The organism is Planotetraspora thailandica (genome assembly GCF_016863335.1).
In the GTDB taxonomy this organism is placed as follows: domain Bacteria; phylum Actinomycetota; class Actinomycetes; order Streptosporangiales; family Streptosporangiaceae; genus Planotetraspora; species Planotetraspora thailandica.
The window spans coordinates 1-110,687 of record NZ_BOOR01000036.1; the positions used below are offsets into that span (position 1 = coordinate 1).

At 69.3% G+C, this 110,687-nt stretch carries 99 protein-coding genes and 3 pseudogenes; 41 read left to right on the forward strand and 61 right to left on the reverse strand.

Annotation, left to right across the window (positions count from 1 at the left end):
* Positions 1-8 precede the first annotated feature (8 nt).
* From Pth03_RS23580 to thrC, 22 genes are all read right to left on the reverse strand, one after another.
* On the reverse strand, positions 9-407 hold the full coding sequence (locus Pth03_RS23580) for a DUF2550 domain-containing protein (protein ID WP_203946545.1): 399 nt from the start codon (positions 405-407) through the stop codon (positions 9-11).
* Between the two features lie 19 nt (positions 408-426).
* Positions 427-828 carry a F0F1 ATP synthase subunit epsilon gene (locus tag Pth03_RS23585; RefSeq protein WP_203946546.1) on the reverse strand — a complete coding sequence of 134 codons (402 nt, stop codon included), beginning with the start codon at positions 826-828 and terminating at the stop codon, positions 427-429.
* A gap of 92 nt (positions 829-920) precedes the next feature.
* Positions 921-2,348, reverse strand: a complete 1,428-nt coding sequence (atpD, locus tag Pth03_RS23590) for a F0F1 ATP synthase subunit beta (protein WP_203946547.1) — start codon at positions 2,346-2,348, stop codon at positions 921-923.
* Between the two features lies 1 nt (position 2,349).
* A complete protein-coding gene (locus Pth03_RS23595) occupies positions 2,350-3,252 on the reverse strand; it encodes a F0F1 ATP synthase subunit gamma (protein WP_203946548.1) in 903 nt (300 codons plus the stop codon).
* 3 nt (positions 3,253-3,255) lie between these two features.
* Positions 3,256-4,905, reverse strand: coding sequence for a F0F1 ATP synthase subunit alpha (gene atpA / locus Pth03_RS23600; protein ID WP_203946549.1), 1,650 nt, complete (start codon positions 4,903-4,905; stop codon positions 3,256-3,258).
* A gap of 24 nt (positions 4,906-4,929) precedes the next feature.
* On the reverse strand, positions 4,930-5,739 hold the full coding sequence (locus Pth03_RS23605; protein ID WP_203946550.1) for a F0F1 ATP synthase subunit delta: 810 nt from the start codon (positions 5,737-5,739) through the stop codon (positions 4,930-4,932).
* Between the two features lie 51 nt (positions 5,740-5,790).
* The gene (locus tag Pth03_RS23610) at positions 5,791-6,339 is read right to left on the reverse strand and encodes a F0F1 ATP synthase subunit B (RefSeq protein ID WP_203946551.1); all 549 of its coding nucleotides are present in this window, start codon (positions 6,337-6,339) and stop codon (positions 5,791-5,793) included.
* Positions 6,340-6,367: 28 nt separating this feature from the next.
* The gene (atpE, locus tag Pth03_RS23615; protein WP_203946552.1) at positions 6,368-6,592 is read right to left on the reverse strand and encodes an ATP synthase F0 subunit C; all 225 of its coding nucleotides are present in this window, start codon (positions 6,590-6,592) and stop codon (positions 6,368-6,370) included.
* 65 nt (positions 6,593-6,657) lie between these two features.
* Positions 6,658-7,446, reverse strand: a complete 789-nt coding sequence (gene atpB / locus Pth03_RS23620) for a F0F1 ATP synthase subunit A (RefSeq protein WP_203946553.1) — start codon at positions 7,444-7,446, stop codon at positions 6,658-6,660.
* A 135-nt stretch (positions 7,447-7,581) separates the two neighbouring features.
* Entirely contained in the window at positions 7,582-7,824 is a 243-nt protein-coding gene (locus tag Pth03_RS23625; RefSeq protein ID WP_239119308.1) for a hypothetical protein, read from the reverse strand.
* Positions 7,825-7,860: 36 nt separating this feature from the next.
* Positions 7,861-8,283, reverse strand: a complete 423-nt coding sequence (locus Pth03_RS23630; protein ID WP_203946554.1) for a Cg1360 family ATP-synthase-associated protein — start codon at positions 8,281-8,283, stop codon at positions 7,861-7,863.
* A gap of 116 nt (positions 8,284-8,399) precedes the next feature.
* Positions 8,400-9,803, reverse strand: a complete 1,404-nt coding sequence (locus Pth03_RS23635) for an MraY family glycosyltransferase (RefSeq protein WP_203946555.1) — start codon at positions 9,801-9,803, stop codon at positions 8,400-8,402.
* Between the two features lie 57 nt (positions 9,804-9,860).
* Entirely contained in the window at positions 9,861-11,144 is a 1,284-nt protein-coding gene (gene glyA / locus Pth03_RS23640; protein WP_239119309.1) for a serine hydroxymethyltransferase, read from the reverse strand.
* 90 nt (positions 11,145-11,234) lie between these two features.
* Complete coding sequence (locus Pth03_RS23645; RefSeq protein WP_239119310.1) at positions 11,235-11,621, reverse strand: hypothetical protein; 387 nt, start codon at positions 11,619-11,621, stop codon at positions 11,235-11,237.
* Between the two features lie 51 nt (positions 11,622-11,672).
* Complete coding sequence (locus Pth03_RS23650; RefSeq protein WP_203946556.1) at positions 11,673-13,001, reverse strand: hypothetical protein; 1,329 nt, start codon at positions 12,999-13,001, stop codon at positions 11,673-11,675.
* A 147-nt stretch (positions 13,002-13,148) separates the two neighbouring features.
* Positions 13,149-13,796 carry an L-threonylcarbamoyladenylate synthase gene (locus Pth03_RS23655; RefSeq protein ID WP_203946557.1) on the reverse strand — a complete coding sequence of 216 codons (648 nt, stop codon included), beginning with the start codon at positions 13,794-13,796 and terminating at the stop codon, positions 13,149-13,151.
* A gap of 394 nt (positions 13,797-14,190) precedes the next feature.
* A complete protein-coding gene (gene prmC / locus Pth03_RS23660; RefSeq protein WP_203946558.1) occupies positions 14,191-15,045 on the reverse strand; it encodes a peptide chain release factor N(5)-glutamine methyltransferase in 855 nt (284 codons plus the stop codon).
* 47 nt (positions 15,046-15,092) lie between these two features.
* On the reverse strand, positions 15,093-16,142 hold the full coding sequence (gene prfA, locus Pth03_RS23665; protein WP_203946559.1) for a peptide chain release factor 1: 1,050 nt from the start codon (positions 16,140-16,142) through the stop codon (positions 15,093-15,095).
* A gap of 98 nt (positions 16,143-16,240) precedes the next feature.
* The gene (gene rpmE, locus Pth03_RS23670) at positions 16,241-16,459 is read right to left on the reverse strand and encodes a 50S ribosomal protein L31 (protein WP_203946560.1); all 219 of its coding nucleotides are present in this window, start codon (positions 16,457-16,459) and stop codon (positions 16,241-16,243) included.
* Positions 16,460-16,688: 229 nt separating this feature from the next.
* Positions 16,689-18,686: a transcription termination factor Rho gene (rho, locus tag Pth03_RS23675; protein ID WP_203946561.1), complete on the reverse strand. Its 1,998-nt coding sequence runs from the start codon at positions 18,684-18,686 to the stop codon at positions 16,689-16,691.
* 414 nt (positions 18,687-19,100) lie between these two features.
* Positions 19,101-20,033 (reverse strand): homoserine kinase, encoded by a 933-nt coding sequence (thrB, locus tag Pth03_RS23680; RefSeq protein ID WP_203946562.1) that lies wholly within the window; start codon positions 20,031-20,033, stop codon positions 19,101-19,103.
* 159 nt (positions 20,034-20,192) lie between these two features.
* Entirely contained in the window at positions 20,193-21,251 is a 1,059-nt protein-coding gene (thrC, locus tag Pth03_RS23685; protein WP_203946563.1) for a threonine synthase, read from the reverse strand.
* Between the two features lie 192 nt (positions 21,252-21,443).
* On the opposite strand from thrC, the gene Pth03_RS23690 reads away from it, so the two are divergent.
* Positions 21,444-22,850: a glycosyltransferase family 2 protein gene (locus Pth03_RS23690; protein WP_203946564.1), complete on the forward strand. Its 1,407-nt coding sequence runs from the start codon at positions 21,444-21,446 to the stop codon at positions 22,848-22,850.
* 15 nt (positions 22,851-22,865) lie between these two features.
* On the opposite strand, the gene Pth03_RS23695 is transcribed toward Pth03_RS23690, so the two are convergent.
* From Pth03_RS23695 to Pth03_RS23710, 4 genes are all read right to left on the reverse strand, one after another.
* The gene (locus tag Pth03_RS23695; protein ID WP_239119311.1) at positions 22,866-24,611 is read right to left on the reverse strand and encodes a glycosyltransferase family 2 protein; all 1,746 of its coding nucleotides are present in this window, start codon (positions 24,609-24,611) and stop codon (positions 22,866-22,868) included.
* 231 nt (positions 24,612-24,842) lie between these two features.
* Positions 24,843-26,150, reverse strand: a complete 1,308-nt coding sequence (locus tag Pth03_RS23700) for a homoserine dehydrogenase (RefSeq protein WP_239119312.1) — start codon at positions 26,148-26,150, stop codon at positions 24,843-24,845.
* 46 nt (positions 26,151-26,196) lie between these two features.
* The gene (gene lysA, locus Pth03_RS23705) at positions 26,197-27,579 is read right to left on the reverse strand and encodes a diaminopimelate decarboxylase (RefSeq protein WP_203946565.1); all 1,383 of its coding nucleotides are present in this window, start codon (positions 27,577-27,579) and stop codon (positions 26,197-26,199) included.
* A gap of 87 nt (positions 27,580-27,666) precedes the next feature.
* Complete coding sequence (locus tag Pth03_RS23710) at positions 27,667-28,341, reverse strand: anticodon-binding protein (protein ID WP_203946566.1); 675 nt, start codon at positions 28,339-28,341, stop codon at positions 27,667-27,669.
* Between the two features lie 326 nt (positions 28,342-28,667).
* On the opposite strand from Pth03_RS23710, the gene treS reads away from it, so the two are divergent.
* Positions 28,668-30,359: a maltose alpha-D-glucosyltransferase gene (gene treS, locus Pth03_RS23715; RefSeq protein ID WP_203946567.1), complete on the forward strand. Its 1,692-nt coding sequence runs from the start codon at positions 28,668-28,670 to the stop codon at positions 30,357-30,359.
* A 6-nt stretch (positions 30,360-30,365) separates the two neighbouring features.
* On the opposite strand, the gene Pth03_RS23720 is transcribed toward treS, so the two are convergent.
* The 3 genes from Pth03_RS23720 to Pth03_RS23730 form a co-directional block, all read right to left on the reverse strand.
* Positions 30,366-32,687, reverse strand: coding sequence for an ABC transporter permease (locus Pth03_RS23720; protein WP_239119313.1), 2,322 nt, complete (start codon positions 32,685-32,687; stop codon positions 30,366-30,368).
* A gap of 151 nt (positions 32,688-32,838) precedes the next feature.
* Positions 32,839-33,585 (reverse strand): ABC transporter ATP-binding protein, encoded by a 747-nt coding sequence (locus Pth03_RS23725; RefSeq protein WP_203946568.1) that lies wholly within the window; start codon positions 33,583-33,585, stop codon positions 32,839-32,841.
* Positions 33,586-33,775: 190 nt separating this feature from the next.
* Positions 33,776-34,282 carry a PadR family transcriptional regulator gene (locus Pth03_RS23730; protein WP_203946569.1) on the reverse strand — a complete coding sequence of 169 codons (507 nt, stop codon included), beginning with the start codon at positions 34,280-34,282 and terminating at the stop codon, positions 33,776-33,778.
* Between the two features lie 155 nt (positions 34,283-34,437).
* Between Pth03_RS23730 and Pth03_RS23735 the strand changes: the two genes are divergently transcribed.
* The 6 genes from Pth03_RS23735 to Pth03_RS23760 all read left to right on the forward strand — a co-directional run bounded on the left by Pth03_RS23735 (position 34,438) and on the right by Pth03_RS23760 (position 40,688).
* Positions 34,438-35,703, forward strand: a complete 1,266-nt coding sequence (locus Pth03_RS23735) for an ABC transporter substrate-binding protein (RefSeq protein WP_239119314.1) — start codon at positions 34,438-34,440, stop codon at positions 35,701-35,703.
* A 3-nt stretch (positions 35,704-35,706) separates the two neighbouring features.
* On the forward strand, positions 35,707-37,014 hold the full coding sequence (locus Pth03_RS23740) for an ABC transporter substrate-binding protein (protein ID WP_203946570.1): 1,308 nt from the start codon (positions 35,707-35,709) through the stop codon (positions 37,012-37,014).
* 11 nt (positions 37,015-37,025) lie between these two features.
* Entirely contained in the window at positions 37,026-38,450 is a 1,425-nt protein-coding gene (locus tag Pth03_RS23745) for an ABC transporter permease (RefSeq protein WP_203946571.1), read from the forward strand.
* A complete protein-coding gene (locus tag Pth03_RS23750) occupies positions 38,447-39,340 on the forward strand; it encodes a carbohydrate ABC transporter permease (RefSeq protein ID WP_203946572.1) in 894 nt (297 codons plus the stop codon). The genes Pth03_RS23745 and Pth03_RS23750 overlap by 4 nt, the downstream gene beginning before the upstream one ends.
* Positions 39,341-39,633: 293 nt before the next feature.
* On the forward strand, positions 39,634-40,311 hold the full coding sequence (locus tag Pth03_RS23755) for a uracil-DNA glycosylase (RefSeq protein WP_203946573.1): 678 nt from the start codon (positions 39,634-39,636) through the stop codon (positions 40,309-40,311).
* Positions 40,312-40,334: 23 nt separating this feature from the next.
* Positions 40,335-40,688 (forward strand): hypothetical protein, encoded by a 354-nt coding sequence (locus Pth03_RS23760; protein WP_203946574.1) that lies wholly within the window; start codon positions 40,335-40,337, stop codon positions 40,686-40,688.
* Positions 40,689-40,703: 15 nt separating this feature from the next.
* On the opposite strand, the gene Pth03_RS23765 is transcribed toward Pth03_RS23760, so the two are convergent.
* The 3 genes from Pth03_RS23765 to Pth03_RS23775 all read right to left on the reverse strand — a co-directional run bounded on the left by Pth03_RS23765 (position 40,704) and on the right by Pth03_RS23775 (position 43,197).
* The gene (locus tag Pth03_RS23765; protein ID WP_203946575.1) at positions 40,704-41,252 is read right to left on the reverse strand and encodes an MOSC domain-containing protein; all 549 of its coding nucleotides are present in this window, start codon (positions 41,250-41,252) and stop codon (positions 40,704-40,706) included.
* A gap of 9 nt (positions 41,253-41,261) precedes the next feature.
* Positions 41,262-42,251 (reverse strand): hypothetical protein, encoded by a 990-nt coding sequence (locus Pth03_RS23770; protein WP_203946576.1) that lies wholly within the window; start codon positions 42,249-42,251, stop codon positions 41,262-41,264.
* A gap of 64 nt (positions 42,252-42,315) precedes the next feature.
* Positions 42,316-43,197, reverse strand: coding sequence for a hypothetical protein (locus Pth03_RS23775; RefSeq protein ID WP_203946577.1), 882 nt, complete (start codon positions 43,195-43,197; stop codon positions 42,316-42,318).
* Between the two features lie 317 nt (positions 43,198-43,514).
* On the opposite strand from Pth03_RS23775, the gene trpS reads away from it, so the two are divergent.
* Positions 43,515-44,603, forward strand: a complete 1,089-nt coding sequence (gene trpS, locus Pth03_RS23780) for a tryptophan--tRNA ligase (RefSeq protein ID WP_203946578.1) — start codon at positions 43,515-43,517, stop codon at positions 44,601-44,603.
* A gap of 112 nt (positions 44,604-44,715) precedes the next feature.
* The gene (locus Pth03_RS23785) at positions 44,716-45,102 is read left to right on the forward strand and encodes an SCO5389 family protein (RefSeq protein WP_203946579.1); all 387 of its coding nucleotides are present in this window, start codon (positions 44,716-44,718) and stop codon (positions 45,100-45,102) included.
* 90 nt (positions 45,103-45,192) lie between these two features.
* On the opposite strand, the gene Pth03_RS23790 is transcribed toward Pth03_RS23785, so the two are convergent.
* From Pth03_RS23790 to Pth03_RS23815, 6 genes and pseudogenes are all read right to left on the reverse strand, one after another.
* Positions 45,193-45,696 (reverse strand): GNAT family N-acetyltransferase, encoded by a 504-nt coding sequence (locus Pth03_RS23790; protein ID WP_203946580.1) that lies wholly within the window; start codon positions 45,694-45,696, stop codon positions 45,193-45,195.
* 42 nt (positions 45,697-45,738) lie between these two features.
* Positions 45,739-47,487 carry a malto-oligosyltrehalose trehalohydrolase gene (gene treZ / locus Pth03_RS23795; RefSeq protein WP_239119315.1) on the reverse strand — a complete coding sequence of 583 codons (1,749 nt, stop codon included), beginning with the start codon at positions 47,485-47,487 and terminating at the stop codon, positions 45,739-45,741.
* A 26-nt stretch (positions 47,488-47,513) separates the two neighbouring features.
* Positions 47,514-49,712 (reverse strand): malto-oligosyltrehalose synthase, encoded by a 2,199-nt coding sequence (gene treY, locus Pth03_RS23800; protein ID WP_239119316.1) that lies wholly within the window; start codon positions 49,710-49,712, stop codon positions 47,514-47,516.
* A gap of 31 nt (positions 49,713-49,743) precedes the next feature.
* On the reverse strand, positions 49,744-51,870 hold the full coding sequence (gene glgX, locus Pth03_RS23805) for a glycogen debranching protein GlgX (RefSeq protein ID WP_203946582.1): 2,127 nt from the start codon (positions 51,868-51,870) through the stop codon (positions 49,744-49,746).
* A 340-nt stretch (positions 51,871-52,210) separates the two neighbouring features.
* Entirely contained in the window at positions 52,211-53,524 is a 1,314-nt protein-coding gene (locus Pth03_RS23810) for a HAMP domain-containing protein (protein WP_203946583.1), read from the reverse strand.
* A 40-nt stretch (positions 53,525-53,564) separates the two neighbouring features.
* Positions 53,565-54,249 (reverse strand): annotated as a pseudogene (locus tag Pth03_RS23815) (response regulator transcription factor).
* 128 nt (positions 54,250-54,377) lie between these two features.
* Here Pth03_RS23815 and Pth03_RS23820 point away from each other — a divergent pair.
* From Pth03_RS23820 to mscL, 4 genes are all read left to right on the forward strand, one after another.
* Complete coding sequence (locus tag Pth03_RS23820) at positions 54,378-54,929, forward strand: hypothetical protein (protein ID WP_203946584.1); 552 nt, start codon at positions 54,378-54,380, stop codon at positions 54,927-54,929.
* A 136-nt stretch (positions 54,930-55,065) separates the two neighbouring features.
* The gene (locus Pth03_RS23825) at positions 55,066-55,464 is read left to right on the forward strand and encodes a YciI family protein (protein WP_203946585.1); all 399 of its coding nucleotides are present in this window, start codon (positions 55,066-55,068) and stop codon (positions 55,462-55,464) included.
* Positions 55,465-55,472: 8 nt separating this feature from the next.
* The gene (locus Pth03_RS23830) at positions 55,473-56,738 is read left to right on the forward strand and encodes an RNA polymerase sigma factor (protein ID WP_203946586.1); all 1,266 of its coding nucleotides are present in this window, start codon (positions 55,473-55,475) and stop codon (positions 56,736-56,738) included.
* Between the two features lie 146 nt (positions 56,739-56,884).
* On the forward strand, positions 56,885-57,340 hold the full coding sequence (mscL, locus tag Pth03_RS23835) for a large conductance mechanosensitive channel protein MscL (protein WP_203946587.1): 456 nt from the start codon (positions 56,885-56,887) through the stop codon (positions 57,338-57,340).
* Between the two features lie 186 nt (positions 57,341-57,526).
* Here mscL and Pth03_RS23840 read toward each other — a convergent pair whose 3' ends face one another.
* The 7 genes from Pth03_RS23840 to Pth03_RS23870 form a co-directional block, all read right to left on the reverse strand.
* A complete protein-coding gene (locus tag Pth03_RS23840; RefSeq protein ID WP_275413184.1) occupies positions 57,527-59,263 on the reverse strand; it encodes a serine/threonine protein kinase in 1,737 nt (578 codons plus the stop codon).
* 175 nt (positions 59,264-59,438) lie between these two features.
* Positions 59,439-61,439, reverse strand: coding sequence for a glycosyl hydrolase family 28-related protein (locus Pth03_RS23845; RefSeq protein WP_203946589.1), 2,001 nt, complete (start codon positions 61,437-61,439; stop codon positions 59,439-59,441).
* Positions 61,440-61,457: 18 nt separating this feature from the next.
* The gene (locus Pth03_RS23850) at positions 61,458-63,050 is read right to left on the reverse strand and encodes a glycoside hydrolase family 13 protein (RefSeq protein WP_203946590.1); all 1,593 of its coding nucleotides are present in this window, start codon (positions 63,048-63,050) and stop codon (positions 61,458-61,460) included.
* A 29-nt stretch (positions 63,051-63,079) separates the two neighbouring features.
* Positions 63,080-64,054, reverse strand: a complete 975-nt coding sequence (locus Pth03_RS23855) for a carbohydrate ABC transporter permease (protein WP_203946591.1) — start codon at positions 64,052-64,054, stop codon at positions 63,080-63,082.
* Between the two features lie 11 nt (positions 64,055-64,065).
* The gene (locus tag Pth03_RS23860) at positions 64,066-64,989 is read right to left on the reverse strand and encodes a carbohydrate ABC transporter permease (RefSeq protein WP_203946592.1); all 924 of its coding nucleotides are present in this window, start codon (positions 64,987-64,989) and stop codon (positions 64,066-64,068) included.
* 87 nt (positions 64,990-65,076) lie between these two features.
* The gene (locus Pth03_RS23865; RefSeq protein ID WP_203946593.1) at positions 65,077-66,459 is read right to left on the reverse strand and encodes an extracellular solute-binding protein; all 1,383 of its coding nucleotides are present in this window, start codon (positions 66,457-66,459) and stop codon (positions 65,077-65,079) included.
* Positions 66,460-66,843: 384 nt separating this feature from the next.
* Complete coding sequence (locus Pth03_RS23870) at positions 66,844-67,854, reverse strand: LacI family DNA-binding transcriptional regulator (protein ID WP_203946594.1); 1,011 nt, start codon at positions 67,852-67,854, stop codon at positions 66,844-66,846.
* A 297-nt stretch (positions 67,855-68,151) separates the two neighbouring features.
* Here Pth03_RS23870 and Pth03_RS23875 point away from each other — a divergent pair, with 297 nt between their 5' ends.
* Positions 68,152-71,022: a galactose-binding domain-containing protein gene (locus tag Pth03_RS23875; RefSeq protein WP_203946595.1), complete on the forward strand. Its 2,871-nt coding sequence runs from the start codon at positions 68,152-68,154 to the stop codon at positions 71,020-71,022.
* A gap of 115 nt (positions 71,023-71,137) precedes the next feature.
* On the opposite strand, the gene Pth03_RS23880 is transcribed toward Pth03_RS23875, so the two are convergent.
* The 5 genes from Pth03_RS23880 to Pth03_RS23900 form a co-directional block, all read right to left on the reverse strand.
* Positions 71,138-72,130 (reverse strand): LacI family DNA-binding transcriptional regulator, encoded by a 993-nt coding sequence (locus Pth03_RS23880; RefSeq protein WP_203946596.1) that lies wholly within the window; start codon positions 72,128-72,130, stop codon positions 71,138-71,140.
* Positions 72,131-72,217: 87 nt separating this feature from the next.
* Positions 72,218-72,463 (reverse strand): IclR family transcriptional regulator, encoded by a 246-nt coding sequence (locus Pth03_RS23885; RefSeq protein ID WP_203946597.1) that lies wholly within the window; start codon positions 72,461-72,463, stop codon positions 72,218-72,220.
* The gene (locus Pth03_RS23890) at positions 72,456-72,683 is read right to left on the reverse strand and encodes a DUF6158 family protein (protein WP_203946598.1); all 228 of its coding nucleotides are present in this window, start codon (positions 72,681-72,683) and stop codon (positions 72,456-72,458) included. The genes Pth03_RS23885 and Pth03_RS23890 overlap by 8 nt, the downstream gene beginning before the upstream one ends.
* Before the next feature lie 170 nt (positions 72,684-72,853).
* On the reverse strand, positions 72,854-73,066 hold the full coding sequence (locus Pth03_RS23895; protein ID WP_239119317.1) for a DUF397 domain-containing protein: 213 nt from the start codon (positions 73,064-73,066) through the stop codon (positions 72,854-72,856).
* An 8-nt stretch (positions 73,067-73,074) separates the two neighbouring features.
* On the reverse strand, positions 73,075-73,926 hold the full coding sequence (locus Pth03_RS23900; RefSeq protein WP_203946600.1) for a helix-turn-helix domain-containing protein: 852 nt from the start codon (positions 73,924-73,926) through the stop codon (positions 73,075-73,077).
* Between the two features lie 144 nt (positions 73,927-74,070).
* Here Pth03_RS23900 and Pth03_RS23905 point away from each other — a divergent pair, with 144 nt between their 5' ends.
* The 10 genes from Pth03_RS23905 (at position 74,071) to Pth03_RS23945 (ending at position 84,016) form a co-directional block, all read left to right on the forward strand.
* Complete coding sequence (locus tag Pth03_RS23905; RefSeq protein ID WP_203946601.1) at positions 74,071-74,511, forward strand: ATP-binding protein; 441 nt, start codon at positions 74,071-74,073, stop codon at positions 74,509-74,511.
* Positions 74,512-74,574: 63 nt separating this feature from the next.
* Entirely contained in the window at positions 74,575-76,017 is a 1,443-nt protein-coding gene (locus Pth03_RS23910) for an MFS transporter (protein ID WP_203946602.1), read from the forward strand.
* Positions 76,018-76,105: 88 nt separating this feature from the next.
* Positions 76,106-76,231, forward strand: a complete 126-nt coding sequence (locus Pth03_RS42210) for a hypothetical protein (RefSeq protein ID WP_275413185.1) — start codon at positions 76,106-76,108, stop codon at positions 76,229-76,231.
* Between the two features lie 138 nt (positions 76,232-76,369).
* Positions 76,370-76,861 (forward strand): PH domain-containing protein, encoded by a 492-nt coding sequence (locus tag Pth03_RS23915; protein ID WP_203946603.1) that lies wholly within the window; start codon positions 76,370-76,372, stop codon positions 76,859-76,861.
* On the forward strand, positions 76,858-78,474 hold the full coding sequence (locus Pth03_RS23920) for a PH domain-containing protein (protein ID WP_203946604.1): 1,617 nt from the start codon (positions 76,858-76,860) through the stop codon (positions 78,472-78,474). The genes Pth03_RS23915 and Pth03_RS23920 overlap by 4 nt, the downstream gene beginning before the upstream one ends.
* 36 nt (positions 78,475-78,510) lie before the next feature.
* Positions 78,511-79,524 (forward strand): agmatinase, encoded by a 1,014-nt coding sequence (speB, locus tag Pth03_RS23925; protein WP_239119318.1) that lies wholly within the window; start codon positions 78,511-78,513, stop codon positions 79,522-79,524.
* Between the two features lie 227 nt (positions 79,525-79,751).
* Positions 79,752-80,939 carry a penicillin-binding protein 2 gene (locus Pth03_RS23930; RefSeq protein ID WP_203946605.1) on the forward strand — a complete coding sequence of 396 codons (1,188 nt, stop codon included), beginning with the start codon at positions 79,752-79,754 and terminating at the stop codon, positions 80,937-80,939.
* Positions 80,936-82,141 carry a rod shape-determining protein RodA gene (gene rodA, locus Pth03_RS23935; protein ID WP_239119319.1) on the forward strand — a complete coding sequence of 402 codons (1,206 nt, stop codon included), beginning with the start codon at positions 80,936-80,938 and terminating at the stop codon, positions 82,139-82,141. Before Pth03_RS23930 ends, rodA begins: the two co-directional genes overlap by 4 nt.
* Positions 82,142-82,155: 14 nt before the next feature.
* Positions 82,156-83,235, forward strand: a complete 1,080-nt coding sequence (locus tag Pth03_RS23940; protein WP_239119320.1) for a DUF2293 domain-containing protein — start codon at positions 82,156-82,158, stop codon at positions 83,233-83,235.
* Between the two features lie 136 nt (positions 83,236-83,371).
* Complete coding sequence (locus Pth03_RS23945) at positions 83,372-84,016, forward strand: hypothetical protein (protein WP_203946607.1); 645 nt, start codon at positions 83,372-83,374, stop codon at positions 84,014-84,016.
* A gap of 30 nt (positions 84,017-84,046) precedes the next feature.
* Here the strand turns inward: Pth03_RS23945 and Pth03_RS23950 are convergent, their stop codons facing one another.
* Positions 84,047-84,949: a serine/threonine-protein kinase gene (locus Pth03_RS23950; protein ID WP_203946608.1), complete on the reverse strand. Its 903-nt coding sequence runs from the start codon at positions 84,947-84,949 to the stop codon at positions 84,047-84,049.
* Between the two features lie 44 nt (positions 84,950-84,993).
* Complete coding sequence (locus Pth03_RS23955; RefSeq protein ID WP_203946609.1) at positions 84,994-87,078, reverse strand: HsdM family class I SAM-dependent methyltransferase; 2,085 nt, start codon at positions 87,076-87,078, stop codon at positions 84,994-84,996.
* Positions 87,079-87,134: 56 nt separating this feature from the next.
* On the opposite strand from Pth03_RS23955, the gene Pth03_RS23960 reads away from it, so the two are divergent.
* Positions 87,135-87,890: a PP2C family protein-serine/threonine phosphatase gene (locus Pth03_RS23960; protein ID WP_203946610.1), complete on the forward strand. Its 756-nt coding sequence runs from the start codon at positions 87,135-87,137 to the stop codon at positions 87,888-87,890.
* Positions 87,891-87,992: 102 nt separating this feature from the next.
* On the forward strand, positions 87,993-88,397 hold the full coding sequence (locus tag Pth03_RS23965) for a DUF7144 family membrane protein (RefSeq protein WP_203946611.1): 405 nt from the start codon (positions 87,993-87,995) through the stop codon (positions 88,395-88,397).
* Positions 88,398-88,422: 25 nt separating this feature from the next.
* Here the strand turns inward: Pth03_RS23965 and Pth03_RS23970 are convergent, their stop codons facing one another.
* Positions 88,423-88,992 (reverse strand): CGNR zinc finger domain-containing protein, encoded by a 570-nt coding sequence (locus Pth03_RS23970; protein ID WP_203946612.1) that lies wholly within the window; start codon positions 88,990-88,992, stop codon positions 88,423-88,425.
* Between the two features lie 72 nt (positions 88,993-89,064).
* Here Pth03_RS23970 and Pth03_RS41675 point away from each other — a divergent pair, with 72 nt between their 5' ends.
* From Pth03_RS41675 to Pth03_RS23985, 4 genes are all read left to right on the forward strand, one after another.
* Entirely contained in the window at positions 89,065-89,418 is a 354-nt protein-coding gene (locus Pth03_RS41675; protein ID WP_239119321.1) for a class I SAM-dependent methyltransferase, read from the forward strand.
* A complete protein-coding gene (locus Pth03_RS41680) occupies positions 89,415-89,834 on the forward strand; it encodes a class I SAM-dependent methyltransferase (RefSeq protein WP_239119322.1) in 420 nt (139 codons plus the stop codon). The genes Pth03_RS41675 and Pth03_RS41680 overlap by 4 nt, the downstream gene beginning before the upstream one ends.
* Positions 89,835-89,913: 79 nt before the next feature.
* Positions 89,914-91,023 carry an acetate/propionate family kinase gene (locus Pth03_RS23980; protein ID WP_203946613.1) on the forward strand — a complete coding sequence of 370 codons (1,110 nt, stop codon included), beginning with the start codon at positions 89,914-89,916 and terminating at the stop codon, positions 91,021-91,023.
* A 1-nt stretch (position 91,024) separates the two neighbouring features.
* Positions 91,025-91,822, forward strand: a complete 798-nt coding sequence (locus Pth03_RS23985; RefSeq protein ID WP_203946614.1) for a PhzF family phenazine biosynthesis protein — start codon at positions 91,025-91,027, stop codon at positions 91,820-91,822.
* Positions 91,823-92,084: 262 nt separating this feature from the next.
* On the opposite strand, the gene Pth03_RS23990 is transcribed toward Pth03_RS23985, so the two are convergent.
* Entirely contained in the window at positions 92,085-93,122 is a 1,038-nt protein-coding gene (locus Pth03_RS23990) for a carboxymuconolactone decarboxylase family protein (RefSeq protein WP_203946615.1), read from the reverse strand.
* A gap of 193 nt (positions 93,123-93,315) precedes the next feature.
* Between Pth03_RS23990 and Pth03_RS23995 the strand changes: the two genes are divergently transcribed.
* A complete protein-coding gene (locus tag Pth03_RS23995) occupies positions 93,316-94,485 on the forward strand; it encodes a sensor histidine kinase (RefSeq protein ID WP_203946616.1) in 1,170 nt (389 codons plus the stop codon).
* Entirely contained in the window at positions 94,482-95,153 is a 672-nt protein-coding gene (locus tag Pth03_RS24000; protein ID WP_203946617.1) for a response regulator, read from the forward strand. Before Pth03_RS23995 ends, Pth03_RS24000 begins: the two co-directional genes overlap by 4 nt.
* Positions 95,154-95,479: 326 nt before the next feature.
* On the opposite strand, the gene Pth03_RS24005 is transcribed toward Pth03_RS24000, so the two are convergent.
* Complete coding sequence (locus Pth03_RS24005; RefSeq protein ID WP_275413187.1) at positions 95,480-96,688, reverse strand: allantoate amidohydrolase; 1,209 nt, start codon at positions 96,686-96,688, stop codon at positions 95,480-95,482.
* Positions 96,685-98,352: a urocanate hydratase gene (gene hutU / locus Pth03_RS24010; protein ID WP_203946618.1), complete on the reverse strand. Its 1,668-nt coding sequence runs from the start codon at positions 98,350-98,352 to the stop codon at positions 96,685-96,687. Before hutU ends, Pth03_RS24005 begins: the two co-directional genes overlap by 4 nt.
* 562 nt (positions 98,353-98,914) lie before the next feature.
* Here hutU and Pth03_RS24015 point away from each other — a divergent pair.
* Complete coding sequence (locus Pth03_RS24015) at positions 98,915-99,343, forward strand: hypothetical protein (RefSeq protein ID WP_203946619.1); 429 nt, start codon at positions 98,915-98,917, stop codon at positions 99,341-99,343.
* Between the two features lie 523 nt (positions 99,344-99,866).
* On the opposite strand, the gene Pth03_RS24020 is transcribed toward Pth03_RS24015, so the two are convergent.
* Together Pth03_RS24020 and Pth03_RS42580 are read right to left on the reverse strand one after the other, a co-directional pair.
* Positions 99,867-100,133, reverse strand: coding sequence for a hypothetical protein (locus tag Pth03_RS24020; protein WP_203946620.1), 267 nt, complete (start codon positions 100,131-100,133; stop codon positions 99,867-99,869).
* A 43-nt stretch (positions 100,134-100,176) separates the two neighbouring features.
* Positions 100,177-100,395 (reverse strand): DUF6444 domain-containing protein, encoded by a 219-nt coding sequence (locus Pth03_RS42580; RefSeq protein ID WP_373318586.1) that lies wholly within the window; start codon positions 100,393-100,395, stop codon positions 100,177-100,179.
* A gap of 359 nt (positions 100,396-100,754) precedes the next feature.
* Here Pth03_RS42580 and Pth03_RS24025 point away from each other — a divergent pair, with 359 nt between their 5' ends.
* From Pth03_RS24025 to Pth03_RS24045, 5 genes and pseudogenes are all read left to right on the forward strand, one after another.
* Positions 100,755-101,225: a hypothetical protein gene (locus Pth03_RS24025; RefSeq protein WP_203946621.1), complete on the forward strand. Its 471-nt coding sequence runs from the start codon at positions 100,755-100,757 to the stop codon at positions 101,223-101,225.
* 704 nt (positions 101,226-101,929) lie between these two features.
* A pseudogene (locus Pth03_RS42585) lies at positions 101,930-102,093 on the forward strand (IS5/IS1182 family transposase); the annotation flags it as partial.
* A gap of 418 nt (positions 102,094-102,511) precedes the next feature.
* Positions 102,512-102,826 carry a hypothetical protein gene (locus tag Pth03_RS24035; protein WP_203946622.1) on the forward strand — a complete coding sequence of 105 codons (315 nt, stop codon included), beginning with the start codon at positions 102,512-102,514 and terminating at the stop codon, positions 102,824-102,826.
* A gap of 264 nt (positions 102,827-103,090) precedes the next feature.
* Positions 103,091-103,222, forward strand: a pseudogene (locus Pth03_RS24040) (IS5/IS1182 family transposase); the annotation flags it as partial.
* A 218-nt stretch (positions 103,223-103,440) separates the two neighbouring features.
* A complete protein-coding gene (locus Pth03_RS24045; protein ID WP_203946623.1) occupies positions 103,441-103,761 on the forward strand; it encodes a hypothetical protein in 321 nt (106 codons plus the stop codon).
* Between the two features lie 588 nt (positions 103,762-104,349).
* Here Pth03_RS24045 and Pth03_RS24050 read toward each other — a convergent pair.
* A complete protein-coding gene (locus Pth03_RS24050; protein ID WP_239119323.1) occupies positions 104,350-104,913 on the reverse strand; it encodes an RNA polymerase sigma factor in 564 nt (187 codons plus the stop codon).
* 112 nt (positions 104,914-105,025) lie between these two features.
* Here Pth03_RS24050 and Pth03_RS24055 point away from each other — a divergent pair, with 112 nt between their 5' ends.
* Both Pth03_RS24055 and Pth03_RS24060 read left to right on the forward strand, forming a co-directional pair.
* A complete protein-coding gene (locus tag Pth03_RS24055; protein WP_203946625.1) occupies positions 105,026-106,654 on the forward strand; it encodes a serine/threonine-protein kinase in 1,629 nt (542 codons plus the stop codon).
* Between the two features lie 96 nt (positions 106,655-106,750).
* On the forward strand, positions 106,751-107,449 hold the full coding sequence (locus Pth03_RS24060; RefSeq protein WP_203946626.1) for a DUF4232 domain-containing protein: 699 nt from the start codon (positions 106,751-106,753) through the stop codon (positions 107,447-107,449).
* A 4-nt stretch (positions 107,450-107,453) separates the two neighbouring features.
* Here the strand turns inward: Pth03_RS24060 and Pth03_RS24065 are convergent, their stop codons facing one another.
* Together Pth03_RS24065 and Pth03_RS24070 are read right to left on the reverse strand one after the other, a co-directional pair.
* A complete protein-coding gene (locus Pth03_RS24065; RefSeq protein ID WP_203946627.1) occupies positions 107,454-107,996 on the reverse strand; it encodes an RNA 2'-phosphotransferase in 543 nt (180 codons plus the stop codon).
* A 116-nt stretch (positions 107,997-108,112) separates the two neighbouring features.
* Positions 108,113-110,687, reverse strand: a 2,575-nt coding sequence (locus Pth03_RS24070; RefSeq protein ID WP_203946628.1) for a CARDB domain-containing protein, incomplete at its 5' end; no start/stop codon positions are given.

The following is a 110,687-nucleotide window of genomic DNA, read 5'->3' on the forward strand; positions in this document are numbered from 1 at the left end:
GGCAAAAGCTATACAGCGTCGAGGTGGGCGCTGGGCGGGGCGGATTCGAGCCAGGCGAGGAAGCCGGTCAGCGCGTCTTCGCTCATCGCGAGGAAGAGGGGGCCCCGCTCCGCGGAGCACTCGACCGTCCAGTAGCCCGCCGGTCCCTCTCCTGTGGTGAGCCTCCTGCGGCTGGAAACAGTGAGGCCGCGCCTCGCAATCGCGTGGCGCGGCCTCAGTCGCAGTCCGAGGAAGGGGATCCAGTGGAGTTCGCCTCCGACGTAGCGGGCTACCCCGCTCCTCCAGCCTTGGTTCCCCCGGCGTACCCGACAGATGACGCTGCCCCGGCGCCGGGCCAGGGCGACGCCGCGGAAAACAAGGAGTACGGCCACGGCGCAGACGCTCACGAGTATCGCAAGCGCCGCCATCCCGCTCTCCCTTACGAGATCAGACCTCTTCGCCGGCCGCACGCAGCCGGGCTGCGGCACGCTTGGCTTCCAGCCGAGCGTCCGCGTCTTCGTTGTCGGCCTCGATCGAGGCCTGGGCACGCTGCAGAGCGTCCTTCGCCGCCGCGATGTCGATCTCGGAGGCCAGCTCGGCCCCCTCGGCAAGAATCGACACATCATTGTTGGCGACGGAGATGAATCCTCCGTGAACTGCTGCCGCGAGGTCGCTCTCTCCCTCGCGCTTGATGCGAAGAACGCCGCCCTCGACGAGTACCCCGAGGACAGGAGCGTGTTCCGGCATAATACCGATCTCGCCGTCCACGGTCTTGGCAATCACCATGTCGGCTTCGCCGGACCAGATCTCACGTTCGGGCGATACGACGCCGACGCGAAGCTTTGCCACTTCTCAGCTCCCCCCTTCAAGGAGACACTGCCACAGGCGACCGGTACGGCCCACGCCGACCCTGGCGTGAGCCGTACCGGTGCCGAAGCCGATTAGCGCTCGAGTTCCTTCGCCTTCGCGATGGCCTGCTCGATGCCGCCGACCATGAAGAACGCCTGCTCGGGCAGGTGGTCGTACTCGCCGGCGCACAGCCCCTTGAAGGAGGCGATCGTCTCGTCCAGCGACACGAACTCGCCGGGCTGGCCGGTGAACGCCTCGGCGGCGTACATCGGGTGCGAGAGGAAACGCTCGATCCGGCGGGCACGCTGGACGGTGACCTTGTCCTCTTCGGAGAGTTCGTCGATGCCGAGGATGGCGATGATGTCCTGCAGTTCCTTGTACTTCTGCAGGATCCGCTTGGTCTCCTGGGCGACCGCGTAGTGCTCGTCTCCGATGACCTGGGGGTCCAGGATTCGCGAGGAGGAGTCGAGCGGGTCCACCGCGGGGTAGATGCCCTTCTCCGAGATCGGCCGGGAGAGAACGGTCTGCGCGTCGAGGTGCGCGAACGCGTTGTGCGGCGCCGGGTCGGTGATGTCGTCGGCGGGCACGTAGATCGCCTGCATGGAGGTGATCGAGTGTCCACGCGTCGAGGTGATCCGCTCCTGGAGCACGCCCATCTCGTCGGCCAGCGTGGGCTGGTAGCCCACCGCGGACGGCATGCGGCCGAGCAGCGTCGACACCTCCGAGCCCGCCTGGGTGAACCGGAAGATGTTGTCGATGAACAGCAGCACGTCCTGCTTCTGCACGTCGCGGAAGTACTCCGCCATCGTCAGAGCGGACAGGGCGACCCGCAGACGCGTGCCCGGAGGCTCGTCCATCTGGCCGAAGACGAGCGCGGTGTCCTTGAGGACGTCCGCCTCATCCATTTCCAGCCAGAGGTCGTTGCCCTCACGGGTGCGCTCGCCGACGCCCGCGAACACCGAGGTGCCCGAGAACTTCAGCGCGACGCGGCGGATCATCTCCTGGATCAGAACGGTCTTGCCGACGCCCGCGCCGCCGAACAGGCCGATCTTTCCACCCTTGACGTACGGCGTGAGCAGGTCGATGACCTTGATGCCCGTGGGGAGCATCTCCGTACGCGCCTCGAGCTGGTCGAACGGCGGCGACGGACGGTGGATGCCCCACTTCTCGTTGACCTCGAGCGAGGCCTTGGGCACGTCGAGCGGCTCGCCCAGGGCGTTCCACACGTGGCCCTTGACGATGTCGCCCACCGGGACCGAGATCGGCGCGCCGGTGTCGGCCACGGCCGCGCCGCGCACGACGCCGTCGGTCGGCTGCATCGAGATGGCCCGGACCATGTTGTCACCCAGGTGCTGGGCGACCTCGAGGGTCAGGGTCTTGGTCTCCTCGCCGAGCGTGACGTCGACGGTGAGGGCGTTGTAGATGTCCGGCATGGCCTCGACGGGGAACTCCACGTCGACGACCGGACCGGTGACGCGGGCGACGCGGCCCACGCTGGTCTCAACAGTCTGTGCGGTCATTTCACTCTTTCCCCGCTGCGGCGTCAGCCAGCGCGTTCGCGCCACCGACGATCTCGCTGATTTCCTGGGTGATCTCGGCCTGGCGGGCCTGGTTCATCTGGCGGGTGAAGACGCCGATGAGCTCGTTGGCGTTGTCCGTCGCGGACTTCATCGCCCGTCGGCGCGACGCCTCCTCCGACGCCGCCGACTGGAGCAGCGCGTTGAAGATGCGCGACTCCACGTAGCGCGGCAGCAACGAGTTCAGCACGTCACCGGCGGTCGGCTCGAACTCGAAGTACGGCGGGATCGCCTCGCCGGGCGCCACCTCCGCCTCCTCGACCTCGAGCGGCAGGATCCGCTTGACGATGACGTTCTGCGTCAGCATCGAGACGAACTCGGTGTAGACGACGTGGATCTCGTCGATCCCGTCCTCTTCCTTGAACGAGTCGATCAGCACGCCGGCGATCTCCTTGGCGTCGGCGTACGCCGGCCGGCGGGAGAAGCCCTCCCAGCGGCCGCCCATCTCGCGGCTGCGGAAGGTGTGCCAGGTGACACCCTTGCGCCCGACCACGAACGGCACCGCACGGATGCCGCGCTCCTCGAGGAGACCGCGCAGGGCCTCGGCCTCGCGCAGGACGTTGGCGTTGTAACCGCCGCAGAAGCCGCTGTCGCTGGTCACGATGAGCACGCCGGCCGTGGCCGGCTGCTCCTTCTCGCGGGTCAGCGGGTGATCGACGCTCGCGGTGTTGCTGACGACACCGGTCACCGCACGAGTGATCTCCCGCTCGTACGGCACAGCCGCCTGCATCCGCTGTTGCGCCTTCACGATGCGGGAAGAAGCGATGAGCTCCTGAGCACGGGTGATCTTGGCGGTGGACTTCACCGACTTGATCCGCCGTCTCAGCAGCCTCAGCTGGGCACCCATGCGCTACTTCTTCTCGGTCTTGCGGACGTGCTTGACGATCGTCTCCTGCCCGACTTCGCCGGCCTCGAGCGCCTCGACGGGGACATCCTTGACCAGGAGCTCGCCGCTCGAGGTCGTGAAGCCCTTCTTGAACTCGCTGATCGCTTCCTTGAGCGCCGTGACCGTGTCGTCGGACAGGTCCTTGGTCTCGCGGATGCTGTCGAGCACGCCCTTGTACTGGCTGGACAGGTACTCGATGAACTCCGTCTCGAAACGGCGGACGTCCTCGAGCGGGACGTCGTCGAGCTCACCGGTGGTGCCGGCCCACACCGAGACGACCTGCTTCTCGACGGGGAACGGGCTGTACTGCGGCTGCTTGAGCAGCTCGACCAGCCGGCTTCCGCGCTCCAGCTGGGCGCGGGAGGCCGCGTCCAGGTCGGACGCGAAGGCCGCGAAGGCCTCCAGGTCGCGGTACTGGGACAGCGACAGACGCAGCGTGCCGGCGACCTTGCGCATGGCCTTGATCTGGGCCGAGCCGCCGACTCGGGAGACCGAGACACCGACGTTGATCGCGGGACGGACACCCGCGTTGAACAGGTCGGTCTCCAGGAAGCACTGGCCGTCGGTGATCGAGATGACGTTGGTCGGGATGAACGCGGAGACGTCGTTACCCTTCGTCTCGACGATCGGCAGACCCGTCATCGAACCGGCGCCCATGTCGTCGGAGAGCTTGGCGCAGCGCTCCAGCAGACGCGAGTGCAAGTAGAACACGTCGCCGGGGAACGCCTCACGGCCCGGCGGACGGCGGAGCAGCAGCGAGACCGAGCGGTACGCGTCGGCCTGCTTGGTCAGGTCGTCGAAGACGATCAGAACGTGCTTGCCCTGGTACATCCAGTGCTGCCCGATGGCCGAACCGGTGTAGGGGGCGATGTACTTGAAGCCCGCGGGGTCGGACGCCGGGGCGGCGACGATGGTGGTGTACTCCATCGCCCCCTCTTCCTCCAGGCGGCCCTTGACCTGCGCGATCGTCGAACCCTTCTGGCCGACCGCGACGTAGATGCAGCGGACCTGCTTGTCCGGGTCGCCGGAGAGCCAGTTCTCCTTCTGGTTCAGGATCGTGTCCACGGCGATCGCGGTCTTGCCGGTGCCGCGGTCACCGATGATCAGCTGGCGCTGGCCGCGGCCGATCGGCGTCATGGCGTCGATCGCCTTGAGGCCGGTCTGCAGCGGCTGCTTCACCGGCTGGCGCTGGACCACGGAGGGGGCCTGGAGCTCGAGGGCGCGACGGCCCTCGGCCTCGATGGTGCCCTTGCCGTCCAGCGGGTTGCCCAGGGGGTCGACCACGCGGCCGAGGAATCCGTCACCGACGGGGACGGACAGGATCTCGCCGGTACGGCGGACCGGCTGCCCCTCCTCCACCTTGCTGAAGTCGCCCAGGATGACCACACCGATCTCCCGGACGTCCAGGTTCAGCGCCAGGCCACGCGTGCCGTCCTCGAACTCGACCAGCTCGTTGGCCATCGCCGAGGGCAGGCCGGAGACATGGGCGATGCCGTCGCCTGCGTCGGCGACGGTCCCGATCTCCTCGCGCGCGGCACCTTCCGGCTCGTACGCCTGGACGAAGCGCTCAAGCGCGTCCCGGATCTCGTCCGGCCGGATCGTAAGCTCCGCCATCTCTCTTTCGTCTCCCTATTCGCCTCAGCCGGTCAACCGGCGGCGGACTTCTTCGATACGTCCAGCGATGGTGGTGTCGATGAGGTCGTCTCCGATCTTGACGGAGAACCCTCCGAGCACCTCCGGGTCCACCTCGACGTTCAGGTGGACGTCGCGCCCGTACGTGGTACGCAGCCAGGCGGCGAGCCGCTGCTTCTGCGCCTCCGTGAACGGAACGGCGGTGCGCACGACGCCGACCAGGCGCTCGCGTGTCCTGGCGACGATCCAGCCGAATTCCTCGAGCGCGCTCTCCAGGCTACGTCCCCGCGGGTGAACGACGAGCTGGGTGACCAGGCGAAGCGTCGCCGGGGCGACCTTGCCGCCGATCAGGCCGGTGAGAAGCTCCTGCTTACGCTCTCCGGAAATGCCGGCGTTGCTCAGCGCGCGCCGCAGGTCGGGGTTGGCCGCGAGGATGCGGCCGAAGCGGAACAGCTCGTCTTCGACGTCGTCGAGCTTGCCCGCCGATTCGGCCTCTCCCGCGGCGGCCGTGACGCCCAGGCGTTCGAGGGCGTCCGGGACATCGCTGGTCCGCGACCACTTGGCGCGCACCGCGGCCACCACTGTCTCGAGCGCGGCCTCACCGACCTTGCCCTGGAGCAGGCCGCGGGCGGCCTGCTCCTTCTGCTCGGCGGGACGGGCCGGGTCGGACAGATTCCGGCGCAGCCCGTGCTCTCGATCGAGCAGATCGGCGACGGCGAACAGCTCCTCGGCCAGCGTGCCGAGGTCGGCGGACGCCGCGACCGCGTTGAAGCGCTCCTCGGCCTCCGCCAGTGCGGTCCTGCTCAGACCTCTCATCTGTCGCTCACCGCTCCTCGTGTCGGTCGGCCGTACCGGCCCGGCCCGGCATCAGCGGACCGCTTCCGGACGGGCCTCGATCTCCTCGAGGAACCGGTCGACGGTCCGGCGCTGACGGGCCTCGTCCTCCAGCGACTCGCCGACGATGCGACCGGCGAGCTCGACCGACAAGCGGCCGATCTCGGCGCGCAGCTGGGCGACCGCCTGCTGGCGGTCGGCCTCGATCTGGGCGTGCGCCGCCTCGACGAGGCGCCGCGCCTCGGCCTGGGCCTCTTCGCGGAGCTCTGCCTTGATCTGCGCGCCCTGCTCGCGCGCCTCTTCGCGCAGCCGGGCCGCCTCCTGGCGGGCCTCCGCCAATTGGGCCCGGTACTGCTCCAGGGTCTGCTGGGCTTCGACCTGAAGGTCCTCTGCCTTCTTGATGCCGCCTTCGATCACCTCGGTCCGCTCAGCCAGCGTCTTCTGGATACGCGGAGTGAGGATCTTGCCGACGACGAGGAAGACGACGAGGAAGGCGAAGCTGCCGACGACCAGCTCGTAAGTATGCGGGATGAGAGGGTTCTCGGCCCCTTCAGCCGCAAGAAGCGTAGCTGCGATAGCCATGGGTGCAGCCTTCCGTCAGAGTGTTACTTCAGCGGTAGATGAAAGGCGCGACAAGGCCGATGAGGGCCAGCGCCTCGGTGAGAACGAAGCCCAGCAGCATGTTCTGCCGGATGAGGTTGTACGCCTCGGGCTGGCGCGCGATTGCCTGCACGCCCTGACCGAAGATGATGCCCACGCCGATGCCGGGGCCGATGGCGGCCAGGCCGTAACCGATGGCGCCGATGTTGCCGGAGACCTCAGCGAGAACGCTCATTGCTGTTTCCTTTACTGGTCGGCCGGTGAGTCGTTCACCGGTCTGGACTACGTCAGAGTTGGTTCTCAGTGATCCGAGTGCAGCGAGCCGCCGATGTACATCGCGGCGAGCAACGTGAAGAGGAACGCCTGCAGGAACTGGATGAACATCTCGAAGCCGGTCATGGCGATCGTCATGCCCACACCAAGCACACCGAGCGGGGCGCCGAGAGGGGTGAGCTTGTCGAAGAGGAACCAGAACCCCACGGCGCTGAAGAAGGCCAGGATGAGGTGGCCGGCGAACATGTTCGCGAAGAGTCGTACGGCGTGGGTGAACGGCGCGATGATCAGGTTCGACATGAACTCGATGGGCGCGAGCAGCACGTAGATCGGCTTGGGCAGTCCCGGCGGGAACATCATGTTCTTGAAGTAGCCGATGAAGCCCTGGTGCTTGATCCCGAGATAGATCTTGATGACGTAGATCGTGATCGCGAACACGAACGGGAAGGCGATGTGCGATGCGATCGGCATCTGGATCAGCGGGATGACGCCGAAGAAGTTCCACAGCAGAATGAGGAAGAACAAGCTGAGGAGCAGCGGCATCCAACGCTCGGCGTCCTTGCCGAGGAACGGCCGGGCCACCTGGTCACGGACGAACTCGTAGCCCTTCTCACCGATGTTCTGCATCCCCCGCGGCACGAGCTGCGGCTTGGCGAAGGCGCTCCAGGCGAAAATGATCACCAGGACGGCCCCCACGACGGCGAAGAGCACCGGCTTGGTCAGCCAGGAAGGCCCACCCGCGAAGATCGGGGGAAAATCGAAGATCGATGGCCCTGGTGCCGTGAAGTCGTCGGCAAGGAGGGTCGCGGGGGTCACGTGACCACCTCGGCTACCTTCTCGGTCCGAGACGCCGGAGACATGCAGTAGTTGTTCGTCCGCTCGCTACGCTCGCGCACGGGCGTTCCCTTCAACGTGATTGATCAACAGAAGAGCGTGGGAAGCAGGCAGCGGTCAGCGGCCGTACTTCAGATAGACGAGGTAGACCGCGAGTACCGCGCCGATGATGACACCTATGGGGATGAACGCGTACACACCGGTCCAGCGGTCCAGCAACCAGCCGAGACCGCCCCACAACAGGATCCCTGACAGCAGATAGCTCGGGACCGACCAGGCGGCGTCGGCGAAGTCGCGGCCGTCGCTCTCGGGCCTGCGCTCCTGTTCGCTCATCGCGCGCACGACGATAGCAGGAGCCATGGGGACTAGTCATATCGGGCTGCCCCGCCAACGTGCTCATCGGGTGCCTCGGCCGGGGACCTCGGTGCCGGGCTCGACGTACAGCATCTTCAGTTTCATGAATCCGCGCACCTCGCCCAGGGTCCAGGCGAGCGTGCAGGCGATGACGCTGAAAGCGAACGCGCGGGGGTTGAACGCCGTGGTGTCCTGGAAAGCGGTCAGCACCGCCATGATCACGAGCACCTTCACGACGTAGCCGACGACCGCCGCCGCCATCATCGCCATGGGCGAGACACGGCCGGCCCACGAGACGACGGCCAGACCGAGGGTGAAGAAGACCCCGACCAGAATGAGACCGATCGCGGCGCCCAGCGCGCCCTTGGCTCCGGTCACGAGCGCCGCGACGATCACGGCAACGAGACCCACTACCAGGGTCGGCACGGCGGCGCCTTTTAGCACGCGCACGTCGTTGGCCTGCATCGGAACTCCATGGTCGGTTATCAAACGAGCGATTGCTACCTATAAGGTCGCGATAAGCCGCGTCCTTGTTAGTGAAAGCTATCACAAGCCCCGAGGTGCCGCCTTTACCAGCCCTTTCAGGAGACTGTGCCGGTGGTCACGTTAGCCGCCCGGGCGACGGCCGCCGCCGCGGGCCCTGACGGCAAGGGCCCTGGTGACGACGCCTGCGACTGGTTGGGGATGTGGGCGTCGGCGCCCTGCGCCGCCGGCCCGTGGGGTTCCCCGGCGACCAGGACGTCCGCCGGAGGCGAGAGCCGCGGACGGTCGGCAGACACCTGCGGATAGGGGTGGGACCGCATCGGCGACTGCTCGGGCGTGGCGGTCGCGGCCTGGGCGGGCACCTGCGTGATCGCCTTGCGATAGCGGGCCCCCTCCCGGCTCTTGCGCCAGCGGGGAAGTGCCATCAGAGACAACACGGCGACCGCGAGCACGATCGTCAGCGGGAACACGATGAGCGGGACGCCGCCGATCGACAGGCCGACGATGGTGAAGGCGAAAAGGAACGTCCACGCGTACAGGATCAGCACGCTGCGGCGGTGCGAGTGCCCGATGTCGAGCAGTCGGTGGTGCAGGTGGCCGCGGTCGGGGGAGAACGGCGACTGGCCCGCGGAGGTGCGGCGCACGACCGCCATGATCAGGTCCGTCAGGGGCAGCACCATGACGGCGATCGGAAGGACCAGCGGCAGAATGACGGGGAACTTGTTGATCCCCACCGCGCTCGGTTCGACCGACGAGGTGATGGTGATGAGCGACGTCGCCAGGACGAGACCGATCAGCATGGATCCCGTGTCACCCATGAAGATCTTGGCCGGGTTGAAGTTGTGGGGCAGGAAGCCCAGGCACATCCCGATGAGGATGGCGGCGATGGCCGCCGTCACGTTGATCCGGGAGCCGCTGCTGGTCTGGGACAGGGCCACGGAATAGGCGAACGTCGCCATCGCGGCGATGCCGACGATGCCGGCGGCCAGGCCGTCGAGGCCGTCGACGAAGTTCACCGCGTTGATCACGACCACCACGATCAGGATCGTGATGACCGTACGCAGAGTCGAGTCCAGGCTGGTGGTGCTGCCCAGGAACTGGGGCAGCGGAAGCCACTGCAGGTACATCCCGAAGTAGACCAGCAATCCGCCCGCCGCGATCTGCCCGCCGAGCTTGACCAGGGAGTCCATGCCCAGCCAGTCGTCCAGGAAGCCGGTGACGACGATCAGGCTGCTCGCGGCCAGCAGGGCGATCGCCGTCTGCCCCGCCGAGCCGCTGCCGAACGCGTGCCCCACGTACGGGAGATGCGTGGCCACCAGCACCCCGGCCGCCAGGCCGCCGAACATCGCCAGGCCGCCCAGACGGGGGATCGGCACCTTGTGCACGTCGCGATCTCGCACCTCGGGGGCCGCGCCGATGCGCACGGCGAAGATCCGGACCGGGGGGACGAGCAGGAAGGTGACCGCTGCTGCCACGAGCGCCAAGAGCAGATATTCGCGCACGGACCTAGTTTCCTGGATCGATGGGCCAAAGGTGACGGGAAATCAGCACAAACCGCCTCATTCGTCGCGGGGATATGCCGGATGAGTGACGGTCAGCCCCTTTACCCGCTGGAGCACTGACGTTATCGCACCAGGGTTGTGGACCGCGTAAGTCATGAGAGACGCGATCTCCTTCATCTCCCCCACCCCCATGCCCTGAGTGGTGACGCAGGCGGTGCCGATCCGTACGCCCGAGGTGACGGTGGGCGGCTCGGGATCGTAGGGGATCACGTTGCGGTTGAGCGTGATGCCGGCCGCCGCACAACGGCGCTCCGCCTCGGCCCCGGTCACGCCCACACCACGCAGGTCGATCAGGGCCAGGTGAGTGTCCGTGCCGCCCGACACCGGGCGCATGCCCTCGGCCGCCAGCGCCTCGCACAACGCGGCCGCGTTCTCGACGACCGACGCGGCGTACCGCCTGAAGATGGGTCGCATCGCCTCGCCGAAGGCCACCGCCTTGGCTGCGATCACGTGCATGAGCGGCCCCCCCTGGGTGAACGGGAACACCGCCCGGTCCACGCGCTGCGCCAGCTCCGCGGTGCACAGCAGCCCTCCCCCGCGCGGTCCGCGCAGCGTCTTGTGCGTGGTGAAGGTGACGACGTCCGCGTACGGCACCGCCGAGGGGATCGCCTCCCCCGCCATCAGGCCGATCGTGTGGGCCGCGTCCACCAGCAGCCACGCGCCGATCTCGTCGGCGATGCCCCTGAACACCGAATAGTCGATCAGCCGGGGATACGACGTCGCGCCACAGATGATCATCTTGGGGCGGTGGCGAAGCGCGAGCTCACGCACCTCGTCGTAATCGATCAGCTCGGTGTCGCGGCGCACGCCGTACGAGGCGACGTCGAACCACCGGCCGGAGAAGTTGACGGGGGAACCGTGAGTCAGATGGCCTCCGTGCCGGAGGGCCATCGCCAGCACCGTGTCGCCGGGCTGGAGCAGGGCTGCGTAGGCCGCGAGGTTCGCCGAGGCGCCGCTGTGCGGCTGGACGTTGGCGTGGTCGGCCTTGAACAGGGCCTTCGCCCGGTCGATGGCCAGTTGCTCCGCCCGGTCGACGACCTCGCACCCGCCGTAGTAGCGACGCCCGGGATAACCCTCGGCGTACTTGTCCGTGAGGGTCGACCCCAGCGCGGCGAGAACGGCGGGCGACGCGAGGTTCTCGCTGGCGATGAGCTGCAGGCCGCCGCGCAGCCGGGTGAGCTCGTCCAGCAGAACCTGGGCGACCTCCGGATCCTCCCGTGCCAGCTGGGAGAAATCTGGCCCGTAGAACGGCTCCGACTTGTTCATGAAATCCGCCCGCATACCGGGGACGACACTTCTCCCAATGTAAACCCCGGCCCCCCGCCACATAGGCGCTGAGCTGGTCTTTACTCAACCTGTGGCACAGGAAGGTCAGGAAAATGCGTGCGGAGCGCCCGTCCGGCCCGGCACCCAGCGCGGCGTGTCCGCTGCCTGTTCGCTGATCGACGAGAGCACGGCCTGGCGGTAGGCGGCCAGCCTTTCGCGCCACTCGGCCAGGTCGTGGACGTACCTGTCGGCCACGGGCGCGTCCCAGACGTCCCTGCTCCGCGCCTGCTCGTACGGCTCGTCCAGTGTGCCGGTCAGCTGGTCCATGACCGGGACGATCTCCAGCCACAGGTCGACGAGCCGCTGGTATGCCGGGTTGAACACCCACGTGGTCGGCTGCCCGCCGGGGCTGAGCAGATCGGTGCCGGACGGGGCAGGCGGCGTCTCGCCGGGCTGCATCGGAATCGGCGCCGGGGGATCGGCGTACGTCACGCTCGCACCTCCACTGCACGATCGGTCAACGGGCGATCCGGTCCCGGCATGTCACGGCGGCTCACGGCGGTCGTACCGCTGCCCCGCGCGCTCGTCGGCGGCGTCCGGCGCGAGCACGTCACCGTGAACGCCGAACTGCGGGGGCGGGCTCATGGATGGAGGCGCCTGCCATCCGTCCACGGGCGGATTCCCGGGAGGATTCATGGGGGGCACGTGCCAGCGATCCGCCGCCGGTGCGCTCGCCGTGCCCGGCATGCCGTACGGCTCGCCCGCTGGAGGCACCCACTCCCCCGGCGTCCGCACGAGCCCGAACGGCTGCGCCTGGCCGTCCGCGCGGGGGCGGTCGACGACCAGCCACATCATGTCGTCACCCGCGTCGCCGGACGGGTAGGAGACGACGTCGACCGGCTGGACCGACGCCGGCATCGGGATCCCGTCCCAGGTCACCGTCGTGGCACGCGGCTGGGCTGCGGCCTGGCCGTACAGGCCGGGCACGGACTCGGGAAGCGGGGCGCCGGGCAAGGGGGCTCCCAAGACGAGGTGCAACTCGCGGGCGGGCGGGGCCTGCTCCCCCGCGCCCACAGGCATCACGGCCGGGAACGCCGGTCCGGGCGAGCCGGGGACGCCGCCTGCCGTACGGTCGTCAGCCGGTTCCGCGGGGCAGGACGGGCCGGAGGCTCCCGGCGTGCCGGCCGAATCCGCTCCGGATGTTGTGGGATCGCTCGGATCGTGGGCCCTGTCGTCACGATGGCCTGTTCCCGGGCCGGGACAGGGCCTACGACGGTGTTTCCCGGGCGGGGTGACGTGTGGGCCCCGCGGGGCACCGGTCCCGCCGTGAGCTCCCTCACAGCCTCCCGGGCCCTGATCGTCTGTGCCTGGCTTGCCCGGATGATCCGTACCAGGCTTGACCGGATCGTCGGCCGGGCCCGGTGGCACCGGCCCGCCCCTACCGGGATCGGGCTTGGCAGGGTCGCGCGGAGCCGGATCCGGCTTCCCGGGGTCGCGTCGCACCGGATCGCGCTTGACGATCCTAGGACCGGCGTCGCCCGCCGGACGTCCCGTGGGCGGGGACGGTGCCCGAGGGGTCTTCACCCGGGCGACCGACACCTGGTGGCCGGTCACGAGCCGTTCGGCACCCTCGCGACGCCGTTGCCGCTCCTGCTTCTCCAGCAGGGCCAGCCGCCTGCTGACGTCCTTCACCATGTCGGAGCACTCGTCGGCCACCCATGACGGACGGTGAGTGGCCTGTACGGCGACGCCCGCGCTGCGGGTCATGTGGGATACCCGGGCGTCGAGCGCGTCCAGGCGTTTCGCCGCGTGCCGCAGATCTGCCAGCATCTCGCGGACGAGCTTCGGATCCATCCCGTCGAGCTTTGCCATGGGCATGCCTCCGCGAGCTGTCGGCAGAGATACCGGCGCAGTTCACGGTAGCCCGGGAGCCCGCTTTGCAGGAGACCGATAGCCAGACGGCATGAATGGCAGTGCCGACGGGCCGGTGATCACCCGCCGGCGGTCACTCGTCGGCGGTCACTCGTCGGTCGCGAGATAACCGACGACGCCGCGGAGCTTGTCGGTCGGGATCGCGCCCTTGCGCAGAATCCTGGGCACCGCGGTGGTGAGGTCGAGAATCGTCGACGGCACGTTGTCGGCGCACGGGCCCCCGTCGAGGTAGACCGCGACCGACTCGCCGAGCTGCTCCTCCGCCTCCGCCGCGGTGGTGGCGGGCGAAGCGCCGGAGCGGTTGGCGCTGGAGACCGCCATCGGGCCGGTCTCCTTGAGCAGGTCGAGAGCCACGGGGTGGAGGGGCATGCGCACGGCCACCGTGCCCTTGGTGTCGCCGAGATCCCACGACAGCGACCGGTTGGCGCGCAGGATCAGGGTCAGCGGGCCAGGCCAGAAGGCGTCCGCGAGGTCCTGACCGTGCGTGCCGAGGCTCTCGACCAGCGCGTTGGCGGCCCTGACGGTGCCGACCAGCACAGGAACCGGCATGTCCCTGCCGCGCCCCTTGGCGTCGAGGAGGGCGTTGACCGCAGATGGCGTGAAGGCATCGGCGCCGATGCCGTACACGGTGTCGGTGGGGAGAACCACCAGCTCTCCGCGCCGTACGACAGAGGCCGCGTCGATCAGACCCGAGACCCGTTCACCCTGATTGGCACAGTCATACCGTCGACTCACATCGCCTATCCTGCCATCCCCCGGCCGCGGTGCTCGCACCAGTTCACCAAGATCACCCCGCCCATCCCCCCCTTGGGCGTGATCATGCAGAAGTTCGAGATCAAGGCCCGCCACCAGCACGCACGCCATCCGTGATCATGCAGAAGTTCGCGGAAATGGCCCTTGACCTGCTGACTTTCAGATCGTGATCATGCAATTGCGACACGAGTCCATGATCACGAAAGCCGTCAGCCCAGGCAAGAAGGCATCTCGCCGAACTTCTGCATGATCACGAATACGGAAACCGCAGGCCGGCGGCCAATCCGGCGAACTTCTGCATGATCACCATCCGCGTCGGCGCAGGCAGGAACGCCTTCACCCGAACTTCTGCATGATCACCCTAAAAGGGATGAGGTCAGTCTTGATTCAGGCGGGCGGTGACGAAGCGGTCGCGGCCGGTCAGATCCTGCCGGAGGCGCACGTCACGCCACCCCTTGTCCTCGGGAAACAGCCAGTACACGGAGTTCCCCTGCTCGTCGGCGTGCTCGACGGCCATGAACCCTCCCGGCCGCAGCAGCCGCCTGGCCGTACGCTCGACGGCCCTGACCTCGTCCAGCCCGTCGTCCCCCGAACCGTAGAGCGCACGAGACGGGTCGTAGTCGCGCACCTCCGGATCCCGGGGGATGGCGCCCGGCGGGATGTACGGCGGATTGGAGATCACGAGGTCGACCCGCCCGTTCAGTTCGGGCAGGCAGTCGGCGAGGTCCTCGGGGTGAAGCGAGGTACGGCCCTGCCCGTGCTCGAGGATGTTCTTCTTGGCCCAGCCGTACGCGACGGGGTCGATCTCGACGGCGTGCACCTGCGCGAGGGCGACCTCCTGGGCGATCGACAGCGCGATCGCGCCCGACCCGGTGCCGAGGTCGACGACGACCGGCGAGGCGACGTCCATCTCACGCAGCCGGTCGATCGCCCATCCCGCCACGACCTCGGTCTCCGGCCGAGGCACGAAGACCCCTGGCCCGACCTCGAGGGAGAGGAAGCGGAAGTAGGCGCGGCCGGTGATGTGCTGGAGCGGCTCCCTGGCCTCCCTGCGGGCGATGCCCTCCCAGAAGAGCGCGTCGAAGTCGGCGTCCTTGACGGTGTGCAGAGTGCCTCGCGACACACCGTGGACGAATGCCGCAATCTCCTCGGCATCGGCGCGCGGTGACGGCACGCCCGCCTCGGCTAGCCGGGCGGTGGCGTGTGCGATCTCGTCGAACAGGAAGGTCATGGTCTCTTATGGCCTGGCTGACGGGCGGGTCCTGGAACGAGACGTCGTCATGACGAATGCGCGGCGAGCTTCTCCGACAGTTCGGCGTCCAGCAATGCCTGTATCACCGCGTCGAGGTCGCCGTCCAGGACTTGGTCGAGGTTGTACGCCTTGAAGCCCACCCGATGGTCGGAGATGCGGTTTTCGGGGAAGTTGTAGGTCCTGATCCGCTCGGACCTGTCGACCGTGCGCACCTGCGACTTGCGCTCGGCCATGGCGGCGGCCTCGGCCTCCTCCTGGGCGATGGCGAGCAGCCGGGCGCGCAGGATCCGCAGCGCCGACTCCTTGTTCTGGAGCTGGCTCTTCTCGTTCTGGCAGGAGACGACCACCCCGGTCGGAATGTGGGTGATCCGGACCGCGGAGTCGGTCGTGTTGACGCTCTGGCCGCCGGGACCGCTGGAGCGGAACACGTCGATCCGCAGGTCGTTCGGGTCGATCTGCACGTCGACGTCCTCGGCCTCGGGATAGACCAGAACGCCGGCGGCGGAGGTGTGGATGCGGCCCTGCGACTCGGTCACGGGCACGCGCTGGACGCGGTGCACGCCGCCTTCGAACTTGAGCCGCGACCAGACGCCCTCCCTGCCCTTGATGGCGACCGTGACGTCCTTGTATCCACCGAGGTCGGAGTGCTGCGAATCGATGACCTCGGTCTTGTAGCCGGCCCGCTCCGCGTACCGCAGATACATGCGCAGGAGGTCGCCAGCGAACAACGCCGACTCCTGACCGCCCTCGCCGGCCTTGATCTCCATGATGATGTCCTTGTCATCGTTGGGATCACGCGGGACGAGGAGGTGGGTCAGCTTCTCCTCCAGCACCGGGATGCGGCCTTCCAGCTCGGCCGCCTCGTCGGCGAAGGCCGGGTCCTCGGCCACCAGTTCGCGGGCCGCGGCCAGGTCCTCCCGGACGCCCTCCAGCTCGCGGTAGGTCGCCACGATCGGCGTCAGCACCGCATAACGCTTGCCGTACGTCCTCGCCTTGGCCTGGTCGGCGTGCACGGCGGGATCCGCGAGCCTCTGCTCCAGGTCCGCGTACTCACTGATGATCTCGTCGAGGTTCACCGCACACTCCTTCTGCTCGGGATTTCCGCCCTAATCGCCAAGGACGCCGACCCTGGCGCACCCGTGATGGGCGCGCCCGAGCCGGCGTCCTGAAAGAGCTACTTGCTCTGGGCCTTCTTCCCGAAACGCGCCTCGAAGCGCGCCACCCGGCCACCGGTGTCGAGGATCTTCTGCTTGCCCGTGTAGAACGGGTGGCAGGCAGAGCAGACGTCGGCGTGGATGACGCCGCTCTTCGCGGTGCTACGCGTGGTGAAGGAGCTCCCGCAGGCGCAGGTCACCTGGGTGACCACGTACTCCGGGTGGATGTCGGGCTTCATGTCTCAGTCCTAACGCTCAGTGCGGTCGCCGGGTCGCTTCTGCCTCGTACGGCTCGCGCGCATCGGCACACTCATATGCGCGCCGCGGGAACCGGTACCGCTGCGGTTCGGGTTCCAGTGTGCCAGATCCTGCAACCTTCCCAGGCCATCGGCTATTCCTGGCACTCCCGCGTGGGCCGTACACGCCGACGCCCCGGGCGGCGACTGCCCGGGGCGTCGGTCACACGTGCTAGTCGCGGTCGTTGCTGACCGTGGTCTTCTGGACCTGGAGCAGGAACTCGGCGTTCGACTTGGTCTCCTTCATCTTCTCGAGAAGGAGTTCCAGAGCCTGCTGCATGTCCAGGGCGTGCAGCACGCGCCGCAGCTTCCAGACGATCGCCAGCTCGTCCCTGCCCATGAGGATCTCTTCCTTACGGGTGCTGGACGCGTCGACGTCCACCGCGGGGAAGATCCGCTTGTCGGCGAGGGACCGGTTGAGCTTGAGCTCCATGTTGCCGGTGCCCTTGAACTCCTCGAAGATGACCTCGTCCATCTTGGACCCGGTCTCGACCAGGGCCGTGGCGAGGATCGTCAGCGAGCCGCCGTTCTCGATGTTGCGGGCGGCGCCGAAGAAGCGCTTCGGCGGGTAGAGCGCCGTGGAGTCGACACCACCGGACAGGATCCGGCCGCTCGCGGGCGCCGCGAGGTTGTAGGCGCGGCCCAGGCGGGTGATCGAGTCGAGCAGGACGACCACGTCGTGACCGAGCTCCACCAGACGCTTGGCGCGCTCGATGGCGAGCTCGGCGACGGTGGTGTGGTCCTCGGCCGGACGGTCGAAGGTCGAGTGGATGACCTCGCCCTTGACCGACCGCTGCATGTCGGTGACCTCTTCCGGACGCTCGTCGACCAGGACGACCATCAGGTGGCACTCGGGGTTGTTGTGCATGATCGCGTTGGCGATCGCCTGCAGCACCATCGTCTTGCCCGCCTTCGGCGGGGAGACGATCAGACCACGCTGGCCCTTGCCGATCGGCGAGACCAGGTCGATGATCCGCGTGGTCAGGATGTTCGGCTCGGTCTCCAGGCGCAGGCGGTCCTGCGGGTAGAGCGGCGTCAGCTTGTTGAAGTCGGGCCGCTGACGCGCCTGCTCCGGCTCCATGCCGTTGACCGTGTCGAGCCGGACCAGCGCGTTGAACTTCTCGCGGCGCTCGCCGTCGCGCGGCTGGCGGACCGCGCCGGTGACGACGTCACCCTTGCGCAGGCCGTTGCGGCGGATCTGGGCGAGTGAGACGTACACGTCGTTGGCGCCGGGCAGGTAGCCGCTGGTGCGCACGAACGCGTAGTTGTCGAGGATGTCGAGGATGCCGGCGATCGGGATCAGGACGTCGTCCTCGCCGATCACGGGCTCGTTGCCCTCGAAGCGGTCGCGCCCGCGCCGGTTGCGCTCGCGGAAGCGGCCACGGCGACCACGCGGGTCGTCGCCCTGCTGGTCGCCGCGGGCGTCACCACGGCTGTCGCTGCGGCTGTCACCACGGTTGTCGCCGCGGCTCTGCTGATCGCGACCCTGCTGGTCACGGCCGCGGCTTCCGGCGTCGCCCGCGTCGGCGGCGCGCTGGTCGGTACGGCTGTCGCGGTCACCGCCACGGCGGTCCCCCCGCTCGCCGCGTTCTCCGCGCTCGCCGCGTTCGCCACGCTCTCCCCGGTCGCCGCGGGTGCGGCGCTCACGGCGGTCGCCGCGCTCTCCGCGGCCCTCGCGTACCTCGCCCTGGGCGGCGTCGGTCTGCGGGTCGGCGGAAACGGCGGTCTCGGCGGGGGCCACGGCAGGCGTGGACGCGGCGGGAGCGCTGTCCACGCGCTCCTGCGAGGCCCGCTCGACGACGGCGGGCGCGGCCGCCACGGTCTCGGCTGCCGGAGCGGCGACGGGCTCAGCGGCGGGCGCGGCGGCGCGGGACCGTTCCCTGCGGCCGCGTGCGGGGCGCTCGCTGGCGACGGCCGTCTCCACCGGCGCCTTCGGCTCCGCCGAGGACTCCCCCGATCCGCCCTGCTTTTCCTGGATGGCCGCGATGAGCTGGCTCTTGCGCATACGACCGGTCCCGCTGATTCCGAGGCCGCTGGCCATGGCCTGCAGCTCGGGGAGCACCATGCCGGCGAGGCCGGTGCCGGAGCGACGGCGCGACCGGGCCGGGGCGGAAGTGGGGGTGTCGCCGGCGGCTGCGCCGTCGGAGAGGAGTTCGGTGGTGTCGCTCAACTAAAAGGTCCTTCCCAGGGGTCGGGCGCCGGATTTTGTCATCCACACGTCCCGGTGGTGCGACCCGGCGGGACAGACCGGGTCGGAATTCGCGAATCTCATGTGTCGATGACCCTCGGGACTCGCAAGCGGTAGGTGTCCGGGGGCCAGCCCCCGGATTGTCGCCACCGACCAGGTGTCTTGGTGGTTCGAACGCGCATGTCGCCGAGAACGCCACCCCCGGTCATGCCACCCGGAGGTGAGCCGACTGGAGGAAACGGTTTCGGGGAAATCGCCCTGCCCGCGTCGAATGACGCGATGCGACGTGCAGCGATGTGCGAATGACAAGCACGCACCCAACACGGGGGCACCTGGTGCGGCTATCAGCCTAACATCACCAGCGCGCACAGCTATTCCCTGAAGGTCGAAGAGGCATCAGCGTGTCTCGGGAAACAGAACGCCCGCACCCACGGGGTCGACGTTCATTGGCTGGATGTGCCAGTCCGTACCCACTTCTGGCGCGATCAAATCCTGCGTGTCGTGCGTCGAAAACGCCAGAATCGTCGGACCCGCTCCCGAGACCACGGCGGGCACGCCCGCCGCGCGAAGTCGCCGCAGCAAATCCGCGGTCCGCGGCATCGCGGGAGCGCGGTAATCCTGGTGCAACCGATCTTCGGTGGCCGCGAGGAGCAGACCGGTCTCCGGCCTGCGGGTCAGCGCCGCGATCAGCAGCGCCGCCCTCCCCGCGTTGGCCGCGGCGTCCGAATGCGGGACGTCCTTGGGCAGCAGACCCCTGGCCTCCTCCGTCGAGAGGCGGAAGTCGGGGATCAACACGACGGGCCGCACATCCTTGTGCGGTGTCAGTTTGACCATACTCGCAGGTCCGGACTGCTCCGACCACGCGATCGTGAGTCCTCCGGCCAGGCAGGGGGCGACGTTGTCCGGATGCCCCTCCAGTTCCGTCGCGAGCGCGAAGACCTCGTCGTCACCCAGGGTCGCCCCGTCGCCGTACGCGCTGGATGCCAGGGCCCTGGCGGCGAGGATGCCCGCGCAGATCGCCGCGGAGGACGACCCGAGACCCCGCGCGTGCGGGATGCGGTTGAGACAGCGCAGCCGGATGCCCGCGGGCTGGGGGGCTCCCATCCGGTCGAAGGCGGCACGCATGGTCGAGACGATCAGATGGCCCTCGCCGCCGTCCAACTCACCCGCGCCTTCGCCCTCCACGTCGATGTGCACGCCCGGAGTGGTCAGGAGCGCGGCCCCGACCTCGTCGTACAGGTCGAGCGCGAGGCCGAGACTGTCGAACCCGGGGCCGAGATTGGCGCTCGTCGCCGGCACGCGGACGACGACGGTGTTGTCATATGTCATTCATCACCTGAATCGCTGTGCATGATCACGAAGAGAATCGTGCCCGATCAGCGGGGGTCTTGGCGAACTTCTGCATGATCACGATTTGGCCCGCCGCAGGCAGCGGCCATGATCCGCGAACTTCTGCATGATCACGCCCAAAGGGGGGATGGGGTCAGGTCAGGTCAGTTCGAGGGCGTCGGCGGCGGCGTAGGCGTCGACGGGGATCGTCACCGGGGCGGGAGCTCCGGAGATGGCCCAGTCGGGGTCCTTGAGCCCGTTGCCCGTGACGGTGCAGACCACGCGCTGTCCGGGCGTGAGCATGCCCTTCTCGTGGGCCTGGAGGAGACCGGCCACGCTCGCCGCGGAGGCGAGCTCGACGAAGACGCCCTCCTCCTGGGCCAGCAGCTTGTAGGCCGCCGCGATCTGGCGGTCGGTCACGGCCTGGATGTCGCCGCCGGACTCGTCGCGCGCCGCCTCGGCCAGACGCCACGACGCCGGGTTGCCGATCCTGATCGCCGTGGCGATGGTGTGCGGATGGGTGACGGGGGCGCCGGCGACCAGCGGCGCCGCGCCGCTTGCCTGGAATCCCAGCATGCGCGGCCGCTTCGTGGCGAGCCCCTCTTCCGCGTATTCCTTGTAGCCCATCCAGTAGGCAGAAATGTTGCCGGCGTTACCCACGGGAATGCAGTGCACGTCGGGGGCGTCGCCGAGCGTGTCGACGATCTCGAACGCGGCGGTCTTCTGCCCCTGGAGGCGGTGCGGGTTCACCGAGTTGACCAGGGCGATCGGATAGTTCTCCGCCAGCTTCCTGGTCATGTCCAGGCAGTCGTCGAACGATCCCTCGACCTGGAGCAGCCGGGCCCCGTGCACGAGCGCCTGCGCCAGCTTGCCCATCGCGATCTTCCCGCGCGGCACCAGGACCGCGCAGGTCAGCCCGGCCCGTACGGCATAGGCCGCCGCGGAGGCGCTGGTGTTGCCCGTGGAGGCGCAGATGACCGCCTTGGCGCCCTCTTCGAGCGCCTTGCTGATGGCCACGGTCATGCCGCGGTCCTTGAAGCTGCCCGTCGGGTTGAGTCCCTCGACCTTCAGGTGCACGTCGCATCCGGTCAGCGCCGACACGCGCCGGGCCGGCACGAGGGGCGTGCCGCCCTCAAAGAGAGTGACCACGGGCGTCGTCGCGGACACCGGAAGCCGGTCACGGTATTCCTCGATGAGACCACGCCAAGCCCTGGACATGATTACTCCCTCCACGCGCGGCCACGCGTGCAACCTGGGGTATTGGTCACAGAGTCTACGGGGTACCGCCTGACATGCGGGACGGAATGTCCATCAGATGGACACGATGGGCGTCACATTAAGGAATCACATCCCTTTCGCTACGATTCCCCAGGCATTCGATCAGGCGATTCCCCCGAAGGAGCGGCCATCGTGACCGTGTCCCGTCCGCGGATCCGGCACAACGACCATTCCCCGCTCGAACCCCCGGACCTGGGGAAGTGGAAGCCGCAGCTCACGGTCAGCGTCGTCGTCCCGGCCCACGGGGGGCAGTTCCCGCTCGACCTCACGCTGGCCGCGTTGTCGGCGCAGACCTATCCGGCCGGCCTGACCGAGGTGGTCATCGTCGACGACGGCAGCGACCCGCCGCTCCGCATGCCCGCGATCCGGCCGGAGAACACCCGGATGATCAGGGCGGATCCCTCGAGGTGGGGCTCCGGGCACGCCGTGAACGAGGGCGTGCGCGCGTCGGACGGCACGGTCGTCCAGCGCTTCGACGCCGACATGATCATGTTTCGCGGCCACCTCGAAGCGCTGATGCGCTGGCATCACCTCACCGACTACGTGGTCGCGATCGGCGGCAAACACTTCATCGACGAGCCCCCGGTGACGGCGGAGGACGTGCGCCACGCCGTCCTCAACGACGCGGTGGGCGACATCACCGACCTGTCGCAGGCGATCCCCCACTCCACCGAACGAGTGATCATCAACTCGCACGGGCTGCGCCGCAACAAGGAGCCCTACCACGCGCTCACCGGGGCCACGGTGTCACTGCACCGCTCGCTCTTCGACGCCGTGGGCGGCTTCGACCCCGACGCCATCCGCGGGCAGGACACCGAGCTGGGATACCGGCTGGCCCAGAACGGGGCCGTGTTCGTTCCCGATCTCGAGGCCCGAGCCGTGCACGTGGGCCGCTCGACCCAGTTGCGCGACCCCACGACGACGATCCGGGTCGTGGCGCCCTATCTCGCCCACCGCATCCCGCTGCGCCGCGACCTGCGCGCCCACCGGGGGCGGGGCTGGCTCGTGCCGTACGTCGACGTGGTGCTCCTCGTCGGCGGCGCGAGCGAGGACGAGGTGCACGCGGCCGTCGAGACCGCCCTGTCCGGCACCCTTCCCGACGTTTCCGTCACCCTCGTGGCCCCGTGGTCAACGCTCCCCCACGGCCGCCATTCGACGCTCGGCGCCCCCGAGTTCGAGCTGCGGATGATCCGTGAGGGATATCGCCACGATCCGCGGGTCCGCCTGGCCGACGAAGTGCCGCCCACGGCCGCCCCCGTCCCGTTCCGCTATGTGGGGCCGGTCGACGTGCCGCTGGAGGCCACCTCGCTGGAGAGCATGATCACCGAGCTCTCCGGCGAGCGGCTGGGGCTGCTCGAGATCGCCTTCCCCGACGGCCGAGCCGCCCGGTTCGAGCGCACCGAGGCCGTCGGCCGGGCCCTGCTGCTCGCCGCTCCCGGCGAGTCCCAGGCCGACGTCGTCCGGGAGACCCACGGAGTACGGCAGGCACCGGCCGCCTCTTTCTGGCCGTCCCACGCCCTGGCGTCCGCGTCCACATGAGCCGGCCCGGCCGCGTCAGCTCTTGCGGCGGGAATCGAGCATCAGCTTGATGCGGCGCAGCCCCAGGCGGCGGCCGATGCGCCTGATGCCTCCGCCCTTGAGCTCGTTGACCTGCTTGCGCAGGGTGGCGATGTCACGGCGGTACTGCATGGCGTTGGAACGCCAGCTCTTGGACTCCTCGCGCAACTCGGCGACCTTGGCGGTGAGCCTCTCGACCTCGCCGGTCAGCCGCTTCACCTCGGCCCTGGAGCTGGGGTCTCCCTTGGCCTGGTAGGCGATCCTGCGCCCCTGCGCGGGGGGCGCGGAGCCGGTGGGGAGGAAGTCGTATTCGGCCCCGTCCACCCGGGTCGAGCCGAAGACGTCGGAGACGGCGCCGTCGAGGTCCTCCCCTGGCTCGGCCACGATCCGGGCCCTGGCGAAGGCCGCCGTGCGCTCCAGACGGGCGGCCGTGACGCCCTCGGGGCCCTCCGCCAGCACGATCGAGACCAGCCCCAGATCCCGCTTCACCATCATGTCGAGCAGCCCGGCCAGGGCGTCCTCGCCGGGCGCCCAACCTGCGGGCAGGCGCAGCACGAACGGCGCGAGCCCGGGTGTGCCGCCGAGCCGTACAAGGGGTTCGTGGGCGTAGTGGCCGCGAATCAGCACCTTGTCGAGTTCGGGGTCCTTCAGCGGCTCCCGCCGGTCGGGCTCGATCCCGTCCCACGAGCCCTTGAGGATCACTGAGACGTCGGCGACCGTCGCCGCGAGCACCGCGTCGACGCTCGTGCGCACGTCCTCGTAGGAGGCTCCCTCGGCGTCCACCTCCACCTCGACGTACGGCACGAGCCACCGGCGGAACGGGTGTGACCGCAGCCACCGGTAGTGGGGGATGCGGTCGGGGATGAAGGCGTGGTCGGCCCGGCTGACCGCCGTGGCCTCGCGCATGCGCATGGTGGGCCCGAGGTGGTAGCCGACCGCTTCGCGGTCGGGCACGAACACGGCGCCTGCCTGTGAGAGCCGGTAGCCCAGCTCGATGTCCTGGCCGAGGGTCAGGTCCTCGTCCATCGGGCCGGACGCCGCGATCAGCGCGGCGTTCACCGAGGTGGAGCCGCCGACGTGCAGGCTGAACGCGCGCTGGGTAGGGGCGCGCAGCCCGTCGCTGTGCTCGACGAGGTCCGTGAGCCACTGGTGCGGCTCCGACGGCTCGAAGAGCGTGGACCGCTCATCGGTCTCCACGACGTCGGCGGGCGTGGGCGGCGGCGCGGACGAGAAACGCAGGCGGCTGGTGACCGCGAGGTAGGGCGCCTGGTGATGCCACCGCATGTGGGCCTCCAGCGCCGTCCTCTCCGCGACGACGTCGGAGTCGAGCCAGAAGACGACCTCGCCCGTGGCGGCCCGCAGGCCGGTGTTGCGGGCAGCGGCCCTGCCCGGGGTCGCGCAGACGAGCAGGCGGGTGCCCTCCGGGCGCAGTCCGGGCAGGCGCAGCGGAGGCTCGCTGCCGTTGTCGACGACGACGACCTCGGTGAGCCCGGACGGATAGGTCTGCTGTGTGAGGCCGGCGAGGGCGAGGTCGAGTTCTTCCTGCCTGCCGTACGCCGGGATCACCACGCTGACCCGCATGGTGGGCGTCCACGTGCCCAGCTCCGGCGGCACCAGGGTCGAGTAGTCGTTGCCGCGCACGCGCGGGATCGGGGCGGCCACACGGGTGTCGGCCGGCTGCCCGGGCAACAGTTCGGGCAACGGTTCGGGCAACGAGACGGCGGCGGACGGATCAGAAGTCACGGCTGGCACAGATTTCTGAGGGAGGTCGCGTGCACGGGGGAAAGGCGTTCGCCCGGAGCGGGGAGGTCGGGGATCACGTTCCGCTCCAGGATGCGGGTCGCTCGGAGCCCGCGCCACCGGTATGCCCGCGGCACTCACCGAACCTGCCGGCGGCACCGCATTTTGGCACAGCGCCGACGCACTGCCCCTTTTGTCCAGGATTCCGATGGGTGAACTAGTCCGATGGGTGAACTACGGGGTGTCGTCGCCTTCCACCCGCATCACGCCTGCCACGGCGCGCACGATGTCCAGGTCCTGGAGGTCTTCGATGGTCGCCGACAACGCGGCGTCGTTGGCCCGGTGGGTGACCAGGACGAGCCGGGCGTCGTCGCCGCGGCCCTCCTGCTTGACCGTCTGGATGGACACGTCGTGTTCGGCGAAGACGTCGGCGACCCGGGCGAGCACGCCGGGTTTGTCCGCCACGTCCACCGACACGTGGTAGCGGGTGGTCGTGGCGCCCATCGGGTGGACCTTCAGGTCGGCGTAGGTCGACTCCTCGGGGCCTCGGGTCGCGGCGATGCGGTTGCGCGCGACCGCGACGATGTCGCCGAGCACGGCCGAGGCCGTGGGAGCGCCTCCGGCGCCCGCCCCGTAGAACATGAGCCGCCCGGCCGACTCGGCCTCGACGAACACGGCGTTGTAGGCCTCGCGCACGCCCGCGAGGGGATGCGACCTCGGGATCATCGCGGGGTGGACGCGCACGCCGATCGACCCGCCGTCGTCGGAGAGCGCGCAGATGGCCAGCAGCTTGATGACGTAGCCCATGGCCTGGGCCGAGGCGACGTCGGCGGCGGTGATCTCGGTGATGCCCTCGCGGTGCACGTCGGCCGCCGTCACCCGGCTGTGGAAGGCGATGCCCGCCAGGATCGCCGCCTTGGCGGCGGCGTCGAAGCCCTCCACATCGGCGGTCGGATCGGCCTCGGCGTACCCCAGTGCCTGCGCCTCCTCCAGGGCGTCGGTGAAGGAGGCGCCGGAGGAGTCCATCTTGTCGAGGATGTAGTTGGTCGTGCCGTTGACGATGCCGAGCACCCGGCGGACCCGGTCGCCGGCCAGCGACTCGCGCAGCGGGCGCAGCAGCGGGATCGCACCCGCGACGCTGGCCTCGAAGTACAGGTCGGCCCCGTTCTGCTTGGCCGCGGCGTGAATGGTCGCACCGTCCTCGGCCAGCAGCGCCTTGTTGGCGGTCACCACCGACTTGCCCCGCGACATCGCGGCGAGGATGAGCGATCTGGCCGGCTCGATGCCGCCGATCACCTCGACCACGATGTCCACGTCGTCGCGGGTGGCCAGGCCCTCCGCGTCGGTCGTCAGGAGCGCGGGGTCCACATCCGTGTCGCGCCTGCGGCCCAGGCGGCGAACGGCCACGCCCGCCAGCTCCAGGGGAGCGCCCACGCGTGCGGCCAGGTCGTCGGCCTGCTCGCGCAGCAGGCGCACCACCTGCGAACCGACGACGCCGCAGCCCAGCAGCGCCACCCTGAGCGCCGGTTTGGCGTTACTCACGAGTCCTCCTCGTTTCGCCGGTCGCGTGGTCCCGGACCGGTCCCGGTCACAGCTGGCCTCGCAACAGGTCCTCCTCGGTCTCCCGCCGCACGATCACGCGGGACCGGCCTCCGGAGACCGCGACGACCGCGGGCTTCGGCAGATAGTTGTAGTTGTTGGCGAGCGACCGGCAGTAGGCCCCGGTGCCCGCGACCGCGATCAGGTCGCCCGGCGAGACGTCCTGGGGGAACCACAGGTCGCGCACCACCATGTCGCCGCTCTCGCAGTGCTTGCCGACCAGCCGCGACAACATCGGCCGGGCCGGGCTCTCCCGCGACGCCATGACGGCGGTGTATTCGGCGCCGTACAGGGCCGTGCGGATGTTGTCGCTCATGCCGCCGTCGACGCTGACGTAGGTGCGGAGGCCCTCGACGTTCTTGACCGTGCCGACCTCGTAGAGGGTGACGCCGGCCAGGCCCACGATCGAACGGCCCGGCTCCACCGTCAGGCGCGGCACAGGCAGTCCCGCCAACCGGCACGTCCGGGCGACGATCTCACGCAGGCCGTCCGCGATCACCTTGATGTCCGGGGCTTCGTCGCCGTCGACGTACGGGATGCCGTATCCGCCGCCGAGGTCGAGCTCGGGGAGGAGGACGCCGTGCTCGTTCTTGATGTCGACGAGCAGCGTGGCCAGGCGGCGCGCGGCCACCTCGAACCCCGCGGTGTCGGTGATCTGCGACCCGATGTGCGAGTGCAGGCCCACGAGCTCGAGCTGCGGGAGCGCGAGGATGCGGCGCACCGCCTCCGCTGCCGCGCCGCTGCTCAGCGACAGGCCGAACTTCTGGTCGTCGTGCGCGGTCGCGATGAACTCGTGGGTGTGCGCCTCGACGCCCACGGTGACCCTGATCATGACCTTGGGGCGGCTGCCGTGCCGTTCCGCGAGGTAGCCGAGCCGCGCGATCTCCTCGTAGGAGTCGACCACGATGTGCCCGACGCCCACCTCGACCGCGCGCTCCAGCTCGGCGAGCGACTTGTTGTTGCCGTGCATGGTGATCCGCTCGGGCGGGAACCCGACGCTGAGCGCGACCGCGAGCTCCCCGGCGCTGCACACGTCGAGGCCGAGACCCTCCTGCTCGATCCAGCGGGCGACCTCGCGGCACAGGAACGCCTTGGCCGCGTAGTGGACCTCGCCGTCGTGGAAGGCGGCCCGGTAGTCGCGGCACCGGGAACGCACGTCCTCCTCGTCCAGCACGTAGAGGGGCGTTCCATATTCTTTCGCCAGATCCCGGACGTCGACGCCGCCGATCGTGATCGCGCCGTCCGTGCGGCCGGACGTTCGCGGCCAGACGGCGGGGCGGAGGGCGTTCAGGTCGGCCGGCACGTGTGGAGGGCGCTCCTCAGGCAGCACTTCGGCATGCCTGTCACCGGCGGGATGGGCGAATCGACTCACCCGAACGAGGCTATCCGACCTCACCCCCCGCAGAAGAACGCCGCCCACGTGGCGAGACAGGCTCTCTGGACACTCCAGGAGCATTCATCACATTCTGCTCGGGAGCTCACCGAATAGGCCGGTCAAGGCCACCTGTACGGCTCTCGCCAGCCAAAGACGCGCGGTGTGCACCTCACCCGGCGCCCGGTCCCCCATCGGAACGGCGGGCGAGCGTTCGTGCGCGTCGTGATAGGCCAGCGCGAGCCGCTCCGCGTAGGCCGGCCAAGCCCCGGCCGCGGCCCCCTTACGGCTGGGCAGCTCGGCCAGCACCCGCAGGACCGCGAGGTCGCAGGGGGCGCGCAGGAGCTCGGGCCGGAATCCGTCCCAGGGCACCCCGAGATCCCGGGCCCACCTGAGCGTGGCGGCCGCGCGTGCGTGCGCGAACCGCACCACGAAGCCGGGGTTGTCCCATGTGCGAGGGAAGTCGGGCCAGGCGGGGACGCCCACGGACCCCACCGGGCCGGCGGAGCCCGACACGATCTCCCGGGCGATCTCGCCGGGGACCGCGAGCACGATGTCGAGAAGACCCCCCGGACGCACCCCGACCCTCGCGACGCCGTCCTGGTCACGCAGCTCGGCCGCGATCCGCTCGGCCGCGTCTCGGGGCGGCCCGCCGTACGCGGCCTGGAGCGCGGCCGCCGACACGACGAGCGCCTCCCGATCCCACGATCCCTGGGGCACGGGCGGCGTTCCCAGAATCAGGCCGAGCCGGGCGGGTGTCACGCGGCCAACCCTAAGCCCACGGAAGGGCTCATCCTCACTCGAAGTGATCACGCGTAAACAGGTAAAAAGTTCAGCTTACGCACGGGTAAGAATTTCGGTCAGACCTTAAGCGGTGGTAGCGTTGAGTCAAATAAGGCCAAACAAGACGGCGTGAGCTTCCAAAGGCTCGGGCGCGATCTGGCCACGCGCCCCTTCTTTTCCTCAAGTGAGACCAGATGAACGCTGCTTCGCCAATCTATGAGCCGATTCCGGCAGGTACTGACGGTTCTGCGCCGGTTTCCGAGCTCGCCGCGCCTGACGTGTCGGCGCCGGCCACTGAGATCGATATGACGAACGATCTCACACCGGTGGAGGAAATCGAAGATTTCACTCCACAGGACCCGTCTTGGTACAAGCGGGCGGTCTTCTACGAAGTACTCGTGCGCGGATTCAAGGACTCCAACGGCGACGGCACCGGCGACCTCCGCGGACTGATCGACCGGATGGACTACCTCCAGTGGCTGGGGATCGACTGCGTCTGGCTGCTTCCGTTGTACGACTCGCCACTGCGGGACGGCGGATACGACATCGCCGACTACCTGAAGATCCTGCCTGAGTTCGGCGACCTGGGAGACTTCGTCGCGACGATCGAGGCGGCCCACTCGCGCGGCCTGCGGGTCATCACCGACCTGGTCATGAACCACACCAGCGACAAGCACCCGTGGTTCCAGGCGTCGCGGGAGGACCCGGACGGCCCGTACGGCGACTTCTACGTGTGGTCGGACGACCCCACGAAGTACGCCGACGCGCCCGTCGTCTTCATCGGCGCCGAAGAGTCCAACTGGACCTACGACCCGGTGCGCGGCCAGTACTACTGGCACCGGTTCTTCCATCACCAGCCCGACCTGAACTACGACAACCCCGCCGTCCAGGAGGCCATGCTGGAGGTCGTGCGCTTCTGGCTCGACCTGGGCGTGGACGGGTTCCGGCTCGACGCCGTGCCGTACCTCTTCGAGCAGGAGGGCACCGCGTGCTCCGGGCTGCCGGAGACGCACGCCTACCTCAAGCGCGTCAGGGCCGAGGTGGACCGGCTTTACCCCGACCGGGTGCTGCTCGCCGAGGCGAACGGCTGGCCGGAGGACGTGGTGGAGTACTTCGGCGACCCCACGACCGGCGGCGACGAGTGCCACATGGCGTTCCACTTCCCCCTGATGCCACGCATCTTCATGGCCGTCCGGCGGCAGAGCCGCGAGCCGATCTCCGAGATCATGTCGCGGACCCCCAAGCTTCCCGAGAAGGCCCAGTGGGGCATCTTCCTGCGCAACCACGACGAGCTGACGCTCGAGAGCGTGACCGAGGAAGATCGCGACTACATGCACGCCGAATACGCCAAGGATCCGCGGATGCGGGCCTACCTCGGCATCCGGCGGCGCCTGGCGCCCCTGCTCGAGAACGACAGGGACCAGATCGAGCTGTTCACCGCGCTGCTGCTGAGCATGCCCGGCTCCCCCGTCATGTACTACGGCGACGAGATCGGCATGGGCGACAACATCTGGCTGGAGGACCGCGACGCGGTCCGCACGCCGATGCAGTGGAGCCCCGACCGCAACGCCGGGTTCTCGACGGCCGACCCCGGGCGGCTCTACCTGCCGGCCGTCATGGACCCCGTCTACGGGTACCAGGCGGTCAACGTCGAGGCGCAGATGAAGAGCGAGTCGTCGCTGCTGCACTTCACCCGGCGGATGCTGCAGATCAGGCGGGAGCACCCGATCTTTGGGACCGGCGACTACATCGAGCTGTGGTCGCCCAACCCGAGCGTGCTGGCCTTCATCAGGGAGGAAGGCGACGACAGGGTGCTGTGCGTCAACAACCTGTCCCGCTTCGCCCAGCCGGTCGAGCTCGACCTGCGCCGCTTCAGCGGCATGACGCCGATCGAGTGCCGGGGCGGCGTGCCGTTCCCTCCGATCGGCGACCTGCCCTATCTGCTCACCCTGCCGCCCCACGGCTTCTACTGGTTGTCGATCCAGGACAAGGACTGACGCCGCTCACCGGGCCGTGACGGGCACCTGCGCCCGCGCGGCCCTTCGTGCCGGGATCAGCGCGACCAACAGCGACGCGCCGATCGCCACGAGAACGGCGGCGGCCAGCATTCCGGGGGTCGGGGCACGGCCGATGCCGGCCCCGACCCCGCTGCTGCGCCCCTCGAGATCGATGACCCCCTTCGACAGGGACGCGCCCGCGGCGCCGCCCAGCACCGCGCCTGCCGTCACGAGCAGACCCGTCCCGGTCACCAGGGTGGCCATGACCTGCCGCGGGGTCAGGCCCATCGCCTTCAGCACCGCCAGGTCGAGCAGGTGGTCACGCAGGCCCAAAGCGCTCGCCGTCAGCAGGTTGGCCAGGCCGATCAGGGCCAGCACGGCGACGAGTGCCACGATGATCAGGCGGATGACGGCCAGCCGGTCGGCCGGGTTGACCGCCTGGTCGACCTCCAGCGAACGGGACTCCAGCCGCCTGCGAACCTCGCCGGGATCGGCCCCCGGCCGCAGCACCAGGCTGTAGAACTGCGGCGGTGTCGCGTCCTTGGCCGCCAGGCTGTCGATGCCGAACGAGAGCACCTCGCCGTCCTGCTCCGGCTCGATGACCCTTCCGACGATCTTGACGATGAGCGGGGTGCCTCCGATCGTCATCCGGACGCGGTCGCCGATGCGCACGCCGAGCAGGTCGAGCAGGCCCTGCCCCGCCACGGCCTCGCCGCGGTCGCGGAACATCCTGCCCTCCACCACGGGGAACGGGTAGGGGTCGCCGGACAGGCCGAGGGCACGCGTGCGCACCGTCCTGGTCTGCCACGGCACGAGGGCGTCCAGCTCCACCCCCGGATAGGCGGTGACGACGTCGGGGTCGGCCATCGCGCGTCCGAGCGCCTCCTGCGCCGTCAGATCGCCCGGCCGTACGGACAGCGCCGCCGCCTGGCCGACCTGCTCCGGATGGCGGATGAAGTCGTCGAGGGTGGCCCAGCAGCCCAGCCCGATCGTGATCATCATCATCGGCACGGCCACGCCTGCGACGGTGAGGGCGGCCGTCGCCGGGCGGGTGAACGCGTCCCTGGCGCCCAGGACGAGGGCGGGCGGGAGCCGTACGAGCAGGGCCAGCCGGGCCAGCCGGGACAGGCGGCCGCCCGGCGGCGACGCGGGGGCGGCGGGAATGGGCGGCGTCACGCCGCCCCGCCACGCGGGCAGCCACACCGCGACCAGCACGACCAGCGCCGTGCCCGCCGCGATGGCGAGCGTCGGCCCGGGCGACAACGGCACGACCACGGTGCCGGACAACGCGTAGGTGGTGATGAGCCGTCCGGCGACGAGGCCGAGCGCGATGCCGGCCAGCCCCAGCGTGCCGTGCTCGGCGACGAGCATGCGGATGACCTGACCCCGGGTGAACCCCAGCGACTTCAGCGTGGCGATGTCGCGCAACTGGGTGAGGATGCGGCCGCCGGCGGCGTTGGCGAGGGCCAGGGCGGCCGCGACGAGGCCCGCGAGCCCGAACAACGCCAGAAGAAGGCCCAGCAGTCGGTTGTCGAGCTCCATCGACGCCCTGACCTCGCGCCATGTGGACACCCGCTGCACCTGGTTGCGCAGCGTAATGACGGCCTGTTGCACCACGATGTCGGTGTATGCGGCGTCGGCCAGGCGCAGGCCCGTCACGGTCTCGGTGCGGCCGGGGGCGGGCTCCACCATGGTGAGGGTCGGGGCGAGCGTCCAGGCCAGGCCAGGCGTCCATTCGGGATAGAAACCCTGATCGCCGCTCTCGGCCAGGCCCGCGACCACCAGCGTGTGGGTGGCGCCGTTGAGCCCCGTGACGGGGAAGGGACTGCCGGGGCGCAGACCCAGGGCTCGGGCGAACGACTGCTCGACGACGACGCCCTCGGGGTTGCCCGCGTCGAGCCAGCGCCCCTCACGGAGGAGGGGACGGGCCACCGGCGGAAGCTCCGCCGTCGACTCCTGGAGGGCGATCGGGACCTTCCTGCCGCGCTCGGCCAGCGTCGCGGGGGCGCTTCGGTACGGCCCGGCGATGTCGGTGACCCCGCCCAGCCCCCGGAGCGCGGCGACGTCGGGAACGCCCTTGGTGTGGATCCAGACGTGAGCGCCCCTGCCTCGCTCGAACAGGCCGCGCCAGGGGTTGGTGCCGTCTTCGAGGAGCGTGGCCGCCGTGATGAGCGCGGTGACGATCCCCGCGACGGCGACGATCGTGAGCAGCGCCTGGCCGCGGCGGGCCCGGAGGTCGGCCCGGATCCACCTGACCTCCGCCCTCCCCGATCCTCCGATCACCCGCATGACCCACCCCTGGGGGTGATCATGCAGAAGTTCGGCCACACGCGGCCCCACCTGCCCTCTCCCTGTCCGTGATCATGCAGAAGTTCGGCCGCACATGGCGCGACCTGCCCTTTCCCGGTTCGTGATCATGCAGAAGTTCGACGACATACAGCCCGGCCTGGGAAAACACGATTCGTGATCATGCACCGGCTCACCCGTGCAGCTCCACGATGTCGCCTGCCGTACCGACCGGACGGCGGGGCGCCCGCGCGATGGGCGCGTCGTCGACGATCTGGCCGTCGAGGATGCTCACGACGCGGTCGGCCATGCTCGCGACCCTGGCGTCATGGGTGACCAGCACGATGGTCTGCCCCTGCCGGTGCACCTTGCCGAGCAGTTTGAGCACGTCACGGGTATTGCGGCTGTCGAGATTGCCCGTCGGCTCGTCTGCGAGGAGCAACCTCGGATGGTTCGCGAGCGCCCGGGCGAGCGCCACCCGCTGCTGCTCCCCGCCCGACAGACGACCGGGCGCGGCGGCGGCACGCTCCTCGAGGCCGAGCTCGGACAGGAGGTATTCGCGCCGCTCCCTCGCCTGCCTCGGCGACGCCCCGCCCAGCAGGGCCGGCAACTCGACGTTGTCGGCCACCGTCATGTTGGTGACCAGGTTGAGGAACTGAAAGACGAATCCCACCTTCTGCCGGCGCAGCACGGCCCATGCGCTCTCCGACAGGGTGTCGGCACGCTTGCCGTCCAGCCAGATCTCGCCGCTCGTCCGGGTTTCCAGGCCGCCCAGCATGTGAACGAACGTGGACTTCCCCGATCCGGACGGGCCCATGATCGCGACGAATTCACCGGCCTCCACGACGAGGTCCACCCCGCGTACGGCAGGCACGGGCAGCCCTCCGGTCTGATAGATCTTCACCAGGCCGGTCACCTTGACGACGGGGGGCTGGGTCATCGCCGCCCCTCCTGCATGATCACGAAAGATGTTTTCGCAGGCAGGGCCGTAAGATCTCGAACTTCTGCATGATCACGAACAGAGGAGTGCGAGGTCAGCGCATGATCCGCGAACTTCTGCATGATCACGCCAAGGGGGTGGGGGATCACGCCAGGGGCGATATCCAGGGGGTGGGGGGTGGGATGGGGCATCAGGTCAGGTCCTCCTGGCAGCGTTCCAGCCAGTCGAGGTCGGCTTGCAGATGGAGCATGGCACCTTCGATGAGCAGGCGGGCGACGCGGTTGCCCGGATCGGTGCGCTCGGCCAGCTCGTCGAGGTCCCTCATCAACGACAAATAGTGCCTTCGCTGCCGATTCACCAGGGCCATCCGGTCGGAGATGCCGGTCAGCGGCGCCAGCACGAGCTTCATGAAGAACTCGTCCCGCACACGAGGGCCCTCGGTCGGCTCGTCGACCCAGGCCTCCAGCGCCTCACGGCCGGCGGCGGTCAGGTAGTACACCTTCTTGTTGGGCCGGTTGGACTGCTCGACGTCTACGGCCCGGACGTAACCGTCCTTCTCCAGGCGCCCGAGAGTCACGTAGATCTGCCCGATGTTGGGCGAGGGATAGGCGCTGCCGAACGTCGCCTCCAGAGCCTGTTTGAGCTCGTATCCGTGGGCAGGTTCCTTCGCCAGGAGCGCCAGCAACGGCAGCCGCACGCGCACACCTCCATGCCGTCGATGCTCCCGGGATGACCGCCGAGGCAGTTACCGGAGCGTTACGGGTTTAGCCGTTGACTCCCACATTATCGCTATGCATAACATGCATGCATCTACCTAACACGTATGTAACTACGCCTTAATACGGAGGTAACGTGGCCCGCCGAGCCGTCGCCGTCCTGGCCGCCTTGATGGTGGCGGGGTGCGCGGGGCTGACGGACTCGGGCGCCGCCCGGTCCGCCCCCGGCACGAGCGGCACCGGCCCGATCACCTTCGCGACGGGCAAGGACACCACCGCCTATCTCAGGCCGCTGCTCGACCGGTGGAACCAGACCCACCCGGACGAGCCGGTGACTCTGCTTGAGCTCCCCGAGGCGGCCGACGAGCAGCGGGCCCAGATGGTGGCCAACCTCCAGGCGCACAGCGACGTCTACGACGTGCTCGGACTCGACGTGGTGTGGACCGCCGAGTTCGCCGACGCCGGCTGGATCGTGCCGCTCGACCGGAACCAGTTCCCCCTCGACAAGATGCTCAAGGGCGTGGCCGACACGGCAATGTACCGCGACCGGTTGTGGGCCGTGCCGTACACCAGCAACGCCGGGCTCCTCTATTACCGGTCCGACCTGCTCAAGAAGGAGCACCTCAAGCCGCCCAGGACCTGGGCGGAATTGCGCAACGAAGCCACCCTTCTCAGCTCCAAGTACCACATAGGCGGATATGCCGGTCAGTTCTTGCCGTACGAGGGACTGACCGTCAACTTCGCCGAGGCCGTGCAGTCGGCGGGCGGCCAGATCCTCAGCCCGGACGCGCGCCGCGTCACGATGGACCTCGGCACGACGCAGACCGCGCTCGGCTTCCTGGTCGACGGAGTCGAGGAGGGCTGGATCCCCCAGGAGGCGCTGACCTACAAGGAGGAGGAGTCCCGGCTCGCCTTCCAGGACGGGCACCTGGCGTTCGCCCGCAACTGGCCCCACGCGTACGGCCCGGCCACCCATTCCAGCCTCGCGGGCAAGTTCGCGGTGACCCGGCTGCCCGGGCTGAACGGCCCCGGGTCGAGCACGCTGGGCGGGCTCAACCTCGCGATCAGCGCTTATTCGAAGCGGCAGAAGACGGCGCTCGACTTCATCCGCTATTTCACCGGGCCCGAGATCCAGCGCCTCGTCCTGACCGAGGGCTCGTTCCCGCCGGTGTGGGCCGAGCTGTACGACGACCCGGCCCTGATCAAGCGTTTCCCCTACCTGCCCGTGCTGAAGGAGGCGATCCTCTCCGCCCGCCCGCGGCCGGTGACCCCCAACTACAACCAGGTCAGCCTGGTGATCTCCAGCGCCGTCTCCGGCGCGCTCAGCTCCAGCAAACCCGTAGACGAGACAGTCGCCGACCTGAAACAGCAGCTCGGCGAGGTCGTCCAGCCCAGAGGATAGATCATGCGCAAACTCCCCACGATGGTCGCGGTCCTCGCCCTCGCGGCGGCCGCGTGCGGCGGCAACACCGACCCCGGGCCCGCGCAGAGCGGCGGCGCCGCCGCCAAGCCGCTCGACGGCGTCAAGATCGAGGTCGCCGCGAAGTGGACCGGCCAGGAGCAGACCAACTTCGAGCAGGTCCTGAAGGCGTTCCAGGCCAAGACTGGTGCCACCGTCACCTACGCCTCGACCGGTGAGGACACCGGCGCCTACCTGGGGCCGCGGATCGAGGGCGGCAACCCGCCGGACGTCGCGATCCTGCCGCAGCCCGGCCTGGTCCAGCAGTACGCCGACCAGAACGCGCTCAAGCCTCTCTCCCCCGAGGTCCAGGCGCAGATCGATCAGAACTACACGCCGTACTGGAAGGAGCTCGGCTCCGCCGGCGGCCAGGTGTACGGCGTGCTCGTCAAGGCGGCGCACAAGTCGCTCGTCTGGTACCGCCAGTCGGCCTTCGACGACGCCGGCGCGCAGCCGGCCGCGACCTGGGACGACCTGATCGGCAAGACCGCGCAGACGCTGGCCGACTCCGGCACCGCGCCGTTCGCGTTGTGCGCGGCCTCCGGCTGGACCCTCACCGACCTGTTCGAGAATGTCTACCTGTCCTCGGCGGGCCCGGAGAACTACGACAAGCTGGCCAAGCACGAGATCCCGTGGACCGACCCGACGGTCGCCACCGCCCTGCAGAAGATGGCCCAGATCTTCGGCAAGCAGGAGTTCATGGTCGGCGGCTCGTCCGGCGCGCTGCAGACCGACTTCCCGACCTGCGTCACCCAGGTCTACGACCAGAAGAAGGCCGCCATGGTCATCGAGGCCGACTTCGTCGCCGCCTCGGTGGGCCAGTCGGGCGCCCAGGTCGGCCAGGAGGCGAAGATCATGCCGTTCCCGAAGGCGGGCGACACCGCTCCGGTCATCCTCGGCGGCGACGTCGCGGTGGTGATGAAGGACTCCAAGGGCGCGCAGGCGCTGGTGGAGTTCCTGGCCTCCAAGGAGGGCGGCGAGGTCTGGGCCAAGCAGCCCGGTTACCTGTCCCCCAACCGCAACGTGTCGCCGGACAACTACCCGGACGCGACCACCAAGGAGCTCGCCAAGACCATCATCGACGCCGGCGAGTCGGTCCGCTATGACATGTCCGACCTCGCGCCGAGCGCGTTCGGCGGCACCGACGGCAAGGGCGAGTGGAAGGACCTGCAGGACTTCCTGCGCAAGCCGTCCGACGTCAAGGGCGCCCAGGAGAAGCTCGAAGCGGACGCCGCCCAGGCGTTCACGAAGTAAGGGACGAGGCCGTGACCGAACGGTTGGACGGCCCGCAGGCCCCCGGCGGGATCCCCGCCGGGGCCTCCACCGGCCCGAGTGAGCCCCTACCCGCCGAGCCCCTACTCGCCGAGCCCCGGTCCGCCGGGGCCGCGCACGCGGACGGCATCCCCCATCGGCTCGGACCCTCGCCGAAGGCGGCGGCGCTCTTCCTGGCGCCCGCCGTCCTCCTCCTGGGCGCGTGGGTGATCTACCCCATCATCTATTCGATCTACAGGAGCCTCTTCGACTCCAGTGGAAACCGCTTCGTCGGCCTGGGCAACTACGGCTCGATCTTCACCGACTCGGCCACGCTCACCACGATCAGGAACAACGTCATCTGGGTCGTCGTGGCGCCGCTGATCGTGACGGTGCTCGGCCTGATCTTCGCGGTGCTGACCGAGCGCATCCGCTGGGCGACGGCGTTCAAGCTCATTTTGTTCATGCCGATGGCGGTCTCCCTGCTCGCCGCCGGCGTCATCTTCCGGCTGGTCTACGAGCAGGACCCCGACAAGGGCGTGGCCAACGCGGTCATCACCACGGTCCACGACACGTTCTCCTCCAGCGCCGGCTACCCCGGGGCCCGGCCGCGTGAGAACGACCAGGCGCCCGCCGTCATCCGGGGCGGCGCGGTGGTCACGCGGCAGCAGGTCCAGCCGGGACAGCCGGTGCTCATCCCCCTCGTCGGCCTGAACCAGGACACGGTCAAGGACGCCGCCCCGGCCAAGGCCGCCTCGGGCGGAGACGGCGTCGGCGGCACGGTCTGGCTCGACGTCGTGCGCGGGGGCGGCGGCACCCTCAACCAGATCGACCCGCAGGAGAAGGGCCTGGCCGGCATCACCGTCGAGGCGGTCTCCGGCGGCGCGGTCAAGGCCACCGCCGAGACCGCGGCCGACGGCACGTTCCGCTTCGCCGGCCTGCCGTCCGGCACCTACGAGGTACGGCTCCCGCAGTCGAACTTCGCGGCGCCTTTCAACGGGCTGAGCTGGCTCGGCCCCGCTCTGATCACCCCCGCGATCATCGGTGCGTACATCTGGGTGTGGGCGGGGTTCGCCATGGTGCTGATCGCGGCCGGCCTGGCGGCCGTCCCGCGTGACGCGCTGGAGGCGGCCAGGATCGACGGCGCGACCGAGTGGCAGGTGTTCCGGCGGATCACCGTGCCGCTGCTCGCCCCCGTGCTGCTCGTCGTCTTCGTCACGATGGTGATCAACGTGCTGAAGGTGTTCGACCTGGTGTTCATCATCGCGCCCGGGTCGGTGCAGCCTCAGGCCAACGTCATCGCGCTGGAGATGTGGCGCGTCTCATTCGGCGGCGGCGGAAACCAGGGCATGGGCAGCGCGCTGGCCGTGTTCCTGCTGGTCCTGGTGCTGCCATTCATGATCTTCAACATCCGGCGGTTCAGGAGGGACGAGGCATGACGACCCTGACCGAACCGGCACAGGCGCGGGGGCAGACGATCGAGCGCGGCCTGCTCGGACGGGTGGCCGATCGGGCCGGCAGCGGCCTGGTGCAGGTGCTGCTCATCCTGGTGGCCGTGTTCTGGCTGGTGCCGACGCTGGGCCTGCTCGTGGTGTCGCTGCGCGGCGAGTCCGTCAACAACGCCACCGGCTGGTGGACCGTGTTCACCAAACCCGCCGAGATCACCTTCGAGAACTACGGGAGCCTGCTGGCCTCCGGGTTCACCTCGTCGTTCTGGAACACCGTGCTCATCACGGTTCCCGCGACGCTGCTGGTCATCGGCATCGCGGCGATGGCGGCCTACGCGTTCGCCTGGATCGACTTCCGGGGCAGGGACGCCGTGTTCCTCGTCGTCGTGGCCCTCCTGGTCGTGCCGATCCAGATCGGCCTGATCCCGATCGCCAAGATGTACGGCTTTCTCGGGATATTCGGGTCGATAGCGGGAGTCGTGCTCTTCCACGTCGCGTACGGCCTGCCGTTCGCCATCTTCCTGCTGCGCAATTTCTTCGTGGGCATCCCCAGGGAACTGCTGGAGGCCGCCCGCATGGACGGCGCGGAGGAGTGGCGGATCTTCGCCACGGTCGTGTTCCCGTTGGCCAAGCCGGCGATCGCGTCACTCGGCATCTTCCAGTTCCTGTGGGTCTGGAACGACCTGCTCATCGCCCTCGTCTTCGCCGACACGGAAAACCAGCCGATGACGAAGGCTCTGCAATCTCAAATGCGACAGTTCGGGACCAATATGGACATCCTTGCGCCCGGCGCATTCCTGTCGCTCATCATCCCGCTGGTGCTGTTCTTCGCCTTCCAGCGGTTCTTCGTCCAGGGCCTGCTCGCGGGATCGGTGAAATAGCCGCACGCAAGGGGCCGCCCAGAGGCCCGGATGCGCGCTTCACGGGGGGAAAAGCGCGCATCCGGGCTGGGCACCATTCTGTACGGCAGACGCCCCCGATGTCATCGCTGTGATGACTTTGTCATTCGATTTCATTCGACAAGACGGCATAGCCGCCAATGTCGGTAGATGTGGTGGCCGAGATGGCCCACCCCGCGGCCGTCGGATGCCCGCTTCACGGGGTTAAGCGGGCATTCGATCTATCCGTGCGGGGCGGCCGTGCCGTACCGGGAAAGCCGATAGAGTTCGCCACCATGACAGGGCGTCCGTTGCACGAAGTCATGGAAGCAGGATGGGCCGAGGCCCTCCAGCCCGTCGCCGAGCGAATCGCGGCCATGGGCGATTTCCTCCGGCAGGAGATAGCGGAAGGCAAGCAGTACCTTCCGGCGGGGGCCAACGTGCTTCGCGCGTTCCAGCAGCCCCTCAGCGAGGTCCGCGTGCTGATCGTGGGCCAGGACCCGTATCCCACGCCCGGCCACCCGGTGGGCCTGAGCTTCTCCGTCGCCCCCGACGTGCGGCCGCTGCCCGCGAGCCTGGTCAACATCTACAAGGAATACATGGCCGACCTCGGCTACCCGCCGCCCACCAACGGCGACCTCACGCCGTGGACCGAGCAGGGTGTGCTCCTCCTCAACAGGGTGCTGACGGTCATGCCCGGCAAGCCGGCCTCGCACCGGGGCAAGGGCTGGGAAGAGGTCACCGAGCAGGCCATCAAGGCGCTCGTCGCCCGCGGCGGGCCGCTCGTGGCGATCCTGTGGGGCCGCGACGCCCGCAACCTGCGGCCCATGCTCGGCCAGGTGCCGTGCATCGAGTCGGCCCACCCCAGCCCGCTGTCGGCCCGCAGCGGCTTTTTCGGCTCGCGCCCGTTCAGCCAGGCCAACCAGGCGCTCGAGGCGCAGGGCGCCGCTCCCGTCGAGTGGAAGCTGCCCTGACGAGGGCCGATAGGATCTCGACCATGAGCGATACAACCGACACGGGACGCTACCTGCGTCTCACCGTCGACCTCGTCGTCGAGGTCATGGACGTGGGCGCCCTGCAGGCCGCGGCGCTGACGGAGATCCGCGACCCCGAGACGGACCTGGACCCCGCGGAGCGCCAGGAGCAGATCGACCTGGTCAACGCCGACGACACCGGCGCGGCGGCCCTGCAGTGGCTGATCGAGCCCGACCACGTGCTCGGCCTCGTCGAGCATCTGGGCGACGTCGAGCCGCGTGAGGCCATGCTGGGCGTCGAGCCGTCCGACGGAGTCCTCGACGACGAAGACGAGGACGAGCACGACCACCACGAGCACGACGGCCACGTGCACTGACCCGCCCGCCAGGGCTCAGACCTGTTCGAGGCGGTGATGGGGTCCGGCCGGGAGCTCGACTCCGATCGAGTCTCCGGGCCGCACCTCGCCGCCCGACACCACGATTCCCATGACGCCCGCCTTCCTGATCAGGCCGCCGTTCTCTTCGCGTCCCAGCACCGCCTTCATCAGCCCGTCCTGGAACGCGTCGATCTGAAGGCACGGGTTGCGCAGCCCGGTGATCTCCACGACCGCCGTGTCGCCGAGCCGGAGCAGCGTGCCGGTGGGCAGGCCGAGAAGGTCCACGCCTCGGGTCGTGACGTTCTCCCCCATGTCCCCCGCCCGTACGGCGAAGCCCGCGGCGCGCAGGTCGTCGTGCAGTTCCTCGTGGATCAGATGGACTTGGCGGAGATTGGGCCGGCTGGGGTCACGCGCCACGCGTGAGCGATGCTTCACCGTCACACCCATGTGGGCGTCGCCCTCCACACCCAGGCCGGTCAGCAGGCGGATGGCCTCCGCGTTGTATTTGCTGAACGTGTGCGTCCCGCTGCGGCTGACCGCTACCACGACCGCCGTCTGTTCCATCGGCTCTCCTCATGACTCGGGACCGGCATCATCGCCTTCGTCGGGTCCAGATCGGAAATCACCCGACAGCAGCTCCTCGCGCCGTTGGATGAGCGCGTCGCGTTCACGGGTTCGCCGCTCCAGACGCGCGTCGATCCGGGCGAGCATGCCCGCCACCCAGCCGGCCACCTGTTGAACCGCGTCCGCCGTGGCGGCTATCCGCCTGTGCTTGAGCACGTCGGTGACGATGTTGTCGAAGAAGGTGTCGGCGAACCACCGGGTGTCCACCCCCGGCAGCCGTGGAGCGGCCCGCACCCCGATGCCGGCGAGCTCGCGCCCGAACACGTCGAGTGCGCGCTGCGCGTGCCATGCCGCCTCGTCCGCCCGCAGAAGATGGCCGCGTTCCACCACGTCGGCGAAAACGCCACCGCCGAAGACGTCCCAGGTCGACGCCCGGCGCGCGGCACCGAGGTGCTGGAGCACCACACTCACGGCCTGACCCGCCGCCACTCCCGCCGCACGGGCTTCTCCGTGTTCCCGCAGGTCCGCTTCGAGCTCGGCGAGACGCTCGGCGATGCCGGCAAGCTGCCTGCCACGCGGATCACCTGACTCGGCCGGCATCCGCTCCTTGCGGGCGAGCAGTTCGCCGAGCTCTTTCCGCGGATCGCCGAGCCTGGCGAGCTCTCGCGTCGCCTCGCCCCTGTCGACGGCCAGCCACCCCAGCTTGGCCCGCCTGCTCTCCACGCGACGGCGTGCGGCGACGGCCTCCGCCCGCTCCCGGGCCAGCCTGTCCTCCTTGCCGCCCCTGACGGCCGCGAGGAACGCGACGACGCCGCCGCGCTCCAGCCGCGCGACGTCCTTGTCCTCTTTGGCGAGCTCGCGCTCGAGCGCGGGCAGCGAGCTGCGAAGCCCGGCGATCTCACCCGCGAGCGTTTCCCGCTTCCGGATGAGCTGGTCCATCCGCCGGATCCGGTCACGAGCGGCACGAATCTCGTCGTCGATCCCATCAGAACGGCTCACATCTCACCAGACGTACGCCACAGGGCGAAAGTTGCCACCGGGCGGCGGCCGTGTCGTGGGTGTCTCAGGCGACGCGGAACGCGGGTGTCCGGCAGAGCCAGTCGTTGACGGTGCCGTCGAAGCCGGCGGGCGGGCCGACCCTGAGGCACGACCGGTCGGCGGCGTCGCGGGCCAGCCGTACGCGGAAGGGCTCCCCGTCCAGGTCGGGCGTGCCGGAGAAGACGGCGAAGTCGGCGCCGTCGACCCGGAGATGCTCGCCGATGGTGCGGCATCGCGCGTCCGGGTTGCCGGCCAGCCAGGCGAGGTGGCCGGTGAGCAGCCTCTGGGCCACGGTCCTCAGCACGGTGACCGTGCACAGGCTGTGCGCGCACGCGGCGCCGTCCAGCATGATCTCCGGCAGTCCGAACCTTCGCAGGCCCCGGGTGGTCACCTTCAGGCAGGCGCAGGCATCGGCGCCCGCCGGTTCCCAGGGCGGGCACGAACCGCCGTCGTCGACCTCCGAGGTCCAGCCCAGCCAGTCGTCGCCGAGACGGAACTCCTGACGCTCCCCCGGGCACGAGGCGCAGTGATAGACGGGCGAGCCGGTGAGCTGGTCGACGATCACTCCGTGGTAGGCCTCCGCGACGCCGCGGGCCGCGGCACGGGCGATCTGGGCGGCCTCCGGCTGGGCCGCCACGGGAGCGGTGCTGGAGACCATGACATGGTGGCGGGCCTTCCCCACCCGTTTGAGGTCGTCGCCGGCCAGGCCGATGCGCCGCCAGAGCGACCGGTCGGCCCGGATCGCCTCCAACTCCAGGCGGGGCGTGCCTAGCGCCTCCATGGCCTTGCGCCGGTGCGGCTTCTCCATGCGCCACGGGACGATCGACGACAGCTCCAGGGGCGCGCGGTCCACGGCGACGACGAAGACCGATGTCGTCTCCGCCGGAACGGGATAGGTGATCTGCATGGGACCCTCCTGTAGGTCGGGAAGGCAACCAGCCTCCGTTCCCCCTGCGCCACTCCTGTGACTGGAACCGCATTCTGTGGATAAACGCCGTCATCCACAGGCGGGCCGTACGCGGGCTCTCCTGCCGGCGATCACCCGGCGCGTAGACTGGCCGCATGCATCGTCCGGTGTCTCTGAGCTGGTGGCGCTCCCCTTAGGAGCGGCCGCCTCAACTCGCGTACGACCGGGCCGTTCGGATGGACGGCCCGTTTTGTTTTCCCTGGACAGGGGCCTCCGTCAGGACACGCTGACCCGCCCGTCTGAAAGGGAGAACCCACATGACCACACAACTCGCCGCCGAGTCGCCGGACGTCCTCGGTGTGCCCGCCGCACAACGTCGAAGCGCGGAACTGGAAGGCCTGATAGCCGCCGATCCCGCACGGTTCCGCGTCCTGACCGGAGACCGGCCCACAGGCCGGCTGCATCTCGGGCACTACTTCGGCACTCTCCAGAACAGGGTCCGCCTTCAGAACCTGGGAGTGGAGATGCTGGTCGTCATCGCCGACTACCAGGTGCTGACCGATCGCGACGTCGCCGACGGCGTCGGCCACCACGTGGAAGAGCTGGCACTCGACTATCTGGCCGTCGGCCTCGACCCGCGGCGGGCCACGATCTTCGCGCACAGCGCGGTCCCCGCGCTCAACCAGCTGCTGCTGCCCTTCCTCAGCCTGATCTCGGTCGCCGAGCTCGGCCGCAACCCCACCGTCAAAGACGAGATCGCCCATTCACGCAGCTCGTCGGTCAGCGGGCTGATGTTCACCTATCCCGCCCATCAGGCCGCCGACATCCTGTTCTGCCGGGCCAACCTGGTGCCCGTCGGCCAGGACCAACTTCCTCACCTCGAGGTCACGCGTACCATCGCCCGGCGCTTCAACAACCGCTACTGCGACGGCGGTGCGCCGTTGTTCCCGGAGCCCGAGGGGCTGTTGTCCGCCGCTCCCCTGCTGCTGGGCACCGACGGCACCAAAATGAGCAAGAGCCGCGGCAACGGCGTCGCGCTCGCCGACAGCGCCGACGAGACCGCCAGGCTCCTCCGCGGCGCCAAAACCGACGCGCAGCGGCACATCACCTACGACCCCGCCACCCGGCCCGAGGTCTCCAGCCTGGTCATGCTGGCCGCCCTGTGCCTCGGCCGCGACCCGCACACGCTGGCCGAGGAGATCGGCGACCGTGGCGCGGCGGGGCTGAAAGCCGTCGTTACGGAGGCGGTCAACGAGTTCCTGGCCCCCGTACGGGCCCGCCGCGCCCAGCTCGCAGAAGACCGCGGCCACGTCCGCCGGATTCTGCGCGACGGCAACGAACGGGCCAACGCCGTCGCCGACGCCACCCTCGACGAGGTGCGGGCAGCCATGGCCGGGCTGCGGTGACCGGGAGCTCCAAAATGAAAGTAGTTATCTTTTTCTTTCCGCTCGGCGATAGACGTCCGTCACCGCCCTGCCTACGGTCGGGAAGGTCACACGTCTAGCCGTGGAGGCGCAGATGTCGCTCACCGTTCCCCCCGCTCTGCTGGAGCAGGCCCGGGAAGGCAAGGTCAGCACCGTGGACTTCGTCGACTGCGTACGGACCTCGCTCCCGTACGCCTGGGAGGTCGTCTCCCGCCTGGTCAAGGAGCGTGAGGCGTCGGAGGCGGCTTTCGCCGAGAACTACGAGGCACCGCCGGACGAAGTGGCCAGGGGCCAGCTCCTGCGGTGCATGGCCAGCAACGCGATGCGTGACGCGCTCGAAGCGTATTTCGGCATACGGCTGGCCTTCCAGAACTGCCACAAGGTGGCCGTGTTCTCGACCGCCGCCACCGACGCCTACAACCGGTTCATCACCGCGGAGGCGCAGATCCTCAACCAGCGTCCTGAGCTGGTCGACTGCTGACCCGGAAAATCCCGGAACAACGAGGCCCCGGCAAGCCGGCCGGGGCCTCGTCGTGTCCCAGGAAGTTCTATGTCCATGTCGGGTCCCGAGCTACAGCTCGCGGAACGGCTGCGCGTACACGAACGCGCCGCGAATCGCGGGTTCGTAGGCAGTCAGCGGGCGGGCCTGGAAGTGGGGCGCCCACTCGGCCACCGGCGGGATGATGCCGTAGTCGGCCGCCGGGCGGAACCCGAACCGCGGATAGTAGTCGGCGTGTCCGAGCAGCACGACGACCGGCTCCCCCAGCGCGTCGGCGGCCCCGAGCACGGCGTGCATGAGCGCGTGGCCCACTCCCCGCCGCTGAGCGCTCGGCAGCACACCGAGAGGCCCGAGGCCCAGAACGGGCACTCCGTCCACATGGGCGCGCGTGCACACCACGTGCCCGACGACCTCGCCGTCCCGTCCCTCCGCGACGAACGACAACGCCGGCATCCATCCCTCGTCGGCGCGCAGTGCGTCCACCAAAGCGGCTTCGGCCTCCGACGGGGCGAAGGCGGCGGCGTGCACCGCGCGGATCTGTTCGACGTCGGCCGCGTCTTCCCGTCTGATGAGCACCCGGCAAGGGTGCTCTCATACCTTCCGGAGCGTCAACCGAATTCAGGTCTGCACGATCGCCAGTGACTGGGCGGGCAGGTAGACGTCGCCGTCCATGAGCCTGATGGCCTCGTCGGAGGCGAGCAGGAGGCGCCGCGCACCGGGCGAGAGCCGTACGGGGACGGGCAGGCCGCCGAAGTTGGCCAGGACGCGCAGGGAACCGCGGTCCATGACCAGGTAGTGCCGGTCCTCGTCGAAACGCACCTTCACCCGGTCGAGCCGGGGGTCGGCGAGCTCCGGATAGGTCTTGCGCAGCGCGATCAGGTCGCGGTACCACCCGAGCAGCGAGACGCCGCCGTCTTCCTCGAGTTCGGTCCAGTCGAGCTTCGAGCGCAGGAACGTCGACTCCTCCTGCGGGTCGGGGGCCTTCCAGTCGTAGCCGAAGCGCTCGAACTCGATCCTGCGGCGGTCTCCCTCGCTCTCGGCCAGGGACGGCTCGAAATGGTCGGTGAAGAAGTAGAACGGCGTGCCCGCCCCCCACTCTTCTCCCATGAAGAGCATCGGCGTGAACGGCGAGGTGAGAAGCAGCCCGGCGGCCGGCCACAGCTGCTCGGGCTGCATCCGGTCGCCGAGCGGACGGTTGCCGATCTGGTCGTGGTTCTGGACGCAGCAGACGAACCGGTATCCGGGGACCCCGGTCGCGGGCCTGCCGTGGCTGCGCCCGCGGAAGCTCGAATAGGTGCCGTCATGGAAGTAGCCGTGTGTGAGCACCTTGGCGAGGGCGGACAACGACCCGAAGTCGGCGTAGTAGGCCTGGGTCTCCCCCGTGACGGCCGAATGCAGAGCATGGTGGACGTCGTCGTTCCAGGTGGCCTGCAGCCCGAAACCGCCCGACTCGCGCGGCTCGACCAGGCGCGGGTCGTTGAGGTCGGACTCGGCGATCAGCGTCAGCGGGCGGCCGAGGCTCGTCGACAACGCCTCGACCTCCGCCGCCAGCTCCTCCAGGAAGTGGACGGCCCGCGCGTCGTGCAGGGCGTGCACGGCGTCGAGGCGCAGGCCGTCGACGTGGTAGTCGCGCAGCCACTGCAGCGCGTTCTCGATGAAGTAGCGCCGCACCTCGTCGGAGCCGGGCCCGTCGAGGTTGACCGCGTCTCCCCAGTAGGAGCCCTTGAAGTCGTGGAAGTACGGCCCGAACTTGGCCAGATAGTTCCCCGACGGGCCGAGGTGGTTGTAGACGACGTCGAGGATCACGCCGAGACCGGCGCGGTGGCACGCGTCGACGAGCATCTTCAGCCCGTCGGGCCCGCCGTACTCCTCGTTGACGGCGTACAGGTCGACGCCGTCGTATCCCCAGTTGCGCCGCCCGGGCACGGGAGGAACCGGCATGAGCTCGATGAAGTCGACGCCGAGGGACACGAGGTGATCCAGCTTGCCGATCACGCCGCGGAAGGTGCCCTCCGGGGTGAACGTGCCGACGTGCAGCTCGTAGATGACCGATCCGCGCAGGTCGCGGCCGCGCCACTCCTGGTCTCCCCAGGTGAATCGCGCGTGGTCGCAGACCATGCTCGGGCCTTCGACGCCGTACGGCTGCCGCCGCGTGCGCGGGTCGGGGTAGGGCCCCTCGCCGTCCACGTAGAAGGCGTAGGCCGTGCCGTGCTCGTCCCCGGGTGCGCTCCACCACCCGTCGCGGCCCGGCGACATGTCGTGCCTGCTTCCCCCGAGTTCGACCTCGACTCGTGCCGCCTGGGGCGCCCAGACCTCGTACATGCCCCTCCAGCTGTCGACGACGGCCTCCCGGCCGCCTTCCGGCAAAGACTTCCCCCGTTCCCCGAGAACGCTCAGCGCTCCTCGTTCGGCGCGCGTTCCAGCAGCGCGACCGGATGGCGAGACAGAAGGTGCCCCAGCAGGATCCGGCCGGTGTGCCGTCGTTCTGTGAGCAGATCACGCCAGCGGCCCGGCGGCAACATGAGCGAGTCGTTCCCCCAGCCGCCGCGGCGCTCCAGTCCCGCGGGCAGGCGGGTGGCCACCGCGACCGCACGGTCTCCGCGGGCGAAGGCGATCGCGTGCTCTCCCGCCTCGATCGGCTCGTACGGCGCGGCAGGATCGAGCCGTTTCCGCAGGTTGAGCGCGGTGGTCGTGAGCAGGAGCTTCTGGCCGTCCCAGGAGTCGCCCGGTGCGGCGAGCAGCCTGCGCCGCCTGTCGAAGTCGACGGGGCGCCGGTTGTCGGGGTCGACCAGGGAGAAATCGGTGACCTCGTTGCCCTGGTAGACGTCGGGCACGCCGGGCATCATCAGCTGCACGAGCTTCTGCCCGAGCGAGTTGACCCGGGCGTACCGGTCGACCTTCGCGGTGAACGCCGCGACCGCGGGCCCGCAGACCTCGATGGCCTGCTCGGCGAAGCGGGCGATGCCCGCCTCGTAGCCGTGGTCGGGGCTCTGCCACGACACGGAGGTCTTGGCCTCGCGTGCTGCCTTGAGCAGGTAGCCGGTGAAACGCTCGGCCGAGATGGGCCAGGCCGCCATGAGGGTCTGCCAGGCCAGGTAGTCGAGCCGCGGGTCGAACCGCACGGCCCCCGACCAGGCGCCGACGGCCTCGGCCCACTCGCCGGGCAACTCGGACAACACGACGAGCCTGGCCCGCACGTCCTCCGAGCGTTTGGTGTCGTGGGTGGACAAGGTGGTCATCGTCGTGGGCGCCAGCCCGGCGCAGAAGGCGTGGAACTCGCCGGCGGAGACCCCGAACCTGTCGGGCTCCCCGCCCACCTCGTTGAGCGCGGCCAGCGGATACCAGCGGTAGAGCGCGGTGTCCTCGACGCCCTTGGCCGTGACGGGGCCGCACGTCTGCTGGAACCTGGTCACGGCCTCGGCAGGGCCGTACATGACGAGGTTGGCCGTCTTGGCGACGGCGTCGGCGTCGGCGCGGGTGGCGGCCTGACGCGCGGCGGCCTGGATGACGGCGAGCGACTCGGCCGACGGCTGCTCTCCGGGGTCGACGTAGGCGCGGTAGACCGGCATCGCCGCGAGCAGCTCGACGGCGGCCTCGCGCAGGGCGTCGTCGCCGAGCGCGTCCACCAGCCGGTCCACCTCGCCGCGGAAGAACAGCTCGATGACGTGCTTCTTCGCCTCGTACCGCACCGGCTCGTAGGAGCCGGGCACCCCCGTGTGCCGGGTGAACGTCTCGATGAGCGCGTCACGGCCCGCGGGGTCGACGAACAGCCGGGTGATCATGTTGAGGGCGTCGTATCCGGTGGTCCCGTCGCACGGCCAGCCGTCCGGCAGCCGCTCGCCGTCGATGAGGATCTTCTCCACCCACAGCGGGCCGGGCACGTGGGGCCGCAGCCGTTCGAGATAGCCGCGCGGGTCGGCCAGGCCGTCGGGGTGGTCGACCCGCAGCCCCTCGACGACGCCCTCGCCGACCAGCGACAACATGACGGCGTGGGTGGCGTCGAAGACCTCGGGGTCCTCCACCCTCAGGCCGATCAGCGAGGAGACGTCGAAGAACCGCCGGTAGCCGGGGCTCTCGCGCCAGTTCACCAGCCGGTAGTGCTGGGCCTCCAGGAGCTCGGGCAGCGGGAGGTGCTCCGTACCGGGCCGGATCGGGAAGACATGGTCGTAGTAGCGCAGAACGGTCCCGTCGACCACGAGGCCGCCCGGGTCGTCGCCCAGGACGGGGAGCGCGACCGGCCACTCCATGTCGAACCAGCGCGCGGCGGGCGAGCCGGGCCCGTCCCTGAGCGCCGACCAGAGTTGTGCGTTGTCCGACTCGGGCTGCGGCACCGTCATGTGGTTGGGCACGATGTCGGCGACCAGCGGCAGACCCTCGGCCGCGAGGGCGCGCAGGGCCTCGATCCCGCCGAACTCGGCCCTGACCCTGCCGTGGTCCGTCACGTCGTAGCCGTGCAGGGAGCCGCCGACCGCCTGGAGGATCGGCGACAGGTAGAGGCGGCCGACACCCAGGTCCCTGAGGTATCCGACCAGCCGGGCCACCTCGCGGAACCCGAGGTCGGGGGTGAGCTGCACGCGGTAGGTCGAGGTCACGGCACCGCCCTTCAACGGTTGTGGAAAGCGATCAGACCCGGCGCAGGACGCGGACGGACCTGCCGGACACGGGGACGCCCTCTCCAGCCCGGCACATGCGCGACTCCGTCGCGCTCGGCATGGCCGTGTCGAGCTCCGTCGCCCAGATCTCTCCGTAGTCCTTGGGGATCGTGAAGCGGATGACCTCGGAGTGGGCGTTGAACAGCAGCAGGAACGAGTCGTCGGAGATGCGCCTGCCCCGGCGGTCGGGCTCGGTGATGGCGTCGCCGTTCAGGAAGACCGCGAGCGCCTTGGCGTAGCCGTTGTGCCAGTCGGCGTCGGTCATCTCAGTGCCCGACGGGGTCAGCCACACGATGTCGCTCAGGTCGTCGTGCGAACCGCGCACGGGCCTGCCGTAGAAGAAGCGGCGGCGCCGGAAGACGGGGTGGTCGCGGCGCAGCCGGGCGAGCCTGCGGGTGAATTCGAGGAACTGACTGCCGTTCCCCGCCTTCGAGACGGAATCCCCGACGGCCGACCAGTCGACCCAGCTGATCTCGTTGTCCTGGCAGTAGGCGTTGTTGTTGCCGCGCTGCGTCCGGCCCAGCTCGTCTCCGTGGGACAACATCGGCACGCCCTGCGACAGGAACAGTGTGGCCAGGAAGTTGCGTTTCTGCCGCTCCCGCAGCTGCGCCACCGGGCCGGTGGCCGGCCCTTCGACGCCGCAGTTCCACGACCGGTTGTCGTCGGCGCCGTCGCGGTTGTCCTCCCCGTTGGCCTCGTTGTGCTTCTCGTTGTACGACACCAGGTCCTGCAGGGTGAACCCGTCGTGGCAGGTGACGAAGTTGATCGAGGCGGCGGGGCGGCGGCTGTCGTCCTGGTAGAGGTCGCTCGACCCGGTCAGCCGCGAGGCGAACTCGGGCAGCGCGGCGGGTTCGCCCCGCCACAGGTCGCGGATGGTGTCGCGGTAGCGGCCGTTCCACTCGGTCCACCCGGCCGGGAAGTTGCCGACCTGGTAACCGCCCGGGCCGACGTCCCACGGCTCGGCGATGAGCTTGACCTGCGACAGGACGGGGTCCTGCTGGACGAGGTCGAAGAACACGCTCAGCCGGTCGACGTCGTGCAGCTCGCGGGCAAGCGACGAGGCGAGGTCGAAACGGAAGCCGTCGACGTGCATCTCGCTCACCCAGTAGCGCAGCGAGTCCATGATCAGCTGCAGCGCGTGGGGGCTTCGCATCAGGAGGCTGTTGCCGGTGCCCGTCGTGTCCATGTAGTACCGGCGGTCGTCCTCGACCAGCCGGTAGTAGGCGGCGTTGTCGATGCCCCGCATGGACAGGGTCGGCCCCAGGTGGTTGCCCTCGGCCGTGTGGTTGTAGACCACGTCGAGGATCACCTCGATGCCGGCCTCGTGGAGGGCCTTCACCATGGCCTTGAACTCCAGCACCTGCCCGCCGCGCTCGCCGGAGCTCGAATAGGCGTTGTGCGGCGCGAAGAAGCCGATCGTGTTGTAACCCCAGTAGTTGGACAGGCCGCGCTTCTCCAGCACGTGGTCGGTCACGAACTGGTGGATCGGCATCAGCTCGACCGCCGTGACCCCGAGCCCGGTGAGGTGGTCGATGACCTCCGGGTGACCCAGGGCGGCGTACGTCCCCCGGATGGCCTCGGGGATCTTGGGGTGGTTGATCGTCAGGCCGCGGACATGGGCCTCGTAGATCACCGTGTCGTGGTACGGCGTGGCCGGGGGCCGGTCGTGTCCCCATCCGAAGAAGGGGTTGATCACGATCGAGCGCGGCATGTAGGGCGCCGAGTCGCTGTCGTCACGGCTGTCCGGCTCGCCGAAGCGGTAGCCGTAAACGGCCTGGTCCCACTTGACCGCGCCCTCGACCGCCTTGGCGTACGGGTCGAGCAGCAGCTTGGCCGGGTTGCACCGCAGCCCGTCACCCGGCTCGTACGGCCCGGCCACGCGGTAGCCGTACCTCTGGCCGGGGCCCACGCCCGGCAGGTAGCAGTGGTAGACGAAGCCCTCGACCTCGGCGAGCGGCACCCGCTCCTCGTTGCCGTCGTCGTCGAACAGGCACAGCTCGACGCTCTGCGCCACCTCGGTGAACAGGGCGAAGTTGGTTCCTGCGCCGTCATATGTCGCACCGAGGGGATAAGGGTCCCCCGGCCAGATCTCCCTCACGCGACCTCCTCGCCCGCCGATCCGGACGGCCGCGCGGGGTTCGCGCCCCTGGCCACCGGTCCGTCCAGAAGCGGCGGCCGTACGCACGACCGCCGCGATCACACTCGTTCACCAGACATCGTGCCTGCCCTCGGAAGGCCGGGACAGTCCTGCCACGTTAACGACACGTATGCCAGAAGACGAAATACCCCCCACCCCACCCTTGGTGGTGATCATGCAGAAGTTCGGAGATCAACGGCCTGACCGGCCAAGACGCAAATCGTGATCATGCAGAAGTTCGGCGATCACCCCGCCGACCTGCCCGAACCCCTTCCGTGATCATGCACCGGCCGTGTGCTCCTCAATGGGCTCTGCCCCTGCGCAGCAGCCGCCGCGGCCGGGAACGGACCGCAGATCCGTCGGCACGGATCCACAGGTGGACGCCGGCGCCTCCGAGCGCGGGCGGGTCGATGCGGAGGCTTCCACCCGTCGACTCCGCGAGCCGGCGGGCGATGTCGAGCCCCAGGCCGGTCGAGCCCGCACCGCTGTGGCCGCGCCGCAGCGCCCCCTCGGGGTCGGCGAAGCCGGGCCCGGCGTCGGAGACCAGGATGCCCGTCATGCCGGCGCCCTGATGGAGGGCGACCCGGAACCCGGTGCCCTGGGGCGTGTGCCGGAAGACGTTGCCGAGCAGCGCGTCGACCGCCGCACCCAGGTCGGCCGCGGCCACCGGCACCGGGCTCGGCGCGTCGGCTCCGGCGAGTTCCCACGGGCGTTCCTGGTCATCGGCCAGAGCCGACCAGAAGGCGAGCCGCTCCCGCAGCACCTCGGCCGCGTCGCACGACTTCGCGACCGGCCGGACGGGCCTGCGCGCCGCCTCGATGATCTCGTCGACCGCCTGTTCCAGCCGGTCGATGGCGAGCCTGCTCTGCTCGGCCTCCGGACCGCCGCCGACGTTGAGGCGCAGCGCGGTCAGCGGGGTGCGCAGCCGGTGGGACAGGTCGGCGGCCAGCTCGCGTTCCGCCGCCAGCAGCCCGGTCACCTGGTCGGCCATGGTGTTGAACGCCTTGCCGAGCGCCATCAGCTCGGGCGGGCCGTCGGGCGTCACGCGCACCGACAGGTCGCCTGAGCCGAGGGCCGCCGCCGCGTCGCCGAGGCGCCGCGCCGAGCGCACCACCCTGGCGCCGAGCCGGTCGCCGACTGCGACCGAGCCCGCGACCAGGGCGAGCGCCACGCCGGTCAGCACCGCCCACGACGCGGCGACCCCTTTCGTCACGTCCTTGTCCGGCGCGTACGCCTCGATGACCGCCTGCCTGCCTCCGCCGAGCGCGACCGGCTTGAGCAGCGCGTATCCCCCTGCCACCCGTACGGTCGACACGCGCCCGCCCGCACCGGCGACCTCGGCCGGGGTGGCCCGGGAGACGCCGACGGTGGCGCCGTCGCGCAGGTGGACGGCGAGCCGCTCGGCGCCCGCGGGCGTGCTGGCCAGCGCCCGCCTCAGCGACTCGGCGTCGTCGGTCACGACCAGCGCGGGGACCATCGCGGTCGCCTGTCGTTCGGCGTCGGCGATCGCCCGGTCTTCGGCGATCTCCTTGACCGCCACGGCGAGCGGGATCAGGAACGCCAGCGCCACCATGGCCGTCACCGCCAGCGCCACCAGGGCCAGGCTGCGCCTCACCTGCGGCCGGCGTCTCGTCGCGGACCCGCCGTACGGCCGGTCATTCCGCAGACTCGGGCGGAAGGCTGAGCCGGACGCCGACCCCGCGCACGGTGTGCAGATACCGGGGGCGGGACGCGCTCTCGCCGAGCTTGCGGCGCAACCAGGACAGGTGCACATCGATCGTCTGGTCGTCGCCGTAGGACTGGCGCCACACCTCCGACAGCAGTTCCTTGCGTGAGACGACCCGGCCGGGCGCACAGGTAGGCCAGCAGGTCGAACTCGCGCCGGGTGAGGTCGAGCGGGGTCCCGTCCAGCGCCGCCTCCCTGCGGTCGGGGTCGACGGTGAGACCTCCCACGCGGATGACCGCCGGCGCCGGCCCGGGCCTCGCCCGGCGCAGCACCGCCTCCAGCCGCGCGTTGAGGTGGTCTCCGGAGAAGGGTTTGACGAGGTAGTCGTCGGCCCCGTACCGGAGCAGCCGGACGATCTCGGTCTCCTCGTCGCGGGCCGTGGCCACGATGACCGGGACGTCGGAGACGGCCCGGAGCATCTTGAGCGCCTCGGCGCCGTCGAGATCGGGCAGCCCGAGGTCGAGGATCACGACGTCGGGGGCGGCGTGGGCGATCTCCCTGAGGGCGTCGAGCGCTCCGGCGGCGCTGCGTACGGCATGGCTGCGTCCGGTCAGGTCACGGATGATCGCGGATCGGACGAATTCGTCGTCCTCCACGAGCAGAACGGTCGCCATGGGGCAGAAACGTACACCGCTCTGCGAGCGCATTTTCGCCGGATGAATACCCTACTCGTCATTGATTTCCCGCCTGCTTCATGTTTGTCACGAAATACCAGTACACGTGCCGCTAGAGTGAGCGGCCGATGAAAAGGGCCGCCGGTTACACGCTCGCCTGGTGCGGGGCGACCGCGCTCGCCGTCGGGATCTCCTGGCTCGGCGTTCGCGACGTGCTGCGCAGCACCGCCATGGACGAGACGCCCCGCGCTCCCCTGGTCGCCGACGCGCCCAGTGGCTCAGGAGAGGTCGGCGGCACGTCGCGCCCGCTCCCCCCAGCCGACGCCTCAGCCGACGCCTCGGCCGGCGGCGACCGCGAGTCGCCCGCCCCCGTCCCCTCCGTACGGCACGCGCGGGCGCCCTCGCCGCATCCGACGCCCCGGGTGGCCGCGAAGGCGCCGACAAAGCCCGCCCCGGACGAGAGCCTCCACACGTTCAGCCTCAAGGGGGGCAGGGCGACGATCGCGGTGACGGCCGGCGACTGCCGCGTCGTGACCGCCACGCCCAACGACGGTTACGAACTGAAGGTCTGGGAGACCTCCTCATGGCTGCGCGTCGCCTTCCTCCAGGCTCCGCATGAATCGTCCGCGTTCTGCACCTGGAACGCCCTTCCGCCCCGTCTTGACACGTACGAGAACTGAGCGACGACCAGCAATTTGTTCGAGGCGGATACCTTTCCGGTCTCCGATGTGCGTCAGCATGTCGAAAGGGACGGGCCGTGCTTCGACCTACCCGCGGACGGACCCCGGCGAGGGGTCCGAGCGAAGGAGCGAGGACATGAAATACATGATGCTGATGCAGTTCGGCCCCCTGAGCGGCCTGCCTTCGATGGACACTTGGCCTCCGGAGGACATCGCGGCCCACATCCAGTTCATGCACGACACCAACAAGAAGCTCGTCGATGACGGCGAGTTCGTCCAGGCGGAGGGTCTGGCCGACCCGGGCCAGACCCTGATCGTGCGCTCCGGCGTCGACGGCGGCCCCGTGGTCACGGACGGCCCCTTCCCCGAGACGAAGGAGTTCCTCGTCGGCTGGTGGATCGTGGACCTCGACAGTCCGGAACGGGCCGTCGAGGTCGCCGCGTACGTGTCCGCCGCGCCCGGGCCGGGAGGCAGGCCGCTGAACATGCCCATCGAGGTGCGCCAGGTGATGTCGATCGAGCCCGGGGAGATGTGAGCTCGGGCGTGTCATCTGGGGGGCCCGTCGTCGACGACCTGCTGCGCGAACTCGTGCCGCAGGTCGTCGGCGTGCTCACCCGGCGTTTCGGAGACTTCGACGCCGCAGAGGACGCCGTCCAGGAGTCGCTGATCGACGCGGCCTCCCAATGGCCCCGGCAGGGGGTGCCGGACAATCCCCGCGGCTGGCTCGTCCAGGTCGCGTACCGGCGGATGGTCGAACAGGTGCGGGGCGAGCAGGCCAGGCGCCGCAGGGAAGAACTGGTGGCCGCGCGGGAGCCGTCCGACGAGCTGACGGCTCCGCCCGCCGACGACGCACTCGACAGGGACCGGGACGACACGCTGACCACCTTGTTCCTGTGCTGCCATCCCGCGCTGACCCCGGCCTCCGCCATCGCGCTCACTCTGCGGTCGGTGGGCGGCCTGACCACGGCCGAGATCGCCAGCGCGTTCATGGTCCCGGAGGCCACCATGGGGCAGCGGATCAGCCGGGCCAAGCAGCGCATCAAGGCGTCAGGCGTGCCGTTCCGGCTGCCCGGCGCCGGAGAGCGGGCGGGACGGCTCAAGTCGGTGCTGCACGTGCTGTACCTCATCTTCAACGAGGGCTACGCCACCAGCTCCGGCCCCGAATTGCAGCGCGTGGAGCTCTCGCGGGAAGCGATCCGGCTGGCGCGGATGGCCCACGACATGCTGCCCGGTGACGGCGAGGTGGCCGGGCTGCTCGCGTTGATGCTGCTCACCGATGCCAGGCGTCCCGCGCGCGCCGACCGGTACGGCGCCGCGATCCCGCTGGCCGAGCAGGACAGGAGCCTGTGGGACGGCAAGGCCGTCGCGGAAGGCATCGAGCTGATCACCCGCACCCTGGCGGGCGGCGCGGTCGGCCCCTACCAGCTGCAGGCGGCGATCGCCGCCGTGCACGACGAGGCGCCGACGGCGGAGGCGACGGACTGGCCCCAGATCCTCGCGTTGTACGGCCTGCTGGAACGCATGTCGGACAACCCGATGGTCTCGCTCAGCCGGGCCGTCGCCGCCGCCATGGTCCACGGCCCGGCCGCCGGTCTGCGCATGCTCGATGAACTCGACGCCGGCGGACGGCTGGCGGGGCACCATCGCTTCTACGCGACCCGGGCCCACCTGCGCGAGATGGCCGGTGAACACCAAGCGGCGATCGACGACTATCGCCTCGCGGCCGGCCGTACGACCAGCATCCGCGAACGCGACCACCTCACCACCCGCGCCGCCCGGCTGTCCGCCGACCAGACGCCACCCGGTTAGCGCACCACAGTCAGAACGCGATTGGCCCTCCGTACACCGATTGCCTGGTCACCGCAGGCGTGCTCGCCCATGGGGGCATGTCATCCAGCGGAGACCTTGCCCCTCGAGTTGCAGCCGGTTGACCAAACCGGATAGGTCATACCGCCATGACCGGATTCAAGAAATTCCTCGTGCGCGGCAACCTCGTGGAGCTCGCCGTCGCGGTCGTCATCGGAGCCGCCTTCAGTGGCCTGGTCGACGCCCTGGTCTCGGACATCATCACCCCCCTCATCGGCGCGGTGACGGGTGGGCACGAGCCCGATTTCGCCGACTACTCCTTCAAAATCAACGGCGCCGAGTTCAAGTACGGCGACTTCGTCAACCACGCTGTGTCGTTCCTCATCGTGGCCGCCGTCATCTACTGGCTCGTCGTGCTGCCCATGGCCCGCCTGCTCAGCCTCCTCACCCGGGACAAGGCCGCCACCGAGAAGCAGTGCCCCGAGTGCCTGAGCGACATCCCCGTCGCCGCGCGCCGCTGCGCCTTCTGCACCGCCGTGCTCGTGGCCCCCGCGGGCTCCCCCGCCTCCATGACCGCCCACGCCCCTGGCAGGCACTCGGCCTGATCCCGGCGCCTGGGTGACACCCTGACCCAGGCCATCTACGACGCGTTCCCCACGGTCCGCTGACCAACCTGGGTTCCCGGCCGCCGAGAGCGGCCGGGAACCGGCTTTTCGCACCGGGTTCTCACGGAGGTTTCCCAGCGCGCACGTCCCACGACGGCGCGGTGAACGCGCCGGCGGTTCACTCGGTCAGGCGATGGTCCATTTCTGGTTTGACGTCCCCCCGCAGGTCCACAACTGCAGCCGCACACCGTTGGCCGTGGACTGGTCCCTGACGTCGACGCATTTGTCCGCGTTCACGTTGACCAGGTCGTGGGACGCGTTGAGCGTGAACCTCTGGGCCGGGCTGCCGTTGCACGTGCCCAGCGTGATGGGGGTCCCGTCGGCCGTCGACCCCCCGGCCATCTGCATGCACATGCCCAGCGAGCGCACCGTGCCGTCCGCCCGGAAGTCCCAGTTTTGCTGAGGAGCACCCCCGCAGTCCCAGATCTGCAGAGGAGTCCCGGGGACCGCCTGGCCGTTCTGCACGTCGATGCAGCGGTTGGACCCCAAGCCCACTATTTCCTGGCCGGGAGCCGGCACCTGAGCGGGGCCGCCGGATCCGGCGCCCGTCTCCTTCGGCGGCGCCCCGGTAGCCGACTTGGAGGGTTTGACTTTGACAGGCTTGTCCACTTTATCCGGTTTGTCGGCCTTGCTCGTCGGCGTATGCCTGCCGGCCCCCGTCGGCTTCCTCACGTGAGGTTTGGGGGACGCATGCGAAGCACCGCCGGTGGTCTGCGAGTTCTCCGACGCCGTGGCCTCCTTAGTGGGAGTGGAGAACAGGGAGATGCCCACCGCCACACCAAGCGCGGCGACGAGCACCGCCACCGAGGCCGCCACGACCACGGGCCTGGCTCTTCCCCTCCCCCTTCTCCTCGGCCCGCTTCTCGTCGGCCCGCTTCTCGTCGGCCCGCTTCTCGTCGGCGCCGCGCGACCGTCCATGACCGTCGTCCTCGCGGCGCGCGCGCCTGGCGGTTCCGACCCGAACCCCGAGCCGAACCCCGGCCCGACAGGCGCGACACCGCGCCGGGCCAAATCGTCGCGGCCTGTCAGGTGGGCCAGCAGTTGTTCCGCGGTGGGGCGCCGGGCGGGATCCTTCTGCAGGGCCGCGGCGACCGCGTCGCGCAGCGGACCTTCCGGCAGCGCGGAAAGGTCCGGCTCGTCGTTCAGCACTCGATTGAAGATCGCGAGCATGGTGTCGGTGCCGAACGCGGGCGTCCCCGTGGCCGCATAGACCATGGTGACGCCCCAGGAGAACACGTCGGCGGCCGCTGTCACCCGCTCGCCGCGGATCTGTTCCGGAGAGGCGTACGACGGAGTACCCAGTCCCACGCCCACCGCCGTCAGAGCGGGGGTGTCCGACAACCGGGCGATGCCGAAGTCGATCACCACCGGCCCTTCCGGGCCCATCATGACATTGGCCGGCTTGAAATCGCGGTGGACGATGCCCACACGGTGAATGGCCGCCAGGGCCGTGGCCGTAGTGATCGCGAGACGGTCCAGGCCCGCGCCGCGGCGTGGGCCCTCTCGCTGGACCAGATCGCTCAGCGAGGAACCGAGAACGTACTCGCTGACGATGTACGGATGCTCACCGGCCAGGTCGACGTGAAGCACCGGAGCAGTGCAGAACCTGGCGACACGCCGCGCCACCGCCACCTCTCGGAGGAGACGTTCGCGCGCCTCGGGGTCCTCCGTGAGCCGGGCGTGCAGGAGCTTGATCGCCACCTGATCGCCGTTCCGCGACCGGCCCAGGTAGACCACTCCTTGGCTACCTTCACCCAGACGGCGTACCACCTCGAACTCACCGAAATGGGACGGGGTTTCATCGATCAACTGTTCTGCCAACTCAACCCCAGGACTGGTTCTGGCTGGGCATTTCCAGCGCATAAAGGTACCAGTCCATACGTCTTCGCCCGTTATCTCACGCTCGCCGGCCCACCGCACGCGCGGTGAGCCGCCGAGCCGTACGGACGAAGGCGCGGCCCGGAGCGGGCCGCGCCTTCGAGGTGGCGTCCGGGGGGCGGGCTGACCGCCCACCCCCCGGAGTTCTGGGGCCGTTCTCCTACGACCAGGGGGACGGCGCCGGGGGCGCGACGACCGGCGGGCGGTCGTCACAGGTGATGGTGTTCGGCAGCTCCCACGGGGCCAGCCACGGACCGGTGGTGCCGCCACCGTCGTTGCCGCCGAGATCCGTCAGCGAGAACTCCGAACCGGTGGGCGGGAAGTTGAACGAGCCGCAGTTGTTGACGCCGACCGCGCCGACGTTGCGGGCGTCCACGTTCTCGAACGACGCCGAGCCCTTCACACGGGCGCTGACGACCGAGGTGCCGGTCCCGTCGACCCGGATGTCCTTGAAGTGCACGTTCGTGATCGAGTACAGGTCCTTCACGCCGAAGTCGCTGACCAGCATGATCGCGTTGTAGGTGTTGTCGAGGAAGTGGTCCCCGACGACCTGGATGTCGGCGTCGATGTTCTTCTCCAGCGCGTAGAACCAGATGGCGCCGAGGCCGATGTTCCAGTTCAGCTCGTACGTGCCGGCGCGGACCGTGGTGTTGTCGGTGATCCACAGGTGCCCGGTGAACGGTTCGGCGCCGAAGCGCGAGCCCACCTGGATGGCGCTGCCCTCGCGGATCGGGTCGGCGACCAGGTTGCCGGAGACCTTGATGTCCTTGCCGCCGTAGATCGCGATGCCGTTGGCGAGCACGGGCGTCTGGACGGTGTTGTGGTCGAAGGTGTTGCCGGCGTTGGAGGTCTTCTCCGACCACATGGCCAGGGCGTCGTCACCGGTGTTGCGCACGAAGTTGTTCGACGCGACGGAGTTGGTGACCCCGGTGTGGAAGTTCAGGCCGTCGGCGATCTGGTCGACGATGACGTTGTTCGTGACCTTCACGTTGTTCATCGGGCCGTCGAACCACAGGCCGACCTTGGTGTGGTGGATGTAGAGGCCGTCGATGGTCGAGTCGCTCATCGCGCCGCCGACGCCGTTCACCTGGTCGGTGTCGATGCGCTCGCGGACGTCGCCCTCGATCGCGAAGCCGGACAGGTGGACGTTCCTGCTGCCGCCCGCGGACACGTCCTTGCCGTAGAAGCCGACGCCCGTGTGCACCGAGCCGTCGGGGGCGGGCGTGCTCAGGGCGACCTCGCGGCCCTTGATGACGGTGTACCAGTTGCCGGCGCCCTCGATCGTCACGTCGTCGACGACGATGTGACGGTTCACCTGGTAGGTGCCCGGCGGGACGTAGACCTTGAGGTGGGCGCGCGTGGCGAACGCGATCGCCTTGTCGAACGCGCCGGCCGAGTCGCGCTTGCCCCGCGGGTCGGCGCCGAAGGCCAGCACGTTGGCCGCGACGAGGCTGACCTTGGGCGCGCCGACGAGCTGCGAGTCGAGCAGGTCGACGACCGTCCAGGCGGCCTTGGCGCCGGCCGGCACCGTCAGCCGCACCTTGTCACCCGCGCGGTACGTCTTGCCGAGCAGCAGGCGCTGCTCGTCGTAGAAGTGGCTCGGGCGGAACGGCTTGGTGATCGTAGGGGCGGGCGTCGTGGCGTTGGGAACGCAGCCGCACTCAGTGATCCACCAGTCGGGGTGCAGCAGGTCGGCGTTCGGGTCGTTCGAGAACGGATACTGGTTGTACAGCCACGCGTATTGCGACGTCAGCGTCATGGTGGTCCGGTTCTTGCCGTTGACCGTGACGTTGAGGGGCGAGGTGATGCCGCCGCCGTTCGGCGCGTCGGGGATGCTGTACCGCACGGTGATCGCGTTGGCCGCCTTCGGCAGCGTGAACTCGACGTACTGTCCCGCCGTCAGCCTGACCGCCTTACGGCCGGACGCCTCCGACGGCAGCGTGTAGGCGGTGCGGTCGGGGCCGATGACCGAGCCGTTGGTGGCGGCGTTCTCCGCCTCCTGCTCGACGAAGTCGACCTTCGCGCCCCGCCCCGCGACCAGCGAGGGGTCGAGGGCGGCGCGCGTGACGACGGGGGAATTGGAAGCCGACGCCGAGGCGGGGGCGGAGAGCGCCACGAGGCCGGTGGCCGCCAGGGACACCGATAAGAGGGATCTGAGCATGGGGGGTGTGACCTACCTTCAGGAGGAAAGCCAGGCTGCTGTGTCGGTGGGCAGAAGATCACCGTCAAGGGGGCCGCTGGTCAGCAGGACCGACGTGTGCGGCGGGAGCCGTACCGGCTCCGGGCTGAGATTGACGACGCAGATGATGCCGGACTCACGAGTGAAGGCCAGCACGCCGTCCCCCGTACCCCCGGCCTCGGTGGGCAGCCAGGCCATCGTCCCGTCGCCGAGCCGCTCGCGGCGGACGGCCAGGGCTCTGCGGTAGAGCGAGAGCATCGACTCCGGGTCGTGCTCCTCCGCCTCGACCGTCATGGTGTTCCAGGCCGCCGGCTGCGGCAGCCAGGAGCCCCCGGTGCCGAATCCGAACGGCGGTGCGTCGCCCGACCAGGGCAGCGGCACGCGGCACCCGTCCCGGCCCGGGTCGGTGTGCCCCGACCTGGCCCAGATGGGGTCCTCGCGCATGTCGTCGGGGATGTCCTCGACCTCCCAGAGGCCGAGCTCCTCCCCCTGGTAGACGTAGACGCTGCCGGGCAGGGCCATCGCCAGCAGCGCGGCGGCCCGCGCCCGGCGGGTGCCCAGCTCCAGGTCGTACGGCACGCCGTGCTTGCGGTCATCGTGCGAGAAGGACGTGTCGGCCCTGCCGTACCTGGTGGGGGGCCTGGTCACGTCGTGGTTCGACAACACCCAGGTCGCGGGCGCGTCGATCGGCACGTGCGTGGCGAGGGTCAGGTCGATGACGTCGCGCAGGGCGTCCGGCTCCCAGGCGCTGGACAGGAACGCGAAGTTGAAGGCCGTGTGCATCTCGTCGCCCCGCAGGTAGAGGGCGAAGCGCTCCTGGTCGGGCAGCCACACCTCGCCGATGAGCACACGCTGGCCGTACTCGTCGGCGATGCGGCGCCACTCGCGGTAGACCTCGTGCACGCCGTCGTGGTCGGTGTAGGACTCCTCGACGCTGTCGAGGTCCTTCACGAGCACGGCGGCCGAGTCGATGCGGATGCCGTCCACGCCCCGGTCGAACCAGAAGCGCAGGACGTCGAGGAACTCCTGACGCACGTCGGGGTTGGTCCAGTTGAAGTCGGGCTGCTCGGGGGCGAACAGATGCAGGTACCACTCGCCGTCGGGCACCTGGGTCCACGCCGGCCCGCCGAAGATCGACTGCCAGCCGTTCGGCGGGCCGTCGCCCACACCAGGACGGAACCAGAACCGCTCCCGAGCCTCCGAACCGGGACCGGCCGCCAGCGCCTCCTGGAACCAGGCGGTCTGGTCGGAGCCGTGATTGGGGACCACGTCGATGATGGTGCGGATGCCGAGGTCGTGGGCTTCCTCGATCAGCTTCTCCGCCTCGGCCAGCGTCCCGAAGACCGGCTCGATGTTCCGGTAGTCGGCGACGTCGTAGCCGCCGTCGGCCATGGGCGACGGGTACCACGGGTTCAGCCAGATCGCGTCCACGCCGAGCTCGGAGAGGTACGGGAGACGTGCCCGCAGCCCTGCCAGGTCGCCTGTGCCGTCGCCGTTGCCGTCGGCGAAACTGCGCAGGTAGACCTGGTAGATCGCGGCACCCCGCCACCATCCCCGGTTCGGGGTCGCCCCTGTGGGCGTGTTGCCGGGCATGCTGAATACAACTCCTTACGGGTGAAGGGTCAGCCCTTAAGGCTTCCGGCGGTGAGACCCGCCATGATGTGCCGCTGGAAGATGAAGAAGACGACGATGGTCGGAATGCTCGCGATCACCAGAGAGGCGACCAGCACGTTCTGTGGCATCTGCGAGGACAACGAGGCGATGCCGATGCTGATGGACATCTTGTCGCTGTCCGGCAGGACCAGCAGCGGCCAGACGAAGTCCCGCCAGACGTTCACCACGGTGAGGATGGAGACCACGCCGAGGATCGGACGGGAGATCGGGATCACCACCGACCACAGGACGCGGCCGGGCGAAGCGCCGTCGATCTCCGCGGCTTCCAGCAGTTCCCTGGGGATCGAGTCGAAGAAGCGCTTGAGCAGGAAGACGTTGAAGCCGTTCGCCGCGGCGGGCAGCCAGATCGCCCACGGGGTGTTGAGCAGGTCCCAGTGGAAGAACGGCACGTCCTTCACGGTGAGGTATGCCGGCAGCATGATGACCAGCGGCGGGATCATCAGCGTCGACAACATCAGGGCCAAGACGACCTTGCCGAGCACCGGGCGGAGCTTGGACAGGGCGTAGGCCGCCGAGACGTCGAACGCGATGGTCAGCAGCCAGGCGCCGCCCGCGTAGAGGGCCGTGTTGCCGAGCAGCTTGCCCAGCTCCAGCAGATCCCAGGCCTGCACGTAGCCGTCCAGCGAGAAATGCTTCGGCAGGAAGGTCGGCGGGATGGAGTTGAGCTCCTCGGTCGACTTCATCGCGCCGGTGATCATCCAGTAGAGCGGGAAGACGAACGCGGCGGTGAAGCTGACGACCACGACCACCAGCACGGTCCAGTAGATGATCCGGCCGTGGGTCGTGTTGAGCTGGTGGGGCGAGACGGCGGTGCGGAACTGCGTGTTGATCGGCTTGCGCGGGCGCCGGGACTCGCGCCCGGGCTGCTCCTGCCGGGGAGAGACGGGTGGCGGCGTGCCGACGGGCTGCAGGATGGCGGACATGGTCGCTCCCCTCACACCGTGTTGTCGCGCGAGATGCGCAGGTAGATGGCCGAGAACACCATGAGCACGAGCATGAGCATCAGGCCGAGGGCGTTGCCCGCATTGAGGCTGCCGAAGTTGAAGGCGTACTGATACATGAGATAGACGACGGTGACCGTCGAGTTCTCCGGGCCGCCGCCGGTGAGCAGATAGGGCTCGATGAAGACCTGCATGGTCGCCACGATCTGCAGCAGCAGCATCACCAGTAGGATCAGCTTGGTCTGCGGGATCGTGATGTGCCTGATCCGCTTGAAGAGGCCGGCGCCGTCCAGCTCGGCGGCCTCGTACAGCTCGCTCGGGATGGTCTGCAGGGCGGCGAGGTAGATCAGGGTGCCGCTGCCCATGTTCATCCAGGTGGAGACGATGACCAGCGAGATCAGGGCGGTGCTCGTCGAGTTGAGCCACTGGAGCCCGGGCAGGTGGAAGAAGCTGAGGATCTGGTTGAACAGCCCGTAGTCGGGGTTGTAGAACCACTGGAACAGCAGGACGCCCACCGCGGGCGGCAGCATGACCGGCAGGTAGACGACGAAGCGCAGGTAGGCGCGGGCGTGCCGTAATTCGTTGAGGACGATCGCGGTGACGAAGGGGATCGCGTAGCCGCACAGCAGTGCGAGCAGCGTGAACATCGCCGTGTTGATCCACGCGGGCGCGAAGGCCGGGTCGCTGAAGACGGTGCGGAAGTTCTTCAGCCCCACCCATTCGGGCGCGTCCACGAAGTTCGTCTTCTGGAAGCTGAGGATGACCTGCCGGACCATCGGATACCAGGAGAAGAACGCGAAACAGATCAGAGCGCCGCAGAGGAATCCGTAGGCGGTCAGATTGCGTCGTACGGCACGCCGCAGCTTCGTGGGCTGCCGCCGCCTGCGGTTCGCTACCGGGATACTCGCTGTGGTCATCGTTGTGATTCCGATCTCGACGTGCTGGCCGGGGCGCCGGCCGCGGCCAGATCACGGCCACGGGCGGCGCCCCGGATTATCGAACGGTCAGCTCTTCGAGGCGAGCATGGAGTTGACCTTCGCCTCGGCGTCGGACAGGAGCTGGTCGACGTTGGCGTCCTTCCTGGTGAGGACCGCCGACATCGGGGTGTCGAGGATCGCGTAGATCTCCTGGGCGTACGGCCCCGGCTCCGGCTTCGGCGTGATGCCCTTGGAGCCTTCGACCCATCCGGCGAACTGGGCGGCGTCGATGTTGGCGTTGGCCGCGCGCAGGTCGGTGACCGCCTTGCCCGACGCGGTGTCCGCGCCGTACAGGTCGGGGTAGGGCTGACCGACGGTCAGGTTCTGGCTCTTGGCCCGCACGTAGTCGAGCTGGCCCTTGCCCGGGGTGAGGAACTTGTACTCGATCCACTTGAGGCCGGCCCTGATCTGGTCCGGGGTGGCCTTCGGGTTGATCATGTAGCCGGCGCCGCCGTTGAGCAGGGCCTTGGCCTCGGGCTGGGCGGTGACGGCGTAGTTCTCGAACTTGCCGCCGAAGTCGTTGCGGAGCGAGATGAGCACGTCGGGCGCGCCCAGCATCATGCCCATCTTGCCGCCGGCCATGGCCTTCATGAGGGCCGGCCACTCGATGTACAGCTGGGAGCCCATGCTGTTGTCGGTCCACCGCATCTGCTGCAGGTTCTGCAGGACGGCCTTGCCCTCGGGGGTGTTGAAGGCTGCCTTCTTGCCGTCGTCGCTGATGACCGAGCCGCCGCGGCCGTAGATGGAGGCGGTGAAGTGCCAGCCACCGGTGTTGCCGCCGCTGTACTCGCCGTACCCGACGTAACCGGGGCCGAGCGCCGCGATCTTCTTGGCCGCGGCCTGCACCTCGGCCCAGGTCTTGGGCGGGCTGTTCGGGTCGAGGCCGGCCTTGGTGAAGACCTCCTTGTTGTAGACGAGGCCCATGCCGTAGCCGTCGGTCGGCAGACCGTAGACCTTGCCGTCCTTCTTGAACAGGTCGAGCGAGCTGTTGTAGTCCGGGTAGGTCTTCAGCTCGTTGACGTAGGAGGAGATGTCGGCGGCCTGCCCGCTCTCGATGAGGCGGCCCACGTTGGGGAAGTTGACGTAGAAGACCGTCTCGAGGTCGCCGCTGGCCAGCTTCGGCTCGAAGGTCTTCGGGTCGTAGCAGGGGAAGGCGTCGGTGACCTTGGAGATCGTGATGTTCGGGTACAGCTTCTGGAAGCCCGCCACGTCCTCTTCGAAGGTCGCGCGCTCCGCCTTGTTCGTCTTCGGCGGCTCACAGTTGACGCTGATCGACACCGGGGCGTTGGGGTTGGCGGACGGCGCGGCGGACTTGCCGGCGTCACCGCCGTCGCTGCTGCTGCTGCCGCAGCCCGCCGCCGCGAGGGCCAAGCCCGCGGCCAGAACTATTGAAAGGTTGCGGGGTTTCATGATTGTTCCCTCCTGGAACGGCGCACCACGACCCGTCTTGGAGCTCGCTGTCTCGGGGGCATGGGGGGCGCCTCCGATCCAGCTCGGTTGCGAGAAACATACAGAGCCATGCAGAACCCAGCAATACTCCGTCATTCATGATGCAAAAAAGTGACAGTGAACCCTGCGAAACCTCGCAGCATGATCGTTGTCACATCGCGAAAGACGACTGAGCCCCCGGACACCGGGTGTCCGGGGGCTAGGAAAGCCGTCGCCAAGGCAGGCCATGCCGTACGGCCAGGCACGACACGGCCGGGGACGGCCCGGGCATGAAGGCGGGGAGGATCTGACCCGGGCCTGTACGGCTGGGCGGCTCGGGCCGGTCAGAACGGCCGATAACGCGGGTCAGGCCCGGGGAGCGGGGGCGGTCGACGCGCGGACCACCAGCTCGGGTTCGAACAGCAACTCGTTGGCCGGCACGGTGGCGGCGTCGATCTGCGCCACCAGCAGTTCGACGACGGCGCGCCCCATCGGGTCGATGGGCTGGCGCAACGTCGTGAGCGGCGGATCGATGCAGTTCATGAGGGCCGAGTCGTCGTATCCGATGACCGAGAAGTCCTCGGGGACCCTGCGCCCGGCGCGGCGGGCGGCCCGGATGGCGCCCAGCGCCAGCACGTCGCTCGCGCAGATGACGCCCGTCACCCCGGCCTTGATGAGCTTGGCGGCGCCCGCGTGGCCTCCCTCGACGGAGAACATCGTGTGCTCGACCTGGTCGGCGGTCAGCTCGATGCCGTTGGCGTCGGAGAACGCGCGGAACGTCTGCAGCTTGCGCTGGGAGGGCACGTGGTCGGGCGGGCCGAGGAGCATGCCGATGCGCCGGTGCCCCAGGGCGAGCAGGTGGCCGAGTGCCATCTCCGCCGCCGCGGCGTCGTCGCAGGAGACCTGCGGGAAGCTGAGATGGTCCACGGCCGCGTTGACCAGCACCGCGGGAAGTTTCCGCTCCTGCACCCGCTCGTAGTGATCGTGCGGGGCGTCCCCCTGGGCGTACTGCCCTCCGGCGAAGACGATGCCCGACACGTGCTGATGGAGAAGGAGGTCCACGTAGTCGGACTCGGAGACCCCGCCGACCGTCCGGGTGCACAGGACCGCGGTGAAACCCTGCTGGGCGAGCGCTCCGCCCACGATCTCGGCGAAGGCGGGGAAGATCGGGTTCTGCAGCTCGGGGAGCACCAGCCCGACCAGCCTCCCGCGATCGCCGCGCAACTGGGTGGGACGCTCGTATCCGAGCACGTCCAGGGCGGTCAGCACGGCCTCGCGAGTGGTCTCGGAGACGCCGGGCTTGCCGTTGAGCACGCGGCTCACGGTCGCCTCACTCACGCCGACCTTCTTGGCCACTTCCGCAAGCCGTCGAGTCATAGGCGCAACTATACGACAAATAGCGCAAGCACTTTCATGGGCTTGCGCACAGGGCGGAGAGGCCCTTCGGGGACCGGGAAGAAAAATCCACCTCCGGAGGATCGTTCCATCGGTCCGTTGACCAGCACTTAGCCACATGGCGTAACGGTGGTGTGATATTGCGACTTCTAGTCGAAATATTGCAGTCACGTGTTGGTCAACCTAATGTGTGGTCCACCTCACCATGTTGCAGAGGCCCGGCGGTCCAGCGTCCCCGTCGTACCTCGCGGATCTTCATGCAGAAAGGGCCACTCGCTCATGAAAAGATCCGGAGCCGCCGCCGTCGCGGTGGCAGGGGCGCTGATCGCCCTTGGGAGCGTGGTCGCGTTCCCGAGCACCTCGTCGGCGGCGGCCTCGCCGTCGCCCTTCTCCGTCGCCGGCCGGGGAGCGACCGTCCCCTTCACCGAGATCGAGGCCGAGTCCGCCGCGACGAACGGCGAGGTCATCGGGCCCGACCGCATCTACACCCGCCTGCCCTCGGAGGCCTCCGGCCGCAAAGCCGTACGGCTCGACGCCGCCGGAGAATACGTCGAGTTCACCCTGCCCAAGGCCGCCAACGCGATGACCGTGCGCTACAGCGTGCCGGACAACGCGGCAGGCACGGGCATCACCGCTCCCATTGACCTCCGCGTCAACGGCGCCAAGCTCAAGGACCTGTCGTTCACCTCTAAATACGGCTGGTACTACGGCGGCTACCCCTTCGGCAACCAGCCGGGCAACCAGCCTCACCACTTCTACGACGAGACCCGCACGATGTTCGGCTCCACCCTGGCGGCCGGCACCAAGGTGCGCGTCCAGGTGGCCTCCACCTCCGCCTCGCCGTGGTTCGTGATCGACCTGGCCGACTTCGAGCTGGTGCCCGACCCGATCCCCCAGCCTGCCGGATCGCTGAACGTCGACGACTTCGGCGCCGACAGGAACGGCACGAGCGACTCGACCGCAGCGTTCCAGGCCGCCGTCGACGCCGGCAAGGCGCAGGGCAAGGCCGTCTACATCCCCGCCGGCACCTACACGCTGTGGGACCACGTGATCGTGGACGGCGTCACGCTCCGCGGCGCCGGCCCCTGGTACAGCGTGCTCACCGGCCGCAACCCCACCCAGCGCAACCGCGCCGTCGGCATCTACGGCAAATACGTCAGCGGCGGCGGCTACACCGGCCCGGTAAGGCCGCAGGAGGCGGGCGGCCCGAGCCGGAACGTCACCCTGCGCGACTTCGCCATCATCGGTGAGATCACCGAGCGCGTGGACGAGGACCAGGTGAACGCCCTCGGCGGCGCGATGACCGACTCCGTGGTGGACAACCTCTGGATCCAGCACACCAAGGTCGGGGCCTGGATGGACGGCCCGATGAACAACTTCACGATCAAGAACAGCCGCATCCTCGACCAGACGGCCGACGGCGTGAACTTCCACACGGGCGTCACCAACTCCACGGTGACCAACACCTTCCTGCGGAACACCGGCGACGACGGCCTGGCGATGTGGCCGGAGCGCATCCCCAACGTCGGCAACGCGTTCACGTTCAACACCGTGGTCGCGCCCGTCCTGGCCAACAACATCGTGACGTACGGCGGCAGGGACATAAAGATCACTGACAACGTGGTGAGCGACACCGTCACCAACGGCGGCGGCATCCACATCGCCAACCGCTATCCAGGCGTCAACTCCGGTCAAGGCACCGCGGTCGCCGGCACCATCACGGCGGCGCGCAACACGCTGATCAGAGCGGGCAACAGCGACTACAACTGGAACTTCGGCGTCGGCGCCATGTGGTTCGACGGGCTCAACGAACCCGTCAACGCGACCATCAACGTGAGCGACACCGACATCATCGACAGCTCGTACGAGGCCATCCAGTTCATCGAGGGCAGCACGAGCACCGTCAACTTCACCAATGTGAACATCGACGGCACCGGCACCTACATGATCCAGGCGCAGTCGGGGGCCAAGACCACGTTCACCAACGTGACCGCCGCCCACATCGGCGCGGGAGTCGCCATCCACAACTGCGTGGGCACGTCCTTCGCTCCCGTGTACGGCACGGGCAACTCCGGCTGGAGCCTGTCGTCAACCACCTGCACCGGCCAGTGGCCCACGCCTAACTACATCTACGACGGCTCCGGGACCCCGCCGCCCGTCACCCCCACCCCGACTCCTCCGACGACCCCGACGCCGACACCGACACCGACTCCCCCTGTGTGTTCGGTCGGGACCGGCGACCTGGCCAGGGGCAAGCCCGCCACCGCGACGAGCACCAACCAGTCCTTCACCGCCGCCAACGCGGTCGACGGCGACGCGAACACCTACTGGGAGTCGGCCAACAACGCCTTCCCACAGTCGATCACCGTGGACCTGTGCGGCGTCGCCTCGGTCGACCGGGTCGCGCTGAAGCTGCCGCCGAGCAGCGCGTGGGCCACCCGCACCCAGACGCTCTCCGTCCTCGGCAGCACCGACGGGTCGAACTTCTCCACTCTGTCCGCCTCGGCCGGGCGCACCTTCGACCCCGCGTCGGGCAATACCGCGAACATCTCGTTCAACACCGCGAACGTCCGCTATGTCCGGATCGCCATCACGGGCAACACCGGCTGGCCGGCCGGACAGCTGTCCGCCCTCGAGGTCTACGGCTCCGGGTCGACCCCGCCGCCCGTCACCCCCTCGCCGACGCCCACCCCCACTCCGACCCCGACGCCCACGCCGACCACGCCGGCGGGCGGCAACCTCGCCGCGGGCAGGCCGATCACCGAGAGCAGCCACTCCGACGTCTACGTGGCCGCCAATGCCAACGACCGCAACGCGAACACCTACTGGGAGTCGGCCAACAACGCCTTCCCCCAGACGCTGACCGTCGACCTCGGCTCGGCGACCAGCGTGAGCAAGGTCGTGCTCAAGCTGCCCCCGGCCACCGCCTGGGCCACCCGCACCCAGACCTTGTCCCTGCTGGGCAGCACGGACGGCTCGTCCTACAGCACGATCGTCGGATCCGCGGGATACACGTTCAACCCGGCGTCGGGCAACACGGTGACGATCACCTTCCCCGCGACCACCAGGCGCTACCTGCGGTTGAGCATCACCGGCAACACCGGCTGGCCTGCCGGCCAGATCTCCGAGTTCGAGGCCTACGCCTCGTAGCCCGGAAACGGAACACCCGTTGAAGGAGTGGACGCCTCCTTCAACGGGACGCCCGGAGAAGGAGTGGACGCCTCCTTCTCCGGGTTCCGTTTCTCCGGAGTTGTGCGGGTACTCGTCAGAGAATGGCGCCCATGCGCCCGGTCGAGGAGCGCACGACGAGTTCGGGCTCGAACAGCAGCTCACCGGTGGCGACGGCGGCCCCGTCGATCTGGCTGACCAGCAACTCCACCACCGCCCTGCCCATCGCCTCGATCGGCTGGCGCACGGTGGTCAGCGGCGGATCGACGCAGTTCATCAGAGCCGAGTCGTCGTAGCCGATGACCGACACGTCCTGCGGGACGCCGAGACCCTCACGCCTCGCGGCCCTGATTGCGCCCAGCGCCAGCGGGTCGCTGCCGCAGATGATGCCGGTGACGTTCTGGCGCAGCAGTTTCAGCGCCGCCGCGTGGCCGCCTTCGAGCGAGTGCATGGTGTGCTCGACCAGGTTTCCACCGCCCGAAGTGCGGAAGGCGTCGAGCTTGCGGATCGACGGCATGTGGTCGGGCGGCCCGACGATCAGCCCGACGCGCTCGTGCCCGAGGGCGCGCAGGTGCCCGAGAGACTGCTCGACCGCGATCGTGTCGTCGCAGGAGACCCGGGGAAACTCCCAGTGGTCGGCCGCCGCGTTGACCATGACGGTCGGCAGCCGCCGGTCGATCAGCCTGAGGTAGTGCTCGTGCACCACACCCGTCTGGGTGTAGAGGCCGCCGGCGAAGACCACTCCGGAGACCTGCTGCTGCAGGAGGAGGTCGACGTAGTCGGCCTCGGAGACGCCGCCGACCGTCCGGGTGCACAATACGGGCGTGAACCCCTGCTGGGCCAGCGCGCCGCCGACCACCTCGGCGAACGCGGGGAAGATCGGGTTCTGCAGCTCGGGAAGCACCAGCCCCACCAGGCGGGCGCGCTCCCCGCGCAGCTGGGTGGGCCGCTCGTAGCCCAGCACGTCGAGCGCGGTCAGGACGGCCTCACGAGTGGCCTCGGAAACCCCTGCCTTGCCATTGAGGACGCGGCTCACCGTGGCCTCGCTGACCCCCACTTTTTTCGCAACTTCGGCAAGCCGTCGCGTCATGGCCGCAAGCATACGACGGCTTATACGGTTTCGTTTGCGATCATTTGCGCGGGAAACGAGTTGTCACGGCCCTGTCAGGGCGGGGAATCAATATTCCAGACCCCAGTCATGCGGACCGAGAAGATATGTCTCCCCCCGCTGCACGAGCCGTCCGCCCCGGCACAACATGTCCAGGCATCGCCGTACGGTCTCGTCAGGAAGTTGCACCATCGCGGCGATCTCCGGAAGGGTCGCCTCTCTCCTGTCCACGTCCAGCGAGGCGACGGCCTCGTAGACGCGCATCTCGGAGGCGGACATCTCCTGGACGTCGCACAGTCGCTTGTCGTCACCCATGGCGTGACCTCGCTCCACTTCGCAGCCTGTCGGCGTCGACGTGGCGGTCGGGATACCGCTGGCGGTATTCCCGCTCGAGTTCCTCGGTGCGGATCGTGTGCCGTGCGAGCGCGCCCTCCGACCCGTGCATGAGGGCGTCGGTCCTGGTCTGGTGCAGGTGGCGCAACTCGCGGAAGAGGTCGTCGTCGGTGAGTTCCCGCGGGTCGATTCCCATGGTCATGACGACCTCCTCACCATCGGCGCCACGCGCTCCGCACTCTCTTGAGAGAGTCCTGCCCGGCCAAACTCGTCCCATACATCCGGTTTGACGGTCATTCGAATGAAAAATCAGCGAAAAAAGCTGTACGGCTTGCGCTCCGCCGAGCGCAAGCCGTACATCGTCCGCGGGTGTCAGGACAGGTCGAACTCTCCGCCCTTCACCCCGTCGACGAAGGCGTCCCACTCACTCATCGTGAACATGAGCTTCGGACCCTCCGGGTCCTTCGAGTCGCGTACGGCCACGCCCTGGCGCAGCAACGCCACTTCGACGCATTGGTTGCCCACGGTGTTGGAGCGGCTGGCCTTCCGCCAGGCCGCACCGGTCAGGTCGTCCGCTGGTCGCATGCCCCGATTCATCGCCCTGCCATCTCCTTCTCGACCGAATCGATCTTCTCTAGGGACTTCTCCGGGCCGAGCGCGGCGGCGCGAAGATGGTCGAAGACCTGGACGTACCTGCGGACCTGCTCCTGGCTCTCCAGATAGAGCTCGCCGCCCATGTTCTCCAGGAACACCACGTCGGCGTCCTCAGGGTCGGGGAAGGTGAGGATCGCCAGTGAGCTGCCCATGCCGAGATAGGCGCCCGCCTCGAACGGAAGCACCTGAAGGGTGACATTGGGCTGCGTGGCGGCCTCCGCCAGTCTCCGCAACTGCTCCGCCATGACGGGTGGCCCGCCGACTGGCCGCCGGAGTGCGGCCTCGTCGAGGACGACCCACAGATCCAGACCATCAGGCATGACGAGGCGGCGTTGCCTCTCCATGCGGACGGTGACCCGCCTCTCGATCTCCTCCGGGTCCTTCACCAGCGCGGCTCCGACGACCGCGCGGGCGTAGGCCTCGGTCTCGAGCAGCCCGGGAACGAGCAGCGGCTCGTAGTTGCGCACCGAGGCGGCCTCCGCCTCGAGCCCGACGTACGGCCCCGGGAGGACGTCCCCGAAGGCGTGCCACCACCCGCGCCGGCCGGCCTCCCTGGCCAGCTCGAGGAGGGCCGCCCGCCGGGAGCCCTCCACCGCGTAGAGATCGAGCAGGTCCCGGATGGTCCGGCTTTGGGGCCGGGTGTGTCCGGTCTCGATCCTGTACACCGTGGAACTCGCCATCCCGAGGCGGTTCGCCACGTCCTCCCGGCTGAAGCCCGACTCAGTGCGCAGGCGCGTCAGCTCTCCCGCGAGCCGGCGAAGCCGGACCGTGGGACTGCGCCCTACCCCCATGAGACGACATCTCCCTACGAAAGGAACTTTGCAATAGTGCATTCGCAGTATTGCGTGACGGAATTCCAAAGTGCAGGATGAATGCAGTCTGGCACGGACCGCACATCGGCATTGGCTGACGGGTGCACAGGGAGTTATCACAGGATGACAATTCTCAACCTCCCGGGGAGAACCGCGATCTCACGCCCCTTCTCCGGGGACCCCTCGGAGGCGGGGATGGCACGGCGTTTCGTCGCCGGCCGCCTGGGAGACGGCCACCCGTGCAGGGACGACGCCGTACAGCTGATCGGCGAGCTCGTCGCCGAGTGCCTCAGGCACGCTGCCGCCTGCAGGGCCAGGCCCGGTTACGCGGTCGCGGTCAGGGCGACGCCGGGCACGGCCCGGGTGACCCTCGCGACCCAGGCCTGCGGATGCTGGACCTCACCGAGCCGCACGCCCGGCAGGGGCGTGCACCTGGTCGACCTGTTCACCGGGCGATGGGGCGTGTCGGCCAGCCGTACGGGGGTGTCGGTGTGGTTCGAGCTCGGAGAGGCCGAGGCGGCCCGCGACGAGCCCGTTCACGCCCACGTCAGACGCTCGATCTAGCCTCCCGATGATTCTTCCCGCGGCTGGCGGGTAGTCGGGCGCCATATCGACAAAGGGGACGATATGGCGCAGATCAGCACCGACATCCCTGCCAGGCTCGACCGCCTGCCCTGGGCCCGCTGGCACTGGCTGGTCCTCGCCGGGCTCGGCACCGTATGGATCCTCGACGGGCTCGAGGTCACGATCGTCGGGGTCATCGGGCCACGGCTCACGCAGAGCGGCAGCGGCCTCGGACTGACCGCGAGCCAGGTCGGCGTGGCCGCCGGCGTCTACGTCCTGGGGGCCTGCCTGGGAGCCCTGTTCTTCGGGCACCTCACCGACCGGTTCGGGCGCAAGAAGCTGTTCCTCGTCACCCTGCTGGTCTATCTGATCGCCACAGTGGCGACGGCGTTCTCCACCGAGGCCTGGTACTTCTACCTCTGCCGGTTCTTCACCGGCGCCGGCATCGGCGGAGAGTACGCCGCCATCAACTCGGCGATCGACGAGCTCATCCCCGCCAGGGTGCGCGGCACGGTCGACCTGGTCGTCAACGGCTCGTTCTGGCTCGGCACCACGTTCGGCGCCGCCGTCGCCGTCCCGCTGCTCAACCCGGCCGTGCTGCCCGCCGACCTCGGCTGGCGACTGCTCTTCGGCCTCGGGGCCGTCCTGGGCGTCGGCATCCTGCTGGTCAGGAGGCTGGTGCCCGAGAGTCCCCGGTGGTTGTCCATCCACGGCCGCGATCAGGAGGCCGAGGACATCGTGCGGGGCATCGAGAGGCAGGTTCGCGAGGAGACCGGCGAAGAGCTGGAGCCCCCGGCCGGGGAGATCAGGATCACCCAGCGCACCCACACTCCGCTCACCGAGGTCGCCGCGACGCTGCTGCGCCGCTACCCGAAACGCACGGTGGTCGGGCTCGCCCTCTTCGTCGGGCAGGCCTTCCTCTACAACGCGGTCTTCTTCACCTACGCCCTCGTGCTCGCCAAGTTCTTCGGCGTGCCCGACGACACCACGCCCTGGTTCCTGATCCCCGTCGCGATCGGCAACTTCCTCGGGCCCGTGCTGCTGGGCAGGCTCTTCGACTCGGTCGGCCGCCGGGCGCTGATCTCCGGCTGCTACGTGTCGTCGGGGCTTCTGCTGCTCGGCACGGCCGCGCTCTTCCATGCAGGCGTGTTGTCGGCGGCGACCCTGACGGCCTGCTGGATGGTGGTCTTCTTCTTCGCGTCTGCCGGAGCGAGCTCCGCCTACCTGACGGTCTCGGAGATCTTCCCGATGGAGACCAGGGCCCTGGCGATCGCCCTGTTCTACGCGGTCGGCACGGGCCTGGGCGGCATCATCGGCCCGGTGCTGTTCGGCCGTCTCGTCGAGAGCGGGTCGGTGGCCAACGTCTCGATCGGCTACGTGGTCGGGGCCGGGCTGATGATGGCCGCGGGAGCCGTCGAGTGGTTCATGGGGGTGGAGGCCGCCCGGCGCTCGCTGGAGGACATCGCCCAGCCGCTGAGCGCCGAGGACACCCGCGTGACCCGCTGACCAGATGCGTACGGATGACCCGCCCACACGATGGGTATCACCCGGTTGATGCCGATAAAGGTTGATATGTCATATATTCGGGGGAATTATGGCTGAGGCGCCGAAGAAGAAGCACGCCAAGTCGACCGCGAAGGCGAAGAAGACGGCCATCAAGGAAGCCCGCAGCATCAAACAGGCGAAGAAGGACCACAAGCGGGCCGCCGAAGGCGAGTGACCGCCACGATGTGATCTCCCGGGGGCGCCCGCCTCGCCAGGCGGGCGCCCCCTCGTATGCACCCATGACATTCGTCCCGGAAAATACGGGATTCCCCCCACTTCATTGGAGCCTCAGCTATTGGGCAGAGTTGGGGGCGTGGAAACCACGACCCTCCGTCCACCCCGGCACCGCGTGAGCCGTACCGCGATCTGGTACTGGACCACCCGCGCGGCCATCGGCTGGCTGGTCCTGATCGTCATCCAGTCCGTCTTCATCCTGACGCGGAGCGACGCGCTCACGCTGCGGGTGTCCATCCTGGTCGCGACGGTGGTGCTCGCGCTCGCCCACCTCGCCGTCATGCCCAGGTGGCGATACCAGGTGCACCGCTGGGAGACCACGCCCGAGGCCGTCTACACCCAGTCGGGCTGGTTCAAGCAGGAGTGGCGGATCGCGCCCATCTCCCGCATCCAGACCGTCGACAGCGCGCGGGGCCCGATCGAGCAGCTGTTCAAGCTGGCCAACGTGACGGTCACGACCGCCTCGGCCGCCGGGCCGCTGCGCATCAGCGGCCTGGACCGCGAGACGGCGGGGCGCCTGGTCGACGAGCTCACCGCGACCGCCCAGGCCACGACGGGCGACGCCACATGACGGAACTTCTGGTGACCGACTGGCGGCGGCTCAGCCCGCGGATGTTGCTGATCCATCCGGTGCAGGAGGTCGTCCGGGCGGCGCCCGCGCTTCTCGGCCTGCTCATCGCCGGCACCAGCAGCGGCGGCCACGGCCCCCTGTGGAGCATCGCCGGCGTGGGCGTAACGGTCCTGCTCGGCACGCTGCGCTATTTCACCACGACCTACCGCATCACCCCCGAGCACGTGCAGGTGCGCAAGGGCCTGCTGCAGCGCAAGGTCCTCACTGTGCCCCGCGACCGGGTGCGCACGGTCGACGTGACCTCCAACGTGCTGCATCGGGTGCTCGGCCTGGCCAGGGTGGAGGTGGGCACCGGCCGCTCGGACAGAAAGGGCGGCGGCGACCTCAAGCTCGACGCGCTCGGCGCGCCCGAGGCCGCCCGGCTGCGTGTCGAACTGCTGCACCGGCAGGCCGCCGGTGCGGGGGTTCGGGAAACAGCGGGGGTTCGGGAAACAGCGGGGCTTCAGGAAACAGCGGAGGCCCCGGCCACGCGGGCCGACCCGGCGGAGACCGAGCTCGCAGCGCTGCGGCCGGCGTGGATCCGTTTCGGGCCGTTCACCCTCTCCGGCCTGATCACCCTCGGCGTCATCGCCGGTTTCGCGTCGCGGCTGGCGTCCGAGGGCGACGTCGACCTGCGCGAGGTCGGCCCGGTCCGGCAGATGCTGGGCTGGTTCGGCTCGCTCTCGCTGCCGATGGAGATCGCGGCCGCCGTGATCGCCGTCGCGGTCTTCGTCGCGATCGCCTCGACGTTCGGCTACATCCTGTCGTTCTGGGGCTTCAGGCTGACCCGGCACTCCAGCGGAACGCTGCACGTCAATCGGGGCCTGCTCACCACGCGGGCGACCACGATCGAGGAGCGGCGCCTGCGCGGCGTCGAGGTCAGCGAACCGCTGCTGCTGCGCGCCGTGGGCGGCGGGCGGCTGATCGCGGTGGCGACGGGGCTGCGCGTCGGCCAGGGAGCCCAGCGGGGCGGGTCGATGCTGCTGCCGCCCGCTCCCCGGGCGGAGGCCGAGTCGGTGGCCGTGCGCGTGCTGGGCGGGAACGGCACGGACTCGCCCGTGACGGCGCCGCTGACCGAGCACGGCCCGGCGGCGCGGAGGCGGAGGTTCACCCGGGCCCTCGGCGTGAACGCCCTGGTGATCGTGGTCTGTCTCCCCCTGTGGAAGTGGGCCGACCTGCCCTCGTGGACGTGGATCACGGCCCTGGCGGCGCTGCCCGCGACGGCGCTGATGGCCGCGGACCGCTACCGGAGCCTCGGTCACACCTTGGTGCCGGGATATCTGGTCACCCGCTGGGGCTCCCTGGTCCGGCGTCGGGTGGCCCTGGAGCGTGACGGCATCATCGGCTGGAACGTCGAGCGGTCGTTCTTCCAGCGCCGGACCGGCCTGGTGACCCTGACCGCCACCACCGCGGCAGGCCGTCAGGGCTATCGGGTGCAGGACGTGACGCTGGCCGAGGGGCTCCGCCTCGCGTCCGCCGCCTCACCTGGCCTGCTCGACCCGTTCCTGTCCGATGAAGATCATCCTTCTCGCCCGTACCATGACGACACTGCCATATCACCAAGCCTTGGATGAATCACCACGAACCCGCACAACCCCTGGAGACGCCTGATGACCCGCTACGGCCCGATGTTCGGCCCCGACATCACCTTTCTCGGGGTCGAGCGCTGCGACCTGGACGACGTGGACAGCTACGCCGGGGCCGACGTCGTCATCCTCGGCGCGCCCTTCGACGGCGGCACGTCGCACCGTCCGGGGGCGCGCTTCGGGCCGAGCGCCATCCGCCAGGCGTGCTATCTGCCCCATGACGGGTCCCGCCCGAGCCTCGCCCTGCGCGTGGACGCGCTCCAGGACCTCCAGGTGCTGGACGCCGGAGACGTCGAGACCTACGCCGGTGACATCGAGGGCAGCCTGCGCGCGATCGAGGAGGCGGTCGCCCGCATCTCGGCCTCCGGCGCGGTGCCCTTCGTCCTCGGCGGCGACCACACCATCGCCCTGCCGGACGCCACCGGCGTCGCCCGCCATCACGGCTTCGGCCGGATCTCGATGGTGCACTTCGACGCGCACGCCGACACCGGCGACGTCGAGTTCGGGCACCTGCACGGGCACGGCCAGCCGATGCGCCGCCTCATCGAGTCGGGGGCGATCCGCGGCGACCGCTTCCTCCAGATCGGCCTGCGCGGCTACTGGCCGGGGCCCGAGATCCTCGACTGGATGGCGGGGCAGTCCATGCGGTCCTACGAGATGACCGAGGTCGTCACCAGGGGGCTCGACACGTGCCTGACCGAGGCGTATGGCATCGCCCTCGACGACTGCGACGGCGTCTACCTCTCGGTCGACGTCGACGTCTGCGACCCGGGGCACGCCCCCGGCACGGGCACCCCCGAGCCCGGAGGGCTGACGGCCAGGCAACTGCTCGACGCCGTACGCCGCACCTGCTTCGAGCTGCCCGTGGTCGGCGTGGAGGTCGTAGAGGTCGCCCCGCCGTACGACCATGCGGAGATCACGGCCTATCTCGGCAACCGCGTCGTCCTCGAGGCGTTGTCGGCGATGGCCCGCCGCCGCAAGGACGCCGCCGGCGGAGTGCGCTGGGACCCTTCGCGGCCTTTGCTGGATGGTCGCTGACTTCACCCGAAAACTGTTGCTTTACGGGAATGGGTGATTCACACTAACTTGCGGATCGGCAACGGCCGGTCATGTGATGTCGATCGGCCGGTCAGGCCGGTCCTCCGCGCATCCGGTGGCATCCGGGTGACGGGGCTCGCGGAGGGCCCGGCGTCCGCCATTTTGCGTATAGCCGCTCGTGCGCCTCGGGCTCCGGGGGACGCACGGCCGGTGAAGGCTGGTCGGCGATGGGTCTGCCGGGGGGCTCCCTCGCCCGGAACGCGGCACGCGATCCGGGCGTCGCCGTCATGCCCCGCTCCCGGAGACACGCGGGTATGCGCGAGCGGCGGGTCGCGCTGGTGTCGGCCGTCGTCGTCGTGATGACGCTGGCGGTGCTCGTCCGCCTCTGGCAGCTGCAGGTCGTGAACGGCCCGGCGTACGCGCGGGCCGCCGCGGCGGCACACGTCCGCACGGTGTCCCTGCCCGCCGCGCAGGGCGGCGTGCTCGCCGCGGACGGCAGGCCGCTCGCCGCAGAGAGGCATCACGGCGCCCTCGCAGGGCCTCCCGGAGACGACGACGGAGCCGACGCGCTGCGCACCGCGCTCGAAGACTGGTACGGCGAGGCGCTCACCGGCCAGGCGGGGCAGCGCACGGTGTCGGTCGACACCCATGGTGCGGTGACCCGCGTGCTGGCCGTGCGTGCGCCCCGGCCCGGCCACTCCCTGATCACCAACGTCGACGGGCGGGTCCAGCGGCTCGCGGAGCAGGTCCTGTCCCGCCTGGAGCGGGGCGGCGGCGGTTCCGTGGTCGTCCTGGAGGCCTCCACCGGCCGGGTGATCGCGCTCGCGGGAGACGTCGTCAGGCCCCGGCCCGGCGAAAGCCCGGTCATACGCGGCGTCCCCGCCGGGACGGCGGCCGCGCTCGGCCTCACGGCTCCCTCCGGGATCGACCTGCCCGGCGAGCGCACGGCCGCGGCTCCCCTTCTCGAGGACCTGCTCGACGGGAACCTGCTCAACCCGAGCCGCACGGCCGTGGTCCTGACCGGCCCGCTCCAGCTCGCCCGCGCCTGCGCCGCCGTCGCCAACGGCGGCACGCTGTTCAGCCCCCGCGTGGCCAGGGCCCTCGTCCGTGTGGACGGCCGGGCCGGCGGCGAACCCGGCGCCTGGACGGGACGCGTCGTCACGCCGCCCGTGGCAGGCCGGATCCCGGCCGCGACCCTCCACCTCGTGCGCGACGCGCTGACCGGCCCCTCCGCAGGCCGCGGGACGGGCGGCGCGGAAACCGGCGTGATCACCGAACCGGACTGGTCGGCGTCCTTCGGCCCGAAGCTGCGCTTCGTCGTGGTCGTGGTGATCTCCCACGGCGACGCGGGAGGCGCGGCGCGCGAGCTCCAGAAGGCCGCCGCCGCGCCGGCGCGCACGACGGCAGGCCCGTGACGACCCGCCGCGTCCTCGCGTCGCCCACCCGTGTCCTCGCGTCGCCCGCCCGCGGCCTGCCGTACACGAAGCGGAGCGCGCCCGATGCCGCCTGGAGCCCGCCCTTCACGAGCGCGGCGCCCGGCGACCGGTGGTTGCTCGTCACGTCGCTGGCCCTGGCCGGAATCGGGCTGCTCCTGGTCGCGTCGGCGACGCGCGCAGGTTCCGGCTCGGTGTTCCTCCAACGCCACGCGACCGGCCTCTGCCTGGGCCTCGCCCTGATGTGGATCGTCTCCCGCTGCGACCCCCGGGGGCTGAAGGCCTACGTCCCCGCCGTCTATCTGCTCGCGCTGGCCGGGCTGGTCGCCGTGCTCACCCCGCTCGGCCGTACGGTCAACGGGTCGCAGGCATGGCTGGCGCTCGGCGACGTGTTGCGATTCCAGCCGTCGGAGTTCGCCAAGGTGGCGATGATCCTCACGCTGGCGACGGTCCTGGGATCGCGGCGCGGGAACGGCCGCCCGGGCGACGGGCAGGTGCTGGCGGCTCTGGCGCTCACGGCTCCGCCCGTGGCCCTCATCCTCCTCGAACCCGACGCCGGCACGGCGCTCGTCTTCGCCGCGATCACCGTCGGCATGATCACGTTGTCGGGTGCGCGGCTGCGCTGGTTCGCCGGGCTGGCCGCGGCCGGCGCGCTCGCGGCCGCGCTGATCTGGCACTTCGGCCTGCTCCGCCCCTACCAGCTGCTGCGGCTGAGCGTGCTGCTCAGCCCGGACGCCGACCCTCTGGGCGCGGGATATCACGCCACCCAGTCACGCATCGCGGTCGGTTCCGGCGAGGTCTTCGGCACCGGCCTGTTCCAGGGCGGGCAGACGGCGGGGGGTTTCGTGCCCGAGCAGCACACCGACTTCATCTTCACGGTGGCCGGGGAGGAACTCGGCTTCTTGGGCTCGGCCGCCATCGTCCTGCTGGTGACGCTGCTCCTGCTGCGCGGCCTGCGGATCGCGGCACGCACGCCCTCGCCGTACGGCACGGCCCTGGCAGGCGGGGTGGTGTGCTGGCTGGCGTTCCAGTCGTTCGTCAACCTCGGCATGACGCTCGGCCTCCTCCCGATCACCGGGCTGCCGCTGCCGCTGGTCTCCTACGGCGGGTCGGCCACGGTCGCGGTGCTGGGCGCGGTGGGGCTGCTCGACGCCGTCAACCGGACCGGGTGGGACGGGCGATAGGGCACGCTTGGGTGGTGCGAAGCAAGCTGGGCGACCGGGTGGAGAAGGCGGCGCGAGTCGCGCTGGCCACCCGCAAACACGTGACCGTGATCGACGTGCTGACCGGCCTGCGGTGGGTGCAGGGCCGCCACGTGGACCAGTGGCGGCAGGGCCGGGCCGACAGCCTGGAGCGGCTCGCCGCCGTGGACGCGGCGCGCATGACCGAGGCGGTCGCCTGCCTGCGCGAATGGGCGGAGGCCTGCGGGCTGAGCGCTGACGAGGCGGCCTACACCTCGGCCGGCAGAGACCGCAGGCCGTTGCGCTTCACCGTCGAGGGCGACGATCGTCTGGAACGCCTCTTCCGTGTCCGGTGGCTCTCCCCCGACATGAGCGAGTCCGCCAGGCGCAGGCTGGAGGAACGCGACAACCGGGCTCCCGACCTGGTCGTCGTCGTGCCGCTGGAGCCGTGGGTCTGCGCGGGGTGCGGCGCGGCATCGGGTGCCGCCCTGGACGATTCGCGCCTGATCATGGAGGCGGATCAGCCGTACTGCCTGACCTGCTCCGACATGGACCATCTGGAGTTCCTCCCCGCGGGGAACGCCACACTGAGCCGCAGGGCCAAGAAGGAGAGCGGCCTGTCGGCCCTGGTCGTACGGTTCAACCGGCGCAGGAAACGCTATGAGCGGCTCGGGGTGCTCGTCGAGGAGGCGGCGCTCGCGCGGGCCGAGGAGCAGTGCCTGGCCGACGAGGAGGTGCGCTCACGCCGCCGCGAACGCGACCGGGAACGCCGGGCCGGCGAGGACGCCGAATACCGCACCGCCATGGCCGAGCGCATCGGCGCCTTGTTCCCCGGCTGCCCGCCCGAGCGGGCCGCGGCCATCGCGCTGCACGCCGGGCAGCGCGGCAGCGGCCGGGTGGGCCGCACGGCGGCTGCGCGCGTCTTCGACGAAGACGCGATCACCTTGGCGGTGATCGCCAGCGTGCGTCACCAGGACACCGACTACGACGCGCTGCTCATGGCGGGCGTGCCCCGGATGACCGCCCGGGACCGCATCCGGCCGCGCGTCGACCAGGTCCTGGCGGCTTGGCGGGACGGCAGGCCGAAACCCCGATAAGCCGCCGGAAATCAGCGGAGTTCGCCTTTCAGCCGTGCAGCCCATGGCGCTTCATTTCCTCCGGCGCCCGAAAAATCAATGAATGTCATTTCATGGGTGCGCCAGGTAAATTGATCACAACGAAGGGGGCCGCGGGATGGGATGGCGAACTCCGAAGGACGAAGCAGTCGAAGCGTTCATGGAGCTCGGCATGCCCCGGTCGGCGGCGCAGTCGATGTCGACCCTCATCCGGCAGCAGGTCACGCCCACGGTGGACCGGCTGCTGCCGGGGATCGAGCGCAGCCCTGCCCCGCAGTCGTTGCTCCTCACGTCGACAGCGCTGACACAGGTGCTGCCGGACCTGACCAGGGATATACAGCCCGGCCTGGACAGCACCAGGGCCACGTCGTCCGCGCTTCCCTGCATCCTCATGCTGCCCATGGTGCTCGAACTCGGCGCACGGCAGGCCGCGGCGGCCGGTCCCCCGCCGGTGCCGTCGCCGTCCCTCGCCCAGGCGGAGGCGACCTGGCGCCGGGAGGTCGACGCCGCCTTCACCTCCTTGGGCCGGGAGGTGCGGAGCATGCTCGGCCGCCTGTTGCGCGGTGTCCTGGGCGAGCAGACGGACACGCAGTGGGCCGGATGGGTGTTGCTCGCGGCCATGCAGGCCATGGACGTTCATCGGGACGCCTTGCCGATTCCCGGCAGAACCTCGCAGACCCCGGGAGCGCAGGCGGCCGGAGCGGCCTTCCAGCTCGGCCGGCTCCTCACCATCGCCGCGGGGCTCGAGCTCGTCCGCCCGTGAGTCCCGCGCACCGCCGGAAATAAGCGGAGATCAGGCCATCCGGCCGACCATCCGGGCGTACATGCGGCCGGGGCTGGGGACCGGCGACTGGTCCAGGAACCCCGGCAACATCGGCAGGTCGACCGCGAAGGGCTGCAGACGCTGGTAGAGCGCGTGCGCGTCCGGCGGCCTGTCCTCCGGCCGCTTCTCCAGCAGCTCGGCGATCAGCGAGCCCAGTTCCTCCGGCACGCCGTGCACCCGCGGCGGGCGCTCCTTGACCTGCTTGTCGAAGACCGCGTATTCCGTCGGCCCGGTGAACAGCTGCCTGCCGGTGAGCATCTCGTGCAGCACGCAGCCGAGGGCGTACAGGTCGCTCTTCGGGTCGGCCATCCCGCGCTGCACCTGCTCTGGCGACATGTAAGCCGGGGTGCCCAGGATCTGGCCGACCCGGGTGAACTGGCCGGAGTCGCCCTCGCGGAGCATGGCCAGCCCGAAGTCGAGCACCTTGACGCTGCCGTCCGGGCACAACATGAGGTTGGTCGGCTTCAGATCGCGGTGGCAGATCGACAGGGCGTGCGCGGCCGTGAGCACGGCGCACGCCTGCGCGGCGATGGCCGCCGCCCACGGCACGGGAAGGGGGCCGTGCTCGCTGACGAGGTCGGCGACCGTCACGCCTTCGATGAACTGCATGACCTGGAAGAGCCGCTGCTCACCGAAGTCGTGCACGGTGCCGAAGTCGTACAGCACGGGCGCGCCGGGGTGGTCGAGCCGCGCCAGGATGCGCGCCTCCCTGATGAAACGCCGCTCCAGTTCGTCGTCGGGCCCGCCGGGGAGGCGGAGGAACTTGACCGCGACCCTGCGGCCGAGCCGCCGGTCATGCCCGCCGTAGACGGCGCCCATGCCGCCCTGGCCCAGAGGGAGGTCGTCAAGCTCGTAACGATCCGCGATGATCATGCGTCCTCCCTCCTGTCGGCCTCGCGTGCGAAAAACTACACCTTTCACCCATCAGGCCGGAGGCTGCCGTCGATCAGCCCTTCCACCCCCAGTCTCATCAGAGCCTCGCCGGCCTCGGCGGTCTCCCGCAGGCCGTCCTGCAGGTCGAGCAGCCGCCGGAAGGCCTTGCCGTACCGGATCTGATCGGTGAGGGCCAGGCGCGGGACCCGCGCGCGGCGGGCGTCGACGCGGCTGGACGTGGAGTGCGGCCGGCCGCCGGCGGCGAACCTGAGCAACCCGGCGAGGAACTCCGGGTCGAGCCGGGCGCGGTCCACGCGGAACACCGTGAGATGCGGACCGAGCACGGCGCCGGCCTCGTCGATCACCCGGGCCGTCACCGCCGAGCTCACCACGTCTCCCGGCTCGATCGTGACGAGGCCGGGCTCCGGGCCGGACGAGCCCGACGGGCCCGTCCCGTGCGCCAGGTCGTCGGCCGTCAGCACGGCGAGCTCTCCCCCGCCGTCGGCCGCCTTGAGCGCGGATGCGTGCATGCTCACCAGCCCGGCTTTGACCAGCTCGGACAACGCCGCGGGCGGTGCGTCCCACTCCGGGCTCCGCGCCACACCCAGGTCGAGGAGGGGGTCCGCCGTGGCGTCGGCGAGCGCCAGCGACGCGCCGCGCAGCCGGTCGCGCGCTGCGGGGAAGCCGCTCGCGTCGCCGCGCGGGGAAAGGTGCCGTGCCGGGCTGACGTCGACCTCGTCGTCCAGGAGGTCGACGATCCCGACCGTACGGCTGTCGCCGGGCGGTTCCTCTCCCGCGAGGAACGCCCGCCACGCGGCCTCCACGACCGCCAGGTCGTCTCCCGCCGCGGTCACGAGGATCGTCGCGGGCTGGCGCGCGCCCTGCTCCGGCCGGCGCAGCAGCCACAGGTCGGGGCCGCCCGCGCCCAGCGCGGCGACCGCGCGCAGTGCGCCCGCCCGCAGCAGGTTGGCCCGGATGCGCCTGCCCGGGCGGCGGCCGGCCGCGGCCGGGGGCATCAGGATCACCACGAGCCCGCCGGGGCGCACGTGGGCCAGGCAATGCTGCACCCACGCGAGCTCGGACTCGCCCCTGGGCGGCATGCCGTACGTCCAGCGAGGGTCGCCGACCAGGTCGGCGTGCCCCCAGGCCCGCTCGTTGAACGGCGGGTCGCACACCACCGCCCCGGCGAGCTCGCCCGCGAAACCGTCGGCTCTGAGGGAGTCGGCGGCGACGATCCGGGCGGGCTCTCCGCGCAGCAGCAGCCGCAGGGCGGCGAGCAGCGCCACCGTGTCCCCGGCGTCCTGGCCGAGGAACCCGGCAGGCTGCCTCCCCGCTTCTCCCGGCGGCGTGGCGCGGGGACCGGGCACCATGGCATTCTGGCTTCGCGGCCGGAGTTCCTGGCCGGGCAGGGCGTGCTCCCCTGGCGTGGCAGGCTCGTGCAACGGCTCCCCGCCGTACGGCCGAGCGTCGTGCCGTGCCCGCCTTGCCCCTGTGATCGCGAGGAGAAGGGTGCCCATGCCGCACGCCGGGTCGAGAACCGCCCCCTCCACCGAGCAGGCCAGCCGGGCCATCAGCTCCGCCACCTCCGCTCGCGTGACCGACAGGCGGCGGCTGTGGGCCTCGGCGTAACGCTCGCACAGGAACTCGAAGGCCTCCGCCGGACCGCGTTCGGCCGCCAGGTCGGCGAGCGGACCGGCCAGCGCGGCGACGTCCTCCCAGCTTTCTTCGTCGTCCTCCGCCTGCCGTACGGGAAGGTCGGGGGTCGCGGCGGCGACGGCCCGCGCCAGCCCTTCGGCCGGCCCGGTGACGGCCTTCCGGGCTCCGCCGGGGTCGCGCAGGGCGAAGAGCAGGAACGCCCCGGCCCGGCCGAGCAGGTCACCCAGGTGGAGGTCGTCGGCGGAGGCCCGCAGCAGCTGCCAGACCCGGTCGCCGGGCGACACCTCGAACGTCTTGCCGTTGCGCCTGAGCCACGCCTCGACCTCGGGCAGGGAGAACAACGGGCTGGACGCCGTGCCCCCGACGGGCTCGGGGAAGTCGTCGTGGCGACGGCGCCAGTTGCTCACCGCCGCCCTGCCGACGTCGGCGAGCCGCGCGATGTCTCCCGCGTTCACCGTAGGGTCGTGGCTCATGGGCATCAGCGTAACTACACTTGTGAAGTGATTCAACCAATGATTTACTCGAAACCATGACGCACAACCGCATTCGGTATGCCGCAGGATCGGACATCGGGCGGTCCCGGACGAAGAACGAGGACTCGGTCTACGCCAGCGAGCAACTGCTCGCCATCGCCGACGGAATGGGCGGGCACGGCCACGGCGAGGTGGCCAGCGCGGCCGCCATCGAGGCGCTGTCGGGTGCGATCCCGGACGCCGTGCCGGTCGCGGACGGCGACGCCTCCGCCGAGGAACTCGCCGCCATCCTCGAAGGCGGCATACGCGAGGCGGCCCGCAGGCTCAGCGAGCTGGCCGAGAACGACCCCACGCTGGAGCGGATGGGCACCACGGTCACCGCGATGTTGTGGGACGGGCAGAGCCGGTTCGCAGTGGCCCACATGGGCGACTCCCGCGCGTACATGCTGCGCGACGGCGGCCTCTACCAGATCACCCGTGACCACACGCTGGTGCAGTCGCTGGTGGACGACGGGCACATGAGCCCCGACCAGGCCGCCAAGCACCCGAACCGGTCGTTGTTGCTGCGGGCCCTGGAGACCAGCGGGCTGGCCGAACCCGACCTGTCCCTGCGGGACGCGCAGCCGGGCGACCGGTACCTCCTGTGCTCGGACGGACTGACGGCGGTGCTCGAACCGGAGACGCTGCACCACGTCCTGACCACCGTGGACGACCCGGAGGAGGCCGTGCGCCGGCTCATCGAGCTCGCCAACGAAGGCGGCGGGCCCGACAACATCACCTGCATCGTCGCGGACATCGAGAGCATGCCGTAAAGAGCTTTGTCCCGATTTTGTGATTGATCAGTTACTTTCTGCGATCAATGCGGAATATCACCGCATTGAGGGATCTCGATCTATCCGCAGAAGGGGGAGATCATGGTCGGCAGCTGGATGTCGGCACGGCGAACGGCGAGATCCGGCTGGCTGGACTTCGCCGCGGTGCTCAGCATGCTCGTGGGCGTCTACAACGTGATCGAAGGCCTGACGGCCTTGCTGCGCGCCGAATACTTCCTCGTCACGACGGACCAGATCCTGGTGTTCAACTTCACCGCGTGGGGCTGGATCATGCTGATTCTCGGCCTCGTGCAGCTCGCCGTCGGCGTCGGCATCGCCACCGGCAAGACGTGGGGGCGCATGGCGGGCATCGCTCTCGCGTTCCTCATCGCCATCGGGCATCTGGCCTTCCTGTCGGCCTACCCGGTGTGGTCCATCGTCTCCATCGCGTTGTGCGTGCTCGTCATCTACGGGCTGATCGTGGCGCCCAGGAACGCCACCGCCTGAGTCACCGCCTGAGTCACCGCCTGAATCACGGCCTGCGTGCCCTGAAGGCCGCGGTCTTCACCCGGTTCTGACACGCCGTCGAGCAGAACCGGCGGGTGCCGTTGCGCGAGGTGTCGACGTACACCCGGTCGCAGGCGGGAGCCGTACAGACGCCGAGCCGGTCGTACAGGTCGCCGCCGAGGACGACGGCCAGGCCCGTCGCACAACTGGCCGCCCAGTCTCCGGCCATGTCGCCGTCCGGGCCGTGGAAGTGCAGGTGCCACGGCTCCCCGTCGTGCCGGTCGAGCCGCGGCCGCGCCCCGGTCTCCGACAGCAGGTCGTTGACGTGCCGCGCGGCGGCGTCCACGTCGCCCGCCCCGACCGACGCGAAGACCGTGCGCAACCGCGCCGCCACGTCCGTGAGCCCCGCGGCCTCCTCAGGCGTGACGCCGCCGCCGCGCCGGCCCCCTGCGCGCAGCGCCTCCGCCGCGGCCGTGCACCTGTCCTCGCCCTGCGGCGGCTCGTACGGCCGGCCATGGGACTGCCCCCCGGTCAGTGCGTTGACCAGGCTCACGGCGGCCGCGACCACCGAATCTGTGTGACTGTTGAAGTTCACTTGACCAGTTACATCCCTGCGTTCTAGGTTGTGACTGGCGAAAGCATACACGACAGTTACAAGGAGATCGGCATGCTCACTTTCGACGTGGCACGCGACTGGGTCGACCGCTGGGACCGGCAGCAGGAGGGCTACCTTCCCGAGCGCGAGGAGCGCTTCACCGCCCTCATCGACGCCGTCGAGGCGGGCACCGGGCGGCCTGACCCCCTGGTGGTCGACCTCGGCTGCGGCCCCGGCTCGCTTGCCGCCCGCCTCCTCGACCGGCTCCCCCAGGCGACGGTCGTCGCGGTCGACACCGACCCCGTGCTGCTCTCGCTGGGCCGGGCCCGCTACGGCGGCAGGGACGGGCTGCGCTTCGTCGACCTCGACCTGCGGGTTCCCGGGTGGACCGCTGGGCTCGGCCTCGACCGGCCGACGCCGCCGTGAGCACCACCGCGTTGCACTGGCTGCCCGAGCCGCGGTTGCGCGAGGTCTACCGGGAACTGGCCACCGTGCTGCGCCCGGGAGCGGTGTTCCTCAACGGCGACCACCTGAGCGTCGACGACACCTCCCCCGCTCTTGGCAGGCTCGAACGCGCCGTGCATGAGCGGCAGGAGGCGCGCCGCTTCGAGAGCGGCCGTCCCGAGGACTGGCGGCAGTGGTGGGAGGCGATCGCCGCCGACCCCGCGCTGGCCGAGGCGGAAATGCTGCGCGCCGAGCGCAGCGAGGCGGCGGCCCACAACGGATCCGAGTCCGGTGAGCTGTCCACGCACACCGCCGCGCTGCGCGACGCCGGGTTCGGCGAGATCGGCACCCTGTGGCAGCGGGGCCACGACCGTCTGCTGTGCGCCATCCGTCTCTGACCGGGGTGTGCCGGCTGTCATGAGGGTTCGCCGGCTCTGATGAGGGTTTGCCGGCGGGGCCCGGGGGGAGGCGGCAGCTATGACTCCGGTGGTACTCACGGTCAACGCCGGCTCCTCAAGCCTCCAGCTCCACCTCGTCAGAGACGGGCGGGTTCTGCGCTCCGAGCGCAGTGAGCGCAGCCCCGACCCCGCCGAGGCCGAACACACGCTGAGACGGTTCCTCGGTTCCCCCGGCTCGCGTGCCGGGGAGGATGTGGGGCTCGCCGGGCACCGCCTCGTCCACGGCGGCCGGGCCGTACAGGCTCCCGCCGTCGTGGACGACGACCTGCTCGCGGCGGTGCGGGCCTATCAGGACCTCGCGCCGCTGCACGTTCCGCCCGCGCTCGCGCTCGTGGAGGCGGCCCGGCGGGTGCTGCCCGGTGTGCCGCACGTGCTCTGTCCGGACACCGCCTTTCACGCCGGGCTCCCGCGCGAGGCCGCGACGTACGCCCTTCCCGCCGAATGGCGCCGCCGGTGGGGCCTGCGCAGATATGGCTTCCACGGGCTCTCGTACGCGCGGGCCGTACGGCGGGCGTCCGAACTGCTCGGACGGCCCGCGGCGCAGGCGCATCTGGTGCTGACCCACCTCGGCGGCGGGGCGTCGGTGTGCGCGGTGCGCGACGGCCGCAGCGTCGACACCTCGATGGGCTTCACGCCGCTGGAGGGCGTGCCGATGAGCAAGCGGTCGGGCAGCGTCGACCCGGGCATGCTGCTGTGGCTGCTGTCCGGGTCGCGCCTGTCGCTCGGCGAGCTGCGTGAAGGGCTGGAGCACAGGTCGGGGCTGCTCGGGCTGTCCGACGGGTTGTCCGGCGACACCCGGGAGCTGGTCGCCTCGGGAAGCGACGCGGCGGAGCTGGCGCTCGGCGTGTTCGCCCTGCGGGTGAGCCGCGAGATCGCGGCGGCCGCCACCAGCCTGGACCGGCTCGACGCGCTGGTGTTCACCGGCGAGATCGGCTGGGACCAGCCGGAGGTGCGCGACGCCGTCTGCCGCAGGCTCGCACTGCTCGGGATCGAACCGCCTGTCCGCGGCAACCTGGACGCCGACGGGTTCGTCAGCCCGCCCGGGGCCCGCGTGCCCGTGCTCGTGATCGAGACGCGCGAGGAGCTCGAGGTCGCCCGGGAAGCGCTGGCCGCTCTTAGAATCCGCTGATATGCGCATATATACGGTCGACTCGTTCACTGACCGGCCCTTCGCGGGCAACCCGGCCGGCGTGTGCCTCCTCGACTCCCCTGTGCCGGACGCGTGGATGCAGGCGCTCGCCGCCGAGATGCGGCACTCGGAGACCGCCTTCGTGCTCACCCGCGACGACGGCCCCCACTCGCTGCGCTGGTTCACCCCCGAGGTCGAAGTGCAACTGTGCGGCCACGCCACACTCGCCACGGCGCACATCCTCTACTCCCTCGGCGCCTCCGGCCGGCTCGAGTTCTCCACGCTGAGCGGCATCCTGACGACCGACCGGTCCGACGACGGCCTCATCACGATGGACTTCCCCGCCTCTCCTCCTGTCGAGACCGAGGCCCCCGAGAGTCTCCTCGCGGCCCTCGGCGTGCGGGGCCTGTGGATCGGGCGCAGCCGCTTCGACTACGTCGTGGAGGTCGAGTCGGCCGACGTGGTGCGGTCGGCCACGCCCGACCTCGACCTGCTCCGTGGCATCGACGCCCGAGGCGTCGTCGTCACCGCTCGGGGCGACGGCACTCCCGCCGATTTCGTGTCCCGTTTCTTCGGCCCGCGAGTGGGCGTGCCCGAGGACCCCGTCACCGGGTCGGCCCATTGCATGCTCTCGCCGTACTGGTCGGCCAAGCTCGGCCGCGACGCCCTCGTGGGCGAGCAGCTGTCCGCACGGGGCGGCGTCGTCCGTACGACATTGCGCGGCGACCGGGTGGAGCTCGCCGGCCACGCCACGACCATCTGGTCCGGCACCCTCGACATCACCCCCACAGTGGCGTGACCCCCGACAGTGGCGTGATCATGCAGAAGTTCGGCGGAATGGCCATTGACGTGCGCAAACACATTTCGTGATCATGCAGAACTTCGCCAGCCCAGCATGCGACCTGCGGAAACAGCAATCGTGATCATGCACGAATCCGCCCGCGATCGACCTTGGTTCGCCACGCCTATGACGCGGAAGTGCATGATCACGAACCTCGAACGAGCAGGTCAGCGCGGACGCCGCCGAACTTCTGCATGATCACGCGCAGAGGGGGCGCAGGTCACATTGCCTTTTGGCGAACTTCTGCATGATCACTCCCAAGGAGGTGGGTGACGGCGGTCATGGCGCCGAAGGCGAGGAGGCGGACGAGAGCGGCGTCCCCATGCACGCCGGTGGCCGAGCGCCACTCCGCGACATCCCGGTCGGACACGCGATACGGCGCCATCGCCGCCAACAGCGCCAACCGGACTCCGGGACGGTCGACGGCGGGCAGGCCGCTCAGCCGATCCGTCGGCCACCCGCCCGTCAACGCCGGGTGGGCCCCGTCCCACGCGTCCACTTCATCCCGTACGGCCAGGCGAGCCTGGGAACTGAGCGACTCCCCTCCTCTGGCGGCGGCTTTATGCAGGGCCGCGAACGCGGTCCCCATCGCGCGGCCGCTCGGCGAGCCCGCCGCCCATGCCGGAGTCTCGTCCGCGGGGTCCCCGTCGAGCAGCGCGAGGCTGGTCCCCGAGACGTGCCGGCGACGCGTGGCTCCGGCCACCATCCGGCCGGCGAGACGGCGAACCGGGCGCCACCGCTGGAGCCCGCCGGGGAGGACGTCGTCGGTGAGCAGGGCCGACACCATGCGGTTGATGAAATGGAAGGTCAGCGCCGTGCCGATGTACTCCGCCGCGACATCGGGAGGGACCGGCGGAGCCGTCATACCGGTCGTGCGGGTGTCCGCCCCCCACGCGAACAGGCGCGCGTGGCGGGGATCGGCGGGCGTGTCACCGCGTGCGACCGTCTCCGCGAGGCCGTGCGCGCCGGTGGCGTGAAGGAGCACCGAATGTGCGGACACGCAGAAGGGACACCGGTTCGCAGATGACACGGCGACGGCGACGACCTCCTTGTCGGTACGCGAGGCCGACCCGGCGACGAGCGACTCGCGCAGCAGGGACCAGACGGCGGCCAGCACGTCCGGTGCCGGCGACAGCGTCATGAACAGCGGCATGCGGGCAAGGCCGAAATCCTGGGCGATCTGGCGGTAGACCGCGGCGACCCGGCCGTCGGCCTCCTTCGGCGCGACCGGTGTGACATAACGAAAGGGAGCGGGCACGGCGGCCTCCTGACTTCAGCGGCGATCGCCATCGATGCTGCTCGCCGGGCATGTCCGTGTCGTCATACCGGCGAATGCGGTCGTCGCCACTTCCGCCGCACGCCCGGGCGCCGTGCCGTACTCCAGAGGGAGTAGTCCCAGATGGGTCCTGCGGGAGGAGGCCGGAACGGCGAGCGCGATTTAGGGTGCGGGCATGGAACGCGGATGGCGCGACCACGCACCCGACCTCGTGCTCGCCTGCGTCGTCGGCGCACTGCTGACGGTCAGCGGGCTGACCACGCCGGAGATCGCACCCCAGAGCTTCACGCCGGAACCCGTCGGTTATGCCGCCGTCGTGGCCGGCACGCTCGGCCTCGCCGTCAGCCGCCGCACTCCCCTCGTGGCGTTGCCGGTCACCACCGTGGCGATGCTCGCCTACCTCCTGCGGTGGGGCGAGACGACGTCGGCGGCCTTTCCGGTGCTGATCGCCGCATTTTTCGCCGCGAGGGCGGGGCGGCGGCTGCCCGCGATCGCGGCCGGTGTCGTCTTCCTGTCCGGCAGCCTGGCAATCACCCTGTCGTCGGCGACGTCGGCCCCGCGCGAGGTCGTCGACCGTACGGGCCTGCTGCTCGGCTGGTTCGTCGCCGCGACCGTGGCGGGGATGCTCTCCCGGCAGCGGAGGGCGTATCTGGAACAGGTCGAGCAGCGCGCGATGGAGGCCGAGCGCACACGCGAGGAGACGGCCCTGCGGCGCGCCGGGGAGGAGCGGTTGCGGATCGCACGCGAACTGCACGACTCCCTGACCCACAGCATCTCCGTCATCAAGGTGCAGGCGGGCGTGGCCGTCCATCTGGCCCGCAAGCGCGGCGAGGACGCGCCGGAGGCGCTGGTCACTATTCAGGAGGCCGCCGGCGAGGCGATGCGCGAGCTGCGCGCCACCCTCGAAGTGCTCCGTGTCCCCGGCGACGAGACGGCGGGCGGCGGGGTGGACCGGCTTCCCGACCTGGTCGATCGCGTACGGTCGACCGGCCTGGCCGCCGACCTGGAGATCAGTGGAACCCGGCGGCCGCTGCCCGGCGAGGTCGACCGCGCCGCGTACCGCATCGTCCAGGAGGCCCTCACCAACGTCACCCGCCACGCCGGGCGGGCGACGGCGGCCGTTAGCGTGCGCTTCGACCCGGGCGAACTCGTCGTGCAGGTCGACGACGACGGCCGGGCCCACGCCGGATCCGTACCCGTGGAAGGCTTCGGCCTGTCGGGCATGCGCGAGCGGGTCACCGCACTCGGCGGCAGGCTACGCGCGGGAGCACGGACCGAGGGCGGCTTCACCGTGAGGGCGGAGATCCCCCTGAACGCGGCGCAGGCGGGTGAGGGCGCGGCATGAACCGGACGATCCGCGTGCTCCTCGCCGACGACCAGGCGCTCATCCGGGCGGGGTTCCGCGCCCTCCTCAACGCCGAGGACGACATCGAGGTGGTCGCCGAGGCCCGCGACGGCCAGGAGTGCCTCGCCTCGGCGGTACGGCACCTGCCGGACGTCGCCCTCGTCGACATCCAGATGCCCGGGATGGACGGCATCGAGACGACACGGCGCATCGCCGCCGACCCCCGCCTGGCGGGCGTGGGCGTCGTCATCATCACCAACTTCGGGCTCGACGAGTACGTGTTCCAGGCCCTACGGGCGGGTGCGAGCGGGTTCCTGCTCAAGGACACCGAGCCGGCCGACCTCATCAGGGCCGTCAGGGTCGCCGTCGACGGCGAAGCCCTCCTGTCTCCCGCCGTCACCCGCAAGCTGATCAGCGAATACGTGTCGCGCCCTCCGGACACGATGCGCCCGGCGGCGATGGAGGTGCTGACCCAGCGCGAGCGGGAGGTCGTGGCCCTGGTCGGCCGTGGCCTCACCAACGACGACATCGCCGCGCACATGGTGATCAGCCCGTACACGGCCAAGACCCACGTCAGCCGGGCGATGACCAAGCTCGGAGCCCGTGATCGCGCGCAGCTCGTCGTCTTCGCCTACGAATCCGGCCTGATCAGCGCACGCTCACACTGAACGATCCCCCCCACATTTGAGCGTGATCATGCAGAAGTTCGAGATCATGCCCGTTGACCTGCGCCGACGCGTTTCGTGATCATGCAGTAAGTCGAACCCGACTCATCCGACCTGCGGAAACGATGTGCGTGATCATGCACGCGCTCGACCACGAACCCAGACGGGCAGTGCATGATCACGATCGGCATACGAGCACGTCAGGGCATAAGTCTCCGAACTTCTGCATGATCACGAAATGAATCACCCCAGCTCAAGCATCACTTCCTCGAACTTCTGCATGATCACGCGCAAGCGTTGGGGGGCATGTTGCTCGAACTTCTGCGTGATCACCCCAGAGGTTGGGGCGTGTGGAGGAGGTCGTCGAGGACGTGGGTGAGGGCGGCCACACCCTCCAGGCAGTCGGACTCGTCGGCGTGCTCCGCCGGGGAGTGGGAGACGCCGGTCGGGTTCCGCACGAACAGCATGGCGGTCGGCACGGCGGACGCGAGGATGCCCGCGTCGTGACCCGCCCCCGTCGGCAGGACGGGGACGCCTCCGAGCAACTCCGCCAGCCGATCCCTGAGCGTGCCGTCGAACTCCACCACGGGCGTGTACGACTCCTGTGTCACCTCCGCCCCGGACGCGCCGGCGATCTCCCGCACCATCCTGTCGAGCACATCGGGATCGGCGGCGCGGGAGTCGAGCCAGGCGGTGACCCGGGAGGCGATGGCGTTGGTGCCGTTGGGCTCGACCGCGACCTTGCCGAACGTCGCGAGCGCACCGGCACGCCGCGCCCGCTCCCTGGCGTCGAGCACGGCGGCGGCGAAGGCCGGCATGGGATCGTCGCGGTCCTCCATGCGCGTCGTCCCCGCGTGGTCGGCCCGGCCGCGGAAGTCGAACCGCCATCGGCCGTGCGGCCAGATCGCGGAGGCGACGCCGACGGGCGCCTCGCCGAGGTTCCTGCCCTGATCGACGTGAAGCTCGACGAAGGCGGCGATGCCGGCGAGCCGTTCGTCGTCGCGGCCAAGGGCGGAGGGATCCCGGCCGGCTCTTTCCATGGCGGTCGCCAGGCTCACGCCGCCGTCGTCGGTGAGGGATCGGGCCCTGGCGGGGTCGAGCACGCCCGTCATCAGCCGTGATCCGACGCAGGCGACGCCGAATCTGGCTCCCTCCTCGTCGCCGAAGTTGACGATGCCGAGCGGGCGCGGCAGGTCCGTTCCCCGGTCCGTGAGCACGTCGAGTGCCGCGAAGGCCGAGATCACGCCGAGCGGGCCGTCGAAGGCCCCGCCGTCGGGCACCGAGTCGAGATGTGAGCCGGTGACGATCGCGCCGCCGGCGGCGGGGTCGCCCGCCCAGGCCCACTGGTTGCCGTTCCTGTCGACCTCGTAGGCGAGCCCCCGGCCGAGCGCCTGCTCACGGAACCACGCCCGGCATTCGGCGTCGGCCGCCGTCCAGGCGTGCCGCCGGTAGCCGCCCGTCCCGGCATGCCGTCCGACGGGCAGCAGTTCGTCCCACATGCGGCGGAAGGTGTCGCCCGCGGCCTCGGGGTCGGTCACGCGCCGTCCTCGTTCATCGGGACGCGCACGCCGCGCTCCTCCGCGACCTCGGCGGCCCGCTCGTAGCCCGCGTCGACGTGCCGGATCACGCCCATGCCCGGGTCGTTGGTCAGGACCCTGCGGATCTTCTCGCCCGCGAGGGCCGTGCCGTCGGCCACCGTGACCTGGCCCGCGTGGATGGACCGGCCGATGCCGACGCCACCGCCGTGGTGGATCGACACCCACGACGCGCCGGAGGCGACGTTGACCATCGCGTTGAGCAGGGGCCAGTCGGCGATGGCGTCCGACCCGTCGAGCATGGCCTCCGTCTCCCTGTACGGCGAGGCCACGCTGCCGGCGTCGAGGTGGTCGCGCCCGATCACGATGGGCGCCTGCAGCTCGCCCGAGGCGACCATGTCGTTGAACCGCTCACCGGCCTTGTCGCGCTCGCCGTACCCAAGCCAGCAGATCCGCGCCGGCAGCCCCTGGAAGGCGACCTTCTCGCCCGCCATCCTGATCCACCGGGCCAGCGGCTCGTTGTCGGGGAAGAGGTCGAGGATCGCCTTGTCGGTCTTGGCGATGTCGGCAGGCTCGCCGGACAGGGCCGCCCAGCGGAAGGGGCCCTTGCCCTCGCAGAACAGCGGCCGGATGTAGGCGGGTACGAAGCCGGGGAAGTCGAAGGCCCGCGTGTAGCCGGCAAGCTTGGCCTCGCCGCGGATGGAGTTGCCGTAGTCGAAGACCTCGGCCCCGGCGTCCTGGAAGCCGACCATGGCCGCGACGTGCCTGGCCATCGAGGCGCGGGCCCGTTCGGTGAAGCCCTCCGGGTCCTTGGCGGCCTCCGCGGCCATGTCCTCGAACGCCACGCCGATCGGCAGGTAGCTCAGCGGGTCGTGTGCGGAGGTCTGGTCGGTGACGATGTCGATCTCCGCGCCCAGCGTCAGCAGGGCCGGTACGGCTTCGGCCGCGTTGGCCTCGACCCCGATCGACAGCGGGCGGCGGCTGTCACGCGCCTCGTAGGCCAGGCGCAGGGCCTCTTCGAGGTCCTTGGCGCGGACGTCGAGGTAGCGGTGCTCGATGCGGCGTTCGATGGAGCGCGGGTCGCAGTCGACGCAGATCGCCACGCCTCCGTTCATGGTGACCGCGAGCGGCTGGGCGCCTCCCATGCCGCCGAGTCCGGCGGTGAGGGTGATCGTACCGGTGAGGGACCCGCCGAACCGTTTGGCGGCCACGGCCGCGAACGTCTCGTAGGTGCCCTGGAGGATGCCCTGGGTGCCGATGTAGATCCACGAGCCGGCGGTCATCTGGCCGTACATCGTGAGGCCGAGCTGCTCCAGCCGCCGGAACTCCGGCCAGGTCGCCCAGTCGCCCACCAGGTTGGAGTTGGCGATGAGCACGCGCGGCGCCCATTCGTGGGTGGTCATGACGCCCACCGGGCGGCCCGACTGCACGAGCATCGTCTCGTCCGGCTTCAGCGTGCCGAGCGTGCGCACGATCGCGTCGAACGAGCGCCAGTCGCGGGCGGCCCTGCCCGTCCCCCCGTAGACGACGAGCTTGTCGGGATGCTCGGCGACCTCCGGGTCGAGGTTGTTCATCAGCATCCGCAGGGCGGCCTCCTGCTGCCAGCCCCGGGTGTTCAGCGTCGTCCCACGTGGCGCCCTGACGGGGCGCGGACCGCTCTGCTGCATCTGTGACCTCCCCGCCGGCTCGTCTTGTACGGCCGGCATCTCATTCATATCCGATGCCCCCGAACGCGAGGTTCCCCGCCGCTGTGCAGCGACGGGGAACCCCAAGGTTGATCGGGACACTACCCCTGGTCATGCCCCAGCGTTCGAACGGGCGGCTGTCCTCTATGTGAGCAATTATTCGCTGACGATCTGGCCGCCTGGTTCTCCCCGAGTGACTACCGCAAGCATCGACTCGTCCGGATTGTCGCGGAAGTTCCGACGCCCGATTGAGGTCACGGCGCGTGTCGGCAAAAGAGACCGAAATATCTGTTTCCAACTTAGCGGTGCATGTTTACCGCAACTTTCTCCCTGATGGGCGGCGGCCTGACCATCGGTAACCTCATGTCCGGACTTTCCCGGCGCCGACCTATCCAGACGCCTCCCAGAAGCGGTCGTTCCCACGTTCTCAAGAGGTGATAGGAATGCTCTCGTCCTTGTCGGCGCGCTCGCCGAACCACGGGGTTCTTGGGTTCGTCGTTCCACTCTCGTAAAAGGAATATCAACCGGGGGAGTTATGAAGCGAATGGCTAAGGCGGCCGCCACGGTCGCACTTACCGTCGGCATCGCGGGCATGTTCGCCGCACCGGCCCAAGCTGCTGCTGAGAAGGGCGGCACCTACTCCCACGCGGGGAGTAGCGGGTCAATGGAGAAGACCACCGACGTCCTGTCCACCCAGGACCTCGACCTCCTGTCCATCCTTCCGATCCTGGGGGGCATAACGCCGAGCTACGGCTACAGCTACGGCTACGGCTACAGCCACGGCCACGGCCACGGCATAACACAAGGCAACGGCAACGCCGTAATCTGCGGGGGGCTGGGGTTGATTAACCTTAACCTACTTTCCCCTTACGTGTGCGAGCCAGTAATCGATCAGGTGAACACCACCGCAATGGACCCCGCCATGGCGGGGCACCCTTATATCGACCAAGGAAACGATAACTTCATTGACTAGCCGCGGACTTTCGCGGCTAGTTTCGCCGAACTGATCGTTTGCATGAGAAAAGTGCCTTTGATCTGGAAGGATCGGACCTTGCCGAAGGTCCGCCCACACCAGTTCAGAAGGCACTTTTCCCATGAAGACCATCTTTCCACCACCGCAAGATCGTGGTGTCTATGGCTCTACGCCGACTCCGGAGCGATGAGCGGCAACAACAGGGCCCCGGTTTCAATGTCACCGATACTCACCTCGATGGCTCAGCCCTTGGGCGTACCTGCTGAACTGCTTCGCCTTGCGGCGATTTCCCCTTGATCATCCGATGGGGTTGGTGCTGGGCATAGTGGGCCGCCCGGGGGTGTTCCGGGGAGGCGGTGACTTCCAACGCACTACCATCCTTTTCCCGTCCGCAGCCGATCGTCCTGCAAGATCGTGGCGGGCCTCCACGAAACTCGGGTCGGCTCATCCACTGCCTGGCTTCCTGGCGTTCAACTCGGCCAACGCCCAGCGGATCTGGGCGGGGCATCCGGGATGGTCCTGCTCACGGTCGACTCTCTGACCAGGTGCGCCCCGCCAATGCCGGGCCAAGCCGATCCGGGTAGCTGTTGTAGAGCGACAGCGAGTCATGCACCAGCGTCAGCAGCGCGCGGATCAGCGTGTGTCCACTTTCAGCGGCCAGACCGGCGGCTTCCTCCAGCACTCCGGCCGCCCACGAGATGTTCGTTCCGGTCATCTCGGCGATCAGCTGCGCACACCGCTCCACCACACGGTGCTGGAGCACCGCCAGGTAGCCGCCCAGCGCCCGCAAGTTCGGCCCCCGACGCTCATCTCCGGGTGCTGCACCGCGGCCGTCACAGGCGGCACAGGTGGTCTTCGACCGCATCAGGCACGGCAACCATGGCCAGGCCTGCGCCCCGCTGACGGCCCCGCTTGCACCCGCTGTTCTTGGCCGCCTGCTTCTCTGAGCGGGAGAACGTGTCGCTGGACGGCGGGAGCGAGGAGTTGCCCGAGTTGCGCCCAGTCGCCGCTCCAACTCGGCCCCCGTCAGCCGTCCCACCGTCGCTTCCAATTGAGCGATCGTCTCGGCCTGCCGTACGGCCAACGCGGCGACCTCATCGTTGGCCGGGCACCTGTCATCCGGTCTGCGACGCCCGGAGATCATCTCATGGTCACCCTGGGAGACCGTCGCCCTTCCGAACGCTCGCCAAATCGGACAGTACAGACAAATCCGTCATTAATAGTCTGAAGAAGCCTATAAACTGATAATACGAGATCAAAAGCGTTGGACCCTTGTTTGCGCTGCAATACGGCTGGAAATCTAGACTGCGCACGATGAGACCCGATATGGGCCGTCGATGCATTTCTCGGTCATTCTGAGATGAATGTCCAGAGAATTCTGGCATGGAAGGCTTTCAAGGAGGACACGCCCATGTTCAAGAATCTCGTCACCGGCCTCGCGCTCAGCACCGCCCTTACCGGCGGTGCCCTCGCTCTGTATGCCACGACTGCCAGCGCCGCGTCCAACCCGACTGGGGTAACGACCCTGGGTGCCCCGTCGGACTGGTGCCCGCCGCACAAGTGCCCGCCGCGCAAGAAGGTGGAAATCAAGGACAACGAAATCAAGGACAACAAAGTCAAGGACAACCAAGTCGGGAACCTGAACTGGGACGGGGACGTCTGGCAATACGTCAGTCAGAACAACAGCAACAACGAAGGCACCGGCGGCTACGGCAACGGCTACGGCAAGGGCCACGACGGCGACGACGGTAAAGTCACGCAGATCAACTCGGTCATCGCCGGGAACGGTAACAATGTCGGGAAGGACAACGAGGTCGAGATCGAGAAGAAGGACGACGGCAAGAAGCACGACTGGCCCCAGATGGCCATGACCGCCGAGTAGGACTTGCAGGACGAGAAGCGGCTGAGGTCACTGCCGATAACGACCTGACGGGCGGCCCGGATGCCTCGGACTGAGTGGCTGGTGAACCAGAATCACCATGTTCATGCGAATGTTGGTGCCTGCTGACAACGAGAGACCACCGCTCCGTGTCTGGACGCGTCGAACTCTCGGTGAGCGCCCCTTCCGATCCGGGATGGATTCTTAAAAGCATGAAGGAAATAGGGCTCCGGTGAATCGACTGCGCCGGAGCCCTATTTCCTTTGATCCCGTTCGACGTCGAGTCGTAATTTCGTCGGTTTCGCCCAAGGCGGCGGCGAACGGACAATGCAGTGGTTAAACGGTCGCTCGTCCCCGGCGGGTTCACCCTCGATGACTTCGTCATCGACACCGCCGCCGGCACCGTGACCTGCCCCGCGGGACACGCCGTCCCGCTGTCGCCTACGAGCTGCCGGCACCACCAGCGCAAGGCGTCCACGCCGCCTCACACTTCGAATGGTCCCACACCTTCAAAATCCCAGGCTGAACGGCGACCACCGTCTTGTACACCGCCTTGCAGCCGATATACGTGGCCGGGCTGATCCGCCGCCACCGAAGCGCGATGGGCTCGCGCCGGCGCAGGCTCAACCCGGGCCGGCAGGCGCCCCTCGTGCTGGTCCATCTGAGCAAAGGCGAGACCTACGCCGAGGTCGTCGCAGGCGGTCGGCCAGAAGGTCGCCAATGCCGCACACGCCCGGCTGCGCAGTCCCGGCGAGCGGGCGAATGCGCAGTTGAAGGCTGGCGACTCCTACGAAAGCTCCGCTGCTGCCCCAAACGAGCAGGGCAACCGGTCAAAGCAATCCACGTCCTACAAGCCCGAGAAGCAGGGTGAAAAGGCTCACTGCTCCGTCTCTGGACGCGTCGAACTCTCGGCGAGCGCCTTCCGACCCGGGATGAATTATTCGCCTGCCGTACGGTCAACGCGGCGACCTCATCGTCGGCTGGACACCTGTCATCCGGTCCGCGACACCGGAGATCATCTCACGGTTGCCCTGGGGGACCATCACCCTTCCTAACACTCGCCAAACCGGACAATACGGAACAAATCAGTCATTAATAGCCTGAAGAAGCCTATAACTGATAATAGGAAATCAAAAGCCTTAGATCCTCGTTTGCGCTGTAATGCGACTGGAAATCAAGACAGCGCACGACGATGGCCGAATAAGGGTCATCGAAACATTTCTCAGTCATTCCGAGAATGAATGTCAGAGAATTTTGGCAATGGAACGACTTTCAGGGAGGACACGTCCATGTTCACGAAGGTCATCACCAGCCTCGCGCTCGGTACCGCCCTTGCCGGCGGCGCCCTCGCCCTGTGTGCCACGACTGCCAGCGCCGAGTCCAACCCGGGGCATGGCGTCAAGATTGGGGACATAGGAAGCGGCAACACCTCCACCGTCTCCGTCGGCCAGAGCAATACCAATTCGCCTTCCAACGGATACCCCGTCGAGCAGTCCAACAACTCCGCGATCGAGAGCGACACCGGGGCCTTCTTCGCCGGAAATGACATCAAGAAGAAGGCGTCGGTGGACGTCGACAACGAGCCCCCGTCGGACGTCCAGTAGGACTTGCAGGACGAGAAGCGGCCAAGGTAATTGCCGATAACCGACCTGACCGGCGCCCGGATGCCTCGGAGTGAGCGGGTGGTAAACCAGAATCACCATGTTCATGCGAATCTTGGTGCCTATTGACAACGAGAGACCACTGAGCCCTTTCCAGCCTGACGTGGCTGGTCCGGGGGGATCACAGGCGGCGTGTCTGCGTCATGAAGCTGCAGAAGCTCCTGGAGGATGCACGTCGACCAAGATCGTGTATCGCCAGGAGCTTCTGTGCTGTTCTACCGTGCCGCCCTGCCGTTGTCACGCCGCACCCTCACCTACGTGGCCGGGCTGATCCGCCGCCACCGAAGCGCCATGGGTTCGCGCCGGCGCAGGCTCAACCCTGGCCAGCAGGCGCTCCTCGGACAATGCGGAACAAATCCGTCATTAATAGTTCAAAGAAGCCTAATCGATAATAGGAAATCAAAGGCCTTACATCCTCGTTTGCACTGCAATGCGGCTGGAAATCAAGACAGTGCATGACGATGGCCGAACAAGGGTAATCGAACATTTCTCAGTCATTCCGAGAATGAATGTCAGAGAATTTTGGCAATGGAACGACTTTCAAGGAGGACACGTCCATGTTCACGAAGGTCATCACCGGCCTCGCACTCGGCACCGCCCTTGCCGGCGGCGCCCTCGCCCTGTGTGCCACGACTGCCGGCGCCGAGTCCAACCCGGGGCATGGCGTCACGATTGGCAACATAGGAAGCAACAACACCTCCAGCGTCAGGGTCGACCAGAGCAATAACAATTCGCCTGCCGACGCAGGCTCCGGCTACGTCAAGCAGTCCAACGACTCCGCGGTCCAGATCGACAACGGGGCCTTCGTCGCTGGAAAGGAAATCAAGAACAAGGCGTCGGTGGACGTCGACAACGAGCCCACGTCGGACGTCCAGTAGGACTTGCAGGACGAGAAGCGGCCGAGGTAGTTGCCGATAACCGACCTGACGGGCGGCCCGGATGCCTCGGAGTGAGCGGGTGGTATACCGGAATCACCATGTTCATGCGAATCTTGGTGCCTGCTGACAACGAGAGACCACTGCTCCGTCTCTGGTCGCGTCGAACTCTCGGTGAGCGCCTTCCCGGGATGAATTCTTAAAAGCATGAAGACAAAAGGGCTCCGGTGGAATCGACTGCACCGGAGCCCTATTTCCTTTGATCCTGTTCGACGTCGAGCCGTAATTTCGTCGGTTTCACCCAAGGCGGCAGCGAATGGACAATGCAATGGTTAAACGGTCGCCCGTCCCCGCGGTTCACCCTGGATGACTTCGTCATCGGCACCGCCGCCGGCACCGTGACCTACCCCGCGGGACACACCGTCCCGCTGTCGCCTGGGGGCGGCCGACACCACCAGCGCAAGGCGTCCACGCCGCCTCACCCTTCGAATAGCCCTACACCTTCAAGATCCCAAGCTGAACGGCGACCACCGTCTTGTGTACCGCCTTGCAGGCGATACGTGACATACGGAGCCCTGGGACGGTCGCCGATCAGGACCTGTCGGTGAGCCGCTCCTGGACGTACCGGCGGGCGTGGTGGAGCCGGGATTTCACGGTGCCCAGCGGAAGCCCCATGCGCTCGGCGATCTCGTTGTAGTCCATCTCGCAGATGTCCCGGTAGACGAACGGCATCACGAGCTGGGGGTTCTCCCGTTCCAGCCGATCCAGGGCCTCAAGCAGGTCGACGCGGGAGCCCGCGATCACGCTGGTGGTGCGCGGGTCGGGACGCGAGATCTCCTCGCCGCCGAAGCTCTCCTCCCCCGCGCGTCTCTTCAGCTCCCGGTACTTCTGGCGGGCGGCGTTGGCCACCACCGCATACAGCCATGTGCTGAACCTGCTGCGCCCCTCGAACGTGTGGATCTTGCGGGACACCAGGAGCAACACATCCTGCGCCGCCTCCTCCGCGTCCTCCCGGTACGGCAGGAAGCGGCCGCAACGGCGCAGGACCTCGGGCCCGATCCTGCGGAGCAGCGCGTCCAGCGCGCCGGGGTCGCCGGCGACGGCCCGCCTGGCGAGGTCCTCCACGTCATCCGATGCATTCAAGGGGGAGGGCACGCGCGGAGGCTCCTTCCGATCGCCGTCAGGCGAGGGCTGGCCGGCGGTGCTGATCAGGGCGTTGACTGGGGTGTTCACCCAGTAGTGGGATGACCCGGGCATGATATAGGGCATGCCTCATCCCCTCCAGATCGGCCGCTATCGGCTCGAGCGGCCTCTGGGCGCCGGAGCGTTCGCCACGGTTTGGCTCGCCCACGATGAGCTGCTCGAAGCGCCCGTGGCGGTCAAGATCATGGCGGAGAACTGGGCGTACCGCATGGACATCAGAGAGCGGTTCCTCTCCGAGGCGCGGCTGCTGCGCCGGGCCGCCTCCAGCGGCGTGGTGCAGGTCTTCGACATCGGCCAGCTCCCCGACGACCGGCCGTACTTCGTGATGGAGCACGCCGACCGGGGCACGCTCCAGGACCGGCTCGCCGGGGGCCCGCTGCCGGTCCACGAAGCGCTGCGGCTGGCAGCCGAGACCGCCCGCGGGGTGGCCGCCCTTCACGAGGCCGGCATCGTCCATCGCGACATCAAGCCGTCGAACGTCCTGGTCAGGAGCGGGCAGGGCGGGCGTGACCGGCTGCTGATCGCCGACCTCGGCCTGGCCAAGAGCCTGGCCCAGTCGTCGGGGCTCACCATGGCCGCGGGATCCGCGGGCTACATGGCGCCCGAACAGGCCACGCCGGGGACGGGCATCGACGAACGAGCCGACGTGTACGGCCTGGGCGCCCTCACCTATCACCTGGTGACCGGACGCGTGCCGGGCCCGCCCGGCCAGGCCGTACCCCCCGGCGACCTGCGCCCCGACCTCCCCGACGGTGTACGGCAGGCCATCCAGCGGGCCATGGCGCCCGACCGCGAGCTGCGGTACGCGAGCGCCGGCGACTTCGCGGCCGAACTCGAGGCGCACCTCGCGCGGCTCGGCCTTCACCCGGCCCCCCTGCCCGCACCGGCACGGTCCCTCTCCATGGCGGGCTCCGCAGCGCCCTCCACAGCGCCCTCCACAGCGCCTTCCACGGCGGGGCCTCCCGCGACCGGCCACCTCTCGGTACGCGGCACGTGGGCGGACGAACAGGCCGGGAATGGCGTCCCCGTGCCTGCCGACACCCGGCCCGGCCCGCACCCTGTCCCACACCCTGGCCCGCATCCTGTCCGGCCTCCCGCCGGAACGCGGGGACGCCGACGCAGCGGAACGCCCGGCCGGCGCACCCGGCTCACCGTCTTCGTCGCCGCGGCCGTCGCCGCGGCGGGCCTGGCAGGAGCAGGCGTCGTGACCTTCCTGACCGGCGACCGCACTCCCGAGACGACGACGACCATCGGCGACGCGACCGGGCGCATCACCCTGAAGGTGCCCGCGGCGTGGGCCCGGCAGCTGGTCAACGACGGCTGGGACCCGGGTGCGCTGAGGCTGCCCGGCGACAAGGAGCCCGGCCTCACCGTGGCGACCGACATGAACATCTGGCAGAAGCTGCCCTCCGGGGTCAGCGGCGTGTTCGTGGGTCTCACACAGCAGACCGCCCTGCCCGACCGTGTCGCCGCGATCCAGCACAGCGCCTGCAGGTTCACGAGCGACCAGATTTACGCGAGTTCCGTGTGGCGCGGCGTCGTACGCCGGTGGACCTCCTGCGGTCCGGGTTCGATCGAGGAGATCTCTCTGGCCCAGACGAGCGGCAAGAAGGTGCAGGTGTACCTGCAGATCCGCCAGAACGGCGGCTCGGACATGACCGACCAGATCATCGGCAGCCTGAAAATCACATAGTGGCCCGTGACCTGTGAGAACTTTTTCCGGCCCGCCCCTCATCTCACTGAATGAGGACCGGCGTACGCCGTCCACGACCCAGGAAATGAGGAAGACGTGGCGAACCATCGGGAAGCCGGCGCGGAGCGGCGCACCAGCGTGAAACTCCCGAAGACGGCCGGGTCACGGGCCAGGCTCTCGGCGGCGACCGCGGCCGCCGCGCTGGCCGTGCTGAGCGGCTGCGTGAATGTCGGCACCGCCTCGGGCGGACAGAGCCCCACGCCGTTGCCTGGTACGGCACAGCCCGCGGCCGGGGACCACCCGGCGACCGTCGCACCCGCGATCCCCACGGGCGACGGCCCGGGCTCCCTGCCCGTCGTCGGCAAGCCGTCGGCCATCATGGCCTGCACCGGCGCCCAGCTCAAGGTCACCCGGGGAACCCCCGACGCCGGAGCCGGCCAGCTGTACGTGCCGATCAACTTCACCAACGCCTCCAAGGCCGCCTGCAGCCTGTCCGGCTACCCCGGCGTCTCCTACGTCGCGGAAGACGGCGTGCAGTCCGGCAACGCCGCCGAGAGGACCAAGGAGGCCGCCTCGACCGTGACGCTCAAGCCCGGCGTCACCGCCGTCGCCCTCATGCGCGACAGCAACGGTGTGGGCGGAAACGACCCGAAGTCGTGCGGGCTCGACAAGGCGCTGGGACTGCGCGTGTATCCCCCCAACCTGGAGACCGCGGTGTTCCTGCCGTGGCCGGTCGCGCACTGCGCGGGCCCGGCCGTCCACTCACTGAGCATCGGGCCCGTCAAGCTCGGATGACCCGTCAGCCGGGGATCCGGATGAAGGACGCCGGGACGTGGTCCACCAGCCAGACGCCGTTGGCGCTGCGGTAGAAGACGTGCCCGGCGGCGTGCATCGCGCCCGATCCGACCGACAACACGACCGGCTTGCCGCGCCGGGCCCCCACCCGGGTCGCGGTCTCCCGGTCCGGGGACAGGTGCACGTGGTGCCGGCTCATCGGCCGCAGGCCCTCATCCAGGATCCGGGCGAGGTTCGCGCCGACCGTCCCGTGGTAGAGGAAGGCGGGCGGCTCGACCGGCGGAAGGCCCAGGTCGACGGGCACCGTGTGGCCCTGGTTGGCGCGGATCCGGCCGTCCGCGAGCGTGTAACGCTGCTTGTCGTTGCCCGCGACCACCTCGGCGAGCTCGGCCGGTGAGATGGGGAACCCGTGCGCCGCGGCCGCCCGCAGCAGGTCGTCCACGCCCACCCAGCCGTTGCAATCGAGTGTGATGCCGATCCGGCCCGGCTGGTGCCGTAGATGCTTGGAAAGATATTTCGAGACTTTCACCATTCTTCGTTCGTCCATCACCTCGGAGTCTGGCTCACCGGGGTGACCCCGCGCATCCGCTTATCGAAGCCGGAAACGGCGGTGCCGCCGGGAGGACTGCCTCCCGGCGGCACCGGTTTCAGGGGTTCACCCGGTCAGGGGTTCTGGATGATGGAGAAGGTCGACGTCGTGTTCTTGATGTTCTGAGCGTTGTTGCTCATCTGCAGGTTGTTGAAGGTGGCGGAACCGACCGCCGGTCCCTGGCCCGCCTCCGGCATCTCGTTGACCCAGATGCCGAATCCGGACTTGGCGTCGAAGGCGTCGCCGCTCTTCTGGGCGCCCGTGATCGAGACGTTCGTGAAGATCGTGTCCTTGACCGGGTTCTGCGGCTGCCCGCCGACGTAGTTCGTCTGGAACATGATGCCGCTGTAGGTCGGGTCCACGATGTCCACGTTGCTCACGCGGATGCCCTGGAACACCTTGGAGGCCGAGAAGATCCAGATTCCGGGGAAGGTCTGCGCCCCCCAGAAGTGACCGCCCGCACGGACGATCGAGATGTTGTCGAACGTGGTGGGCGGGCTGGCGCCGAACCCGTTCATCGGGTACCCGAAGTCGAGCGAGCTGATCGTGATGCCCGAGTAGGTCAGGGTGTCGGCGATGTAGATGTTCCTGAACGTGTTGGCGTAACCGCCGTAGACGGCGACACCGGCCGCACGCCAGGGCAGGATGGCCGTCAGGTTCTCGTAGACGTTGTTGATCTCGTCGGCGCCTCCCGCGTCGATGGCCGAGAACAGCGCGAAGCTGTCGTCGCCGGTCGTGCGAGCCTCGATGTTGCTCACGAGGTTGCCGGTGCTCCCGTTGGTCATGTTGATGCCGTCCGCGAACGTGTCACGGATCCGGGAGTTCTTGATCGTGACGTTGTCGGTGTTCTGGCCCCAGTACATGCAGACCGTGTGCTCGACCCAGACGTTGTCGATCGTCATGTTCGAGACGTTGGACCAGTTGAACACCTTGCCCGGTCCGTCGATGCGGGTGACGTAGTTTCCGAAGTAGGCGAATCCGGAGAACGACGACCCGTTCGCCGACGACTGCGCGTCGAAGCCGACGTCGGTGTTGTCCTGCGTCGTCGGCGCGTAGAACCGGGTGTACCACGGGCCGGCACCGACGATCTTGAGCGCCTTGCCGTACACGTTGAACTTGCCGGTCGTCTGGTAATCGCCGGCGGGCAGGTAGACCCCGACGAGGCTGGTGTCCTGGCGGGCCCGGTCCAGCGCGTTCTGCACGTCCTGGTGGGAGAAGCCGGTCGGGACGGCGTAGTGCGCCGCGTCGGGGTTGGCGATCGGCGACACCTGCTCGAGGTCGATGAAGTCGATCGCGTAAGTGGAGGTGTTGGCGGCGTCCTTCTGGAGCCTGATCGTGCTGCCCGCCGGGACGGTGGTGCCGAGCAGCACGTTCGCCTCGTCGTAGATGTGACGCGGCCCGGCGGTGGGCGAGTTCTGCGGGCTGGTCTCGTTGCCGTACAGCCAGGCGTACTTGGACGTCAGGTTGATGGGCTTGAGGAAGGTGCCGTTGACGTAGATGTTCAGCGTCGAGTTGATGCCGCCGCCGCCCGCGGCGTCCGGGATGGAGAACCGGGTGACCAGGGTGTTGGTGGAGGCCTTGGTTGTGAACTCGACGTAGCTGCCGGTCGTGTTCAGCGTGACGGCCCTGCGGCCGGACGCCTCACCCGCGAGGGTGCCGATGTCCCTGCTCGGGCCGACCAGCTGCGCGCCGCCGCCCACGACGCCGGTCTCCGCCTCGTAGGTGTCGTACGGCATGTTCGCGCCGCGGCCGACGAAGAACGGCTGGGAGACGGTGTTGTTGCCCTGCTTGACCGGCAGTTCGTTGGCGTCGTTGGCCAGCACGGTCTTGACGGTGTACTTGCCGTTGGCGGCCGTCCAGGTCCCGAGGTTGACGGGGCCGGTGGTCGCGCCGGAGGCGATCGCGCCGCTGTAGGAGCCGGTCAGCGTCCTGACGACGGTGCCCGAGTCGTTGGTCACGGTCACGGTGATGCCGTGGGCGCCGCCCGCGGAGGCCACGGTGCCCTGGTTCTTGATCACTGTGGAGAAGGTGACGACGTTGCCGCTGGCCGGGTTGCTCGGGGTCCAGCTCGTCGTGGCCACGAGGTCGGAGCTGTCGACGGGCCTGACGACGACCGAGGTCGGGCTCGCGAAGCTGTTGTTGGTCTCGTTCTGCTCGATGACGCCGTTCGCCTCGTCGACCTTGGCGCTCAGCGCGTACGTGCCGGCGTCACGGGGACCGATGTTGGCGGAGACGGTGGTGGTGGCACCGGCGGCGAGGGCGCCGACGGAGGCCGTGCCGACCTTCGTGGTGCCGAGGTAGAAGTTGACGTTGGTCGCGCCGGAGTCGGCGTTGCCCTGGTTCTTGACGGTCGCTGACAGGGTGACGGCGTCGGTCTCGACGGGGTTGGCGGGTGAGGAGGTCGCGCCCGTGATCGTGAGGTCCGGGTTCGGTGCCGCGGTGCCGAAGACCTGGAACTCGGCGACCTGGCCGGCGGGAGCGCCGGTGTTCGAAGTGATCTTGAGCTGAACGTCGGCGACTCGCGCGGTGACCGGGATGGTCACCGTGTTGCCGGAGGCCGGGTTGAAGACGTACGGCGCGGGCGCGACCAGGCTGGTGAAGCCGGACGCGCTCTGCTCGCGGCCGAGCACCTCGATGGTCTGCGTGCGC

Bases quoted from the DNA above. Each gene is read 5' to 3' on its own strand.
- Pth03_RS23580 (WP_203946545.1), bottom strand. From the start codon at position 407: ATGGCGGCGCTTGCGATACTCGTGAGCGTCTGCGCCGTGGCCGTACTC.
- atpD (WP_203946547.1), bottom strand. From the start codon at position 2,348: ATGACCGCACAGACTGTTGAGACCAGCGTGGGCCGCGTCGCCCGCGTC.
- Pth03_RS23595 (WP_203946548.1), bottom strand. From the start codon at position 3,252: ATGGGTGCCCAGCTGAGGCTGCTGAGACGGCGGATCAAGTCGGTGAAG.
- atpA (WP_203946549.1), bottom strand. From the start codon at position 4,905: ATGGCGGAGCTTACGATCCGGCCGGACGAGATCCGGGACGCGCTTGAG.
- Pth03_RS23605 (WP_203946550.1), bottom strand. From the start codon at position 5,739: ATGAGAGGTCTGAGCAGGACCGCACTGGCGGAGGCCGAGGAGCGCTTC.
- Pth03_RS23610 (WP_203946551.1), bottom strand. From the start codon at position 6,339: ATGGCTATCGCAGCTACGCTTCTTGCGGCTGAAGGGGCCGAGAACCCT.
- atpE (WP_203946552.1), bottom strand. From the start codon at position 6,592: ATGAGCGTTCTCGCTGAGGTCTCCGGCAACATCGGCGCCATCGGTTAC.
- Pth03_RS23625 (WP_239119308.1), bottom strand. From the start codon at position 7,824: ATGGCTCCTGCTATCGTCGTGCGCGCGATGAGCGAACAGGAGCGCAGG.
- Pth03_RS23630 (WP_203946554.1), bottom strand. From the start codon at position 8,283: ATGCAGGCCAACGACGTGCGCGTGCTAAAAGGCGCCGCCGTGCCGACC.
- glyA (WP_239119309.1), bottom strand. From the start codon at position 11,144: ATGCGGGCGGATTTCATGAACAAGTCGGAGCCGTTCTACGGGCCAGAT.
- Pth03_RS23650 (WP_203946556.1), bottom strand. From the start codon at position 13,001: ATGGCAAAGCTCGACGGGATGGATCCGAAGCTCGTCCGCGAGATGCTG.
- prmC (WP_203946558.1), bottom strand. From the start codon at position 15,045: ATGACCTTCCTGTTCGACGAGATCGCACACGCCACCGCCCGGCTAGCC.
- rpmE (WP_203946560.1), bottom strand. From the start codon at position 16,459: ATGAAGCCCGACATCCACCCGGAGTACGTGGTCACCCAGGTGACCTGC.
- thrB (WP_203946562.1), bottom strand. From the start codon at position 20,033: ATGACATATGACAACACCGTCGTCGTCCGCGTGCCGGCGACGAGCGCC.
- thrC (WP_203946563.1), bottom strand. From the start codon at position 21,251: ATGTCCAGGGCTTGGCGTGGTCTCATCGAGGAATACCGTGACCGGCTT.
- treS (WP_203946567.1), top strand. From the start codon at position 28,668: ATGACGAACGATCTCACACCGGTGGAGGAAATCGAAGATTTCACTCCA.
- Pth03_RS23725 (WP_203946568.1), bottom strand. From the start codon at position 33,585: ATGACCCAGCCCCCCGTCGTCAAGGTGACCGGCCTGGTGAAGATCTAT.
- Pth03_RS23740 (WP_203946570.1), top strand. From the start codon at position 35,707: ATGCGCAAACTCCCCACGATGGTCGCGGTCCTCGCCCTCGCGGCGGCC.
- Pth03_RS23750 (WP_203946572.1), top strand. From the start codon at position 38,447: ATGACGACCCTGACCGAACCGGCACAGGCGCGGGGGCAGACGATCGAG.
- Pth03_RS23755 (WP_203946573.1), top strand. From the start codon at position 39,634: ATGACAGGGCGTCCGTTGCACGAAGTCATGGAAGCAGGATGGGCCGAG.
- Pth03_RS23760 (WP_203946574.1), top strand. From the start codon at position 40,335: ATGAGCGATACAACCGACACGGGACGCTACCTGCGTCTCACCGTCGAC.
- Pth03_RS23765 (WP_203946575.1), bottom strand. From the start codon at position 41,252: ATGGAACAGACGGCGGTCGTGGTAGCGGTCAGCCGCAGCGGGACGCAC.
- Pth03_RS23775 (WP_203946577.1), bottom strand. From the start codon at position 43,197: ATGCAGATCACCTATCCCGTTCCGGCGGAGACGACATCGGTCTTCGTC.
- trpS (WP_203946578.1), top strand. From the start codon at position 43,515: ATGACCACACAACTCGCCGCCGAGTCGCCGGACGTCCTCGGTGTGCCC.
- Pth03_RS23785 (WP_203946579.1), top strand. From the start codon at position 44,716: ATGTCGCTCACCGTTCCCCCCGCTCTGCTGGAGCAGGCCCGGGAAGGC.
- Pth03_RS23820 (WP_203946584.1), top strand. From the start codon at position 54,378: ATGAAAAGGGCCGCCGGTTACACGCTCGCCTGGTGCGGGGCGACCGCG.
- Pth03_RS23825 (WP_203946585.1), top strand. From the start codon at position 55,066: ATGAAATACATGATGCTGATGCAGTTCGGCCCCCTGAGCGGCCTGCCT.
- mscL (WP_203946587.1), top strand. From the start codon at position 56,885: ATGACCGGATTCAAGAAATTCCTCGTGCGCGGCAACCTCGTGGAGCTC.
- Pth03_RS23840 (WP_275413184.1), bottom strand. From the start codon at position 59,263: ATGCGCTGGAAATGCCCAGCCAGAACCAGTCCTGGGGTTGAGTTGGCA.
- Pth03_RS23845 (WP_203946589.1), bottom strand. From the start codon at position 61,439: ATGCTCAGATCCCTCTTATCGGTGTCCCTGGCGGCCACCGGCCTCGTG.
- Pth03_RS23850 (WP_203946590.1), bottom strand. From the start codon at position 63,050: ATGCCCGGCAACACGCCCACAGGGGCGACCCCGAACCGGGGATGGTGG.
- Pth03_RS23855 (WP_203946591.1), bottom strand. From the start codon at position 64,054: ATGTCCGCCATCCTGCAGCCCGTCGGCACGCCGCCACCCGTCTCTCCC.
- Pth03_RS23860 (WP_203946592.1), bottom strand. From the start codon at position 64,989: ATGACCACAGCGAGTATCCCGGTAGCGAACCGCAGGCGGCGGCAGCCC.
- Pth03_RS23865 (WP_203946593.1), bottom strand. From the start codon at position 66,459: ATGAAACCCCGCAACCTTTCAATAGTTCTGGCCGCGGGCTTGGCCCTC.
- Pth03_RS23870 (WP_203946594.1), bottom strand. From the start codon at position 67,854: ATGACTCGACGGCTTGCGGAAGTGGCCAAGAAGGTCGGCGTGAGTGAG.
- Pth03_RS23875 (WP_203946595.1), top strand. From the start codon at position 68,152: ATGAAAAGATCCGGAGCCGCCGCCGTCGCGGTGGCAGGGGCGCTGATC.
- Pth03_RS23880 (WP_203946596.1), bottom strand. From the start codon at position 72,130: ATGACGCGACGGCTTGCCGAAGTTGCGAAAAAAGTGGGGGTCAGCGAG.
- Pth03_RS23885 (WP_203946597.1), bottom strand. From the start codon at position 72,463: ATGGGTGACGACAAGCGACTGTGCGACGTCCAGGAGATGTCCGCCTCC.
- Pth03_RS23890 (WP_203946598.1), bottom strand. From the start codon at position 72,683: ATGACCATGGGAATCGACCCGCGGGAACTCACCGACGACGACCTCTTC.
- Pth03_RS23895 (WP_239119317.1), bottom strand. From the start codon at position 73,066: ATGCGACCAGCGGACGACCTGACCGGTGCGGCCTGGCGGAAGGCCAGC.
- Pth03_RS23900 (WP_203946600.1), bottom strand. From the start codon at position 73,926: ATGGGGGTAGGGCGCAGTCCCACGGTCCGGCTTCGCCGGCTCGCGGGA.
- Pth03_RS23905 (WP_203946601.1), top strand. From the start codon at position 74,071: ATGACAATTCTCAACCTCCCGGGGAGAACCGCGATCTCACGCCCCTTC.
- Pth03_RS23910 (WP_203946602.1), top strand. From the start codon at position 74,575: ATGGCGCAGATCAGCACCGACATCCCTGCCAGGCTCGACCGCCTGCCC.
- Pth03_RS42210 (WP_275413185.1), top strand. From the start codon at position 76,106: ATGGCTGAGGCGCCGAAGAAGAAGCACGCCAAGTCGACCGCGAAGGCG.
- Pth03_RS23920 (WP_203946604.1), top strand. From the start codon at position 76,858: ATGACGGAACTTCTGGTGACCGACTGGCGGCGGCTCAGCCCGCGGATG.
- speB (WP_239119318.1), top strand. From the start codon at position 78,511: ATGACCCGCTACGGCCCGATGTTCGGCCCCGACATCACCTTTCTCGGG.
- Pth03_RS23930 (WP_203946605.1), top strand. From the start codon at position 79,752: ATGGGTCTGCCGGGGGGCTCCCTCGCCCGGAACGCGGCACGCGATCCG.
- Pth03_RS23945 (WP_203946607.1), top strand. From the start codon at position 83,372: ATGGGATGGCGAACTCCGAAGGACGAAGCAGTCGAAGCGTTCATGGAG.
- Pth03_RS23950 (WP_203946608.1), bottom strand. From the start codon at position 84,949: ATGATCATCGCGGATCGTTACGAGCTTGACGACCTCCCTCTGGGCCAG.
- Pth03_RS23955 (WP_203946609.1), bottom strand. From the start codon at position 87,078: ATGAGCCACGACCCTACGGTGAACGCGGGAGACATCGCGCGGCTCGCC.
- Pth03_RS23960 (WP_203946610.1), top strand. From the start codon at position 87,135: ATGACGCACAACCGCATTCGGTATGCCGCAGGATCGGACATCGGGCGG.
- Pth03_RS23965 (WP_203946611.1), top strand. From the start codon at position 87,993: ATGGTCGGCAGCTGGATGTCGGCACGGCGAACGGCGAGATCCGGCTGG.
- Pth03_RS41675 (WP_239119321.1), top strand. From the start codon at position 89,065: ATGCTCACTTTCGACGTGGCACGCGACTGGGTCGACCGCTGGGACCGG.
- Pth03_RS23980 (WP_203946613.1), top strand. From the start codon at position 89,914: ATGACTCCGGTGGTACTCACGGTCAACGCCGGCTCCTCAAGCCTCCAG.
- Pth03_RS23985 (WP_203946614.1), top strand. From the start codon at position 91,025: ATGCGCATATATACGGTCGACTCGTTCACTGACCGGCCCTTCGCGGGC.
- Pth03_RS23995 (WP_203946616.1), top strand. From the start codon at position 93,316: ATGGAACGCGGATGGCGCGACCACGCACCCGACCTCGTGCTCGCCTGC.
- Pth03_RS24000 (WP_203946617.1), top strand. From the start codon at position 94,482: ATGAACCGGACGATCCGCGTGCTCCTCGCCGACGACCAGGCGCTCATC.
- hutU (WP_203946618.1), bottom strand. From the start codon at position 98,352: ATGCAGCAGAGCGGTCCGCGCCCCGTCAGGGCGCCACGTGGGACGACG.
- Pth03_RS24015 (WP_203946619.1), top strand. From the start codon at position 98,915: ATGGCTAAGGCGGCCGCCACGGTCGCACTTACCGTCGGCATCGCGGGC.
- Pth03_RS24025 (WP_203946621.1), top strand. From the start codon at position 100,755: ATGTTCAAGAATCTCGTCACCGGCCTCGCGCTCAGCACCGCCCTTACC.
- Pth03_RS24035 (WP_203946622.1), top strand. From the start codon at position 102,512: ATGTTCACGAAGGTCATCACCAGCCTCGCGCTCGGTACCGCCCTTGCC.
- Pth03_RS24045 (WP_203946623.1), top strand. From the start codon at position 103,441: ATGTTCACGAAGGTCATCACCGGCCTCGCACTCGGCACCGCCCTTGCC.
- Pth03_RS24055 (WP_203946625.1), top strand. From the start codon at position 105,026: ATGCCTCATCCCCTCCAGATCGGCCGCTATCGGCTCGAGCGGCCTCTG.
- Pth03_RS24065 (WP_203946627.1), bottom strand. From the start codon at position 107,996: ATGGACGAACGAAGAATGGTGAAAGTCTCGAAATATCTTTCCAAGCAT.